General features: G+C 52.6%; 109 protein-coding genes, 2 tRNA genes, 4 other RNA genes and 1 pseudogene (2 of these 116 only partly in view). 51 read left to right on the top strand and 65 right to left on the bottom strand.

Features of this window, described 5'->3' with window-relative positions:
* The 12 genes from holB to yceD form a co-directional block, all read right to left on the bottom strand.
* Window positions 1-928, bottom strand: the 5' portion of a protein-coding gene (holB, locus tag AC07P6_RS19015; protein ID WP_478314199.1) for a DNA polymerase III subunit delta'. The gene continues 77 nt to the left of window position 1, outside the view; only the first 928 of its 1,005 coding nucleotides appear in the window; its start codon is at window positions 926-928; the stop codon falls past the left edge of the window.
* Window positions 925-1,566 carry a dTMP kinase gene (gene tmk, locus AC07P6_RS19020; protein ID WP_182237884.1) on the bottom strand — a complete coding sequence of 214 codons (642 nt, stop codon included), beginning with the start codon at window positions 1,564-1,566 and terminating at the stop codon, window positions 925-927. The genes holB and tmk overlap by 4 nt, the downstream gene beginning before the upstream one ends.
* Window positions 1,556-2,578, bottom strand: coding sequence for a cell division protein YceG (gene yceG, locus AC07P6_RS19025; protein WP_304258136.1), 1,023 nt, complete (start codon window positions 2,576-2,578; stop codon window positions 1,556-1,558). The genes tmk and yceG overlap by 11 nt, the downstream gene beginning before the upstream one ends.
* A gap of 2 nt (window positions 2,579-2,580) precedes the next feature.
* Window positions 2,581-3,390, bottom strand: coding sequence for an aminodeoxychorismate lyase (gene pabC, locus AC07P6_RS19030; RefSeq protein WP_434659222.1), 810 nt, complete (start codon window positions 3,388-3,390; stop codon window positions 2,581-2,583).
* Between the two features lie 143 nt (window positions 3,391-3,533).
* Window positions 3,534-4,775: a beta-ketoacyl-ACP synthase II gene (fabF, locus tag AC07P6_RS19035; RefSeq protein WP_110277122.1), complete on the bottom strand. Its 1,242-nt coding sequence runs from the start codon at window positions 4,773-4,775 to the stop codon at window positions 3,534-3,536.
* Window positions 4,776-4,864: 89 nt separating this feature from the next.
* Window positions 4,865-5,101: an acyl carrier protein gene (gene acpP / locus AC07P6_RS19040; RefSeq protein ID WP_000103754.1), complete on the bottom strand. Its 237-nt coding sequence runs from the start codon at window positions 5,099-5,101 to the stop codon at window positions 4,865-4,867.
* Between the two features lie 210 nt (window positions 5,102-5,311).
* The gene (fabG, locus tag AC07P6_RS19045) at window positions 5,312-6,046 is read right to left on the bottom strand and encodes a 3-oxoacyl-ACP reductase FabG (protein ID WP_004131399.1); all 735 of its coding nucleotides are present in this window, start codon (window positions 6,044-6,046) and stop codon (window positions 5,312-5,314) included.
* A gap of 12 nt (window positions 6,047-6,058) precedes the next feature.
* On the bottom strand, window positions 6,059-6,988 hold the full coding sequence (gene fabD / locus AC07P6_RS19050; protein ID WP_478314202.1) for an ACP S-malonyltransferase: 930 nt from the start codon (window positions 6,986-6,988) through the stop codon (window positions 6,059-6,061).
* Between the two features lie 15 nt (window positions 6,989-7,003).
* A complete protein-coding gene (locus AC07P6_RS19055; RefSeq protein ID WP_478314204.1) occupies window positions 7,004-7,957 on the bottom strand; it encodes a beta-ketoacyl-ACP synthase III in 954 nt (317 codons plus the stop codon).
* Window positions 7,958-8,010: 53 nt separating this feature from the next.
* The gene (gene plsX / locus AC07P6_RS19060; protein WP_182237876.1) at window positions 8,011-9,108 is read right to left on the bottom strand and encodes a phosphate acyltransferase PlsX; all 1,098 of its coding nucleotides are present in this window, start codon (window positions 9,106-9,108) and stop codon (window positions 8,011-8,013) included.
* A 202-nt stretch (window positions 9,109-9,310) separates the two neighbouring features.
* Window positions 9,311-9,484: a 50S ribosomal protein L32 gene (gene rpmF, locus AC07P6_RS19065; RefSeq protein WP_000290724.1), complete on the bottom strand. Its 174-nt coding sequence runs from the start codon at window positions 9,482-9,484 to the stop codon at window positions 9,311-9,313.
* Between the two features lie 16 nt (window positions 9,485-9,500).
* Window positions 9,501-10,022 (bottom strand): 23S rRNA accumulation protein YceD, encoded by a 522-nt coding sequence (gene yceD / locus AC07P6_RS19070; RefSeq protein ID WP_181482689.1) that lies wholly within the window; start codon window positions 10,020-10,022, stop codon window positions 9,501-9,503.
* Between the two features lie 141 nt (window positions 10,023-10,163).
* On the opposite strand from yceD, the gene AC07P6_RS19075 reads away from it, so the two are divergent.
* On the top strand, window positions 10,164-10,748 hold the full coding sequence (locus AC07P6_RS19075; protein ID WP_478314207.1) for a Maf family protein: 585 nt from the start codon (window positions 10,164-10,166) through the stop codon (window positions 10,746-10,748).
* Window positions 10,749-10,808: 60 nt separating this feature from the next.
* Here the strand turns inward: AC07P6_RS19075 and AC07P6_RS19080 are convergent, their stop codons facing one another.
* From AC07P6_RS19080 to AC07P6_RS19105, 6 genes are all read right to left on the bottom strand, one after another.
* Window positions 10,809-11,594, bottom strand: coding sequence for a sulfite exporter TauE/SafE family protein (locus AC07P6_RS19080; RefSeq protein ID WP_110277116.1), 786 nt, complete (start codon window positions 11,592-11,594; stop codon window positions 10,809-10,811).
* Window positions 11,595-11,766: 172 nt separating this feature from the next.
* Window positions 11,767-14,247: a (2S)-3-sulfopropanediol dehydratase gene (hpfG, locus tag AC07P6_RS19085; RefSeq protein ID WP_478314209.1), complete on the bottom strand. Its 2,481-nt coding sequence runs from the start codon at window positions 14,245-14,247 to the stop codon at window positions 11,767-11,769.
* 37 nt (window positions 14,248-14,284) lie between these two features.
* On the bottom strand, window positions 14,285-15,238 hold the full coding sequence (hpfH, locus tag AC07P6_RS19090; RefSeq protein ID WP_434659225.1) for a (2S)-3-sulfopropanediol dehydratase activating enzyme: 954 nt from the start codon (window positions 15,236-15,238) through the stop codon (window positions 14,285-14,287).
* Window positions 15,239-15,417: 179 nt separating this feature from the next.
* Window positions 15,418-16,521, bottom strand: a complete 1,104-nt coding sequence (locus tag AC07P6_RS19095; protein ID WP_434659226.1) for a response regulator transcription factor — start codon at window positions 16,519-16,521, stop codon at window positions 15,418-15,420.
* Window positions 16,522-16,717: 196 nt separating this feature from the next.
* On the bottom strand, window positions 16,718-17,869 hold the full coding sequence (locus tag AC07P6_RS19100) for an iron-containing alcohol dehydrogenase (RefSeq protein ID WP_478314211.1): 1,152 nt from the start codon (window positions 17,867-17,869) through the stop codon (window positions 16,718-16,720).
* An 84-nt stretch (window positions 17,870-17,953) separates the two neighbouring features.
* A complete protein-coding gene (locus AC07P6_RS19105; protein ID WP_478314213.1) occupies window positions 17,954-19,384 on the bottom strand; it encodes an SLC13 family permease in 1,431 nt (476 codons plus the stop codon).
* Between the two features lie 584 nt (window positions 19,385-19,968).
* Here AC07P6_RS19105 and AC07P6_RS19110 point away from each other — a divergent pair.
* Window positions 19,969-20,201, top strand: a pseudogene (locus tag AC07P6_RS19110) (hypothetical protein); the annotation flags it as partial.
* Between the two features lie 12 nt (window positions 20,202-20,213).
* On the opposite strand, the gene rluC reads toward AC07P6_RS19110, so the two are convergent.
* Window positions 20,214-21,167 (bottom strand): 23S rRNA pseudouridine(955/2504/2580) synthase RluC, encoded by a 954-nt coding sequence (gene rluC / locus AC07P6_RS19115; protein ID WP_478314215.1) that lies wholly within the window; start codon window positions 21,165-21,167, stop codon window positions 20,214-20,216.
* Between the two features lie 697 nt (window positions 21,168-21,864).
* Here rluC and rne point away from each other — a divergent pair.
* Window positions 21,865-25,104, top strand: a complete 3,240-nt coding sequence (rne, locus tag AC07P6_RS19120; protein ID WP_478314217.1) for a ribonuclease E — start codon at window positions 21,865-21,867, stop codon at window positions 25,102-25,104.
* A 41-nt stretch (window positions 25,105-25,145) separates the two neighbouring features.
* On the opposite strand, the gene AC07P6_RS19125 is transcribed toward rne, so the two are convergent.
* A complete protein-coding gene (locus AC07P6_RS19125; protein WP_478314219.1) occupies window positions 25,146-26,081 on the bottom strand; it encodes a LysR family transcriptional regulator in 936 nt (311 codons plus the stop codon).
* 109 nt (window positions 26,082-26,190) lie between these two features.
* On the opposite strand from AC07P6_RS19125, the gene AC07P6_RS19130 reads away from it, so the two are divergent.
* Window positions 26,191-27,405, top strand: a complete 1,215-nt coding sequence (locus tag AC07P6_RS19130; RefSeq protein ID WP_478314221.1) for an MFS transporter — start codon at window positions 26,191-26,193, stop codon at window positions 27,403-27,405.
* A gap of 53 nt (window positions 27,406-27,458) precedes the next feature.
* Here AC07P6_RS19130 and murJ read toward each other — a convergent pair whose 3' ends face one another.
* The 4 genes from murJ to rimJ all read right to left on the bottom strand — a co-directional run bounded on the left by murJ (window position 27,459) and on the right by rimJ (window position 31,274).
* A complete protein-coding gene (gene murJ / locus AC07P6_RS19135; protein ID WP_112217210.1) occupies window positions 27,459-28,994 on the bottom strand; it encodes a murein biosynthesis integral membrane protein MurJ in 1,536 nt (511 codons plus the stop codon).
* 112 nt (window positions 28,995-29,106) lie between these two features.
* The gene (locus AC07P6_RS19140; protein ID WP_304258092.1) at window positions 29,107-30,030 is read right to left on the bottom strand and encodes a Gfo/Idh/MocA family protein; all 924 of its coding nucleotides are present in this window, start codon (window positions 30,028-30,030) and stop codon (window positions 29,107-29,109) included.
* Between the two features lie 2 nt (window positions 30,031-30,032).
* Window positions 30,033-30,680, bottom strand: coding sequence for a YceH family protein (locus AC07P6_RS19145; RefSeq protein WP_182237857.1), 648 nt, complete (start codon window positions 30,678-30,680; stop codon window positions 30,033-30,035).
* A 9-nt stretch (window positions 30,681-30,689) separates the two neighbouring features.
* Window positions 30,690-31,274, bottom strand: a complete 585-nt coding sequence (rimJ, locus tag AC07P6_RS19150) for a ribosomal protein S5-alanine N-acetyltransferase (RefSeq protein WP_434659231.1) — start codon at window positions 31,272-31,274, stop codon at window positions 30,690-30,692.
* 229 nt (window positions 31,275-31,503) lie between these two features.
* Between rimJ and mdtH the strand changes: the two genes are divergently transcribed.
* The 8 genes from mdtH (at window position 31,504) to AC07P6_RS19190 (ending at window position 37,582) form a co-directional block, all read left to right on the top strand.
* Complete coding sequence (gene mdtH, locus AC07P6_RS19155) at window positions 31,504-32,712, top strand: multidrug efflux MFS transporter MdtH (RefSeq protein WP_478314224.1); 1,209 nt, start codon at window positions 31,504-31,506, stop codon at window positions 32,710-32,712.
* Between the two features lie 65 nt (window positions 32,713-32,777).
* The gene (grxB, locus tag AC07P6_RS19160) at window positions 32,778-33,425 is read left to right on the top strand and encodes a glutaredoxin 2 (RefSeq protein ID WP_182237851.1); all 648 of its coding nucleotides are present in this window, start codon (window positions 32,778-32,780) and stop codon (window positions 33,423-33,425) included.
* 136 nt (window positions 33,426-33,561) lie between these two features.
* A complete protein-coding gene (locus tag AC07P6_RS19165; RefSeq protein ID WP_112217206.1) occupies window positions 33,562-34,122 on the top strand; it encodes a lipoprotein in 561 nt (186 codons plus the stop codon).
* 122 nt (window positions 34,123-34,244) lie between these two features.
* Complete coding sequence (gene pyrC, locus AC07P6_RS19170) at window positions 34,245-35,291, top strand: dihydroorotase (protein ID WP_478314226.1); 1,047 nt, start codon at window positions 34,245-34,247, stop codon at window positions 35,289-35,291.
* Between the two features lie 72 nt (window positions 35,292-35,363).
* Window positions 35,364-35,609, top strand: coding sequence for a DNA damage-inducible protein I (dinI, locus tag AC07P6_RS19175; protein WP_110277098.1), 246 nt, complete (start codon window positions 35,364-35,366; stop codon window positions 35,607-35,609).
* Between the two features lie 285 nt (window positions 35,610-35,894).
* Window positions 35,895-36,149, top strand: coding sequence for a biofilm formation regulator BssS (gene bssS, locus AC07P6_RS19180; protein ID WP_004101039.1), 255 nt, complete (start codon window positions 35,895-35,897; stop codon window positions 36,147-36,149).
* Window positions 36,150-36,274: 125 nt separating this feature from the next.
* A complete protein-coding gene (gene solA, locus AC07P6_RS19185; RefSeq protein WP_478314228.1) occupies window positions 36,275-37,393 on the top strand; it encodes an N-methyl-L-tryptophan oxidase in 1,119 nt (372 codons plus the stop codon).
* 75 nt (window positions 37,394-37,468) lie between these two features.
* A complete protein-coding gene (locus AC07P6_RS19190) occupies window positions 37,469-37,582 on the top strand; it encodes a DUF2770 family protein (RefSeq protein WP_182237842.1) in 114 nt (37 codons plus the stop codon).
* On the opposite strand, the gene trhO is transcribed toward AC07P6_RS19190, so the two are convergent.
* Window positions 37,568-38,632, bottom strand: a complete 1,065-nt coding sequence (gene trhO, locus AC07P6_RS19195) for an oxygen-dependent tRNA uridine(34) hydroxylase TrhO (protein ID WP_181482709.1) — start codon at window positions 38,630-38,632, stop codon at window positions 37,568-37,570. The two genes, AC07P6_RS19190 and trhO, sit on opposite strands and share 15 nt — an antisense overlap.
* Before the next feature lie 208 nt (window positions 38,633-38,840).
* Here trhO and AC07P6_RS19200 point away from each other — a divergent pair, with 208 nt between their 5' ends.
* From AC07P6_RS19200 to AC07P6_RS19210, 3 genes are all read left to right on the top strand, one after another.
* Window positions 38,841-39,761 (top strand): Kdo(2)-lipid IV(A) acyltransferase, encoded by a 921-nt coding sequence (locus AC07P6_RS19200; protein ID WP_478314230.1) that lies wholly within the window; start codon window positions 38,841-38,843, stop codon window positions 39,759-39,761.
* A 175-nt stretch (window positions 39,762-39,936) separates the two neighbouring features.
* Window positions 39,937-41,187, top strand: coding sequence for a multidrug efflux MFS transporter MdtG (gene mdtG / locus AC07P6_RS19205; RefSeq protein ID WP_478314232.1), 1,251 nt, complete (start codon window positions 39,937-39,939; stop codon window positions 41,185-41,187).
* Between the two features lie 92 nt (window positions 41,188-41,279).
* Window positions 41,280-41,666 carry a MysB family protein gene (locus tag AC07P6_RS19210; protein ID WP_110277091.1) on the top strand — a complete coding sequence of 129 codons (387 nt, stop codon included), beginning with the start codon at window positions 41,280-41,282 and terminating at the stop codon, window positions 41,664-41,666.
* Here AC07P6_RS19210 and AC07P6_RS19215 read toward each other — a convergent pair whose 3' ends face one another.
* The 3 genes from AC07P6_RS19215 to mdoG all read right to left on the bottom strand — a co-directional run bounded on the left by AC07P6_RS19215 (window position 41,667) and on the right by mdoG (window position 46,035).
* The gene (locus tag AC07P6_RS19215) at window positions 41,667-41,894 is read right to left on the bottom strand and encodes a YceK/YidQ family lipoprotein (protein ID WP_110277090.1); all 228 of its coding nucleotides are present in this window, start codon (window positions 41,892-41,894) and stop codon (window positions 41,667-41,669) included.
* Between the two features lie 66 nt (window positions 41,895-41,960).
* Window positions 41,961-44,489: a glucans biosynthesis glucosyltransferase MdoH gene (gene mdoH, locus AC07P6_RS19220; protein WP_434659237.1), complete on the bottom strand. Its 2,529-nt coding sequence runs from the start codon at window positions 44,487-44,489 to the stop codon at window positions 41,961-41,963.
* The gene (gene mdoG / locus AC07P6_RS19225) at window positions 44,482-46,035 is read right to left on the bottom strand and encodes a glucans biosynthesis protein MdoG (RefSeq protein ID WP_478314234.1); all 1,554 of its coding nucleotides are present in this window, start codon (window positions 46,033-46,035) and stop codon (window positions 44,482-44,484) included. Before mdoG ends, mdoH begins: the two co-directional genes overlap by 8 nt.
* 252 nt (window positions 46,036-46,287) lie before the next feature.
* Between mdoG and mdoC the strand changes: the two genes are divergently transcribed.
* A complete protein-coding gene (gene mdoC / locus AC07P6_RS19230) occupies window positions 46,288-47,448 on the top strand; it encodes a glucans biosynthesis protein MdoC (protein WP_478314236.1) in 1,161 nt (386 codons plus the stop codon).
* A gap of 39 nt (window positions 47,449-47,487) precedes the next feature.
* On the opposite strand, the gene AC07P6_RS19235 is transcribed toward mdoC, so the two are convergent.
* The 7 genes from AC07P6_RS19235 to ghrA form a co-directional block, all read right to left on the bottom strand.
* Window positions 47,488-48,078 (bottom strand): TetR/AcrR family transcriptional regulator, encoded by a 591-nt coding sequence (locus AC07P6_RS19235; RefSeq protein ID WP_478314238.1) that lies wholly within the window; start codon window positions 48,076-48,078, stop codon window positions 47,488-47,490.
* Window positions 48,079-48,160: 82 nt separating this feature from the next.
* On the bottom strand, window positions 48,161-48,685 hold the full coding sequence (ymdB, locus tag AC07P6_RS19240; RefSeq protein WP_182237828.1) for an O-acetyl-ADP-ribose deacetylase: 525 nt from the start codon (window positions 48,683-48,685) through the stop codon (window positions 48,161-48,163).
* Window positions 48,686-48,774: 89 nt separating this feature from the next.
* Window positions 48,775-49,080 (bottom strand): type 1 fimbrial protein, encoded by a 306-nt coding sequence (locus AC07P6_RS19245; RefSeq protein WP_182237826.1) that lies wholly within the window; start codon window positions 49,078-49,080, stop codon window positions 48,775-48,777.
* Between the two features lie 280 nt (window positions 49,081-49,360).
* Window positions 49,361-49,843, bottom strand: a complete 483-nt coding sequence (locus AC07P6_RS19250; RefSeq protein WP_182237824.1) for a DUF1097 domain-containing protein — start codon at window positions 49,841-49,843, stop codon at window positions 49,361-49,363.
* 103 nt (window positions 49,844-49,946) lie between these two features.
* Complete coding sequence (locus AC07P6_RS19255; RefSeq protein WP_181482718.1) at window positions 49,947-50,501, bottom strand: TorD/DmsD family molecular chaperone; 555 nt, start codon at window positions 50,499-50,501, stop codon at window positions 49,947-49,949.
* A gap of 22 nt (window positions 50,502-50,523) precedes the next feature.
* A complete protein-coding gene (locus AC07P6_RS19260) occupies window positions 50,524-51,261 on the bottom strand; it encodes a phosphatase (protein WP_167492786.1) in 738 nt (245 codons plus the stop codon).
* A gap of 85 nt (window positions 51,262-51,346) precedes the next feature.
* Window positions 51,347-52,285 carry a glyoxylate/hydroxypyruvate reductase GhrA gene (gene ghrA / locus AC07P6_RS19265; RefSeq protein WP_182237820.1) on the bottom strand — a complete coding sequence of 313 codons (939 nt, stop codon included), beginning with the start codon at window positions 52,283-52,285 and terminating at the stop codon, window positions 51,347-51,349.
* 268 nt (window positions 52,286-52,553) lie between these two features.
* Between ghrA and AC07P6_RS19270 the strand changes: the two genes are divergently transcribed.
* The 5 genes from AC07P6_RS19270 to AC07P6_RS19290 all read left to right on the top strand — a co-directional run bounded on the left by AC07P6_RS19270 (window position 52,554) and on the right by AC07P6_RS19290 (window position 53,377).
* Window positions 52,554-52,641 (top strand) — tRNA-Ser (locus AC07P6_RS19270).
* 46 nt (window positions 52,642-52,687) lie between these two features.
* Window positions 52,688-52,825, top strand: a non-coding RNA gene (locus AC07P6_RS19275) — RtT sRNA.
* Between the two features lie 46 nt (window positions 52,826-52,871).
* Window positions 52,872-53,009: non-coding RNA, RtT sRNA (locus AC07P6_RS19280), on the top strand.
* 46 nt (window positions 53,010-53,055) lie between these two features.
* Window positions 53,056-53,193: non-coding RNA, RtT sRNA (locus AC07P6_RS19285), on the top strand.
* A 46-nt stretch (window positions 53,194-53,239) separates the two neighbouring features.
* Window positions 53,240-53,377, top strand: a non-coding RNA gene (locus AC07P6_RS19290) — RtT sRNA.
* A gap of 164 nt (window positions 53,378-53,541) precedes the next feature.
* On the opposite strand, the gene AC07P6_RS19295 is transcribed toward AC07P6_RS19290, so the two are convergent.
* Window positions 53,542-54,447 (bottom strand): LysR family transcriptional regulator, encoded by a 906-nt coding sequence (locus AC07P6_RS19295; protein ID WP_182237818.1) that lies wholly within the window; start codon window positions 54,445-54,447, stop codon window positions 53,542-53,544.
* A gap of 114 nt (window positions 54,448-54,561) precedes the next feature.
* Between AC07P6_RS19295 and AC07P6_RS19300 the strand changes: the two genes are divergently transcribed.
* The 4 genes from AC07P6_RS19300 to AC07P6_RS19315 all read left to right on the top strand — a co-directional run bounded on the left by AC07P6_RS19300 (window position 54,562) and on the right by AC07P6_RS19315 (window position 56,784).
* Window positions 54,562-55,422: a pirin family protein gene (locus tag AC07P6_RS19300; protein ID WP_478314241.1), complete on the top strand. Its 861-nt coding sequence runs from the start codon at window positions 54,562-54,564 to the stop codon at window positions 55,420-55,422.
* A gap of 19 nt (window positions 55,423-55,441) precedes the next feature.
* On the top strand, window positions 55,442-56,119 hold the full coding sequence (locus tag AC07P6_RS19305) for an isochorismatase family protein (protein ID WP_182237814.1): 678 nt from the start codon (window positions 55,442-55,444) through the stop codon (window positions 56,117-56,119).
* 145 nt (window positions 56,120-56,264) lie between these two features.
* Window positions 56,265-56,352 (top strand) — tRNA-Ser (locus AC07P6_RS19310).
* A gap of 138 nt (window positions 56,353-56,490) precedes the next feature.
* The gene (locus tag AC07P6_RS19315) at window positions 56,491-56,784 is read left to right on the top strand and encodes a YciI family protein (RefSeq protein WP_478314243.1); all 294 of its coding nucleotides are present in this window, start codon (window positions 56,491-56,493) and stop codon (window positions 56,782-56,784) included.
* Window positions 56,785-56,835: 51 nt separating this feature from the next.
* Here the strand turns inward: AC07P6_RS19315 and phoH are convergent, their stop codons facing one another.
* The 4 genes from phoH to efeU all read right to left on the bottom strand — a co-directional run bounded on the left by phoH (window position 56,836) and on the right by efeU (window position 61,432).
* Window positions 56,836-57,624 (bottom strand): phosphate starvation-inducible protein PhoH, encoded by a 789-nt coding sequence (gene phoH, locus AC07P6_RS19320; RefSeq protein WP_181421921.1) that lies wholly within the window; start codon window positions 57,622-57,624, stop codon window positions 56,836-56,838.
* Between the two features lie 509 nt (window positions 57,625-58,133).
* Window positions 58,134-59,414 carry an iron uptake transporter deferrochelatase/peroxidase subunit gene (efeB, locus tag AC07P6_RS19325; RefSeq protein ID WP_478314245.1) on the bottom strand — a complete coding sequence of 427 codons (1,281 nt, stop codon included), beginning with the start codon at window positions 59,412-59,414 and terminating at the stop codon, window positions 58,134-58,136.
* A 4-nt stretch (window positions 59,415-59,418) separates the two neighbouring features.
* A complete protein-coding gene (gene efeO, locus AC07P6_RS19330) occupies window positions 59,419-60,543 on the bottom strand; it encodes an iron uptake system protein EfeO (RefSeq protein ID WP_434659244.1) in 1,125 nt (374 codons plus the stop codon).
* Window positions 60,544-60,601: 58 nt separating this feature from the next.
* Entirely contained in the window at window positions 60,602-61,432 is an 831-nt protein-coding gene (gene efeU, locus AC07P6_RS19335) for an iron uptake transporter permease EfeU (protein ID WP_304258044.1), read from the bottom strand.
* Between the two features lie 273 nt (window positions 61,433-61,705).
* On the opposite strand from efeU, the gene AC07P6_RS19340 reads away from it, so the two are divergent.
* Window positions 61,706-62,890 (top strand): NupC/NupG family nucleoside CNT transporter, encoded by a 1,185-nt coding sequence (locus AC07P6_RS19340; RefSeq protein WP_478314247.1) that lies wholly within the window; start codon window positions 61,706-61,708, stop codon window positions 62,888-62,890.
* A gap of 257 nt (window positions 62,891-63,147) precedes the next feature.
* Here AC07P6_RS19340 and AC07P6_RS19345 read toward each other — a convergent pair whose 3' ends face one another.
* Window positions 63,148-63,582: a DUF3574 domain-containing protein gene (locus tag AC07P6_RS19345; protein WP_478314249.1), complete on the bottom strand. Its 435-nt coding sequence runs from the start codon at window positions 63,580-63,582 to the stop codon at window positions 63,148-63,150.
* Between the two features lie 112 nt (window positions 63,583-63,694).
* Window positions 63,695-65,203, bottom strand: a complete 1,509-nt coding sequence (gene putP / locus AC07P6_RS19350; protein ID WP_478314251.1) for a sodium/proline symporter PutP — start codon at window positions 65,201-65,203, stop codon at window positions 63,695-63,697.
* Between the two features lie 556 nt (window positions 65,204-65,759).
* Between putP and putA the strand changes: the two genes are divergently transcribed.
* A complete protein-coding gene (putA, locus tag AC07P6_RS19355) occupies window positions 65,760-69,722 on the top strand; it encodes a trifunctional transcriptional regulator/proline dehydrogenase/L-glutamate gamma-semialdehyde dehydrogenase (protein WP_478314253.1) in 3,963 nt (1,320 codons plus the stop codon).
* Window positions 69,723-69,918: 196 nt separating this feature from the next.
* Window positions 69,919-70,314, top strand: coding sequence for a lysozyme inhibitor LprI family protein (locus AC07P6_RS19360; protein WP_478314255.1), 396 nt, complete (start codon window positions 69,919-69,921; stop codon window positions 70,312-70,314).
* Here AC07P6_RS19360 and rutR read toward each other — a convergent pair.
* On the bottom strand, window positions 70,311-70,949 hold the full coding sequence (gene rutR / locus AC07P6_RS19365; protein WP_142512394.1) for an HTH-type transcriptional regulator RutR: 639 nt from the start codon (window positions 70,947-70,949) through the stop codon (window positions 70,311-70,313). The genes AC07P6_RS19360 and rutR overlap by 4 nt on opposite strands.
* A gap of 283 nt (window positions 70,950-71,232) precedes the next feature.
* Here rutR and rutA point away from each other — a divergent pair, with 283 nt between their 5' ends.
* The 7 genes from rutA to rutG are packed head-to-tail and all read left to right on the top strand — an operon-like array spanning window position 71,233 to window position 76,654.
* Entirely contained in the window at window positions 71,233-72,324 is a 1,092-nt protein-coding gene (gene rutA / locus AC07P6_RS19370; protein WP_478314257.1) for a pyrimidine utilization protein A, read from the top strand.
* Window positions 72,324-73,034, top strand: a complete 711-nt coding sequence (rutB, locus tag AC07P6_RS19375; RefSeq protein ID WP_478314259.1) for a pyrimidine utilization protein B — start codon at window positions 72,324-72,326, stop codon at window positions 73,032-73,034. Before rutA ends, rutB begins: the two co-directional genes overlap by 1 nt.
* On the top strand, window positions 73,027-73,419 hold the full coding sequence (rutC, locus tag AC07P6_RS19380) for a pyrimidine utilization protein C (RefSeq protein WP_478314261.1): 393 nt from the start codon (window positions 73,027-73,029) through the stop codon (window positions 73,417-73,419). The genes rutB and rutC overlap by 8 nt, the downstream gene beginning before the upstream one ends.
* The gene (gene rutD / locus AC07P6_RS19385) at window positions 73,416-74,219 is read left to right on the top strand and encodes a pyrimidine utilization protein D (RefSeq protein WP_478314263.1); all 804 of its coding nucleotides are present in this window, start codon (window positions 73,416-73,418) and stop codon (window positions 74,217-74,219) included. The genes rutC and rutD overlap by 4 nt, the downstream gene beginning before the upstream one ends.
* Complete coding sequence (locus AC07P6_RS19390; RefSeq protein WP_478314265.1) at window positions 74,216-74,806, top strand: malonic semialdehyde reductase; 591 nt, start codon at window positions 74,216-74,218, stop codon at window positions 74,804-74,806. The genes rutD and AC07P6_RS19390 overlap by 4 nt, the downstream gene beginning before the upstream one ends.
* Before the next feature lie 9 nt (window positions 74,807-74,815).
* Window positions 74,816-75,310: an NADH-dependent FMN reductase RutF gene (gene rutF / locus AC07P6_RS19395; protein ID WP_478314267.1), complete on the top strand. Its 495-nt coding sequence runs from the start codon at window positions 74,816-74,818 to the stop codon at window positions 75,308-75,310.
* Window positions 75,311-75,331: 21 nt separating this feature from the next.
* Window positions 75,332-76,654: a pyrimidine utilization transport protein G gene (rutG, locus tag AC07P6_RS19400; protein WP_182237787.1), complete on the top strand. Its 1,323-nt coding sequence runs from the start codon at window positions 75,332-75,334 to the stop codon at window positions 76,652-76,654.
* A 292-nt stretch (window positions 76,655-76,946) separates the two neighbouring features.
* On the opposite strand, the gene AC07P6_RS19405 is transcribed toward rutG, so the two are convergent.
* Complete coding sequence (locus tag AC07P6_RS19405; RefSeq protein WP_478314269.1) at window positions 76,947-77,891, bottom strand: DMT family transporter; 945 nt, start codon at window positions 77,889-77,891, stop codon at window positions 76,947-76,949.
* A gap of 160 nt (window positions 77,892-78,051) precedes the next feature.
* Entirely contained in the window at window positions 78,052-78,225 is a 174-nt protein-coding gene (locus AC07P6_RS19410) for a con-10 family general stress protein (RefSeq protein WP_110277165.1), read from the bottom strand.
* 361 nt (window positions 78,226-78,586) lie between these two features.
* On the opposite strand from AC07P6_RS19410, the gene wrbA reads away from it, so the two are divergent.
* Window positions 78,587-79,183 (top strand): NAD(P)H:quinone oxidoreductase, encoded by a 597-nt coding sequence (gene wrbA / locus AC07P6_RS19415; protein ID WP_181482736.1) that lies wholly within the window; start codon window positions 78,587-78,589, stop codon window positions 79,181-79,183.
* Between the two features lie 10 nt (window positions 79,184-79,193).
* Window positions 79,194-79,421 (top strand): YccJ family protein, encoded by a 228-nt coding sequence (locus tag AC07P6_RS19420; RefSeq protein ID WP_478314271.1) that lies wholly within the window; start codon window positions 79,194-79,196, stop codon window positions 79,419-79,421.
* 158 nt (window positions 79,422-79,579) lie between these two features.
* Here the strand turns inward: AC07P6_RS19420 and agp are convergent, their stop codons facing one another.
* Both agp and AC07P6_RS19430 read right to left on the bottom strand, forming a co-directional pair.
* Window positions 79,580-80,827 carry a bifunctional glucose-1-phosphatase/inositol phosphatase gene (agp, locus tag AC07P6_RS19425; protein WP_434659255.1) on the bottom strand — a complete coding sequence of 416 codons (1,248 nt, stop codon included), beginning with the start codon at window positions 80,825-80,827 and terminating at the stop codon, window positions 79,580-79,582.
* Window positions 80,828-80,927: 100 nt separating this feature from the next.
* Window positions 80,928-81,287 carry a winged helix-turn-helix transcriptional regulator gene (locus AC07P6_RS19430; RefSeq protein WP_110277168.1) on the bottom strand — a complete coding sequence of 120 codons (360 nt, stop codon included), beginning with the start codon at window positions 81,285-81,287 and terminating at the stop codon, window positions 80,928-80,930.
* Between the two features lie 101 nt (window positions 81,288-81,388).
* Between AC07P6_RS19430 and AC07P6_RS19435 the strand changes: the two genes are divergently transcribed.
* Window positions 81,389-82,138, top strand: a complete 750-nt coding sequence (locus AC07P6_RS19435) for an SDR family oxidoreductase (RefSeq protein ID WP_434659257.1) — start codon at window positions 81,389-81,391, stop codon at window positions 82,136-82,138.
* Between the two features lie 15 nt (window positions 82,139-82,153).
* On the opposite strand, the gene AC07P6_RS19440 is transcribed toward AC07P6_RS19435, so the two are convergent.
* A complete protein-coding gene (locus AC07P6_RS19440) occupies window positions 82,154-82,378 on the bottom strand; it encodes a hypothetical protein (protein ID WP_434659259.1) in 225 nt (74 codons plus the stop codon).
* 272 nt (window positions 82,379-82,650) lie between these two features.
* On the opposite strand from AC07P6_RS19440, the gene AC07P6_RS19445 reads away from it, so the two are divergent.
* Entirely contained in the window at window positions 82,651-82,773 is a 123-nt protein-coding gene (locus AC07P6_RS19445) for a small membrane protein (RefSeq protein ID WP_110277171.1), read from the top strand.
* Window positions 82,774-82,895: 122 nt separating this feature from the next.
* On the opposite strand, the gene AC07P6_RS19450 is transcribed toward AC07P6_RS19445, so the two are convergent.
* The 3 genes from AC07P6_RS19450 to AC07P6_RS19460 form a co-directional block, all read right to left on the bottom strand.
* The gene (locus tag AC07P6_RS19450) at window positions 82,896-84,287 is read right to left on the bottom strand and encodes an APC family permease (protein ID WP_182237778.1); all 1,392 of its coding nucleotides are present in this window, start codon (window positions 84,285-84,287) and stop codon (window positions 82,896-82,898) included.
* A complete protein-coding gene (locus AC07P6_RS19455) occupies window positions 84,277-84,468 on the bottom strand; it encodes a YmjE family protein (RefSeq protein WP_434659262.1) in 192 nt (63 codons plus the stop codon). The genes AC07P6_RS19450 and AC07P6_RS19455 overlap by 11 nt, the downstream gene beginning before the upstream one ends.
* Before the next feature lie 173 nt (window positions 84,469-84,641).
* Window positions 84,642-86,060, bottom strand: coding sequence for a glutamine synthetase family protein (locus tag AC07P6_RS19460; RefSeq protein WP_181482739.1), 1,419 nt, complete (start codon window positions 86,058-86,060; stop codon window positions 84,642-84,644).
* Window positions 86,061-86,285: 225 nt separating this feature from the next.
* Here AC07P6_RS19460 and puuD point away from each other — a divergent pair, with 225 nt between their 5' ends.
* The 4 genes from puuD (at window position 86,286) to AC07P6_RS19480 (ending at window position 90,837) form a co-directional block, all read left to right on the top strand.
* The gene (gene puuD, locus AC07P6_RS19465; RefSeq protein ID WP_167492790.1) at window positions 86,286-87,038 is read left to right on the top strand and encodes a gamma-glutamyl-gamma-aminobutyrate hydrolase; all 753 of its coding nucleotides are present in this window, start codon (window positions 86,286-86,288) and stop codon (window positions 87,036-87,038) included.
* A gap of 25 nt (window positions 87,039-87,063) precedes the next feature.
* On the top strand, window positions 87,064-87,621 hold the full coding sequence (puuR, locus tag AC07P6_RS19470) for an HTH-type transcriptional regulator PuuR (RefSeq protein WP_004849766.1): 558 nt from the start codon (window positions 87,064-87,066) through the stop codon (window positions 87,619-87,621).
* Window positions 87,622-88,066: 445 nt separating this feature from the next.
* Window positions 88,067-89,554, top strand: coding sequence for an aldehyde dehydrogenase PuuC (gene puuC, locus AC07P6_RS19475; protein ID WP_478317037.1), 1,488 nt, complete (start codon window positions 88,067-88,069; stop codon window positions 89,552-89,554).
* A 2-nt stretch (window positions 89,555-89,556) separates the two neighbouring features.
* A complete protein-coding gene (locus tag AC07P6_RS19480; protein ID WP_478314273.1) occupies window positions 89,557-90,837 on the top strand; it encodes an NAD(P)/FAD-dependent oxidoreductase in 1,281 nt (426 codons plus the stop codon).
* Here AC07P6_RS19480 and AC07P6_RS19485 read toward each other — a convergent pair.
* Complete coding sequence (locus tag AC07P6_RS19485; RefSeq protein ID WP_434659267.1) at window positions 90,834-91,811, bottom strand: LysR substrate-binding domain-containing protein; 978 nt, start codon at window positions 91,809-91,811, stop codon at window positions 90,834-90,836. The genes AC07P6_RS19480 and AC07P6_RS19485 overlap by 4 nt on opposite strands.
* A gap of 82 nt (window positions 91,812-91,893) precedes the next feature.
* Here AC07P6_RS19485 and AC07P6_RS19490 point away from each other — a divergent pair, with 82 nt between their 5' ends.
* Complete coding sequence (locus tag AC07P6_RS19490; RefSeq protein ID WP_478314275.1) at window positions 91,894-92,979, top strand: tartrate dehydrogenase; 1,086 nt, start codon at window positions 91,894-91,896, stop codon at window positions 92,977-92,979.
* Window positions 92,980-93,514: 535 nt separating this feature from the next.
* On the opposite strand, the gene ptsP is transcribed toward AC07P6_RS19490, so the two are convergent.
* Complete coding sequence (ptsP, locus tag AC07P6_RS19495; RefSeq protein WP_181482745.1) at window positions 93,515-96,016, bottom strand: phosphoenolpyruvate--protein phosphotransferase; 2,502 nt, start codon at window positions 96,014-96,016, stop codon at window positions 93,515-93,517.
* 306 nt (window positions 96,017-96,322) lie between these two features.
* Here ptsP and AC07P6_RS19500 point away from each other — a divergent pair, with 306 nt between their 5' ends.
* Genes AC07P6_RS19500 through AC07P6_RS19520 form a run of 5 tightly spaced genes read left to right on the top strand, consistent with a single transcriptional unit; the run spans window position 96,323 to window position 101,290 of the window.
* Window positions 96,323-97,423, top strand: a complete 1,101-nt coding sequence (locus AC07P6_RS19500; protein ID WP_478314277.1) for a PTS fructose transporter subunit EIIC — start codon at window positions 96,323-96,325, stop codon at window positions 97,421-97,423.
* A complete protein-coding gene (locus AC07P6_RS19505; protein WP_004100938.1) occupies window positions 97,420-97,740 on the top strand; it encodes a PTS fructose-like transporter subunit IIB in 321 nt (106 codons plus the stop codon). The genes AC07P6_RS19500 and AC07P6_RS19505 overlap by 4 nt, the downstream gene beginning before the upstream one ends.
* A 54-nt stretch (window positions 97,741-97,794) precedes the next feature.
* Entirely contained in the window at window positions 97,795-100,092 is a 2,298-nt protein-coding gene (locus AC07P6_RS19510; RefSeq protein ID WP_434659272.1) for a formate C-acetyltransferase, read from the top strand.
* The gene (locus tag AC07P6_RS19515) at window positions 100,058-100,933 is read left to right on the top strand and encodes a [formate-C-acetyltransferase]-activating enzyme (RefSeq protein WP_478314279.1); all 876 of its coding nucleotides are present in this window, start codon (window positions 100,058-100,060) and stop codon (window positions 100,931-100,933) included. The genes AC07P6_RS19510 and AC07P6_RS19515 overlap by 35 nt, the downstream gene beginning before the upstream one ends.
* Before the next feature lie 15 nt (window positions 100,934-100,948).
* On the top strand, window positions 100,949-101,290 hold the full coding sequence (locus tag AC07P6_RS19520; protein ID WP_110277185.1) for a PTS fructose-like transporter subunit IIB: 342 nt from the start codon (window positions 100,949-100,951) through the stop codon (window positions 101,288-101,290).
* 123 nt (window positions 101,291-101,413) lie between these two features.
* On the opposite strand, the gene AC07P6_RS19525 is transcribed toward AC07P6_RS19520, so the two are convergent.
* On the bottom strand, window positions 101,414-102,181 hold the full coding sequence (locus tag AC07P6_RS19525; protein WP_434659274.1) for a phytanoyl-CoA dioxygenase family protein: 768 nt from the start codon (window positions 102,179-102,181) through the stop codon (window positions 101,414-101,416).
* 253 nt (window positions 102,182-102,434) lie between these two features.
* On the opposite strand from AC07P6_RS19525, the gene AC07P6_RS19530 reads away from it, so the two are divergent.
* Window positions 102,435-103,268 carry a helix-turn-helix transcriptional regulator gene (locus AC07P6_RS19530; RefSeq protein WP_181482750.1) on the top strand — a complete coding sequence of 278 codons (834 nt, stop codon included), beginning with the start codon at window positions 102,435-102,437 and terminating at the stop codon, window positions 103,266-103,268.
* Window positions 103,269-103,279: 11 nt separating this feature from the next.
* Here AC07P6_RS19530 and AC07P6_RS19535 read toward each other — a convergent pair whose 3' ends face one another.
* The 3 genes from AC07P6_RS19535 to AC07P6_RS19545 all read right to left on the bottom strand — a co-directional run bounded on the left by AC07P6_RS19535 (window position 103,280) and on the right by AC07P6_RS19545 (window position 105,454).
* Window positions 103,280-104,182 carry a GGDEF domain-containing protein gene (locus tag AC07P6_RS19535; RefSeq protein ID WP_478314281.1) on the bottom strand — a complete coding sequence of 301 codons (903 nt, stop codon included), beginning with the start codon at window positions 104,180-104,182 and terminating at the stop codon, window positions 103,280-103,282.
* 448 nt (window positions 104,183-104,630) lie between these two features.
* Window positions 104,631-105,017, bottom strand: coding sequence for a hypothetical protein (locus AC07P6_RS19540; RefSeq protein WP_478314283.1), 387 nt, complete (start codon window positions 105,015-105,017; stop codon window positions 104,631-104,633).
* A gap of 77 nt (window positions 105,018-105,094) precedes the next feature.
* Window positions 105,095-105,454, bottom strand: a complete 360-nt coding sequence (locus tag AC07P6_RS19545; protein ID WP_478314285.1) for a hypothetical protein — start codon at window positions 105,452-105,454, stop codon at window positions 105,095-105,097.
* 175 nt (window positions 105,455-105,629) lie between these two features.
* Between AC07P6_RS19545 and AC07P6_RS19550 the strand changes: the two genes are divergently transcribed.
* A protein-coding gene (locus tag AC07P6_RS19550; protein WP_134801794.1) for an IS1-like element IS1N family transposase occupies window positions 105,630-106,324 on the top strand; the annotation gives its coding sequence in 2 pieces (ribosomal slippage) (window positions 105,630-105,876 and window positions 105,876-106,324; 696 coding nt in all).
* Window positions 106,325-106,466: 142 nt separating this feature from the next.
* On the opposite strand, the gene AC07P6_RS19555 is transcribed toward AC07P6_RS19550, so the two are convergent.
* The 8 genes from AC07P6_RS19555 to AC07P6_RS19590 form a co-directional block, all read right to left on the bottom strand.
* Window positions 106,467-106,718: a hypothetical protein gene (locus AC07P6_RS19555; RefSeq protein ID WP_478314287.1), complete on the bottom strand. Its 252-nt coding sequence runs from the start codon at window positions 106,716-106,718 to the stop codon at window positions 106,467-106,469.
* A 268-nt stretch (window positions 106,719-106,986) separates the two neighbouring features.
* Window positions 106,987-107,208 (bottom strand): barstar family protein, encoded by a 222-nt coding sequence (locus AC07P6_RS19560; RefSeq protein WP_478314289.1) that lies wholly within the window; start codon window positions 107,206-107,208, stop codon window positions 106,987-106,989.
* 85 nt (window positions 107,209-107,293) lie between these two features.
* Complete coding sequence (locus AC07P6_RS19565) at window positions 107,294-107,587, bottom strand: hypothetical protein (protein ID WP_478314291.1); 294 nt, start codon at window positions 107,585-107,587, stop codon at window positions 107,294-107,296.
* A gap of 151 nt (window positions 107,588-107,738) precedes the next feature.
* Window positions 107,739-108,017 (bottom strand): hypothetical protein, encoded by a 279-nt coding sequence (locus AC07P6_RS19570; RefSeq protein WP_478314293.1) that lies wholly within the window; start codon window positions 108,015-108,017, stop codon window positions 107,739-107,741.
* A gap of 1,042 nt (window positions 108,018-109,059) precedes the next feature.
* Entirely contained in the window at window positions 109,060-109,407 is a 348-nt protein-coding gene (gene cdiI, locus AC07P6_RS19575; protein WP_478314295.1) for a ribonuclease toxin immunity protein CdiI, read from the bottom strand.
* A 247-nt stretch (window positions 109,408-109,654) separates the two neighbouring features.
* The gene (locus AC07P6_RS19580; protein ID WP_478314297.1) at window positions 109,655-109,969 is read right to left on the bottom strand and encodes a hypothetical protein; all 315 of its coding nucleotides are present in this window, start codon (window positions 109,967-109,969) and stop codon (window positions 109,655-109,657) included.
* A gap of 280 nt (window positions 109,970-110,249) precedes the next feature.
* Complete coding sequence (locus tag AC07P6_RS19585) at window positions 110,250-110,585, bottom strand: hypothetical protein (protein WP_478314299.1); 336 nt, start codon at window positions 110,583-110,585, stop codon at window positions 110,250-110,252.
* A gap of 84 nt (window positions 110,586-110,669) precedes the next feature.
* A protein-coding gene (locus tag AC07P6_RS19590; protein ID WP_478314301.1) for a two-partner secretion domain-containing protein crosses the window boundary here: on the bottom strand, window positions 110,670-113,540 show its 3' portion. It continues 2,262 nt past the right edge of the window; the window shows 2,871 of its 5,133 coding nt (coding positions 2,263-5,133); the start codon falls outside the window, past its right edge — the gene reads right to left on this strand; its stop codon occupies window positions 110,670-110,672.

The following is a 113,540-nucleotide window of genomic DNA, read 5'->3' on the forward strand; positions in this document are numbered from 1 at the left end:
GTTCGCGGTTAACACCAACAACGTTTAATAGCTGCTCGCGGCAGAAGCTCACGTCGCGCGCTATCGCTTGTAAACGTGCGGCAGGGAGCGTCTGGGCCAGTTGATTCACCAGCGTCCAGACGTCCGGGTTACTGACAAGCGTAATCCCCTGCTGTCTTTTTTGCGCATCAACCAGCAGCGATGCCAGCCAATGCAGGCGAACTGCGGCCTGTTCGTGATTTAAAATGGGTAGCAGCGTCAGCCAGTCACCCTGAGTTAAAACGTTTGCCAGCGCCTGACAAAGCTGTTGGCGCGCAGTCCAGTGCGCATCCTGGAGCAGCTCCAGAGCTGCCGCTGGCGCATTCGCACTAAGACGCAGAGCAGCAAGCAATGCATCTTGTGACATTGTCACTTCACGCTCTAACCACGCCAGCGCGTACGATTCCGGAGGCGGTGTGAGGTGATGTAAACGGCATCGACTGCGCAACGTCGCCAGCAAACGCGCGGGTTCCTGGCAAGCGAGGAAGAACCATGTATTCTCCGGCGGTTCCTCCAGCGTTTTCAGCAACGCGTTGGCCGCCGCGTCAGTTAGCATGGCGGCATCACCGATCCATATCACCTTCGCGCCGCCCAGCCGGGCGTGTTCGTAGAGCTTTTCGTTGACGTCGCGCACGGCATCAATACCGAGCGAACTCTTCCCCTTTTCTGGAGACAACGCATAATAATCAGGATGAGTGCCCGCCTGCATCAACTGACAGCTGCGGCAATGGCCACAGCTTTTATGCCCTTCAGGTTGTCGGCACATCAGGAAGCGGCACAGCGCATAAATCAACGCATCGCTCCCCATGCCCGGCAATGCCTGGACCAGTAGCGCATGGTGACCCCGTCCTGCCTGGTAGCTGGAAACTAGCTGTTCGAAAGACGGGCGTAACCACGGATACCATTTCATGCGCGCAGCTCCGCCACCCATTGGCTCACTACCGCACGAATATCACGTTCCACAGCTTCCAGCGGCTGCGTGGCGTCCACGGTGCGAATGCTGGGGTCAAGTGCGGCCAGCTCAAGGTAGCGTGCGCGGGTACGGTTGAAGAAATCCAGGGATTCCTGTTCGATACGATCAAGATCGCCACGAGCGCGAGCGCGCTTAAGTCCCACCGCAGGCGTCACATCAAGATAAAGGGTCAAGTTGGGACGAAAATCGCCCAGCACCGCATCACGCAGGGTTGCCAGCATGGTTTGATCGATACCACGACCACCGCCCTGATAGGCCTGAGTAGAGAGATCATGACGATCGCCGATCACCCACTGACCGCGAGCCAGCGCCGGTTTAATCACTGTTTCAACCAACTGCACGCGAGCCGCATAAAACATCAGCACTTCAGCTTTGTCATTGATAACTTCATCACCGGTTGACTGAATATCCAGAACCAGGCTGCGCAGCTTCTCGGCCAGAATGGTGCCGCCCGGCTCGCGGGTGAACACCATATCGCTAACGCCCAGCTGTTTTAGCGTCTCTACCACCAGATTACGTGCGGTGGTCTTCCCTGCGCCTTCCAGGCCCTCGATGACGATATAGTTACTGCGCATTTTTTTCCTTAAGTACTTTCAGATAATCCTGCACCGAACGGTTGTGGCTGGTCAGATTGGTATTGAACGTATGACCCCCTTTTCCGTCGGCGACAAAATAGAGATACGGCGTTTTTGCCGGATGGGCAGCGGCATTCAGAGAAGCCTCTCCCGGTGCGGCGATAGGCCCTGGCGGCATGCCGTTAATGACATAAGTATTGTAAGCCGTTGGGGTTTCCAGGTCTTTACGCGTTAACTTGCCATTATAACTCTCACCCATCCCATAAATCACGGTCGGATCGGTTTGCAGACGCATGCCAATACGCAAGCGATTAATAAAGACCGATGCCACGCGATCGCGCTCTTCAGACACCGCCGTCTCTTTTTCAATAATGGAGGCCATTGTCAGCAATTGGTTCTGATCTTTATACGGCAGATTATCCATCCGCCCTTCCCAGGCTTTCTCAACAGCAGCAACCATTTTCTGATGCGCTCGCTTAAGGATCGCCACATCGCTGGTATTGGCGGTATACATCCAGGTATCCGGCCAGAACCAACCCTCCACCCAGTCCGCATGCTCCAGATCAAGGGCCTTCGCGACGGTTTCATAGCTGTCATCCGCCAGCGTATGTTTCACATAAGGCGCATCGCGAAGCTGTCGCAGATAGTCGCTTACCCGCATACCTTCGACAAAGCGCAGCGGAAACTGGGCTTCTTTCCCACTGGCCAACAGTTGCAGCATCTCACGTACCGTCATGTCAGGCGTGAAACGATATGTCCCAGCTTTAAAGTGGGAGAGCTCAGGTTCAATACGTAGCAACCACTGGAACACCCGTGGCCGGTTAATGACTTTATCGCCGTAAAGCTGTTGGCCCAACGCGATGCGCCCGGTGCCCGTTTCAAGAGTAAAGATGGTCTCTTCTTTAATGAGTAACTTGCTATCCGCCAATTGGCGAACTTTCCACATGCCGACGCCCGCAGCAATGCCCAGCACCACTACCAGCAACAGGATGAAACGTAACATTTTCTTCATGACTAATCAGACAGCTCACACAATGGGGCTAAAAAATGGTAAAGCTCGCGCGCGGACCAACATGTGTCGTCCCAACGGCGAACCGGCACCAGCGGCATTAATGCGTTACAGATAAGCACTTCGTCGGCTTCGCGTAGCGCATCGGGGCGCGTAGTTACTTCGACAACGCGAAACGGCGATGGTGCCAGCGTTGCGAGAATGTGCTGGCGCATAATACCGTTTACTCCCGCCTGATCGAGGCGCGGGGTAAAAACATCAAATCCTTTACGCCAGAATACGTTCGCGGCACAGCATTCCGTAAGCCACCCTTCACTGTCAAGAACCAGTGCTTCATCAGCGTCCGTCTGCTCAAGATGAGAGCGGATCAGTACCTGCTCCAGGCGGTTAAGGTGTTTTAGTCCGGCAAGAGAAGGATTACGTCCCAGCGGCATGGGACTTAGCGACACAGAAACCCCTTCTTCTCGCCAGCGGGCATAATGGGCAGGATATGGCGACACGCTAAGAATTCGGGTAGGGTTTGTGCAGCCCACAGTGCTGTATCCACGGCCGCCGGCGCCACGAGTGATCATCACCTTCAGAACCCCCTCCTGGCACGGCTGCGCCAGACGCTGCATCTCCTCGGCTAATACTTTCCAGTCGCTAAAGGTAATAAAGAGTCTTTCACAGGTGGTTTGCAGGCGCGCCAGATGAGCAGGCAGAAATTGTACACGGCCCCCAATTATTCGAGCTGTCGTAAAACAACCATCACCGAACTGCACGCCGCGATCGTTGACCGCAAGCGTTTCACTTTCAGTGCCATTTATCAAAAACATAAAGGACTCCTTATCGCTGGTCGGTCAGTGTCGCAGGAGGAAAGATAGGGTACAAGCGGAGAAAGCCGAATAAAAAAGGCCCGACAAGCGGGCCAATTTTTGATGGGCATTAACGGCATAACTAATGTTGCGCCAGGCGCGCATCAGACCTTTTTAAAGATCAGCGAACCATTTGTACCACCGAAGCCGAAGGAGTTACACAAGGTATACTCCATACCGCTAACCTGGCGTGCTTCGTGCGGGACGAAGTCGAGGTCGCAACCATCATCCGGGTTATCCAGATTGATAGTTGGCGGAACAGCTTGATCGCGCAGCGCCAGGATAGAGTAGATAGACTCTACTGCACCCGCGGCACCGAGCAAGTGGCCGGTCATTGATTTAGTCGAGCTGACCATTACGCGGCCCGCTGCATCACCGAAGACAGACTTAACGGCCTGCGCTTCCGCTTTATCGCCAGCAGGCGTTGAGGTACCGTGCGCGTTGACGTAGCCAATCTGGCCTGCATCGATACCCGCATCACGGATAGCGTTAACCATCGCCAGTGCCGCTCCAGCGCCATCTTCCGGCGGCGAAGTCATATGGTAGGCATCGCTGCTCATACCAAAGCCGACGATTTCAGCGTAGATTTTCGCACCGCGTTTTTTGGCATGTTCGTACTCTTCCAGCACGACCATTCCCGCGCCATCACCTAGCACAAAACCATCACGCTCTTTGTCCCACGGACGGCTTGCCGCCTGAGGACTGTCATTACGAGTGGAGAGCGCACGTGCTGCACCAAACCCACCAACGCCCAGTGGGGTACTGGCTTTTTCTGCACCACCGGCAACCATTGCGTCAGCATCGCCGTAGGCGATAATGCGCGCGGCTTGACCAATGTTGTGTACGCCCGAAGTGCAAGCGGTCGCGATGGAAATACTCGGTCCACGCAGACCAAACATGATGGTCAAATGTCCGGCCACCATATTAACAATTGTGGAAGGAACAAAGAATGGGCTGATCTTACGCGGTCCGCCTTTTACCAGCGAACTGTGGTTTTCTTCGATCAAACCGAGGCCGCCAATACCGGAACCAATAGCGGCACCGATGCGGGTAGCATTCTCTTCCGTCACTTCAAGGCCAGAATCCTGCATGGCCTGAATGCCAGCGACAATTCCATATTGAATGAATGCGTCCATCTTGCGCTGTTCTTTGCGCGAGATGAAATCATCACAGTTAAAATCCTTTACTAAGCCAGCAAATTTCGTTGCATAGGCGCTAGTATCGAAATGGTCGATCAGGCTGATGCCACTCTGACCGGCAAGGAGAGCTTTCCAGGTAGACTCTACGGTATTGCCGACAGGAGACAACATGCCCAGTCCGGTCACAACTACACGACGCTTAGACACGGTTGTCCTCCAGGGAGGGAAAATAGATTCTTGTGGGACAAAATGTAGATAAAACTCAGGCGGTCGAATGACCGCCTGGAGATGTTCACTTACGCCTGGTGACCGTTGATGTAATCAATGGCAGCCTGAACAGTAGTGATTTTCTCAGCTTCTTCGTCCGGAATCTCAGTATCAAACTCTTCTTCCAGAGCCATTACCAGCTCAACGGTGTCAAGAGAATCAGCGCCCAGGTCTTCAACGAAGGAAGCATTGTTGGTAACTTCTTCCTGCTTAACGCCCAGCTGTTCGCCGATAATTTTCTTAACGCGTTCTTCGATAGTGCTCATACTCTTAAATTTCCTATCAAAACTCGCTTTCGCGATGGTTTTCGTAGTGTATAAAATGTTGAAAAATTTGCAACTAAATCCCGGCAGGTCTTACCACGATTTTACGCTATTTTGCGGCTTTTTGCCCTCATAACGCAAATCATTTTGCACAAAACATTACTGTGAATCGCACGGACTGCGCGGTTCCTGAGCGTTTTGCACAAATCTCGGTCAGACCATATACATCCCGCCGTTGACGTGCAAAGTTTCACCGGTGATGTAACTCGCTTCGTCAGAAGCTAAAAATGCAACCGCACTGGCGATTTCATTTGGAGAGCCGAGGCGCCCCGCAGGAACTGCTGCCAGAGTACCCGCACGCTGCTCATCGGTCAGCGCACGTGTCATGTCCGTTTCAATAAAGCCCGGAGCAACAACGTTTACAGTAATACCGCGTGACGCAACTTCGCGAGCCAGTGATTTACTGAAGCCAATCAGACCCGCTTTCGCCGCAGCGTAGTTGGCCTGACCTGCATTTCCCATGGTACCAACCACAGAACCGATAGTGATAATACGTCCATGACGCTTTTTCATCATAGCGCGCATTACCGCTTTTGACAGACGGAAAACAGATGACAGGTTGGTTTCGATAATATCGTTCCACTCATCATCTTTCATGCGCATTAACAGGTTATCACGAGTAATCCCGGCATTGTTCACCAGGATATCAACTTCACCAAATTCTGCGCGAATATTTCCCAGAACAGATTCGATAGATGCCGGATCGGTCACATTCAACAGCAGACCTTTGCCATTGGCACCTAAATAATCGCTGATCGCCTGCGCACCGCTTTCGCTGGTTGCAGTACCGATAACTTTCGCGCCACGGGCAACGAGCGTTTCAGCAATTGCGCGGCCAATCCCGCGACTTGCACCGGTAACCAGCGCGATTTTTCCTTCAAAACTCATGGTTTTCCTCTTTTATTGCTCAAGCGCCGCAGACATGGCCGCCGGCTCGTTAAGCGCGGAGGCGGTCAGGGTGTCAACAATACGTTTAGTCAGGCCGGTGAGGACTTTACCCGGCCCCACTTCATACAGATGCTCAACGCCCTGTGACGCCATAAACTCAACGGTTTTGGTCCACTGAACCGGGCTATACAGCTGGCGGATCAATGCATCACGGATAGCATCAGGTGTAGTTTCACACTTCACGTCAACATTGTTCACAACCCGAACAGTCGGCGCGTTAAAGGTGATTTTTTGTAATTCAACGGCCAATTTTTCAGCAGCAGGCTTCATCAATGCACAGTGGGACGGCACGCTGACCGGCAGCGGCAACGCACGTTTGGCGCCCGCAGCTTTACACGCTGCGCCAGCGCGCTCTACGGCTTCTTTGTTACCGGCAATAACAACCTGTCCCGGTGAATTAAAGTTTACCGGAGAAACCACCTGGCCTTCAGCAGACTCTTCACAGGCTTTCGCAATTGATGCATCGTCAAGACCAATGATAGCTGACATTGCGCCGGTACCTTCTGGTACGGCTTCCTGCATGAATTTGCCACGCATCTCAACCAGACGCACCGCATCGGCAAAATCGATAACGCCCGCACAGACCAGTGCAGAATACTCACCCAGGCTATGACCCGCCAACAGCGCCGGCGCTTGACCGTCCTGCTGCTGCCAGACGCGATACAACGCGACAGATGCTGTCAGCAGCGCCGGTTGTGTCTGCCAGGTTTTGTTCAGTTCTTCCGCAGGGCCTTGCTGTACAAGCGCCCACAGATCGTAACCCAACGCCGCAGAGGCTTCACGGAATGTCTCTTCGACTACCGGGTAAGCGGCTGCCATATCGGACAGCATCCCGACGGTCTGAGAGCCCTGTCCCGGGAACACAAAAGCAAATTGCGTCATGTTTAAATCCTTATACTAAAAACGAACCAGCGCGGAACCCCAGGTGAAACCACCACCAAAGGCTTCCAGCAGAATGAGCTGACCACGCTGTATGCGGCCATCGCGAACGGCCTCATCCAGCGCGCAAGGAACAGAGGCTGCTGAAGTATTACCATGTCTGTCGAGAGTAACCACCACGTTATCCATCGACATCCCCAGCTTTTTCGCCGTGGCGCTGATAATACGCAAGTTGGCCTGATGCGGCACCAGCCAATCCAGCGCAGAACGCTCGAGGTTATTCGCCGCCAGGGTCTCATCAACAATATGCGCCAGTTCGGTCACGGCAACTTTAAAGACTTCGTTGCCCGCCATCGTCAGATAAATTGAGTTGTCAGGATCAACGCGATCGGCGTTCGGCAGCGTCAGCAGTTCACCGTAGCTACCATCCGCATGCAGATGCGTAGAGATAATACCCGGTTCTTCAGAAGCGCCCAGCACAACCGCACCAGCGCCATCGCCAAAGATGATGATGGTTCCACGATCGGTCGGATCGCAGGTTCGCGCCAGCACATCCGCACCAATGACCAGCGCGTAATCAACCGCACCGTTTTTAACGTATTGATCGGCGACGCTCAGCGCGTAGGTGAAACCCGCACATGCAGCAGCAACGTCAAACGCCGGACAACCTTTAATGCCCAGCATCGATTGAACCTGGCAAGCAGAACTTGGAAATGCATGGGTACCGGAGGTGGTCGCAACAATAATCAGACCAATTTGTTCCGGCTTAACGCCCGCCATGTCCAGTGCATTCTTAGCGGCTGCATAGCCCATCGTAGCAACTGTTTCATTCGGTGCGGCAATACGACGCTCACGGATACCTGTACGAGTGACAATCCACTCGTCAGACGTATCTACCATGTTTTCTAATTCAGCGTTCGTACGCACGTGCTCAGGCAGATAACTGCCGGTACCAACAATCTTCGTATACATGTACGCTCAGTCACTCTTGGGTAATATACCTGGCTTACTCAAACTACCGGGCGTCAGTCGTTACCAGTTATCCCAGTCTGAGAACCGGAACTCCCGCTTCTGCCGCCCTCAGGCAGTTCGAAACCTGTAGGGTATAAAGATTCCAGGCGAGCGGCAATCCGCTGAGGGATTTGCCGCTGCACCGCCTGCACTGCCTGCTCTATCGCTACGCTAAAGGCGCGCTGATTGGCAGCACCGTGACTTTTAATCACGGAACCGCGCAATCCTAACAGACAGGCGCCATTATACTGGTCGGGGTTGAGGTGACTGAATCGCCTCGACAGGCTTTTTTGTAACCAACGCTTTAATAAAAGCAGCCACCACGACCTTTTTTTCCCCTCTCCCTGTGATTTCAACAGTGAAAGGAACATTCTGACAACACCTTCCATCGTTTTTAATGTGACGTTGCCCGTGAATCCATCACAAACCAAAACATCCGTCTTACCCGTCAACAATTCGTTGGCTTCCAGATAGCCAATATAGTTGAGGGTTGGCAAGGTTTTCAAAACCGCCGCCGCATCGCGAATACTGCTGAGACCTTTCATCTCTTCTTCGCCAATGTTCAGTAATGCAACTCGGGGATTTTGAATACCGATAACCTCTTCGGCTAAAACTGCCCCCATCACCGCAAACTGCACCAGCATCGTACTATCGCAATCTACGTTAGCGCCTAAATCCAGCACCACCGTTTTGCCCTTCTGCTGATGCGGCAACATCGTTACCAGCGCAGGACGCTCAATCCCTTCGATGGGTTTGAGCAACAGTTTCGCCAGCCCCATCAGCGCCCCGGTATTGCCCGCGCTAACGCAGGCCTGCGCCCGCCCTTCTTTCACTAACTCCAGCGCCACGCGCATTGAGCTACCGCGACTGGCGCGGATCGCTTGTGCGGGTCGCGCATCACTGGCAATAACTGACTGCGCAGGAATCACCTGCAGACGTGAACGTTGTTCAAAATCAGCTTTGGCTAGTAATGGCGTGATAGTGTCGGGATCGCCGACTAAAAGAAGTGTGAGTTGTGAATTAGAGTTCAGTGCCTGCAATGCTGCAGGCACCGTCACGGAGGGTCCGAAATCTCCCCCCATGACATCTAACGCCAGGGTTAGATGTGTCAAGATATCGTCGCTGCTCGGTTTGGTTATTCCCCAGTTACCCGGGGAAATCCTCACTAAGCTTCATCACGCTTTTACTCTTCGTCTTTCACGCTGCAAGTGCGTTGACTGCGCTCGTTCACACCAGTCACATAGTGAGCTATGCTCCGGGTGCTTCTCTCGCTTGCGTCTTCTTGCAACGCGAAATCCATGGAGTAATGCGTGATTACTTAGCGATTACCTTGCGACCGCGGTAGAAACCGTCGGCAGTGATGTGGTGACGCAGGTGTTTCTCACCAGAAGTTTTGTCTACAGACAGGCTGGTGACTGCGGTCAGAGCGTCATGGGAACGACGCATGCCACGTTTGGAACGGGTTGGTTTATTCTGTTGTACGGCCATGGACCTTACTCCTCAATTACTTATGCTTTAAGCTGGCTAATACGGCAAATGGGTTTGGTTTTTGTGCCTCTTCAGGCAGTTCGCCAAAGACCATGTCCGCGTCGGACACTTCACAGTGTTCAGAATCATGCACCGGAACTACAGGCAAGAAGAGGATAATTTCATCTTCAACGAGCGCCTGCAGATCGATTTCACCGAATTCGTTAACCTCAATCGGCTCATACGCTTCCGGCAGTGCTTCCGCCTGTTCGTCATTTCTGACGGGGCTGAAACAATACGTTGTGTGGACATGATAAGGGAACGGTTTCCCGCAACGCTGGCATTCGAGGGTTACCGACACCGTTGCATCGCCGTTTATCACGGCAAGGCGCTGATTATCAATAGCGAACGATATGCTGCATTCCACATCGCTGTCCACGCTGACAACAGAATCGGCGACACGCACAACTTGATCACGGGTATAGATACCTTGGTAATCTAAGCGTTTTTGAGCCGTGCGAACCGGATCGAGAGTCAGGGGTAATTTTACCTTTTGCATAGGGCGCGCATATTAACTTTGTAATGTCATAGAGTCAAAGAAAAAGGCAGCCTCAGGTTGCCTTTTGCCAATTATTCGCACACATTGCGGCGCATAGTTTAAAATGATGCTCTGCGAAGCGCTACATGTGGATGAAAAAATATGTCTGAACTGATCCTGGCGTCAACCTCTCCATGGCGGCGAATGCTGCTGGAGAAGCTTTCAGTGCCTTTTGAATGCGCAGCTCCAGACGTTGATGAAACGCCGCTGCCGGGTGAATCGGCACGCCAGCTGGTGATGCGTCTGGCACAAGCAAAGGCGCAAGCCCTCGCCGAACGCTTTCCACACCACCTTATTATAGGTTCTGATCAGGTTTGCGTCCTGGACGGCGAAATCACTGGCAAACCACATAACGAAGAAAACGCCCATCGCCAGTTAAAGAAAGCCAGCGGCACCATCGTGACCTTCTACACCGGTCTGGCGCTGTACAATTCAACTAATGGTCATTTACAGACCGAATGCGAACCCTTTGACGTTCATTTCCGCCGTTTAAGCGACCAGGAAATTGACAGCTATGTGCGCAAAGAAAACCCACTACAATGCGCTGGAAGTTTCAAAAGCGAAGGATTAGGCATCACGCTTTTTGAACGTCTTGAAGGCCGCGACCCAAATGCACTGGTCGGCCTACCGTTAATCGCCTTATGCCAAATGCTCCGCCGGGAAGGATTTAACCCCTTACTCACATAAGCAGGTGTTAAAATGGGATCGGAGGTTTTAATACCCTCCCGATCCCATAACGAGCTCATTTTACGCAAGAGCCATCAGGCTGGTAAACAGCATGTTGCCGCCGACAAATAACAGCACGCAATACACGATACGCAGAAACGTCTCCTTATTAATGCGCTGCAGGAAGGCCATTCCCAGAAAGAAGCCGATCGCCGCCATAGGGAAACCGATAGTCAGAGCGCCACCAAGATGTTCCGTCCATGCGCCATTACGATACTGGTTAAATGCGTTCCAGGTGTTAAATACCACCCATACCATATTCATGGTATTACGGAATTTTTCTTTTTCCTTAACGGCTTCGATGGTGTAAACGGTAATCAGCGGCCCACCGATAGTGAACGCACCGTGCACAACACCACCTAAAATAAGACAACCATAACGAAAGCATTTTTTCGCTGTCGTATCTGGCACATTAATAGCTTCTGCTTTTTTAAAGATCAATGGATTGACGATATGCTTGTAAATGTTCATTACTGCAATAATCGTGACCATTGCGCCAATACAGATTTTCGCTACATTGGGACTAATTGTATAAAATAAATAGTTACCGACTAATATTCCCGGAACGCACAGGGCGACTATTTTTCCTAAATCTTTCCAGGAAACATCGCGCCAGGTTCTGACCGCCAGAAAATATAAAAAAGGTAAGGTAATCAACGTACCATAAGGTACCCCTACCGACGTTCCTAGTAAACCGTTAGTCACTGATGCCGCGATAACGGTACAGCCAAATCCGGTACATCCCTGAACAAAAAAACCGACAATTTGCATCAGGCCGACAAGTATAAAATCAGTATTGAAACTCATAATATCCGCCCTGGATATAAAGACACTCGCATTATCTCTGGCTTTTTTCCCACCAAACCAGAGAAGTCAGGATGTGGGTCGGCCTCTCTTTTGTTGTCCCGGAGATGTAAAAGCCATATCTCCGGGATGACACAAAATTAATAGACTGCCCACAACATGCTGCACGTCATTATCAGAAATGAAGTTCAGTGCGCTGAATCAAATCTTTCTGTAACGGTTTGCCGAGTTCGACAAAATAAGCGCTATAACCCGCAACGCGAACCAGCATGTCTTTATAATCCTCCGGCTTTTTCTGCGCGGCGCGCATGGTTGCCGAGCTCATGATATTGAACTGAACGTGCATCGCCTGCTTGGCAATATACTCATCAATAAAACTCAGCAGATTATCGCGCCCTTCGACTCCAGCCACCGCTTCTTGTGGGAATCGAAGATTCATCAGAGTACCGTTGGTCGCCAGGCTATGGTCAACTTTGGTTAATGAGTTGACTAACGCTGTTGGCCCGCAGATGTCATGAGAGCCGCCGTCAGTGTGAACTGGCCCCATATTATCGGAGATAGGCTCAAATTTTTTACGTCCATCAATAGAAGCATTTGTGTTCAGACCCATGCCGACGTTGGCATTCACGGAATAAACGCCTGGACTGAATTCTCCCCCGCGCGGCGTCTTTCTACCGCTAATATGACGGCAGTAGCATTCAAACATGAATTTGAACAGATCATCCGCATAATCATCATCGTTGCCGTAGTGGCGCACCTTCGAACTATTGACCAATGCATACAGTTTTTCGTGGCCGACCCAGTTATCCTTAACTGCCTGCAGCATCTCAGCACCGCTATACCGCTTCTCGTCGAACACCAGCTGTTTAATGGTAGCCAGACTGTCCGCACAGGTCGCCATACCCGCCGCCTGCGGAGCGATACCGTTGTACTTCGCGCCGCCTTCAGTCAGATCCTTACCTGAAATCATACAGTCCTCATAGAAAGCGGAGACGTAGGGAACAGGCTTCAGCTCGCGATGTGCATTGTCGATAATATTCAAACTGCTGCACATTTGATCGGTCCAGTATTCAAACTGTTGATCGACGCTTGCCAGAACTTCATCAAAGCTCTTGTAGGTATCCAGGCTACCGGTATCAGGCCCCAGTTGCTCTCCGGTACTAAGGCTGCGGCCACCGTTGACCACCATTTCCATCATTTTAGGCGTATTCACATAAGCCGCATCATGCCAGCCATACTCTTTACCCGCTAAATCCAGCTCGACGCAGCCAACAACGCAGTAATCTCTGGCCTCTTCAAGAGTCATTCCCTTGCGCAGCATCCCCTTAATAGAAGGTGCATCATTGAATAGCTTCGGATGTCCGTAACCTGCGCGGATGCACTCAACGGTCTTAATTTTTAATTCATAAGGCGTATTTTCATGCATGCGAACACAAACCCACGGGTTCATCATTCGCGTATGGGCTGAACCTTCCAGCATCAGCATCGTCAGATCGTTAGTCGCATCATTCCCCTCACGATCGACGCCGCCAAGAGTCAGGCTTTCACCGCCAAAACCACGACCGTTACGCACTGCAACGGTGCCTTTGTCTTTTAGCTTGGTGGGGTTGTTCATCTTCACGTACTGAACTTCGATTAACTCAAGTGCGAACTCTTTAGTCATCGTGTTGTTCTTCATGTCCGCCGCGAACCACGGATAAAGCCACTGATCCATGCGGCCATAGGAAATGGAGTGCCCATTACTTTCAATTTGGATTAGCGTTGTGGCGAAATTGAACAACTGCAGCGCTTGCCAGAATGTCTGCGGTACACCACCGGCGATCTGCTGACAGTTTAACGCCATGGTTTCGAGCTCTTGCTTTCTCTGCGGGTTTTCTTCTTTTTCAGCAGACTCTTTAGCCAATTTTGCATATCGCGCAATATATTTTTTAGCCGCTTCAAGTTCGATAATCATCGCTGTATAGAAGTCACGCTTGTCGCCATATTCAGGATCACGCTTGCTTAACTTTTCCAATCCGGCTTGCGCATTGTCGATCAGACCGTTATAACCCACAGCCATTAAACGGGCGTAATCAATCGCCAGATGCCCTGCTCCGGCATAATGATAAAGATTGGTCTGGAATATCTTCTCGCCAACTTCAGACCCTTTAGTCTGATCTTTTTCAAGCCGACTGTTGATCAAATCATCAACGGTTTTACCTTCCCAATATCGGCAAAGTTCAACGATCTCCTTGCGTTCCTCATCATTGCGAATATAGAACTGATCGTTGGCACGCTCTTCAAAAGGAGAATGCAGGATCTCATTAATGATCCAGTTGACAGAGAACTCAGGATATATCGGTGATGCTTTGGCCGGGGCCGCTATTTCACCAAGAATAAGATCTTCATCATAGATATATAACCTGGTATTCAGCAGGATGTTTTCAAACGCCCTGGCACACTTCAGCTTACGCGGTGCATCTTCATGCTTCTGATATGCTTCAGTTACCAGTCTTAAGCGTTCAACATCAATATCATAAGGCCTGTCGAGAAACGCCTGCCGCAGGCGATTGACGCGGGGGTATGGAGACCAGTCTTCATGATGAACTTGATAGCCCAGGCTATAGGTTTTATCAAAAGGCTGGGTCCCACATGCAGTAGTATGATTTACTTTCATAGAAGTTATCCCATTTAAGATTGAAATAAAATGTTGACTATTTTTCTTTTGTCCCCACCACGCAATGAATGCCGCGCTGGTTAAAATATTCGGCTAGCATCTGGATATGCTTTTGAAATGACCTGCGATTAACCTTCACGTTTTTCATTTTATAAGGAAGACCCAGCGCAGTATATTTCTCTTCACCAAGACGCATAAAGCTTAAGAGCTGTAATGTCCGGATTTTCCCGCCGAGTTCATTAAGAATAAAATCGGCGGTGGCTTCTATATTCGCCATATCATCATTCACATTTGGAATAACCGGAATACGTAAAATGATGTCATGTCTTTCTGCTGTTAACTTTATTAAATTCTTCAGAATCTTATCATTAGATACTTTAGTATATTTTTTATGAATTTCAGGATCCATATGTTTAATATCTGAAATAATAAGGTCGGTGTACGGCAGAACATTCTGCACTTTTTTCCATGGCACATATAACGATGACTCAAGGCACGTCTGAATTCCTTCACTCATGCAGGCTTGAAATAGTTTGGCGACAAAATCACTTTGCAGTAAGGGTTCACCACCAGAAACCGTCACCCCGCCACCAGAGCGTTCATAATAGCCTTTATCTTTACGAATCTCTTCCATGCACTCTTCTACCGACATAGATTTCCCCCATAGCTTAATCGCATCGGAAGGACAGGCATTATGACAAGCCAGGCAGTTTGTACAGTCGTGGCGTTCTATTGAAGTCAGTTTTCCGCGAGTAAACTGTAGTACATTTTCCTGCGGGCAAGTATCGTCACAAGCAGCGCATTTTTTATAGGAAATGCATTTTGTTTTATAGACCCCCACCTGCGCATAGGGCATAAAACTTTCAGGATTGCTGCACCATTCGCAACGTAACGGGCAACCTTTTAGAAATAACTCGGTGCGCAGACCTGGGCCATCATGGATAGTGAAGCGCTGAATATTGAAAATAATCCCTGGTGGTGATTGATTCATTCTGCATTTCCTCAGCGTTCATTTAAATATTAATGCATATAACACATAGTTTACATGCATTAATATTTTTATTTTCAATACCCTATAAACTCAGGATATCTAAAATGAACGCTTTAGAAAATCGACCGGACTTACTATTTTACATAGGGAATACTCCCTATTTTAAACCTCTACTCCGGCTATTTATCTTCAAACCACTTATACAATTGAAAACGACTGTTAACGCCGCATTTAATGTATATATTTTGTATGTGTTTTTTTACAGTATGGTAACTAATTACCAGTTCATCAGCAATTGCCTGATACGTTAACCCGTTATACATCAGCCCGGCAACCTTCTGCTCCGCCTGGGTCAAAGGTAATTTGATGCCAGAGTAGTCATTAACTTTTCGATCTTCTTTCTGAGAAATGGTGATCCAGTGGTAGGTGTCAATAATTCCATTTGAATAGTTTTGATCATAGGTATAGATTTTGAAAATATAGTCTTTTATAACCCGAGTCTGGACACGATGAGTGGTAGTGCCCTCACCTTCATTACCCAATAAAAATGGGAGCCAGTTACAAGGCCTGGTACTGCTAATCTCTTCGGTAATCGAGGGGCCAAGAATATCTTTCAAAAACTCCTGCGCCATTTCATTTGAACTCATGATGTGCATGAAATCATCAGTGATTAAGTATGCTTTCTCACCTGAAGAGATGATCTCATTTTGAATGTTTGAGACAATTTTAGCCTGTTCGTGCTTCTTGAAGTTTTTGTATGAGTTGGCTACATAAACATATATTTTATTTAACGTAGCTATTTCATTATCAGTGAAGTCGCCCTCTTGCTGATTTTTAAAAAAAGCCACCTGAATATAAGCATTGATACCAAATGCCATTGTCACGCCATAATGCTGCTGGAAATTTTCCTCGAGAAATCGCACGTAACCAGAATGTTCATAATCGATCGTGTTAATAATATCGGTTGATTTATATAGTCTTGGTGTGACATTAAAGTAAGTGAGTTGATCGGCCACCGCTTCCTGATGTATCACATGCCTGACAACATCATTCGCGATAAACTTACGGTATGGATGCTCTTTACCATCAAGATGAATACCATCCCAGTTGACCCATGAAAGAAACTTCCCCTGGGTATCGAAATATGAAATTAAGATTTTTTTGAAACCAAAGTTTCGCTCGAGAGAATCCAATAAGACGCTACTAAAAAATTCCCGCGCAGATATTTGTCGCTCTGACATTTCCGAAAAAAAATTTAACTGACCAACACTTTCGTAGTTCATGGTCACTCTCCATTACTTTTATAAATCCGGGGGCCGATACTCTGACCTATTACATCCGTTTTTAACAAAATATGGTTTTTCTCGCAATTCATTTCCATAAGAAAAAGCTGAACATTGAATTTAGATCACAATGGCTCAGCTTTTCTCACAACCTGGCGAATTTAATTTAAAGAATCATTAAAGTTTTAGAAACCTGTCATAACGCCTTTTCGTAAAGTGCAATAATATCCTTTAATGTCGACTGCCGTGGGTTCACCAGAATATTACCGCTTTTCATAGCATCTTTTGCCATATCAGGGATCATTTCAGCCTTAACACCAACAGCAGACAGTGAGTCAGGAATTCCACAGTCGGCATTAAGTTTTTTAATTTCCTCAACAAGCATCTGCGGCTTAAATTTATTTAATACGCCATTGCCTTCACGAATATAATTATAAATCACCTCATAGCGACCGCAGTCAGCAAGCGCATTATATTCAATCACCGTTGGTAGAAGAATTGCGTTCGCGACCCCATGTGGTATATGGAAAAAAGCGCTTACCGGATGGCTCATCGCATGCACATTGCCCAATCTGGCCCACGCAAAGGCGATACCGGCAAAATTGCTTCCCAGCATCATGTCACATGCTGCTGCCTCATCTTTTCTATTCGCAATAAACCGACGCAGGCTACCGCCAATTAATTCCATCGCTTTTTCTGCCATGGCATCAGAAAACGGAGAGGCGCTGGTGGATAGATAGGCTTCTAAGGCATGAATCAGCGCATCAATACCGCATGCAGCAGCAATATGTGATGGTGCAGTCATGATCAATTCAGGGTCCAAAAGTGCATATTTGGGCAGAATCTCATAACTGATAACGGAGAGTTTATAGTTCCTGGCTTCATCCGTAATGACTGACGAAGCCGTGACCTCACTCCCCGTTCCCGCTGTAGTCGGGATCGCGATCATCGGAACAATCGGTCCTGGGACTTTATTGCTCCCTTCGTAGTCAGTGATGCTTCCACCATAGTTAACTAATACTCCCACTGCTTTCGCAACATCTATCGAACTGCCTCCGCCGAGCGCCACAATACTCGTTGCACCACATTTCTTGTAGACCGCAGTTGCTTCATTTACGACGTCTACGGTTGGATTCGGAATCACTCCCAACCAGGTGGTATGATGAATTCCCGCTGAAGCAATAATATCTTCTATCTTTTTTACTACCCCAAGACCTTCGAGACCGGGGTCGGAAATCAAGAGCACATTTTCAGAATGATTTTCCTTTAAGATTTGCGGCAGTTTATTTAGGCAGCCGATACCAAACTCAATGCTTTGCGGTATTTTAAAGTTAAAGCTTTTCATCATCTTCCCTTCTATTTTCAGTAATTAAAAGACATGAATATCTCTTCTTCCCCTGCCCTAAAAATCATAAATTTGGCCTGGGCGTACTTATTTCATAAAATCCGAGAGTTGGCTGAACGCAGGCCAAAATTTCAAGCATGTATAACCGACAATCACCACGAATATGATATGGATGAGAGCCATCAGGCTTCCTCCTTTGAACATAGCCCTGGCATCCAGACCATAGGCTACAGGGATTGCCCGAACGCTGATGGGCAGCATAAATTCTGCGTTGAAGGCCATCACGGTAATAAACCAGTAGGGAATAGGATTCAAACCAAGCTTGGTGGTAAATCCAAGGACAATAGGCAGCACGACAGCGGCTGAAGCAGTTGAGTTTGTTGATTCAGAAATGATGCGGGCCAGAACCACAAATACAATAATGGTAAGCAGCCCACCATCAAGCGATAGTTGTGAGATAAGACTGGCGATTCCAACGCTTGCACCAGAGTCATTCACCAATTTTCCTAACGCTAAACCACCGCCAAAGAGAATAAGCATTCCCCACATGGTCTCTTGTTGCGCCATCTCCCAGGTCAGCATCGGTCCTTTTTTGACCGTAGTTATCACAAAGCAGAGGCAACCAAGAATCAGATATAAATGAGCAGGAGACAGTGCCGGAAAAATAGGTGCATACAGAGGACGCGCAAAAGCGCCAATCAGGCCTAAAATGAACAGCGAAGCGCAGACTTTCTCATCACGCGTCATCGGTCCGAGTTCGCGGTAATTCTTTTCAAAGTACTCGCGCGTTCCATTTAGCATTTTAACTTTCATCGGCATCAGCAGCATACAGGCAAGGCTGACAATCGAAATAATGATGTAAAACGGTGCCATACGAATGAGCCAGTCAACGTACATAAACTCGTGACCAATACGCTCTTCAAGAATTGAAATAGCCGCAAGGTTCATCGCTCCCCCCAGAGGACTCCCTACACCACCAATACCAACCCCCCAGCCAATCGCCAACAGGATTGGAACCGCTGGTTTACATGAAGGTATATCGTCGTAACCTGACGCTGCCAGCATGGCGATAGCAATAGGCGTAAACAATGCGCAAACCATCACATTCGGGAGAATGGTTGAAGCTACGATGCTGGCAAGCAACCAGACCGTAATCTGCGACTTCATTGATGGGCCGATAAGAGAAAGAACTTTTAAAGCAACCCGGCGATCTAAACCAATCGAAGCCCAGGGGATGCACAGCAGTCCCGAACCAAAAATAAGGATGATGCTATCGGACCAATACTGGGCCGTAATGCTCCCCATCGGCACAATATTAAAGAGCGCGTTGATAACAATTGGCAGGAGGCTGGTTACAGCAACATGCACCGGGCGGGTAACCCACCAGAAGATCATCCACAGCAAGGTACCGACAGCCTGTGCGCCTGGGGTTGTCAGGCTATGTGAAAAAATCAGGATAGCCACAATAAAAATGATAGGGCCGCTTAAGAGATATACCAAGCGTCGTGAGTTATTCATAGCATATCCCCAGCGTCAATTCTTTCAGTTGTAGGCCAATAGATGCACATGTGTTTAAAAAACGTAATTATATAGATACGAAAAATCTCAACTTCATATCAATAAAAGTAAATTTATTCTTTTCTACGAAGTGCATCACATTTAGCAAAAACGATTCAGTTATTTTTCAAAAAAAATCCCACCTAATGTCACCACTGTATTTAAAATGTATCTACATTGTTGAGAAATATATGTCATACAGCTAGACCTACTAACATGAAAAAAACAAATTAATTCTTATATATCAAAACCATATCAAACATTAAAAATCAAAAAAAGCAGCTATCCTTACTATTTTCTATAGGGAGAACTCCCTATTTTATAAAGATCATGCGCTATATCTCTTATTGAAAAGTGAAATCCAAAACAAAGTGACGCCGTCTCTATCAGTAATATAAATAGAATGTGAGATACTTTGTTGTGTATTTTTTATATATAGAATAAATAATTGTTGCATGCATTGATTAAATGTCATGAGACAAGCTGCGAAAGGTCAGTTAATTCTCAGCAGTTAGCCCGACAAGCGCTTTGCTGGTCAGTAACTATTTAATCCTGGACGCTCGCTGGCAGGTAAAGTGGCTTATGAAGATTTGCGTACCGTCGATTTTCTCAGCAGCTTAAAAGGGGTCAACGACGTCTTCGCCAAAGTCCATAAAGTATGGGCATCGCAAAATACGTAGGGCTGGAAACGAAAACGTGGCCAGAACTTGACCACGTTTTTTATAAAGCGCAACAGGACGAGGTTTTCCCATGGCTTGATAAGTGGCTCAAATCCTGAGCCTGATACACATTACTTTGCGTTACGCAAAACCTGTAGGCAGCGCTTAAGCTGATTATCTAAAGGCGCTTCGACACGCATAACTTCCCCGGTTCCCGGATGCGTAAATTTCAGCGCTGCGGCATGCAGGAACAGACGGTTAAGGCCGGTTCCTGCCAGTTGCTTGTCGAATTCACGGTCGCCGTAACGATCGTCAAAGGCTATCGGGTGACCGGCATATTGTGTATGCACACGAATCTGATGGGTACGACCGGTTACCGGACTACAGCGCACTAGCGTCGCATGGGTATAACGTTCTTCCACCTTAAAACGGGTCTCTGAAGGTTTGCCCTCCTGATTGACCCGAACAATACGCTCGCCACTTTGCAGAATATTTTTCAGCAGAGGAGCCTGCACCACTTTGGTATGCGACTGCCACTGTCCACGCACCAGGGCCAGATAATCTTTCTGCATTCCTTTATCGCGCAGTTGCTCATGCAGCGAACGCAGCGCTGAACGCTTTTTCGCAACCAGCAAAACGCCAGACGTATCCCGATCGAGACGATGAACCAGTTCCAGGAAGCGAGCCTCCGGGCGCAACGCACGCAGACCTTCGATCACGCCAAAGCTCAGACCGCTACCGCCATGCACCGCTGTACCTGAAGGCTTATTGAGCACCAGAATGTGATCGTCTTCATAGAGAATGACGTCCGCCAGGGCGGCCACTTTTTGCAGATGCGGAGATACCGCTTCTTCTGCCCTTTCCGCTACCCGCACCGGCGGGATACGAACTTCGTCACCGGCTTCCAGTTTGTATTCCGGCTTAACACGTTTTTTGTTCACCCGCACCTCGCCTTTACGCAAGATGCGATAAATCATGCTCTTCGGTACGCCTTTGAGTTGCGTACGCAAAAAGTTGTCGATACGTTGCCCTGCGTCATCATCCGCAATGGCAACCATTTTTACGCTTGGGGTCTCAGTTTTCATGGTGCGCGATTCTAAATAGCCCGACGCATTAGCGCCACTCATTTTTATATGCTTATATTTATCATTATCTGGATTGCATCGCATGCTTCATCGTCGTTTTGTTTGTTATTAGAACAATCTGTATACGCTGGTGAAGAAACTGTGAGTAACCGGATGATAAAAGGTAAAAGTCAACTTGCTATAACAAGCTTAGCAATGGAATAATGATGCAGTTTTCCGTGCTGAACCTTGTTAGAACAAGAAATTAGCGGAATGACCAATTTTGTCTGACCGATCATCCACGCAGCAATGGCGTAAGACGTATTGATCTTTCAGACAGTTAGCGGGCTGCGGGTTGCAGTCCTTACCGGTACAGGCTCTATGGATTTTACGTCGCAGGAAGGCGTCAACTCCGGGATTCCCGGGAGCTCATCTGAGTCAAATGATTGAGATGAGCAGGTTAAGCCAACACGCCTGCAACGTGAAAAACAATGGGTATAAATGGAATCTTCTCTGGTGATACATCCCAGGCAGTTCCCCTGATAATTGCACTGTGTTTCCGTTTGAAATACAGGCGACCGACACTCTGCGCCTCTTAAGCGCGCGACAACCGTGAGGTTGGCGACGTGAACCAGACTCGAGGCCATCGGTTTCCCCCGGTAAGGCGTTACTCTGCCCGTAGCTTAGTCGTCAATGTAAGAATAATGAGTAAGTTACGATGAAAAGAATGTTAATCAACGCAACTCAGCAGGAAGAGTTGCGCGTCGCCCTTGTTGATGGGCAGCGCCTGTACGACCTGGATATTGAAAGCCCCGGGCACGAACAGAAAAAAGCGAACATCTACAAAGGCAAAATCACTCGCATTGAACCTAGCCTCGAAGCCGCGTTTGTTGATTACGGTGCCGAGCGTCATGGTTTCCTCCCCCTCAAAGAAATCGCCCGCGAATACTTCCCTGCCAACTACAACTCTCATGGCCGCCCTAACATTAAGGACGTGCTGCGTGAAGGCCAGGAAGTGATCGTTCAGATTGATAAAGAAGAGCGTGGCAACAAAGGTGCCGCCCTCACCACCTTTATCAGCCTGGCGGGTAGCTATCTGGTGCTGATGCCGAACAACCCACGCGCTGGCGGTATTTCACGCCGTATCGAGGGTGACGATCGTACCGAGTTAAAAGAAGCGCTGGCTAGTCTTGAGCTGCCAGAAGGCATGGGGCTTATCGTACGCACCGCGGGCGTCGGCAAATCCGCTGAAGCTCTGCAGTGGGACCTAAGTTTCCGCCTGAAGCACTGGGAAGCTATCAAGAAAGCAGCCGAAAGCCGCCCTGCGCCATTTCTAATCCACCAGGAAAGCAACGTTATCGTGCGCGCTTTCCGTGATTACCTCCGTCAGGATATTGGCGAAATCCTTATCGACAACCCGAAAGTGCTTGAGCTGGCTCGCCAGCATATCGCAGCGCTGGGCCGTCCGGATTTCAGCAGCAAAATCAAGCTGTATACCGGTGAAATCCCGTTGTTCAGTCACTATCAGATTGAGTCACAGATTGAGTCTGCTTTCCAGCGTGAAGTTCGCCTGCCCTCCGGCGGTTCTATCGTTATCGATAGCACCGAAGCACTGACCGCAATTGATATCAACTCCGCACGCGCTACCCGCGGCGGCGATATCGAAGAAACCGCGTTCAACACTAACCTGGAAGCAGCGGATGAAATCGCTCGCCAACTGCGTCTGCGTGACCTCGGCGGCCTGATCGTTATCGACTTCATCGACATGACTCCAGTACGCCACCAGCGCGCGGTTGAAAACCGCCTGCGCGAAGCGGTGCGCCAGGATCGTGCGCGTATTCAGATCAGCCACATTTCTCGCTTTGGTCTACTGGAGATGTCCCGTCAGCGCCTGAGTCCATCGCTTGGCGAGTCCAGCCATCACGTCTGCCCGCGCTGTTCAGGCACCGGAACAGTACGTGACAACGAGTCGCTGTCGCTCTCCATTCTTCGTCTGATTGAAGAAGAAGCGCTGAAAGAGAACACCAAAGAAGTCCACGCTATCGTGCCGGTACCGATTGCTTCTTACCTGCTGAACGAAAAACGTGCTGCGGTAAGCGCCATTGAAACTCGTCAGACCGATATACGCGTCATCATCGTCCCGAACGATGAGATGCAAACCCCGCACTACTCTGTACTGCGCGTGCGTAAAGGTGAAGAAACCTCGACTCTGAGCTATCTGCTGCCGAAACTGCACGAAGAAGAGATGGCGATGCCTTCTGATGAAGAGCCGCCAGAGCGCAAGCTTCCAGAACAACCTGCACTGGCTGCTTTTGTGATGCCAGATGCACCGCCTGCTCCTGCACAGGATGAACCAACCAGCTCACCAGCGGCTAGCACTCCAGCGGCATCTGCTACGCCTAAAGCGGCTGCACCGGCTCAGCCTGGCCTGGTATCGCGCTTCTTCAGCGCGTTGAAAAACATGTTCTCCGGCGCAGAAGAAGCCAAACCAGCGGAAGTTCAGGTAGAAGCTAAAGCGGAAGAGAAAACAGAACGTCAGCAAGAGCGCCGTAAACCGCGTTCGAATAACCGACGCGATCGCAACGATCGTCGCGATAATCGTGACAATCGTGATAACCGGGACAATCGTGCTGATAACGGCGAAGGTCGGGAGTCTCGCGAGTCTCGCGAAGAAAACCGCCGCAATCGCCGCGAGAAGCAGCAGAACGTCGAGGCGCGTGAACCTCGCCAGACTACCGGTGAAGATGCGGAGAAAGGCAAAGTCCGTGACGAGCAACAACCTCGTCGCGAGCGTAACCGTCGTCGTAATGATGATAAACGTCAGGCTCCACAAGAAGCGAAAGCACTGGCTCCTGAAGAACCTGTCGTGCAGGAAAGCGAGCAGGAAGAACGCGTTCAGACAATGCCACGTCGCAAACCGCGCCAGTTGGCACAGAAGGTTCGTGTTGAATCTGCTGCTGCCGAGCAGGTTGTTGAAACGGTTGAAGCTGCGCAGCCGGAAATCGTCGCGCCGCGTACGGAACTAGCAAAAGTCGATCTGCCAGCGGTTGTTGTTGAAACTGTCGCTGAGAACGACGAAAGCATTGATACACGCGAAGCCGATGCTCGTGAATCTAACGGTATGCCGCGCCGCTCACGTCGCTCTCCTCGCCATCTGCGCGTAAGTGGTCAGCGTCGTCGTCGCTATCGTGACGAGCGTTACCCGACTCAATCCCCGATGCCGCTCACTGTAGCCTGTGCATCGCCGGAAATGGCGTCAGGTAAGGTGTGGATCCGTTACCCAGTCGTTCGCCCGCAGGAACCGCAGCAAGAAGAAGCTCAGGTTCAGGAGTTCACGACTGTAGCGGTAGAACCTGTTGTTTTGCCAGCTGTTGTTGCAGAACCTGTTGTCGCTGAAGTTGTGACACCGGCAGTGGTCGAAGAGAGCGTTGCGGAGCAGGTCATTACCGCTGAGCCGCAAGTCGTCATCAGCGAACCTGAAGTTCCGGTTGTAGAAACAACTCATCCGGAAGTTATCGCCGCGCCGGTTGATGAACAGCCGCAGCTGATCGCGTCAACAGATGAGGTCGTGGCTGAAACTGTCGTTGCTGAATCCGTAGAAGCAGCTACAGAACAAACTGTCGAACCAGAAGAGCTGGCGGTTGCAGAAGAACCTGCCGCAGTAGAGGACGTTGCTGTGGTAGAAGAAATTCCTGTAACTGCGCAGCCAGCACCTGTAGCAGAACCGGTTGTTGAAGCTGAGTCTGAAGCGGTTGTTGCCCCGGTTGTCGTTGTAGCTAATCGCAACGCTACCGCGCCGATGACGCGCGCACCTGCACCAGCTTATGAGTCGGAAGCACCGCGCCACAGTGACTGGGTCCGTCCGGACTTCGCCTTTGATGGTAAAGGTGCGGCAGGCGGACACAGTGCAACCCACCAGGCGTCAGCTGGGCCTACTCGTCCGCAACCTGTAGAGTAAGTTCCACACCTAAAAAGACCGGCCTTTGTGCCGGTCTTTTTTTATTCCCCTTCCGGCTGCTGCATCCCTGCTACCTGCGGCATCACCTCTCGCATCAAATCAAGAAACTTACGCAGCCGTGTCGGATAATAACGCGCCCACGGATAAACCAGATGCACCGGTAGCGAAGAAGCTCTCCACTGCGGAAACAGTTCAACCAGCCGCCCGGCGGCAATATCTTCCGCAACTGCCCAGCTTGAAACTATCGCTACTCCCAGCCCAGCCAGCGCGGTATTGCGCGCCACATGTACGCTATCGGTACTCAGACAGGGGGCAATAGCAAAAGTAATTTGCCGACCGTCGGTCTCAGATTGCAGCATCACTTCATGCTGATAAAATGTACTGATTGCTACCCACGGCAGTGCCGACATCTCCTGTGGAGTCTTTAAGGTCGGAGAGTTCGCCAGTAATGACGGTGAGGCAACAACGCTACGTGGAACCACAGCCAGTTGTACCGACACCGTCGCTGGATCGACTTCAGCGCCTACACGAATCGCGCAGTCGATACCGTCACTGAGAAAGTCTACTGTCTTATCATTCAGCATCCACTCCACTGACAGCTGCGGGTAGCGCTGTAGAAATCCTACTAATGGTCCTAATAGTTGCTGCTGACCAAACGCGTGTGGCGCCCTTACCCGCAATACGCCGACCGGCCGATCGTCTGTAATGCGTAGATCGTCTTCCAGTGCCAGCCAGGCATCTACAACATGCCGCGCATGCTGATAACAGCGCTCACCGTCATCGGTTAACTTCATCGCATGGGTGGTACGTAGAATCAGCTTCGCGCCTAGCAGGCCTTCCAGAGACTGTAATCGTCGACTTACCGTTGCCTGAGTCGTATTCATCTGTACAGCTGCCGCTGAGAGAGAACCAGCCTCAACGATACGAATAAACGTTCGCATCAGTTCTATACGATCTATACGCTCCTGCTTCTTCATTTTTCTTTTGCCTATACGCTATACGTATAACCGTTTTACCACCGGTCTATCTACCACGCCAACCCTATTCCGGGAAAAATAGCGCCATCGCTTCTACGAGGAATTCATCATGACACCAACTCCACTCACTTCCCGCGCCGCCGGATGGGTTATTTTTATACTCGCCCTAGGCGCAGGCTTCAGCGTCGCCTCAATCTATTATGCTCAACCGCTACTGCCGCTGATGGGGGCGAACCTGCATCTGAGCATAGAGGGAATGGGGCTGGTTCCGACCCTAACGCAAGCGGGCTACGCGCTGGGCATTCTTTTTCTTCTCCCGCTTGGCGACCGCCACGATCGCAGGACGCTGATTCTGATGAAAAGCGTCGCACTGGCAATACTTTTGCTGTTGTGTAGCCTGACTGGCCAACTGACTTCACTACTGGTTGTCAGCCTGCTTATCGGCATGGCGGCAACAATGGCCCAGGATATCGTACCGGCTGCGGCCATCCTGGCTCCGACGGGCAAACAAGGGAAAATGGTGGGCACGGTTATGACCGGCCTGCTGCTGGGGATCCTGCTCTCGCGAACCGTCAGCGGATTAGTCGGTGCCCTGTTCGGCTGGAGAGTGATGTATCAGGCCGCAGCTGTCAGTATCGCGCTGATTGGCCTGGTCATGTGGCGCGTGCTGCCACGCTTTGAAATTCACTCAACCCTAAGCTACCCGCAGTTGATGAAATCTATGGCGCATCTGTGGCAACGCTATCCGGCACTGCGTCGCGCCGCATTTGCTCAGGGTTTCCTTTCTATTGCCTTCAGCGCATTCTGGTCAACGCTGGCGGTCATGTTGCTGGCGCATTATCAGATGGGGAGCGCGGTAGCCGGCGGGTTTGGTATTGCAGGTGCCGCCGGGGCGCTCGCCGCACCGCTGGCCGGCGGCCTCGCCGATAAATTTGGGGCAGAAAAGGTCACACAATTGGGTGCCGCGCTGGTTACCATCTCTTTTGCTCTGATGTTCCTGCTACCGATACTGCCGCCGCACGGCCAGCTGATCCTGATAGCCATCTCGGCTATCGGCTTTGACCTCGGGCTGCAATCCAGCCTCGTGGCCCACCAGAATCTGGTTTATGGTCTGGAACCTCAGGCACGTGGTCGCCTGAACGCGTTGCTGTTCACCGGGGTATTTATTGGTATGTCACTGGGCTCCGTCCTGGGCAGCAAACTGTATGTAGCGGCGGGCTGGAGTGGCGTGGTGACGCTGGCGGTCATTACCGGTGCGATTGCTCTTGGGATCCGCTTGCTGGAAAGCGCCCGGGTCGTCTCGGCACAGCGTACCGTTAGGTAAAAAAAGCCGCTCTGCATAGATTGCAGAGCGGCTTTTTATTCTGGTCAACCGGCTCAGACCGTGCGCCGAGCGAACTCTTTCACGCGAAAGCCCAGCAGCAATAGCGTCGCGAAGTAGGCAATGACACCAACCGCAACAACCGCCATCAAACGCAGCAGACGCAATGGCATCGTCCCTAGCGACCACTCAGGCATCACGTACATCATGCCGAGCAGCGCCGCAGCCATCACCACTACCGCAACCACCAAGCGCAACAGGAACAGGAACCAGCCCGGCTGAGGAGTGAAAATTTTCTGCTTGCGCAATTGCCAGTACAACAATGCGGCGTTAAGGCAGGCAGCCAGGCCAATCGATAATGACAGACCCGCGTGCTTCAGCGGGCCAATAAATGCCAGGTTCATTACCTGCGTCATAATAAGCGTGACTATCGCTATTTTTACCGGCGTTTTGATGTCCTGACGCGAATAGAAGCCGGGAGCCAGCACTTTCACAACAATCAGTCCCATCAGGCCAACGGAATATGCCACCAACGCACGTTGCGTCATCGCCGCATCAAAGGCGGTAAATTTGCCATACTGGAACAACGCAACGGTTAGCGGCTTGGCGAGTATCCCTAGCGCCACGGCGCTGGGCAGCGCGAGCAGGAAGCACAGGCGCAATCCCCAATCCATCAACCTGCAGTACTCATCATGGTTGCCGCTGGCAAAACTCTTGGACAGCGAAGGTAGGAGGATGGTCCCTAGCGCCACACCCAGCACGCCGGATGGGAACTCCATCAGGCGATCGGCGTAATACATCCACGAAACGGAGCCGGAGACCAAAAACGAGGCAAAAATAGTGTTAATGATCAGAGATATCTGGCTGACGGATACGCCAAGAATTGCCGGCCCCATCTGCTTGACTACCCGTACGGCTCCCGCATCTTTGAGATTAATTCGCGGTAGCACCAGCATGCCGATTTTTTTCAAGTGCGGCAGCTGATAGGCGAGCTGCAAAACACCGCCAACCGTCACCGCCCACGCCATGGCCAGCATCGGCGGATTAAAGTACGGCGCAGCAAACAACGCAAAACCAATCATGCTCACGTTGAGGAAAGTTGGGGCAAAAGCAGGTACCGAAAAACGGTTCCAGGTGTTGAGAATCGCACCAACCAAAGAAGCCAGCGAAATCAACAGAATATAGGGGAAAGTGATGCGCAGCAGCTGAGTCGTCAGCAAGAATTTATCAGGCGAATCAGCAAACCCTGGCGCCGTCACGGTAATCACCCACGGTGCCGCAAGCATACCGGCAACGGTCACCAAAGCCAGTATCAGCGTCAATAACCCAGAGACATAGGATACAAAAACGCGAGTCGCGTCTTCGCCCTGCTTGCTTTTATATTCGGCAAGAATTGGCACAAAAGCCTGAGAGAACGCGCCCTCAGCGAAAATACGCCGTAAAAGGTTTGGTAACTTGAACGCGACGAAGAAGGCGTCGGTTGCCATTCCTGCACCAAAAATACGAGCGACAATCGCATCACGCGCAAAACCCAACACGCGCGAAAACATGGTCATCGAACTGACTGCCGCCAGTGATTTTAAAAGATTCATTAACGTGTAATTCCACAACCCTGGAGTAAAACGCCCGCAAATGCGGGCGCTGGAAAGTGGCGATAGTCTACCGAGTTCATGATGAAATACTACTGCCAGATGTTACAACGGGTTATTCACTCATCGCCTCGCGCCAGAGTTTTTCCACAATGCGCTGGGCCAACAGCGCCTGCTCGCCTGCAGTTTCGGGAACCGTCTGATTTTGCACACATTCAATAAAATGGCGCGCACAGCCGGCAAATCCACGTTGTTCCAGAGTCGTTTGCCAACCGGGAACCGGACGTTGTATTACGCCGAGCCCACGCTCTTCTTGCCACTCTCGCATATCCTGCACTTCATAGAGTCCACCGTCGGTCACCGCCTGCACCCACTCCCGCTGGCTACCGCCGCGACGGTGCATGCTGGTTGTGACCTGAATTTGTGCGGAGCTGAAATGATGTTCCGCGTAAAGCATTTCACCTTGCGCCGTCGTTTGCAGCGTTCCGCTGCTCAAACGCACCTTATCACCTGCCAGCCACAATGCTGTATCGACAACATGTAAATAGTCATCCAACAGAGTAAAGCGCAGATCGTGGCCCACGCTGTCGCTGCGGTGCTTATCCATTCGCAGCGAGGCCGCATTGCTCAATTGCGCTTTTAGTTCACGATACAGCGGCGCAAAACGACGGTTAAAACCCACCATCAGCGTTAGGTTACGCCGGGCTGCCAGTTCTACCAGCGACTCCGCATCGCTGAGCTTATCCGCCAGCGGTTTATCAACGCAGACATGAACTCCAGCATTGAGCAGTTGGCTCACAATTTCATAATGTGAAGCCGTTGAAGTGTGCACGAATACAGCGTCACACTGTGCTGCCAGTTGCTCTAGTGAATCGGCATAGGGAATACGCCAGGTTTCGCAGACAGGCAACGCTTTCTCTTTTCCACGGGACCACGCCGCCTGTAGCGTCCAGCCGTCCGCGGCCCCCAGCACCGGCAGCCAGGCCTTTTGTGCTATCCCCCCTAAACCAACAACACCTACGCGTAGTTTTGCCGACATGCTTAATCTCCCAGATGAGCCAGCAGTGAATCCAGCCGCGCTTTTAGCTCTGCCACTTCCTCTTCCAGAACCTCAACACGGGCCTGAAGATCATCACCCGGCGGTGAAACGGCTTCCACTGCGGTGATAAGTGAATCCATATCATCGCAGAAGAGATGCATATAGCGACTTTCACGTTTTCCCGGCTCACGCGGCAAGCGAGCGACATACGGACCGTCTTCGCGTTTAGCCAGATTTTCGAGAACGTTCTCAACTTCCGCCATATCGCTGAACTCATGCATCCGTTGTGCTCGTCCCCGGAGTTCACCAGGCGTCTGCGCGCCGCGCAAAAGTAGCGTGGTGACGATAGCCACCTCGGCAGAGGTTAATTTCAGATCGCCAAACTCAGAGTTGCAGAAACGTTGTTCATATTTGGTCACCCGGTTACCGAACCCACTCACCGTGCGCAAGTAGTGTCGTTTCACTAGCGTATCAAGGAGGTCCTGAACATCGCTCTCACTTAACGACATCACCGGCTCACGGTTCGTTTTCTGATTACACGCGGTCACGACCGCATTAACCGATAGAGGATATTGCTCCGGCGTGGTGACCTGTTTTTCCAACAGGCAGCCAATGACGCGCGCTTCATGCGCAGTTAACTGATATTTCATGGTGTCTCCTTAGCGACCCGGGATCCAGTCCGGTGTCGTCAACGCCGTCAATACATGATCGCGCCACTGCCCATCGATCAGCAGATAATCTTTGGCGTAACCTTCTTTTTCAAAGCCCAAACGTGCCAGTAAATCGCCGCTGCGCTGATTATGCGGCATATAGTTTGCCATTATGCGGTGGATGTGTTGCGTGCGTTGCATATAGCGAATGGCCGAAGTTAATGCTTCGAACATCAGTCCCTGTCCCTGCCATTTCTCAGCGATGGAATAACCGAGATAACAGGCGTGAAACGACCCGCGCACGACATTGGAAAAATTCGCCACGCCGACAATTTCTTTTTCTTCCGCATCAAGCAGAGCAAAATAAAATGCCGAACCTTGCTTATGAAACTCCGAGATCATCGACAAACGCGCCTGCCAACCGGAAGGGTAACAGTGGCTGTCATCGCGCACTGGCTCCCAGGGTTTTAAGAACCCTTTATTCTCCGCGTAATAATCGGCCAGACGCCAGGCGTCACGATCGTGAACCAGGCGTACCACCAGCCGGTCCGTCGTCAAACGCACCTTCGGTACGTTACTGCGATAGCCAAACATTCCCCTCTCCTGTTCCCCTGACGCAATACTTACTCACTTTACTATACCTGTCCTGCGCGGCGGTGTGAAAACAGCAACATACCATTTTCTGCACCATCTCCGCTTTTCGATGAATAGCCTCTATCGTTCTTGCATTTTGATAAAAAAATATTGTCGCAAGTTAGCTGGGAAAATAACCTTCTACCCCGCAGAATGTCAGAGCTTATCCTTATTTTTCCCTGGAGGGGAAATGTCCCGCGTATCGCAGGCACGGAGCCTGGGTGAATATTTCCTGTTAGTCGATAACATGCTGGTGGTGCTCGGCTTTTTTGTCGTATTTCCGCTTATCTCTATTCGCTTTGTCGATCAAATGGGCTGGGCAGCACTCATGGTCGGGATCGCGCTCGGCCTGCGCCAGCTGGTGCAGCAAGGATTAGGTATCTTTGGCGGCGCGGTTGCCGACCGTTTCGGCGCCAAACCCATGATTGTCACCGGCATGCTGATGCGAGCCGGCGGTTTTGCTGCCATGGCCGTCGCCCATGAACCGTGGGTATTATGGCTATCCTGCATTCTCTCCGGCCTTGGCGGCACCCTATTCGACCCGCCGCGAGCAGCCCTGGTGGTCAAACTTGTGCGCCCGCATCAGCGTGGCCGCTTTTTCTCTATTCTGATGATGCAGGACAGCGCAGGAGCGGTAATCGGCGCGCTGTTAGGCAGCTGGCTGTTGCAATATGATTTTCGTCTGGTTTGTAGCGCCGGTGCTGCGTTGTTCATCGTCTGTGCGGCATTTAACGCCTGGTATCTTCCCGCCTGGAAACTCTCTACGGTGAAAACACCCGTGCGTGAAGGGCTGGGTCGGGTACTCCGTGACAAACGCTTTGTCACCTATGTTCTGACGCTGACGGGCTACTATATGCTGTCGGTTCAGGTCATGTTAATGCTGCCAATCATGGTCAACGACATTGCCGGTTCTCCATCAGCGGTAAAATGGATGTATGCGATTGAAGCGGCTATTTCACTAACCCTGCTTTATCCGATTGCCCGCTGGAGTGAAAAACGCTTTCGCCTTGAACATCGTTTGATGGCCGGCCTGTTGGTCATGACGCTGGCCATGATGCCGATTGGCTTAAGCAGCAATCTACAGCAACTGTTTACGCTGATTTGCATCTTTTATATAGGTTCTATTATTGCTGAACCTGCACGTGAAACGCTGGGGGCTTCGCTGGCGGATGCCAGAGCTAGAGGTAGCTACATGGGCTTTAGCCGCTTAGGATTAGCCTTTGGCGGTGCCTTCGGTTATGCCGGCGGAGGCTGGCTTTTTGACGCTGGTAAAGCCGCCGGACAACCTGAGCTACCGTGGTTGATGTTAGGCATCATCGGCTTTGCAACGTTTATCGCGCTGTGGTGGCAGTTCAGCCCGAAACGTTCGACCTCAGGAATGCTGGAACCGCGCACCTGAGTTGCCGGACCCTCGTTTCTCTTCCATAATGAATTAAGGACACTCAGTCACTATGGAGGAGAAACGTGAAGTTATATATCTACGATCACTGCCCATTCTGCCTTAAAGCCCGCATGATTTTCGGCCTGAAGAATATCCCCGTCGAACTGATCACGATTCTGGAGGATGATGAATCAACCCCGACCCGAATGATCGGTCAGAAGATGGTGCCTATTCTGCAAAAAGACGACAGTCGCTACATGCCGGAAAGCATGGATATCGTGCATTACGTCGATAAACTGGATCGCCAACCGCTGCTCACCGGCCCGCGTAATCCGGCGATTGAAACCTGGTTGCGTAAAGTCAACACCTATGCCAACCGCCTGCTGATGCCGCGTTTCGCAAAGTCTGCCTTTGATGAATTCTCTACGCCTGAAGCGCGCGCTTATTTTGTGAATAAGAAAGAAGCGTCAATTGGCAGTTTTGCCGATCATCTCGCACATTCCCCCGGGCTGGTTAAGAACATCAGTGACGATCTGCGGGCACTGGATAAACTGATAGTTCAGCCGAACGCCGTTAATGGGGAACTGTCTGAAGATGATATTCATCTCTTTCCGCTACTGCGCAGCCTGACGCTGGTCGCAGGTGTGAGCTGGCCAAGCCGCGTCGCCGCCTACCGCGATAATATGGCCAAACAGACGCAGATTAATTTACTGTCATCTATGGCCATTTAGACCTAAGGCAGCGAAAGGTTTGGTCGTTCGCTGCCACCTCGCTTCTTTTTCAGTCTTTTCCGCTAGCACCTCCCGTGCTGGTAGGCCATGCTGCTTTGTGTCAGGATGAACCTATGGCATGACATTAAGGAACCCAATGAAAAAGATGTTTATCGCGGCCGCGCTTATTGTTAGCGGCCTTCTGAGCGGCTGTAACCAGCTTACGCAATATTCAGTTAGCGAGCAGGAAATCAACCAGGCGCTGCAGAAACGTAATCACTTCGCCAAGGATATTGGCCTGCCTGGCGTAGCGGATGCCCACATTGAGCTGAAAAACCTTACCAGCGCCATTGGTCGTGAAGAACCGAACAAAGTGACGCTAAGCGGAGTGGCGAATTTAGATCTGAATTCATTATTCGGTAACCAGAAAGCAACCATTGATCTGAAGCTCAAGGCGCTACCGGTATTTAATAAAGAGAAGGGGGCCATTTTCTTGCAGGAGATGGAAGTTGTTGATGCGAAAGTCCACCCTGAGAAGCTGCAGTCTGTCGTCCAAACGCTAATCCCCTATCTCAATCAATCACTACGTAGCTACTTCAATCAACAGCCCGCTTACGTGCTGCGCGAAGATGCCAGCACTGGTGAAGCATTGGCGAAAAAGTATGCTAAAGGTATCGAGGTGAAACCTGGGGAGATCATCATCCCCTTCACCAATTAATTTTTCGGGCGCTTCAGCGCCCGTTTTTTTACGGAAATTGATGCAAAGGAAAACGTTTACGCTTATCCTTAGTGCCCGGCAAAAACAGCCCTGATGACTGAACTTATTAGCCGGAGCCTTCCATGACAGCACAATCCCAGGTATTGAAAATCCGCCGCCCTGACGACTGGCATATTCATCTGCGCGATGACGATATGTTAAAAACCGTCGTGCCTTATACCAGTGAATTTTATGGCCGGGCGATCGTGATGCCGAATCTGGTCCCTCCTGTCACCACAGTAGAAGCCGCCATCGCCTACCGCCAGCGTATTCTTGATGCCGTCCCTGCGGATCATGATTTTACACCGCTAATGACCTGCTATCTGACCGATACACTCGACCCGGCAGAACTGGAACGCGGATTTAACGAGGGCGTGTTTACTGCCGCCAAACTCTATCCGGCCAATGCCACGACCAACTCCAGCCATGGCGTTACCAGCACCGATGCCATCATGCCAGTGCTTGAGCGTATGGAAAAACTGGGCATGCCGCTGCTGGTTCACGGTGAAGTCACCCACTCTGATATCGATATTTTCGACAGAGAAGCACGCTTTATTGACACGGTCATGGAGCCTTTGCGCCAGCGTCTGCCCGGCCTGAAGGTTGTCTTCGAACACATCACCACGAAAGACGCCGCTGAGTATGTACGCGATGGTAACGACCTGCTGGCGGCCACCATTACCCCTCAGCATCTGATGTTTAACCGCAACCATATGCTGGTTGGCGGCGTGCGCCCTCACCTTTACTGTCTACCGATTTTGAAACGTAATATCCATCAGCAGGCACTGCGTGAACTGGTCGCCAGTGGTTTCGAGCGAGCCTTCCTTGGCACTGACTCCGCCCCGCATGCCCGTCACCGCAAGGAGGCCAGTTGCGGCTGCGCAGGTTGTTTCAACGCGCCAACCGCGTTGGGAAGTTACGCGACGGTGTTTGAAGAGATGAACGCTCTACAGCACTTTGAAGCTTTTTGTTCACTTAATGGCCCACGTTTCTATGGTCTGCCGGTCAATGAAATCTATGTTGAACTGGTGCGTGAGGAAAGCACAGTGGTAGAGAGTATCTCGCTGCCAGGCGATTCACTGGTGCCGTTCCTCGCCGGAGAAACCGTGCGCTGGACGATGAAAAAATAAATCCCGCGCTCCCTGTTGTAAACGTGCAAATTATACTGTATAAATAAACAGTATATTACACAGGGGGCAATTATGCGCATTGAAGTGTCTATCGCCAAATCTACAGCCTTACCCAGCGGCGCCTTAGAAGCGCTGAACAATGAACTCTCGCGGCGTATCGATCAACAGTTCCCTTCGATGTCAAGTCAGGTGACGGTCCGATATGCAGCCAATAACAATTTGTCAGTCATCGGCGGTTTGAAAGAAGATAAAGACCGGATTAGCGAAATCCTGCAAGAAACCTGGGAAAGCGCTGACGATTGGTTTGTCCGCGACTAGTCAATTAAATTTGCTCCCTCATTGTGCAACTTTTTGCCGGGTCGCCCCGGCTTTTTTATTCTTTTCATACTCAGACATTCCCTATTGCCCCCGCTTACACCCTTATAAAATAACGAAGAATGAAACCTTGTGCGCACAAAAAATCAGCAATCAGTGGTGTATGTATCTCTATTTCGTTTAATTTCTCGAGTTTATTCTTGACTACTGATATAATTAATTTGCTTCAGAAAATATGCATTAAACCTCGAGAACTGTTGTCTTTTAACATATGAAGAAGGGGTTATGATGGAAAAGAATAATGAAGTCATCCAGACCCATCCCCTCGTTGGATGGGACATCAGCACCGTGGATAGCTACGATGCGCTGATGTTGCGCCTGCACTACCAAAACCCCGCTCAAGAAAGCAGTAGAGACGCAGAAATTGGCCAGACGCTATGGCTAACAACGGACGTCGCACGTCAGTTTATTTCTATTCTGGAAGCAGGTATTGCGAAGATTGAATCCGGCGAATACCAGGAAAATGAGTATCGCAGACATTAGCAATAACGCACTAATGTCTAAATATTCACTGAACAGGCACCTATGGGTGCCTGAACTATTTTCGGACTTGTATAACAGCGGGTTGTTAATTACCCTGCTAATAAAGCAATAACCCGGAACTCACCATGCAATATGACCTCATCATTATCGGTAGCGGCTCCGTTGGCTCCGCCGCAGGCTATTATGCGCGACAGGCAGGGCTTAACGTTCTGATGATCGATTCACATCAGCCTCCACATCAGGAAGGCAGCCATCACGGTAACACGCGCCTCATTCGTCACGCCTATGGCGAAGGCGAAAGGTATGTCCCTCTGGTGCTACGAGCACAAAAAATGTGGGATGAATTTGCCGCCGCCAGCGGTGAAGCCGTTTTTGAACGCACGGGGGTCATTAATCTTGGGCCCGCAAACTCCGAATTTCTGCGCAACGTTGCCAACAGCGCGCGCCAATTCCAGCTCAATATCGAAGAAATGGATGGCCAGGCCGTTATGGCTCGCTGGCCGGAAATCCGTGTACCACATGATTATCAGGCGATATTTGAACCGGCATCCGGTATATTGCGCAGCGAGCTGGCTATTGAGACCTGGATCCGCCTCGCCCGCGAAGCAGGCGCGGCCCAGCTATTCAATTGCCCGGTCTCCGCCATTCATCATCAGCCTAACGGTATAACCGTAGAAACAGTAGATGGTGAATACAGCGGTAAAAAACTGCTAGTCAGTGCCGGAACCTGGGCCACTCGCCTGCTGCCAAATCTGCCTGTTCAACCGGTCCGTAAGATTTTTGCCTGGTTTCAGGCCGATGGCCGCTACAGTACCAAGAATAACTTCCCGGCGTTTACGGGCGAATTACCCAATGGCGATCAATATTACGGTTTCCCGGCCGATGACAATGAGTTGAAAATAGGCAAACATAACGGGGGGCAGCTCATTTCAGCCCCCGAAGAGCGCGCACCCTTCGGCGCAGTTGCTACTGATGGCTCCGAATCTTTCAACTTCCTGCGCAACGTATTGCCCGGTATCGGCGGCTGTCTCCATGGCGCATCCTGTACCTACGATAATACGGCTGATGAAGACTTCATTATTGATACTCTTCCCGAACAGCCCAATACGCTCTTGATTACCGGGTTAAGCGGACACGGCTTTAAATTCGCTCCGGTACTGGGAGAGCTTGCCGTACAGTTCGCACTTGGTGAACCTTCTGAGTTTGATCTGACACCCTTTTCGCTGGCTCGCTTTCAGCAATAATAGCCAACTCTGCGGTTCTGCGACCGTGCAAAAAACAACGGCCTCGATTGAGGCCGTTAATCACTGAGAGAGTTTATGCGTCGCCTGTTTGAATTACTGGTCAACAACGTCCGCGAGCATTTTATGATTTATCTGGCACTGTGGCTTCTACTGGCGATTATCGATCTCATCTGGTTATGGTTTTTCTGAAGACTCAGGATCCGGGATCCCTAACCTGGTGTTCAGACGACCGCGAGATTTATTGAAGATTTTATTGCCATTTTCGCGCCCGGCGCGCAGTTTCCGCTGCTCCTCTTCCGGCAGCTTATGCTCTTCCATACAGGCTTCGCTACAGCACCCGGCAAATTTTTCCGCGCAGTCCGGGCACTGAATAAACAGCAGGTGACAGCCATCGTTCAGACAGTTGGTATGGCTATCGCAGGATGTACCGCACTGATGACAATGAGCGATCACATCGTCTGAGATCCGCTCGCCCATACGCTCATCAAAAACAAAATTCTTACCGACAAAGCGTACCGGCAGCCCCTGCTCGCGGGCGCGGCGGGCGTACTCGATAATACCGCCTTCGATATGCCAGACTTTACTGAAGCCGTTATGCTTCATCCAGGCGCTGGCTTTTTCACAGCGAATCCCGCCGGTACAGTACATAACGATCTTTTTATCTTTATGTTCCTGCATCATTTCGACGGCTTTCGGCAACTGATCGCGGAAAGTATCCGCTGGAATTTCCAGCGCATTATCAAAATGACCAACTTCGAATTCGTAATGGTTACGCATATCGATAAAGACCGCGTCTGGATCATCAAGCATCGCATTCACTTCCGCGGCCTTCAGATAATCTCCCACGTCTGAAGCATCAAACGTTGGATCATCAATACCGTCAGCGACAATGCGGTCACGAACTTTGAGGCGCAGAACCCAGAAGGATTTACCATCGTCGTCCAGGGCGATATTGAGGCGCAGACCTTTCAGTGCCGGGTCAAAGCCATACAAAAATTCACGTAACGCATCGACTCGGCTCTGCGGAACGCTGATCTGTGCGTTAATACCCTCATGGGCCAGGTAAATGCGTCCAAAAACGTTCAATTTGGTCAGCGCTAGCCACAGCGCATCACGGGTCGCTTTCGGATCGATAATGGTGAAATACTTATAAAATGAGATCGTCGTGCGCGGCTCGGTTTCAGCCAACATTTGCGCTTTTAACGTCTCATTTGAAATGCGGTTATGTAACACTGGCATGGTGTACCTGCTCGGCATAATCAATGGGTCAATAAACGGCGGGCATCATATAGCAAACACCATCAATTTACATCCCCACATTTTGCGCTACATTTCCCTCATCCCCATTGATGACTATTAACAATAAATGCCTTCAGAGACTGTCATTTTGGCTGATGTATAAAAAAATGCGATAATAGAACGCGTTGCTTAATAAAACAGGTATGAGATGACCCATTTACCTAAATTTTCTGCAGCGTTGCTGCATCCACGTTATTGGTTACTTTGGTTTGGCGTTGGCCTGCTTTGGTTGGTCGTACAACTTCCTTATCCAGTGATTTACCGCCTTGGTACCGGGCTGGGCCACCTGGCCAGACGCCTGATGCGTCGCCGGGCTAAAATAGCCTCTCGCAATCTGGAACTCTGTTTTCCCGAAATGAGCGAGCAAGAACGCCGCCGGATGGTAGTTGCCAACTTTGAATCTGTCGGTATGGGTTTAATGGAGACCGGCATGGCCTGGTTCTGGCCAGCCAGGCGTATCGCGCGCTGGACCGATTCCATTGGCGTTGAACATATTCGGGCCGTACAGGCACAGAATCGCGGTATTCTGCTTATTGGCATCCACTTCCTGACGCTGGAGATGGGTGCGCGCATGTTCGGTATGAATGAGCCTGGTATCGGCGTCTACCGCCCAAACGACAATCCGCTTATCGACTGGCTGCAGACGTGGGGGCGATTACGTTCCAACAAAGATATGATTGACCGCAAGGATCTAAAAGGCATGATCCGCGCGCTGAAGAGAGGTGATGTGATCTGGTACGCACCGGATCACGATTACGGCCCGGCAGCCAGCGTGTTTGTTCCCTTTTTCGCGGTCGATCAGGCTGCCACAACCTCAGGAACCTGGATGCTGGCAAAAATGTCGAAAGCCTGCATTGTCCCGTTCGTACCTCGTCGCAAACCTGACGGTAAAGGTTATGAGCTGATTATGCTGCCGCCGGAATGCGCTCCGCCCCTGGATGATGCCGAGACAACGGCTATCTGGATGAACAAAATCGTCGAGAAATGCATTCTGATGGCCCCAGAGCAATACATGTGGATGCACCGTCGCTTCAAGACTCGCCCACCTGGCGTCCCCTCTCGTTATTGATCCGGCAAATGCCCCGATCCCGCATCTGAACACAGATGTAGGGATTGGCGAGCAGACTCTGGACCTGTTTTAGCTTTAAAAGCTGTCGTCCATTGCGACGATCATTTCTCAGGCGCATAATTAGCAAGCTCATATTTTCAATTATTTGACCTGCTTCGCAGGTCAGTGGAATCCTATGCCCTCTGCTGATACCCCGATTAACTGGAAACGCAATCTCACCGTGACCTGGCTCGGCTGCTTTTTAACCGGCGCCGCGTTTAGCCTGGTGATGCCTTTTCTTCCTCTCTACGTTGAACAGCTCGGCGTAACCGGTCATAGCGCCCTCAACATGTGGTCGGGGATAGTCTTCAGTATCACCTTTTTATTCTCTGCAATTGCCTCACCGTTCTGGGGCGGCCTTGCTGATCGTAAAGGGCGCAAAATTATGCTTCTGCGTTCTGCGCTCGGTATGGCTATTGTCATGTTGCTGATGGGGCTGGCGCAGAATATCTGGCAATTTCTGATCTTGCGCGCGCTGTTGGGCCTGTTGGGTGGGTTCATTCCCAATGCCAATGCCCTGATAGCGACCCAAATCCCCCGGCATAAAAGCGGTTGGGCGCTGGGTACGCTGTCGACGGGCGCAGTTAGCGGCGCGCTGCTTGGGCCTCTGGCTGGCGGTTTCCTGGCCGATCACTGGGGATTGCGTACCGTTTTTTTTATGACTGCGGCTGTTCTGTTTATCTGCTTCTTGTTTACCCTATCCCTCATTCGCGAGAATTTCGTCGCGGTCAGCAAAAAAGAGATGCTCAGTGCGAAAGATGTTTTCTCTTCGCTGAAAAATCCCAAACTGGTCCTAAGCCTGTTTGTGACCTCATTAATCATCCAGGTTGCCACTGGCTCAATTGCGCCAATTCTGACGCTATATGTGCGCGATCTGGCCGGTAATGTCAGCAATATTGCGTTCATCAGCGGCATGATTGCCTCGGTACCCGGTATTGCCGCACTGCTCAGCGCCCCCAGACTAGGAAAGCTGGGCGACCGAATTGGTCCGGAAAAAATCCTTATTGTCGCCCTGGTGATTTCGGTTCTACTGCTGATACCGATGTCATTCGTCCAGACGCCATTGCAGCTTGGGATTCTGCGTTTCCTGTTGGGTGCCGCCGACGGTGCGCTACTGCCCGCCGTACAAACGCTGCTGGTATATAACTCCACCAGCCAAATTGCCGGACGAATCTTCAGCTATAACCAATCGTTCCGCGATATTGGCAACGTGACGGGTCCATTGATTGGCGCATCGGTTTCCGCCAATTACGGTTTTCGCGCGGTCTTTTTAGTCACCGCCTGCGTGGTTCTGTTCAACGCGGTTTACTCTACCCTCACTCTGCGTCGTCCGCGCCGCATTCCACCCACGGACGACGCGAGTTCCGGCAATCATTCAGTAAATTAATAACGCGAGGGGGGTTACCTCCCTTGACGCTTTGCCAACTGCCTTCTATAGATTGAATCGTGTTCATTTCTATTCTTCTTAGGGGGTTAGCCATGCCAAAGGATTCGATGTTCTATGCCACGCTCGAAGAAGCTATCGATGCGGCCCGCGAAGAGTTTCTTGTTAATAATCCGGATAGCGACGAAGAGAGCGCCAACGTCGAGCAATTAAATATTCAAAAATACGTGCTGCAGGATGGGGACATCGCCTGGCAAGCAGAATTTTTTGCCGATGAAGATGAGCAAGGCGAATGTCTGCCAATACTTAGCGGCCAGGCAGCACAAAGCGTTTTTGATGGTGACTATGATGAGATTGAGCTTCGTCAGGAGTGGCTGGAAGAAAATACGCTGCATGAGTGGGACGAAGGTGAATTTCAGCTCGAACCCTCTCTTGACACCGAAGAGGGCCAGGCCGCTGCCGATGAATGGGATGAACGCTAATTAATTGTAGGGGCCATGGCTGGCGTCCAGCGGCAGCAATAGCGTATCAAACACCAGCGAAAAGGGCAGATCGAGAATCGTGATATAGCGCCATGAGGAATCACGCACATCCCACTGTACGCCGGGATAATACTGGTTTCCATGTCCCTGCCCCGGCACCGTACGACTGATAATGCTACCGCAGCCGCTGAGAACCAGCGTCATGGCGATAACCAGTAAAACTCTCATCTATAACCTCTATTTTCAGGTAAAAAAATACCGGCATTTTTGCCGGTATTTTCCTTTACGTACGGCTTACTTCACTTTCAACGCCAGCGGATTCAACGTCAATTGCTGGTAGGTATCCACCCACGAAGAGTATTTCTCCGGCGCAGCCCACACGCGATAGTGCAAACGCGACATTGTAACCGGGTCGCTCAGCAAAACCAGACGACGATCGCGGTTGAGTTTATCCGGCGTCTCGTTCAATGCCTGCTCAACATGACGTTCACGGGCGATATCCAGAATATGGCCATGGCGGTGACGCGCAGTTGCCATTGCCGTTGCCAATGCGTTGAATGATGGATTAAACACGGCATGCATAAAACCATCGTCCAGAGAACGCTGACGATTCAGCGTCAGGTACGTATCGGTATCTTTCAGCACCTGCGGTGGCGAATACTCTTCCGGGATCAGGAATAGCTTACAGCGCTTACTGCGCAGACCTAGCGTGGCACGGCTGGAGAGGGCCGACACGAACGGCGACAGAATCAGCGAAACCACAATCGGCGCCAGCCAGAACAGGAAACGCAGATCCAACCACGCCATACCAACCGCCCAGACCAGGCCCAGCAGCATCTGTGAACCATGGCGCATAAACGCCTCGCCCCACGGAGTCGAGTCATCATCGCGCTGCGGTGAGTTCCAGACTACTTCCCAACCGAGAAACGCACTGACCACAAACACGGTGTGGAACAACATACGCACCGGCGCCAGCAGTACTGAGAAGAGCACTTCCAACAACAGCGAAAGAGTGACGCGAAGGAATCCACCGTACTCTTTCGAGCCTTTGCACCATACCAGAATGATACTCAGCAGCTTCGGCAGGAACAACAGCACCATCGTTGACGCAAAAAGCGCGATAGCCAGCTCCGGACGCCACTGCGGCCAGACCGGGAAAAGCTGTCGCGGCTGCAGGAAGTATTGCGGTTCGGTCAATGCATGCACCACCTGTAAGGCGGTTGAGAGCGCAAGGAACATAAACCACAGCGGTGCCGACAGATAGGACATGACGCCAGTCAGGAATACCGCGCGGTGAACCGGGTGCATCCCCTTAACCAGGAACAGGCGGAAGTTCATCAGGTTTCCCTGACACCAGCGACGATCGCGCTTCAGTTCGTCCAGCAGGTTTGGCGGCAGCTCTTCATAAGAGCCAGGGAGATCGTAGGCAATCCATACCCCCCACCCGGCACGACGCATCAATGCAGCTTCAACGAAGTCGTGCGACAGAATCGAACCTGCGAAGTTACCCTCACCAGGCAACGGTGCCAGGGCACAGTGCTCGATAAACGGTTTTACGCGAATGATAGCGTTATGGCCCCAGTAGTGCGACTCACCTAACTGCCAGAAGTGCAGGCCTGCAGTGAACAACGGGCCGTAAACGCGGGTGGCAAACTGCTGGCAGCGAGCGTAGAGCGTATCCATACCGGATGCGCGCGGCGATGACTGAATAATACCGGCATTCGGGTTCGCTTCCATCAAGCGCACCAGACCGCTCAAGCATTCACCGCTCATCACTGAGTCGGCATCCAGTACGACCATATAGCTATACTGGCTACCCCAGCGGCGGCAGAAGTCATCAATGTTGCCGCTTTTACGTTTCACGCGGCGGCGGCGGCGGCGATAGAATATTTGCCCTCCACCCTGCACTTCAGCGATCAGCTCCATCCACGCCTTTTGCTCAGCCACGCAAATATCCGGGTTGTAGCTATCGCTGAGGATATAGACGTCAAAGTGCTCAGCATTCCCGGAAGCTTTTACCGATTCCCAGGTTGCACGCAGACCAGCGAAAACACGATCAACGTCTTCGTTGCAGATAGGCATAATGAGCGCCGTGCGATGCTCCGGATTCAGCGCCTCATCCCCCACCGTCGAAGCAGAGATACTGTATTTATCACGCCCAATTAGCAGTTGCAGGAAGCCCATCAGCGCCGTCCAGAACCCAGCGGAAACCCAGCAGAAAAGCACGGCAAACAGAATCAGAATCCCCGACTGCAGCACATACGGCAGCAGTTGCATAAAGGAAATCCACAGGTTCTGCCCCACCATATCTGCCGGGTTGATCAGCGCCCAGCCCTGATAAGGCAGAATAGTTTTCATGTACCAGGTTGCCACAACGGTCTGCGCCAGCGTCAACAGCAGCAGGATGTAGCGACGAATCGAACCGACGGTACGCCATTTCTGCTCACTCTCCTGCTCTTCTTTCGTCAGACGAGAAAGATAGCGCGGGGTGACATCGCGTCCACGCAGTCGGTCCCAAAAGCGCCCGACCGGGTTAGTACGCCATGGGTCCGGGAACATAGAGGAACGTTTTGCCTTCGGCATCGCGTTCAACTGTGTACGCCCTTCGTCATCCTTCATCAACTGGTCACCGGCCAGTGAATCCGGCCAGCTGTGTTCCAGTCGTGATTTTACTGACCCCAGCGGCGAGTCATCTTCACGCTTATAGACATGATGTTCAGCGTCCAGTGCTTCATGTACGGCCTGCAGGCTGGCGTCAGGCAACGCGGCTTTTTCTGCGTCCGACAGCGGCAATGCGTCGATGTACTTCGTTATCTTATTCATTAGCAGGCAGCTGATAGCTCCAGGTTTCACTCAGCGTCTGATCGGCATTGACCAGCGCAGCGCGCATTTCCGTCGTTTTCTTCGGATCTTTTACTTTCACGCGCAGGATCATACGCCAGCCTTTAGTTACCGGGTTATAGCGCACCGTATTTTCAAAGATTTCGGCGTTATCGCCGATGCTTGCCTGGGCGGTTACCGCGGTGTCGGCTGGCAGTTTTTTCATCTCAGTGCCGGTAAAATCGACGATAAAGGCGATGGTACCATCCGGCTGGCGAATCAGATTCGATTGCTTCACGTCACCAGTGGAACGACGAGTCTGCATCACATACGCGTTATCTGGCGCATGCAGTTTGTCTTCATCGCGACTGAAGGTGATGGTGTATTTGAAGTTCATCTCTTTGCCTGGCTCCGGCAATTGGTCCGGCGTCCAGTAGGTGACGATATTATCGTTGGTCTCGTCATTGGTCGGAATTTCAACCAGTTCGATTTTACCTTTACCCCATTCGCCTTTTGGCGTGATCCACGCGCTTGGACGCAGGTCGTAGCGATCGTCAAGATCCTCGAAACGAGAGAACTGGCGGCCACGCTGCAGCAGGCCAAAGCCTTGCGGGTTTTCCATCGCATAGCTGCTGACGGCCAAATGTTTTGGATTATTCAGCGGACGCCAGATCCATTCACCATTTCCGGCGAGGATAGAGAGACCGTTGGAATCATGCAGCGCCGGGCGATAGTTGGTCGTCGGAGACGGTTGGTGCGGCCCAAACAGGAACATGCTGGTCAGCGGAGCAACGCCCAGCTTGCCCACTTTGTCGCGCAGGTAGACCTTCGATTGCACATCAACAACGGTGTCGCGGCCCGGCATCACTACAAAGCGATAGGCTCCGGTTGCGCGCGGGGAATCCAGCAGCGCATAAATCGTCAGGCGTTTATCCGTGGCTTTCGGACGTTCAATCCAGAACTCACGAAAACGCGGGAATTCTTCGCCAGAAGGCAGTGCAGTATCGATAGCAAGTCCACGGGCAGAAAGCCCATAAACCTGGCCCTGTCCCAGTACGCGGAAGTAGCTTGCTCCGAGCATGCTGACAATTTCGTCGTTCTTATCTTTGCTATTGATCGGATACAGGACTTTAAAGCCAGCAAAGCCCAGGTCTTTAACCGTGTCTTTGTCGTGCTGAACATTACCAAAATTGAAATAATCCGGGTTATATTTAATTTTACGCACGCTGGTCGCAGTCACTTCATTAATGGTGACCGGCGTGTCGAAATACATCCCCTGGTGGTAAAACTCAAGCTTGAACGGGCTTTTAAGATTATTCCAATAGGCTTTATCGTGATTAAACTGAATTTGCTGATAATCCGCATACTTCATATCGCGGAAAGCAGAGGGCAGGTTACTTTTCGGCGCTTCATAGCCTTTGCCAGCTAACGTTTGAGCCTCTTTTGCGACGTCATCAATGCTGAATGCCCATGCAGATGAAGTACACAGGGACAACATTACGGCTGCGCTTAACCAACGCATTTTCATCATCTGTGGTTTATGTTTCATATAAGTAAGCACTTCCCCCTTTGTGTGCTTAAATCGATCCGATCTATTTTAATGGAAACTCGGGCAATCCGACAACATAATCCCTGCATTGTTCAGCCTGGCGGCACAGGGAATAAACAGTTCACTGTCCCACTTGCACTTTGCGTGCTTATCCTGGAGACAGATACCCAGAGTTCATGTAGGGTTGCAAAGAATTTAAAGGTTATCACGTTGAGTGATAAGACGAATTGTCTGAGAATGTAGCGAAATTGTATGAATAATACTCCAGTACAGCGTGAATATTTTTTCGATAGCATCCGCGCCTGGCTGATGCTGCTGGGAATTCCTTTTCACATCTCGCTCATCTACTCCAGCCACAGCTGGCATGTTAATAGCGTAGAACCTTCATGGTGGTTGACGTTGTTCAACGACTTCATCCATGCCTTTCGGATGCAGGTCTTCTTTGTGATTTCCGGTTATTTTTCCTACATGCTTTTTCTGCGCTATCCGCTTAAGAAATGGTGGAAAGTGCGCGTTGAGCGCGTAGGCATTCCCATGCTAACCGCCATTCCGCTACTGACCTTGCCGCAGTTTATTATGCTGCAGTACGTCAACGGCAAGGCTGGAAACTGGCATACCCTCTCAGGATATGACAAGTTTAACACCCTGGCCTGGGAATTAATTTCACATCTGTGGTTTTTACTGGTGCTGGTTGTGCTGACGACGCTAGGCATTGTGCTGTTTAAATGGCTGACCAGTCGACGTTCTGACACCGCCCCCACCTTCAGTGACACCGTCACAATGGGCCAGCTATCGATGATTTTTCTGGCGCTCGGCGTACTGTATGCGGTGATTCGTCGCACCCTGTTTATGGTTTACCCGCCTGTTCTCAGTAATGGCCTGTTCAACTTTATTGTCATGCAGACGCTTTTCTATCTGCCTTTCTTTATTCTTGGCGCCCAGACGTTTATTAACTCACGCCTGAAAGCGATGTTCACCACCTCATCACCCTGGTGCTTTGTTGGGGCGCTGCTGGGCTTTATCGCCTACCGCCTGAATCAGCAGTATGGGTCTGGCGATGGCTGGATGTATGAAACGGAATACGTCATCACCATGGTCCTTGGCCTGTGGATGGTCAACGTCGTCTTTTCCCTTGGCCACCGGTTGCTGAACTTCCAGTCCGCGCGAGTCACCTATTTCGTCAACGCGTCACTCTTTATCTATTTGGTTCACCATCCGCTGACCTTACTCTATGGCGCATGGATAACCCCGGTGATTAAATCGAATACCTTAGGGTTTATTACCGGGCTGGTCTTTGTTGTTGGGATTGCGCTGATTCTGTATGAAATCCATCTGCGGATACCGATCCTGCGCTTCCTTTTCTCCGGGAAGTTCCAACAAAAAACAGCTAAACCACAGATTTCAGCGGGTTGATAAAGTCAAAAGCTGCCGTGTATTTTGCGTCCGGCAGCTCTACTTTTTCATGAACAACAGATGAAATACGTTGCGGTAAAGCGCCTCCATCGCCGTCTTATCAACTGTCGAGGTCGTTGCCAGTTCACACCGATAGGCTGCACCTTCAGTTAAGATCGCGATAAATTCACAGGCGACATTAATTTGTTCTGCGCTCATTTCAGGATGATAGTGTCGGGTCAGTCGCCCACCCTCTTCTTTCAGACGACGATCGGCTTGATGCATAATTTCGCGCAGGCGGGGATTTCTGGATGCTTCCGCGTTAATTTCCATCAACAGATAATTATCAGTCTTTGTGTCATCGGTCGCTGGGATCACGCCGGCTAAAACTGAGGCCATCCGGACCAAATCATGGTTTCCGTCCACCATCTCGCCAACCCTGGCATTGACTATTTCACTGACGATCGCTTCAACGATCTCTTCTTTACTGGCAAAGATACGATACAACTGCCCTACGCTCAGACCAGCCTGACGCGCAATGTCCGCAACGGAGGCGCCATGCAGTCCCTTTTCCGCCAAACATTTCTGTGCTGCAGCCACAATTTCCGCACGGCGAATCTGTTGTTTATGCAGTACTTTCCCTTCAACCACGCGTAAATCTCCAGTGATGATAATTTCCTGCGAATGCGGGAAACTATCATATCTTATTCCTGCAAGGGATCTGTATAACGAACTACTGCGTCTGAAGCAATCGGGTATAAATGCCAGCCGTTTCAGCATCGAAACAGACAAAAATGACGCGTTCCAGAGGGTTGTAGCGAGTGAGAAACGCATTTACCGTGCGTACGGCAATTTCTGCCGCAGCCTCTTTAGGATACCCATAAACGCCAGTGCTGATAGCGGGAAATGCAATTGAGCGATAGTTATTTGCTGAAGCCAATAGCAGGCTATTTTTATAAGCATCTGCCAGCAACTCTGCCTCCTGCCGGTCGCCGCCGTGCCAAATTGGCCCTACGGTGTGAATGACCGCGCTGGCAGGTAGATTTCCCGCGACGGTAATGACTGCATGACCTGGTGGGCATTCTCCCTGCTGTTGAAGAACGATTTTACAGGCAGCCAGCAGTTCAGGGCCGGCAGCGCGATGAATCGCGCCGTCTACCCCACCGCCGCCAAGCAATGAAGGGTTTGCGGCGTTGACGATAACATCGACCGCGAGCGTTGTAATGTCGCCGAGAATAACCTCAGGTTGAACAGCCATTTCTCCTCCTGTCGGCATACGTCTAAGGATAAATACTTGAGGATAATATGGCATGATAGCCCCCGGGACGAAAGCCTGGGGGCTAGTTGTTACCGATAATCGACGTCCAGAATAGCGAGGGTACGTTGCGGGTTAATGTATCTTAACTGCGCCGAGCGGATGTTTTCGTTGTGAATATTTCCTTTTTCAAGCTGCTGAGCTGATATCCGTACCGTCTTCGCCCGTGGGCAATCCATAACAACCTGATTGTCTGTTGCATTGAGTTGGCAAGGTGCTTCTACAACCTGCCCGTAGAAATGGATGACGCCAGCCTGCACCTGCTCCGCCATGGCCGGGCTAAATAACGTGGGCAAAACACATAAAGCAGCAACTAACGCGCATTGATATTTTTTCATGATAAAACTCCTCGGCATATCTGCATAGCTATCAAAAAGCACAAGCCATCCATGAGTGCATCGAGTCACATCCACTTACAACCAACGCATTTATATTAACAAAACAAAAACAAATTAATTTCATTTATAGCAATATTGTTAACAAAATCGATTCACTGACTGACGGTACAGTGACTCAAGAACGTGTAGACGGGAGGGAGGTTTAATGAAAGGAATTCCGGACACAAAAAAACAGGACCTGAAGCCCTGTTTTAAGGTAAAGCGTGTGGTTTATACGTGATTAGCTGTTTTCGTTAGCCAGTGCTTTATTTTTCGCGGCTCGCGCCGCCAGCCACAGTCCGCTATTTTTCATAGCGTAGCCAAAGACCAGGCCCAATGCCAACGAAGGTACCGCCAAACGCCAGTCGCCGTTGGTCGCAAACGTCGCGCATGCACCAATAAACGTACCGGGTACAAAGGAGAGCAGCAGCTGACGCGCCTGTATGCACATCAGAAACGCCACGATACCTGTCATCACATAGCTCAGGATTTCCAACTGCGGCGCCAGCGCGCTGCCATAAATAATCACCAGCGCCCATATCACGCCGCTCATGACCGTACAGGTGGAAATGAGCAGCCCTTTTAACCCACCTTGCGGACAGGCAAAGTAAGCGGTGCAGCCGAGGAAACCCGCCCAGCTCAGCAGGCCAAGTGCGACAGCCACCCATCCCCAAATTCCGGAGAGAATGCCAGTCGTTAATGCGATTGCGAAGAGTATGTTCATAGTGCGCATCATAGCAGATACGCACCTGGCAAATGCGACATAGAACACATTATGTGAGATGTGTAATTTTGCGTTGCATTAAATTTGTGATTTAAATCACAAATTATTGCTCATTTTCTTCCTGCAGTTCATCCCACATTGCAGAGAGAGCTTCGCGGGTCAGCGGCGCCATAGTACGCCAGAATGGCGTAGTCGCATGCGCTTCAACTTTACCAAGGAAGGCCCCACACCATGGCAGAATGTAATCGGCAAACAGCGTTTCCAGAGTCTCGCTTTCATCCTCAGTGGCATGATCTTCCAGCCATGAGGCAGCCAACAGCAGCGATCCGATATGATCCGTTGCGCTTTCTCCGGTTGGGATCCCGTGTGCACTCAGAAAACCACGAACTTCAGCTTCTGTCGCCCCTTCCACCCATGCGCTACGGTAAGGCGCAACGCTGCACTCTTCACCAACAAACAGGGCATTATATTCGGCGGCCAGCGACTGCATATCACAACTCTTTTGCAGACGCTCCAGCAGCTCATCCTGCTCCAGCGGCCAGCTCGCCGCCAGCTTCCCTTCACGAATAAGGGTAAATAGCGGGACCAGCAGCGGGTCCTGCGGCTGACGGTTGTACAGTGAACCCAGCACGCGGCAGAGGATAGAAAACTCGTTCATTCATTTCTTCCAGTTATTCAAATTAAAGTTCAGCAAATTCAGGGATCGCCGCCATTCCTCGTGATTCAAGGAAATCAAGCATACGCCGGGGTGTCACGTTAAGGATGCGATCCTCCGGGAAATCAACGGCATCAAGGATCTTACGGCATTCGGTAAATTCGCCCAGCGTGAATGCGGTATGGGAATCCGACCCCAGCGCAACCCAACCGCCGGCATCACGCACGGCCTGCGCGACGGCACGGCAATTATCTTCACTTCCAATGCGCGATGAGACAAAAGATGAGTTATTGATCTCCAGCGCAACATGGTATTTCGCCGCCGCAGCAGCAATGGCCGGGATATCAACGGGGAATTTGGGATTACCGGGATGACTAATAATATGCACTGCGCCGCTGGCCATGGTGGCGATCATCGCCTCCGTATGGGTCGCCTTATCCTGAGGCGGGAACACCGGCTCGTGGAAACCTGCAATAATCAGGTCCAGAGAGGTGAGCATTGGCCCGGTACAGTCTATTTCGCCCTGTGTATTTTTGATGTTGGCTTCGATGCCGCGCAGAATGCCAATGCCGTCCACCAGCCGCGGCCAGATGCGCATGTTAATGAAATGCCAGTAATGTGGCGCATCAGCCATGTCAGGGCCATGGTCGGTAATGGCAAAGAGTTTGATCCCCTTGCGCTTTGCTTCGGCAATATAATCGTGCAGGGTACTGTAAGCGTGGGTGCTGGCAATGGTATGCATGTGCAGGTCAACAGGATACATCACATTCTCCTTCTCTGTTTGTGGCAAGAATAGCAGGAATATGCGCTCATGATCAGCAAAAACCCCGCCGCAGCGGGGTTATCTCTTAGTATCCTCGCTGGCGATCGACCTGCCCGCTTACCGTTTCGCCTCGTTCCAGTTGGCCGATAGTTCCTGCAATATAAGCAATGGCTTCCTGAGGCCGGGTGACAGCTGCAACATGAGGCGTCATCGCAACCCGTGGATGCGCCCAAAGTGGGCTCTCTTTCGGTAATGGTTCGCGGCTGAACACGTCGAGCATAGCCCCTTTAAGCTTACCGCTATCCAGCGCCGCCAGCAGATCGTCTTCAACCACATGAACTCCACGCGCCAGATTCAGCACATAGCTATTATCCGGAAGCTGCGCCAACAGCGTTTTATCAATAATGCCAACGGTTTCCGCAGTGTTAGGCAACAGGTTAATCAGCACGCGAGTGCTGCTCAGAAATTCGCCCAGTTCTTCTGCCCCAGCAAAACTCGTCACCTGCGGCCAGGACTTACGGCTACGGCTCCAGCTGCGCAGCGGAAATCCCCACGCTTGCAGCCCTTCTGCCACTTTAGCGCCGAGCACGCCCGCGCCCATAATCCCGATAGTAAACTCCTCGCGATGATACTCATCCAGAGGCTGCCAGCGGGCTTCCTGCTTTAATGCCTGGTAATCATCAAAACGACGGAACCAATGCAGAACCTGGCTCACGGCGTACTCTTGCATCTGCAAGCCCATGCCGGTGTCTTCCAGACGGAATAACGGAATCGACAGCGGCAGCATTTCCGGATGTTCCCGCAGCTTGCTAAGGATTGAATCGACGCCAGCGCCAAGGGCAAAGACCGCCTTTAAGTCACGCCCTTGCAACATTTCTACCGGAGGATGCCAGACCAACGCATAGTCGGCGGGTTGGTTATCGCCCGGTTTCCACTCGCGCACTCGCGAACCGGGCAGTTGCTTCTCCAGCTCCGTAATCCAGTACGAAGTGTCAAACGTCGGGTGGTAAAAGATAATCTCCATGATGGCTCCTGATAGCCGACGCCCCAAGCAGGTTAGGTTAGCGTCGTGTTTTATTCGTTGTTTTCTATTGGTTTGTCAGCATAGCAAATTTCGTCTGGCTATCGTGTTAAAAAAGAAATGGTGACAAAAAAATCGATTCTCGCGCATTTAGAAAGCAAGTTGCTTGAAGTTTGGCTAAACGCACGGTTTTTTAAAAAAGTTGATTGACGAGACTTACGTATTTCCCTAAATTAGCGCCCGTTCCCGGCAGCAACGGGAATGACAATATGGTGAGGTGTCCGAGTGGCTGAAGGAGCACGCCTGGAAAGTGTGTATACGGCAACGTATCGAGGGTTCGAATCCCTCCCTCACCGCCATATTTTAAGAAGAGCTCGTACGCAAGTACGGGCTTTTTTTTCGCATGTTGCACCCCTTCAGGGAGGGGATGAGAACCCTCGACCGGGGTTCGACAACTGGCGACAGCCAGTTGGACAGATGACGAGCCTGCGAGGAAGCTGCCCGCAGGGCGAGCGAAGCGAGTCAATCCCTCCCTCACCGCCATATTTTAAGAAGAGCTCGTACGCAAGTACGGGCTTTTTTTTCGCATGTTGCACCCCTTCAGGGAGGGGATGAGAACCCTCGACCGGGGTTCGACAACTGGCGACAGCCAGTTGGACAGATGACGAGCCTGCGAGGAAGCTGCCCGCAGGGCGAGCGAAGCGAGTCAATCCCTCCCTCACCGCCATATTTTAAGAAGAGCTCGTACGCAAGTACGGGCTTTTTTTTCGCATGTTGCACCCCTTCAGGGAGGGGATGAGAACCCTCGACCGGGGTTCGACAACTGGCGACAGCCAGTTGGACAGATGACGAGCCTGCGAGGAAGCTGCCCGCAGGGCGAGCGAAGCGAGTCAATCCCTCCCTCACCGCCATATTTTAAGAAGAGCTCGTACGCAAGTACGGGCTTTTTTTTCGCATGTTGCACCCCTTCAGGGAGGGGATGAGAACCCTCGACCGGGGTTCGACAACTGGCGACAGCCAGTTGGACAGATGACGAGCCTGCGAGGAAGCTGCCCGCAGGGCGAGCGAAGCGAGTCAATCCCTCCCTCACCGCCATATTTTAAGAAGAGCTCGTACGCAAGTACGGGCTTTTTTTCGCATGTTGCACCCCACCACCCGGTAGCCCGGACAGGCGCATCGCGCCGCCTCCGGGAACAGCCAGTCTTCTGCGGCTTCAGACTATCTTCGACAGCACTGCTCCTTACGGATTTTATCAAATCCTAATCCTCCTCCATCCGCTGATACTCTTCGCTCAGGAAATCAACCAGCGCCCTGACCGACGGCAGTAGACCACGACGTGAAGCAAAAACCGCATGGATCACCTCTCTGCGCGGTTGCCACTCATCAAGCACAACCACCAGTTCCCCTGCCGCCAGCTGATCGCGCACCATTAATAAAGGAAGCTGCACCACGCCAACTCCGGCAACCGCCGCTTCTCGCAGCGCCAACATATCCGTTGTCACCATCCGGGGAGCGAAATAGACCTCCGCCCGCGCGCCCTCGGGGCCGGTTAATTGCCAGTGATGTTGATGTTTTCCTGCACCGATACTTAATCCCGGCCACTCGCTGAGTTCAGACGGTGCCTGGGGCACGCCCAGCCGCTCAACTAACGCTGGACTCGCCACCAGCCGATGCCCGCGGTCGGCCAATACGCGCATCACCAGATCGCTATCTTCTATAGGCCTTGGCCGCACGCGAATAGCCACATCAACGCCTTCCCCCACTACATCAACCCGCCGGTTCGTCGCTTCCAATAATAGCGTTACCCCCGGATGACGCTGCATAAACCGCGCCAGCATTGGGCCGATATGTACATGCAAAAGCGTCACCGGGCAGGTCAGCTTCACGCTGCCGCACGGCTCTGAACGCAGCGTTTCCACCGCCTGTTCCGCTGCCTCCGCCTCTATCAACATCGCTTTGCAGTGTTGATAAAAGGTGTGTCCGACCTCGGTCACCGCAAACTGCCGGGTAGTACGCTGAATCAGACGCACCCCGAGACGTTCTTCAAGCTGAGCAATCCGGCGGCTTAATTTTGATTTAGGCTGATCGAGCGCTCTCCCTGCCGCAGCAAAACCGCCGTGATCGACCACCTGGACAAACCAGGCTAAATCATTGAGATCCTGCATCCTTCCTCCATTGTTCCATTTTTAGAACAGTATAGGCCATTTTCACTATCTACCGGGCAATTAGAACTGAATATATGCTTATTCACATCAGAAACAGACATGCAGGAGACCTCCATGAAACAGATTACTGGCATCTATACCGCCCCCTCGCAGCACTGGGTAGGCGACGGTTTCCCGGTTCGCTCGATGTTCTCTTATCAGACTCATGGCGAACAGCTAAGCCCCTTCCTGCTGCTTGACTATGCTGGCCCGCACCACTTCCCGGCTGGGACAGAGAAACGCGGCGTTGGTGAGCATCCGCATCGTGGATTTGAAACCGTCACCGTCGTGTATTCAGGGGAAGTTGAGCACCGAGATTCTACCGGCCGAGGCGGCGTTATTGGCCCCGGTGATGTGCAGTGGATGACGGCAGGTGCCGGAATACTGCACGAAGAGTTCCACTCGGCGAATTTCACCCGAACCGGCGGCGAGCTGAAAATGATTCAGCTCTGGGTCAACCTTCCGGCAAAAGACAAGATGACGCATCCGGGATACCAGAGCATCACCGCTGATGCGATCCCTGTCGTTGCTCTGCCCGATAACGCGGGCCGTATGCGGGTCATTGCGGGCCGCTACAGCGATGTTGTCGGACCGGCGCATACCTTTTCACCGCTCAATGTCTGGGACCTGCAGCTTAATCAGGGTCAGGACATAACGCTGCATCAGCCCGATGGCTGGAGCACCGCGCTGGTCGTGCTGGAAGGTGAAGTTAAGGTGAACGGAGAGGGAAGCGCCCGTGAAGGCCAACTGGTGGTGCTAAGCCAGAAAGGGGAATCACTCCATCTTGAGGCGAGTTCCAACGCGAAAGTCCTGCTGATGGCCGGCGAGCCACTACAGGAACCCATTGTCGGTTACGGCCCATTTGTGATGAATACCAAAGCGCAAATCGCGGAAGCCGTTCGTGATTTTAACAGCGGCCGCTTCGGCCAAATCTAATATTACAGAGGTGAATAGTATGTCGACTCCAGCTAACTTTAACGGTTCTCGTCCGGTGATTGACGTGAATGATACCGCCATGTTGTTGATTGATCATCAGAGCGGCCTGTTTCAGACCGTCGGCGACATGCCGATGCCGGAACTGCGAGCCCGCGCCGCTGCGTTGGCAAAAATGGCGTCATTAGCAGGGATCCCGGTGATCACCACGGCATCAGTCCCGCAGGGGCCAAACGGCCCACTGATCCCGGAGATTCACCAGAACGCGCCGCATGCGAAATATATTGCGCGTAAGGGCGAGATCAACGCCTGGGATAACCCGGAATTCGTTGACGCAGTAAAAGCAACCGGGCGTAAAACGTTGATTATTGCCGGTACCATTACCAGCGTCTGCATGGCGTTCCCGTCAATTGCCGCCGTTGCCGATGGTTATAAGGTCTTCGCCGTGATTGACGCTTCCGGTACCTACAGCAAAATGGCGCAGGAAATCACCCTCGCCCGCGTGGTTCAGGCAGGCGTGGTGCCAATGGATACCGCCGCGGTCGCTTCCGAGCTACAGCGTACCTGGAATCGCCCGGATGCCGCAGAGTGGGCTGAGGTTTATACCAAAATCTTCCCGGCATACCAGTTACTGATCGAGAGCTACGCCAAAGCGCAGGACGTGGTGAAAAACAACGAACAGCTTGATTCACAGCGTTAAAATGCCTGCCCTGCCGCCCGACGGCGGGGTAGTGTTCATTGCTTGACCGAACGGTAAAGAAAGAGTAAATACTGCTTGACCGTTTTAGCGCAACTCCCTATAGTAGCGCCCCGTTGCCCACCTAAGGTGAGCAGCGAAACAATATGGTGAGGTGTCCGAGTGGCTGAAGGAGCACGCCTGGAAAGTGTGTATACGGCAACGTATCGAGGGTTCGAACCCCTCTCTCACCGCCATATTTTAAGAAGAGCTCGTACGCAAGTGCGGGCTTTTTTTTCGCCTGTTGCACCATCCAGAAACTGCATTCGGCCCACTATCACCCGCAACTCTCCGCATGCTACTTTTATATACCCATATAAAAGATGGACATCCAAATGAGCACCATTGCAGTTATTGTTCTGACTTACGTTAAACCGTTAGATGAAGTTGACGCGCAGCTTTCCGCACACGTGGAATGGCTTAAAAAAGGCTACGCTGACGGATTGTTTCTTGCTTCAGGGCGTAAGATCCCCAGATCTGGCGGAGTCATTCTGGCAAAAGGCGATAACATGGATTTGCTACGGGCCTGGCTGAGTCAGGATCCGTTCCAGCAATCGGGTGTAGCGAAAGTCGATATTATTCCTTTCGAAGCCACCATGGCCGCTCCCCCGCTGCAGAACTTGCTTTAAACCAGCAAAAACAAAGCCCGGTCTTCCCGGGCTTTGCAAGCTCAAAAACAATCAGTAGTAGGCTTTAAGCGCGCGCTGACAAAGCGTCGAGCGCACGCAGTCATCGGTCGTGAAGCGCACCACGCCAACCATCTCATCTTCTTCAAAACGCGCCAGCGCATCGACCAGGCCAGACCTCACGCCAGAGGGTAAATCACACTGGGTAATGTCGCCATTGACGATAACCGTCACGTTCTCCCCGAGGCGGGTCAAAAACATTTTCATTTGCGCAGCGGTCACGTTCTGGGCCTCGTCCAAAATCACGACCGCATTTTCAAATGTACGTCCGCGCATATAAGCGAACGGAGCGATTTCCACCTTGCCGATTTCCGGACGCAGGCAGTATTGCATAAAGGAAGCGCCCAACCTCTTCACCAGCACGTCATAAACCGGTCGAAAATAGGGAGCGAATTTCTCGGCGATATCTCCCGGTAAGAAGCCGAGATCTTCGTCGGCTTGCAGAACGGGACGGGTAACAATAATTCTGTCCACATCCTTATGGATCAGGGCTTCAGCTGCTTTTGCCGCACTAATCCAGGTCTTCCCGCACCCGGCCTCGCCTGTCGCAAAGATCAGCTGTTTATTGTCGATGGCATTCAAATAATGCGCCTGAGCGTCATTGCGCGCTTCAATTGGCGATGCATCACGACTATCCCGCGCCATACCAATTGCTTCTACGCCACTCATTTGCACAAGCGATGTGACCGATTCTTCTTCGCGCTGTTTATGGCTGCGCGAATCCTGTCTCAGCACACGTTTGGCCTCACGACGAGCTTTGGTCACTGCTTTTTGTCTTCCCATGGATAGCACCTTGCGTTGTTGGTTTACATCACACGCGTCAACATCGACGCGATTATGCGCACGAACGATTGAGGTTTGGCTTCCTTGTAAGCCATTGCTTGCCTGTCGAATTGACAACGGGTCACGGCTACGCGCACCGCGCACCCTGTCTGGGTTCGAGTTTTCTGTTGTAGTGGGGGATAAATTTGGGGTGTGGGAATCGCGGCCGGAAATGTGGCCCCCGTGCTGATAAGTACGGTATGAGGTTTGACGTTTTCCGTTACAGCAATCGGGCATTCGCGATCTCCATAGTGAGACGACATCACTGCCGGGAACTACCGCGTCTTTAATAAGTACATCAAAAATAATTCTTAATGCAACTTATTTTTCACAAAAAGACAACAAATAATTCTCACTGCAGCTGTTTGGAGTTTCCGACATTAAGATTACAGAAAAATTAAACAAGGCAGGAAATACAAAAAAAGAATGGAAAAACAGCAGAAAACGCCCTGCCCTTACGGGCAGGAGCGTCAGGCTTCAAGCAGCGATTGCCCAAGATAGTGCTGACTGTCGATAACTCCCGGCAGAACAAAGAAATAGCCCCCGCCGATCGGCTTAACGTACTCTTCCAGCGCTTCTCCGTTCAGGCGCTTTTGCACCGTCAGAAAGCCTTTTTCCAGATCGTGCTGATAGCAGACAAACAGCAGCCCCATATCCAGCTGGCCTGAGTTAGTCACCCCCAGCGAATAGCTGTAGCCCCGGCGCATCATCAGGCTGGACTCGGTCTCCAGAGTGCGCGGATTGGCCAGACGAATATGACTATCGAGCGCAATGGTGTCACCGTCCGGGTCCTTGCTGTAATCCGGCACATCGTGCTCATGCTGCATACCCAACGGTGCCCCGCTGTGCTTATCGCGACCAAAAATCGTCTGCTGCTCTTTAAGCGGCGTGCGATCCCAGAACTCGACATGAAACTGAATAATACGCGCTGCCTGATAACTGCCGCCCGTTGCCCACACAGGCTCTTCCTGGTCGGCAGTAACCCACACCACTTTATCCATCAGCGCGTTATCGGTACTGACAGGATTAGCGGTACCGTCTTTAAAGCCCAGCAGATTAACCGGCGTCTCTTTACCTTTACTGCGCGCGGCGCTATCGGAAATGAAGCCTTCCCGCTTCCAGCGTACGCTGAGCAGGTCCGGGGTGTGCTTAATCACATCCCGCAAAGCATGTATCACCGTATCCTGAGTATTCGCGCAAATTTGCAGCAGCAGGTCGCCGTGGCAAAGTGCAGCATCCAGAGAGTCATTCGGAAAACGCGTCATCTTTTGCAGCTTTTTCGGCGCGCGGTTGGCCAGGCCAAAACGCTCGTCAAACAGCGAATGACCAACCGACACGGTCACCGTCAGGTTATCCGGGGCGATCCACGGCCCCAGAATCCCTGAATCCATCGGTGGCAAACGCGGGTTTGGCGTCTCCGGCGCTGGCCCACCTTTGGTCAAAAAGGCAATACGCTGAGTCAGCAGGCGAAACAGACGTTCAAGGTCTGCTTTATCGCTAGCCAACACGTCGAAAGCGACAACCATCATCGACGTCTGCTGTGGCGTCAGCACACCCGCCTGATGCGGGCCATAAAACGGCTGCGCTTCCATGCGCGCATTTGGCGACAACGTCCCCGGAGAGCTGTTGTCTTTTGCCGCATGTGCCACCGGGCAGCCACCGGTAATCGCCAGCGCGCCGCCAAGCGCACCGATCCCTTTTAATAACCGCCGACGCGACGGTTCACTGACATCATACTTTTGCTCTGCCATCGACTTAGTCCAGACCGAGGATCCCGCGCAGTTGTGCCAGATCTTCCGCCAGAGTGGTGATCGGGCCTTTCAGCGCATTGCGATCCGCATCCGTCAGCTTGTCGTAGGTCTCAAAGCCGTCTTTAGTGCGGTATTTGCTCAGGATGCTATCCACTTTCTTGAAGTTGGCATCTACTTTCGCCAGCAGCGTACTGTTCTCTTTTTGCAGTTGCGGACGCAGCAGGTCGACAATTTTCTGCGCGCCGTCAATGTTGGCCTGGAAATCCCACAGGTCGGTATGGCTGTAGCGATCTTCTTCACCGCTGATTTTGCTGGCCGCCACTTCTTCAATCAAACCAGCTGCGCCGCCGACCACTTTTGATGGAGGGAAAGCCAGTTCGCTGATGCGTTTTTGCAGGTCGAGAACATCGGTGTTCAGCTGATCGGCATATTTATCCATTCCTTTGACGCTGTTATCGCCAAACAGCGCTTTTTCCAGACGGTGGAAGCCGGTGAACTTCGGATCTTCTGCTTTTTTCTCGTAGTCATCTTCACGGGCATCAATACTGCCGTCGAGGTCAGAGAACAGCTCGGCAATGGGTTCAATGCGCTCATAGTGCTGACGCGTCGGTGCGTAGAGGGCTTTTGCCTTCTCGATATCCCCCGCTTTCACCGCATCGGTAAAGGCTTTGGTGCCGCTAACCAGTTCAGCGGTCTCAGCGGTAACGTAGGCTTTATAGGCGGTAATAGCTTCACCCAGGCTGAGCAGCGCATCAGCTTTGGCAGCGTCTTTGGTGGCTTCACCGGTCACCGTCAGCTTACCTTTCGGGTTAGTCAACAGGCCGCAGGTCATGTCATATTCGCCAGGCTGCAGGTTCGCCGTCAGCTTTTGCGTAAAACCAGGAGCGATATTCTCGCGCTCTTCCACCACCATCACGCCTTTCAGAATCTCCCACTCCAGCGCTTTCTGGCTGTGGTTCTGAATGATGAACTGGGTTTTGCCCGCTTTCACGGTGACGTTCATCGGCTCACACTGTTTGTCGGTGACGGTCACTTTGACCTGCGGGATATCGGCAGCCTGGGCATAAAAGGCAGAGCTGAACAGCGCAGCGAAGGCGAGCTGCAACGCATTACGGCGAAATTGATTCATGGTGATGACCATCCCTTTCGATAAGTATGTTGTAACTATTTCAATCCGCGATGCCCAACTAAGCAGCTCGGGATGCAGTGGTTTTATTGCTCGGCGGCAGAATGAACAGCACCAGCGCCGGGATCAAATAGATAAAGTAGACCGCCACTTCACTGATGGTCGGCGTTTCCTGATAGCCAAAAATCCCCTCCAGCAGCGTGCCAAATAGCGTATGCGTAGAAAGAACGTTGCTCAGATCGAAGGCGACATCCTGGAAGTGATTCCACAAACCGGCCTCATGGAAAGCGCGGATAGCCCCTGCCGCCAGTCCCGCGGCCACCAGCAGAATAAACAAGCTGGTCCATTTGAAAAACACGCCGAGATTCATGCGAATACCGCCCCAGTAGATCAGGAACCCTAAAACGATGGCGGTTGCCAGACCCAACATAGCGCCGATCGGCGGCCAGATTCCCACATCCTGCTGGAAAGCGGCCAGCAGGAAGAACACCGATTCCAGACCTTCACGAGCCACGGCGAAAAAGACCATCATCACCAGCGCCCAGCCGTGGTTGTTCCCGCGCTGAAGGGCATTGTCGACCGCCTGCTCAAGCTGCTGCTTCACGTTGCGCGACACTTTACGCATCCAGAACACCATCCAGGTCAGAATGCACACCGCGATCACCGCCACAATGCCTTCGAATAGCTCCTGTTCGCGCTGCGGAAACTCACCGGTTGTTTCGTTGATGAAAATCCCCAGACCAAGGCAAAGCGCCGCCGCGAGGAACACGCCAATCCACATTACGCCTATCCAGTTGCCGCGCTGAGTGCGTTTCAGATAGCTGGCGATCAGGCTGACAATCAGCGCTGCTTCCAGGCCTTCACGTAACATGATGAGAAATGGGACAAACATGCCGACACCCTTAAATGTGAACCGCAGTCAATTGATGCAAAGATAGGTAAATATTTCTGATAGTGATTATCATTACAATAATCAGAAACACAAGTGAAATGTGTAGAGAATGATGACGAGTTGTAAATTAATCGCTAACAAATAATGACTTGCGGGATTATCTGCCAGGCATCCTGAAAAACCACAGGATAAGAGAATTTTTCACGGCGGATATTTACCCGGTCCGACGGCTGTGGCTAAATGGCGGCCTAATTGACCTGCGAAATGAACAACATGACTCAATTTTTGCACTTCCTGCTGGCGCTGGTGGTTATTCTGGGCCTCGCCTGGCTCGCCAGCTATGACCGACAAAAAATCCGCATCCGCTATATTATCCAGTTAATTATTATTGAAATTGCCTTGGCTTTCTTTTTTCTCCACGCCGAAAGCGGCCTGTGGTTGGTTAAAAATATTGCTGGCTTCTTTGAATCACTGCTCGGTTTCGCCGCCGAAGGGACCAATTTTGTATTTGGCGGCATGGGCGAAAAAGGCCTGGCGTTTATTTTCCTCGGCGTACTTTGCCCCATTATCTTTATCTCAGCGCTGATCGGTATTCTTCAGCACTGGCGTATTCTCCCCATTTTCATTCGCTTGATTGGTACCCTGCTGTCAAAGATTAACGGTATGGGCAAGCTGGAATCCTTTAACGCGGTCAGCTCGCTGATCCTCGGGCAATCGGAAAACTTTATTGCCTATAAAGGCGTGCTCGGCGACCTCTCCTCTCGCCGTCTGTTCACTATGTCAGCCACCGCTATGTCGACGGTTTCGTTGTCGATCGTCGGCGCTTACATGAGTATGCTCGATGCGAAATATGTTGTGGCGGCGCTGATTCTGAATATGTTCAGCACCTTTATCGTGCTGTCGATAATTACCCCAACGCGTCCCGGCAGCGAGGAGGAAATTAAGCTCGAAAAAATGCACGAATCTCAGAGCTTCTTTGAAATGCTCGGGGAATATATTCTTGCCGGTTTCAAAGTCGCGATGATTATTTTGGCTATGCTGATTGGTTTTATAGCCTTAATTAGCGCGATTAATGCGCTGTTCGCCATGATATTTGGCCTGAGCTTCCAGCAGATCCTTGGTTACGTTTTTTATCCGCTGGCGTGGCTGATTGGTATCCCGCTAAGCGATGCACTTAATGCGGGCAGCATAATGGCGACCAAGCTGGTGGCGAATGAATTCGTCGCCATGATTGAGCTGCAAAAAATTGCCGCCAGCATGACGCCGCGCGGCCTGGGCATTTTGTCGGTCTTCCTGGTCTCTTTCGCCAACTTCGCCTCTATCGGCATTATTGCCGGGGCGATTAAAGGGCTGAATGAGCAGCAGGGAAATATTGTTTCCCGCTTCGGCCTGCGCCTGGTGTATGGCGCAACGCTGGTGAGTTTGCTCTCTGCCAGCTTCGCGGGGCTGGTACTATAATCGTTGAATGTTGGCTTCAATGCTGGCCTGTTTTCCCGGGGGCGGCGCAAAGCGCCTTACCCGGGCTACAGGTTCACAGCCGTTTGCAGGCCGGTAGCCCGGGTAAAGCGTCAGCCGCGACCCGGGATTTGTAAGATTTATGGGGTTGTAGCCCGGACAGATGCGCAGCATCGCCTCCGGGAAACAGCGCGCAACGTAGATCTCATTGGCCCGGGTAAGACGTTAGCCGCAACCGGGCCATTTTACCAGGGCACCGTTTAAAAATGTACGCAGACCAGCTGGTCAACGCGCATCACCGACTCCTGCGCAAAACGTGATTTGTAAGTATTGCGCAGCGCCTCAATCCCCTCTTCGCTCTTCGCCTCTTTGCCATGGATCAGCATCAGCGCCTTGCTCTGCTCGCGCGCGACGGTGCCGTCATTGCCCAACCACTGACCGCGCGCATCAAATACCGTCAGGCCATCGCGAAAGCGCGGCGTCACGTCGCGGTCCACGAACTGCTGCCACTCCTGAGCGGTAATATCTTTCCCCGCAGGACGGCTTAAGCCGAAATAAAGCGTCGTCTGCACCATGGCGTTATCCGCCGGGCAGGCGTTAGCGTCTGCCGCCGGGGCCGTCTTCGCGGCAGGCGCCACGCAGCCGCTTAATATCCCTGCCAGTACCAGCGCCAGCGCACCCTGTCTGAAATTCATTTTGCTATCCTCATTGTTATTTGTGCTGAGATATCAGCGTATTTTCAAGCAATTAGCAAGAGGCACAAATAACAAAGCCCGCAGAACGCGGGCTTAAGGTCAATTCAGAGGATTACTCCGCAGTAGCACGTACCGGCGGCGCAGTATGATAATGCGCGTCCGCTTCGGCAAAGCGTCTTTGCATTTCTGCCGACGGCGCTTTCCCCAGCAGGCTGAATACCACAATCCCCAGGCTACCGAAGATAAAACCAGGAATGATTTCATACAGGCCCAGCCAACCAAACTGCTTCCAGACAATCACCGTCACTGCGCCGATGATCATCCCGGCCAGCGCGCCGTTACGCGTCATTCGCGACCACATCACCGAGAACAGCACCACCGGGCCAAACGCCGCACCGAAGCCTGCCCAGGCATAGCTCACCAGACCCAGCACGCGGTTCTCCGGGTTTGCCGCCAGGGCGATGGACACCAATGCCACCACCAGCACCATAAAACGCCCTACCCACACCAGCTCTTTTTGACCGGCATTTTTGCGCAGGAACGCTTTATACAGATCTTCGGTAATCGCGCTGGAGCACACCAGCAGCTGGCAGCTCAGGGTCGACATCACCGCCGCCAGAATCGCCGACAGCAGGATCCCGGCAATCCACGGGTTAAACAGAATCTGCGCCAGTTCGATAAACACCCGCTCGGCGTTTTGATTCACCGCGCCCGCAGCGCCCGGATTGTTATTAAAGTAAGCGATACCGAAGAAACCAACGGCAACCGCGCCCGCCAGGCAGAGGATCATCCAGGTCATGCTGATGCGACGGGCATGAACGATGCTGTGGTGCGAATCCGCCGCCATAAAGCGCGCCAGAATATGCGGCTGACCGAAATAGCCCAGACCCCAGCCCATCAGCGAAATAATCGCCACAAAGTTCAACCCTTTGAGCATATCGACGTTCTCAATGCTCTTTTGTTTAATGACTTCCAGGGAATCGCCAAAACCACCGACGGAAATAATCACCATGACCGGAGTCAGAATCAGGGCAAATATCATCAGGCTGGCCTGAACGGTATCGGTCCAGCTCACCGCGAGGAAACCACCAACGAAGGTATAAATAATGGTTGCCGCCGCACCGGCCCACAGTGCGGTTTCGTAGCTCATCCCGAAGGTGCTTTCAAATAGACGAGCGCCAGCGACAATGCCGGATGCGCAATAAATCGTGAAGAACAGCAGAATAACCAGCGCTGAAATAATCCTCAGCACCCGGCTGGTGTCCTCAAAACGGCCGGTAAAATAATCCGGCAGCGTCAGCGCGTTATTATTGACCTCGGTGTGAACACGTAAGCGCCCCGCCACCAGCTTCCAGTTAACCCATGCGCCCAGCGTCAGGCCAATGGCAATCCAGCTTTCGGAAATACCGGAAATAAATATCGCCCCCGGCAATCCCATTAACAGCCAGCCGCTCATATCCGAGGCCCCGGCGGAGAGCGCCGTAACAAATGGGCCAAGACTACGGCCGCCAAGGATATAATCATCAAAGTTCTTGGTCGATCGCCAGGCAATAAAACCAATGAGTACCATGCCAAAAATATAAACAGTAAAAGTCACCAACATGGGTGTGCTAATAGCCATGCAAAAATCTCCAGAATTTTTTGTCGACAGCGTCCAACTTTGTCGTTTTTTCCACTACCGGAACGGGGTAATGGCATATTGGTTGTATTGGGCGACCGTATCCTGACGGAAGCTTTGTTTTTTCACAAACGATTTAACACAGCATTTACACGAAATACTTCCGGGACCAAACTTCATTTTGTTATAGGTTGCACTCTCTCACGTTTTTAGCGGTTGCACCACGCAAAAGTGTTAACTCACGCATACAACGCCCCTCATATACAGGGAATAAATACCTACCACTTTCACCATAAAATTTAACAATCAAAGCAATTTTCAGCCTGCCACACAATTCTCAATTAACAAGGTTGCACAAAGTTGCAACATGATGGATATTTCTACGCAACCGCATAACTGCACAGAAGCGAAGTTCGCAAAATCATTCAATCTGCGTCGAGGCGGCAAATTTGTAAGTCTCTGGGAGCATAGATAACTATGTGACCAGGGCGCGCAAATGCAGCCAACAAAGAGGCAGGTTGAAGGATGAAGCGAATGACCAATAACAGGAGTTCCTGACATGGGCACCACCACCATGGGTGTAAAACTTGACGACGCGACGCGCGAACGCATTAAATCCGCGGCGAGCCGTATTGACCGCACGCCGCACTGGCTGATTAAACAGGCCATCTTCAACTATCTGGAAAAGCTGGAAAACGACGAGACGCTTCCGGAACTGCCAGCGCTGCTCGCTGGCGCGGCTAACGAAAGCGATGAGACAGGCACTCCGGGCGACGAGCCTTATCAGCCGTTCCTTGAATTCGCCGAGCAGATCCTGCCGCAGTCCGTCTCCCGCGCCTCCATTACCGCCGCCTGGCGCTGGGCCGAAACCGATGCCGTGCCGATGCTGCTGGAGCAGGCCCGTCTGCCGCAAAACCTGGGCGAACAGGCGCACAAGCTGGCTTATCAACTGGCAGAAAAGCTGCGTAATCAGAAAACCGCCAGCGGTCGCGCCGGCATGGTGCAAAGCCTGTTACAGGAATTCTCGCTCTCCTCACAGGAAGGCGTGGCGCTGATGTGCCTTGCGGAAGCGCTGCTGCGCATCCCCGACAAAGCCACCCGTGATGCGCTAATTCGCGACAAAATCAGCAACGGCAACTGGCAGTCGCATATCGGCCGCAGCCCGTCGCTGTTCGTCAACGCCGCCACCTGGGGGCTGCTGTTTACCGGCAAACTGGTCTCTACGCATAACGAAACCAGCCTGTCGCGCTCGCTGAACCGCATTATCGGTAAGAGCGGCGAACCGCTGATCCGCAAAGGCGTCGATATGGCGATGCGTCTGATGGGTGAGCAGTTTGTTACCGGCGAAACCATTGCTGAGGCGCTGGCTAACGCCCGCAAGCTGGAAGATAAAGGTTTCCGCTACTCCTACGATATGCTCGGCGAGGCGGCGTTAACCGCCGACGATGCTCAGGCCTATATGGTCTCCTATCAGCAGGCGATTCACGCCATCGGCAAAGCCTCGAACGGGCGCGGAATTTATGAAGGTCCGGGGATCTCTATTAAACTCTCCGCGCTGCACCCGCGCTACAGCCGCGCTCAGTACGATCGCGCGATGGAAGAGCTTTACCCGCGCCTGAAGTCCCTGACCCTGCTGGCGCGCCAGTACGATATTGGCATCAACATCGACGCCGAAGAGGCAGACCGTCTGGAGATCTCTCTCGATCTGCTGGAAAAACTCTGTTTTGAGCCGGAACTGGCGGGCTGGAACGGCATTGGCTTTGTTATCCAGGCCTACCAGAAACGCTGCCCGTTTGTCATTGACTACCTGATCGACCTCGCCACGCGAAGCCGCCGTCGTCTGATGATCCGCCTGGTGAAAGGCGCTTACTGGGACAGCGAGATCAAACGCGCGCAGATGGATGGCCTCGAAGGCTATCCGGTCTATACCCGCAAGGTCTACACCGACGTGTCTTATCTGGCCTGCGCGAAGAAACTGCTGGCAGTACCGAACCTGATTTATCCGCAGTTCGCAACCCACAACGCCCATACACTGGCAGCGATTTATCAACTCGCCGGGCAGAACTACTATCCGGGACAGTACGAATTCCAGTGCCTGCACGGCATGGGTGAGCCGCTGTATGAGCAGGTCACAGGCCCCGTCGCCGACGGCAAGCTCAACCGTCCGTGCCGTATTTATGCCCCGGTCGGCACCCACGAAACGCTGCTGGCGTATCTGGTGCGTCGTCTGCTGGAAAACGGCGCTAACACCTCATTCGTTAACCGTATTGCCGATAATACCCTGCCGCTGGATGAACTGGTTGCCGACCCGGTAACCGCCGTGGAAAAACTGGCACAGCAGGAAGGTCAGACCGGCCTGCCGCATCCGAAAATTCCGCTACCGCGCGATCTGTACGGCAAAGGCCGCAGCAACTCCGCCGGTCTGGATCTGGCCAACGAACATCGCCTTGCCTCCCTCTCCTCTTCTTTATTAAATAGCGCCCTGCATAAATGGCAGGCGCTGCCGATGCTGGAACAACCGGTTGCCGAAGGCGAAACGCAGGCGGTGATTAACCCGGCGGAGCCAAAAGATATTGTCGGTCACGTGCGTGAAGCCAGCGAGGCTGAAGTTCAGCAGGCGCTGAGCAACGCGGTCAACAATGCGCCAATCTGGTTCGCCACCCCTCCGCAGGAGCGCGCGGCAATCCTTGAACGCGCCGCCATACTGATGGAAAGCCAGATGCCGACTCTGATGGGCATCCTGGTGCGCGAAGCGGGTAAAACCTTCAGCAACGCCATCGCCGAAGTGCGCGAAGCGGTGGATTTCCTGCACTATTACGCGGGACAGGTGCGCGACGATTTTGATAACGAAACCCATCGCCCGTTGGGCCCGGTGGTGTGTATCAGCCCGTGGAACTTCCCGCTGGCGATCTTTACCGGCCAGATAGCCGCCGCGCTGGCGGCGGGCAACACCGTTCTGGCGAAACCCGCCGAGCAGACGCCGCTTATCGCCGCTCAGGGCGTGGCGATCCTGCTGGAAGCAGGCGTGCCGCCGGGCGTTATTCAACTGCTGCCGGGGCGTGGGGAAACCGTCGGCGCTGCATTAACTTCTGATGAGCGCGTGCGCGGCGTGATGTTTACCGGCTCGACCGAAGTCGCCACCTTATTACAACGCAATATCGCTAGCCGTCTTGACGCGCAGGGTCGCCCGACGCCGCTTATCGCCGAAACCGGCGGCATGAACGCGATGATCGTCGACTCCTCTGCCCTGACTGAGCAGGTAGTGATCGACGTACTCGCCTCGGCGTTCGACAGCGCAGGTCAACGCTGCTCCGCCCTGCGCGTGCTGTGCCTGCAGGACGACATCGCCGAGCATACGCTGACCATGCTGCGCGGCGCGATGGCCGAATGCCGGATGGGCAATCCGGGCCGTCTGACTACCGATATCGGGCCGGTGATCGATGTCGAAGCCAAAGAGAACATCGAGCGCCATATCCAGACGCTGCGGACCAAAGGGCGCAAAGTCTTCCAGGCGGTGCGCGAAAATGGAGAAGATTCCCGCGAATGGACCAGCGGTACCTTTGTTCCGCCAACGCTTATCGAACTCGACAGCTTTGACGAGCTGAAAAAAGAGGTCTTCGGCCCGGTGCTGCATGTGGTGCGCTATAACCGCAACGAACTGGATCAACTGGTCGAGCAGATTAACGCTTCCGGCTACGGCCTGACCCTCGGCGTGCATACCCGTATCGACGAGACGATCGCTCAGGTAACCGGCAGCGCTAACGTCGGCAACCTGTACGTCAACCGCAATATGGTCGGCGCGGTAGTCGGCGTGCAGCCGTTCGGCGGCGAAGGGCTGTCGGGTACCGGTCCGAAAGCAGGCGGCCCGCTGTACCTGTACCGCCTGCTCTCCAGCCGTCCGCAAAACGCCGTCGGGATCACCCTCGCCCGCCAGGACGCCGAGCGCCCGCTGGATGCGCAGTTGAAAACGCTGCTGGAAAAACCGCTGGTTGCGCTACAGCAGTGGGCGGCAGATCGACCGGAGCTGAAGGCCCTGTGCCAGGCGTTCAGCGAACAGGCACAGGCCGGAACACAGCGTCTGCTGCCGGGGCCAACCGGCGAGCGCAACACCCTGACCTTTATGCCGCGCGACCGGGTGCTGTGCGTGGCCGATAACGAGCAGGATGCGCTGACCCAGTTGGCGGGCGTTACCGCCGTCGGTTGTGAAGTGCTGTGGCCAGATGCGCCTCTCCAGCGCGAACTGGCGAAAAAGCTGCCGCGCGAAGTCAGCGAACGCATCCACTTTGCCAAAACGGAAACCCTGATGACCGAACCTTTCGATGCGGTTATCTATCACGGCGACTCCGATCAGCTGCGGGAACTGTGCGAACAGGTAGCGGCACGCGATGGCGCGATTGTTTCGGTGCAGGGCTTCGCCCGCGGCGAGAACAATCTGTTGCTGGAACGCCTCTATATTGAACGTTCGCTCAGCGTCAATACCGCCGCGGCAGGCGGTAACGCCAGCCTGATGACGATTGGTTAGGTAATTTCCCGGAGGCGGTGCTGCGCACCTGTCCGGGCTACCGGATCGCAGACGACTGTAGGCACGTAGCCCGGGTCAGGCGCTCTGCGCCGCCCCCGGGAAAACAGACCGGCATCAACGTCAGCTAATGACACCAGGCGCAGGCTGTGGTTAATTAAGGCTCCCGGACGGGAGCTTTTTTTATGGGAGTTGAACAATGAAACGCACTTTACTCGCTCTTGCCGCGCTGCTGGCAAGCACTCATGCGCTGGCGGACGAATGCAATAACGCCAGCAATCAAACGGAGATGAATCAGTGCACCGCCGCCCAATACCAGGCGGCGGATAAAAAACTGAATGAAACCTATCAGGAAGCACTGAAGCGCGCCTCCGGCAAGCAGCAGGAATTACTCAAAAAAGCGCAGCTGGCGTGGATTACCCTGCGCGATGACGACTGCAAATTCCTCGCCTCCGGCGCAGACGGCGGCAGCGTACAGCCGATGCTGATCAACCAGTGCATGTCCGATAAAACCGTTGAGCGCGAGTCGTTCCTTGCCTCGCTGCTACAGTGCGAAGATGGCGATCAAAGCTGCCCTCTGCCGCCTGCTGATTAACGCAGACGAATGCCTTCGATAATCATCCGCTGCACGTTATCGACGGTTTGCTGAAAGAATGCCTCATCGCGCAGCGTTGCGCCGGTCACCGCCTCAACCTGAGTAGCGAAATCGGCGTAATGCTGGGTGGTCGCCCAAATCATAAAAATCAGATGCTGCGGGTCGACCGGCGCCAGCTTGCCGCTCTCGACCCAGCCGGAAACAATCGCCGATTTCTCATCCACCAGCGCTTTTAAATCACCGGTCAGCTCGCCCATCAGCAACGGTGCGCCCTGAAGCATCTCCAGACAAAACAGCTTCGACGCCTGCGGGTGATCGCGCGACACCTCCAGCTTCAGGCGAATATATTCACCAATCGCCACCAGCGGGCTGATATCTTCACGAAAGGCCTTCAGCGGCGCCAGCCAGATAGCCAGAATCTGCTGCAGCACAGCAATATACAGCGCCTCTTTCGACGGGTAGTAATAGAGCAAATTGGTTTTTGACACCCCGGCCAGCTCGGCGACCTGCTCAAGGCGCGTACCGTGGATACCAAACTGCGAGAACGCGTCCAGCGCAGCGGCCAGAATAGCCTCTTTTTTCGCGCTCACCGCCAGTGAACGTTTTCCGGTCTTTTTCACGGCGCCCTGTGCCATTGATTATCTCCTTCTTTTTACGCCATCAGCATAGCAAAAGCCTACCGCCGACACGACTCTCTGCACCTCGATTGCGCATGACTGCGGTTTTTTCGTGCACTGATTTTGACCATTTAGTCTACTTTTTCGCTGTTATTTTCAGCAACCACTCAGCAACACATTAATAACATTAGCCTTTGCAAAACTGGCATCGCCTTTGCTTTACCTTTGACACGGGGCGACCAAAGGAGATGCAGGATGCAGCGCCGCGCGACTTCTTGTTCAACGACATGCAGAGGTAGGTATGAAAATTGGTGTCTTCGTTCCGATTGGTAATAACGGCTGGCTGATTTCCACCCATGCTCCCCAGTACATGCCGACGTTCGAGCTGAATAAGGCTATCGTGCAGAAAGCCGAGCACTATAATTTCGATTTCGCCCTTTCGATGATCAAACTGCGCGGTTTCGGCGGCAAAACCGAATTTTGGGATCACAACCTTGAATCCTTCACCTTGATGGCCGGGCTGGCGGCAGTCACCTCGCGCATTCAGATCTACGCCACCGCCGCCACGCTGACGCTGCCCCCGGCAATCGTCGCCCGTATGGCCTCGACTATCGACTCTATCTCCGGCGGTCGCTTCGGCGTCAATCTGGTGACCGGTTGGCAAAAACCGGAATATGAGCAGATGGGCATGTGGCCGGGGGATGATTACTTCGCCAGCCGCTACGACTATCTCACTGAATATGTCCAGGTTCTGCGCGACCTGTGGGGCACCGGGCGCAGCGACTTTAAAGGCGACTACTTCACCATGAACGATTGTCGCGTTAGCCCGCAGCCGTCGCAGCCGATGAAAGTGATCTGCGCCGGGCAGAGCGATGCCGGAATGGCGTTCTCCGCCCAGCACGCCGACTACAACTTCTGCTTCGGGAAAGGGGTTAACACCCCCGCCGCCTTCGCACCCACCGCAGCGCGGATGATGCAGGCAGCGGAAAAAACCGGCCGCGATGTCGGCTCCTACGTGCTGTTTATGGTGATTGCCGATGAAACCGATGAGGCGGCCCGCGCCAAATGGGAGTACTACAAAGATGGCGCAGATGAAGAAGCGCTGGCATGGCTGACCGAACAGAGCCAGAAAGATACCCGCTCCGGCAGCGACACTAACGTCCGCCAGATGGCTGACCCCACCTCGGCGGTCAACATCAATATGGGTACTCTCGTCGGCTCTTACGCCAACGTCGCCCGCATGCTCGACGAAGTGGCGGCTGTCCCCGGCACCGACGGCGTGCTGCTGACGTTTGATGATTTCCTTATCGGCATCGAAGCCTTTGGTCAGCGCATTCAGCCGCTGATGCGCTGCCGCGACCATATCGCCACACTCACTCAAGAGGTTGCCTGATGATTACCCTTCCCTCTCGCCCGGAATCCCTGACCTTTGCGCCGCAGCAGAGCGCGCTGATCGTGGTGGATATGCAAAACGCCTACGCCAGCGTTGGGGGTTATCTTGACCTCGCCGGGTTTGACGTTTCCGCCACCCGACCGGTAATCGACAATATCAACACCGCCGTTGCCGCCGCGCGCGCCGCCGGAATGCTGATTATCTGGTTCCAGAACGGCTGGGACGACCAGTACGTGGAAGCCGGAGGCCCCGGCTCACCGAATTTTCATAAATCCAACGCGCTGAAAACCATGCGTAAAAACCCTGAGCTGCAGGGCAAACTGCTGGCAAAAGGTGGCTGGGACTATCAGCTGGTCGATCAGCTCAAACCGCTGCCGGGCGATATCGTGCTGCCAAAACCGCGCTACAGCGGTTTCTTCAACACCGCGCTCGACAGCATCCTGCGCAGCCGCGGCATTCGCCACCTGGTCTTTACCGGGATCGCCACCAACGTTTGCGTGGAGTCGACCCTGCGCGATGGCTTCTTCCTCGAATATTTCGGCATCGTGCTTGAAGATGCCACCCACCAGGCCGGGCCGTCGTTCGCCCAGCAGGCGGCGCTGTTCAATATTGAAACCTTTTTTGGCTGGGTCAGCGACGTCACCAGCTTCTGCGCGGCCCTTGAGCCCGCAGCACCGCTCTCATTCCCGGAGGAGAAACGTTATGCCTAAACAGGTGATTAGTCCGCCAGGCACCACCACGCCTATCGCGCCTTTTGTCCCCGGCACGCTGGCCGACGGCGTGGTTTACGTCTCCGGCACGCTGCCGTTTGATAAGCAAAACAATGTGGTTTATATCGGCGACCCAAAGGCGCAAACCCGTCACGTGCTCGACACCATCAAGAGCGTTATCGAGACGGCGGGGGGCAGTATGGAGGATGTGACCTTCAACAGCATCTTTATCACCGACTGGAAAAACTACGCCGCGATTAACGAGGTCTACGCTGAATTCTTCCCCGGCGATAAACCGGCGCGTTTCTGCATTCAGTGCGGGCTGGTGAAGCCTGAAGCGCTGGTAGAGATAGCGACCGTCGCGCATATCGGGAAACCGGCATGATTAAGCTCAATATCTCCCCGGCGCCTTATCCGGGCGCGCCGGTGGTGGTGCTGAGCGCCGGGCTCGGCGGCGCGGGCGGCTACTGGCTGGCGCAGCGGGCGGTGCTGGAAACACGGTATCAACTGGTGAACTATGACCATAACGGCACCGGTGAAAACGGCGGCCCGCTGCCCGCAGGCTACAGCATGGCGACCATGGCGCAGGAGCTGTACGCGGCGCTGCAAGAGGCGGGAGTTTCGCATTTTGCCCTGGTCGGTCACGCGCTGGGCGCGCTGATTGGCCTGCAGTTGGCGCTGGATTTTCCCGAGGCGGTCAGCGCCCTCGTGCTGATTAACGGCTGGCTGACGCTCTCCCCGCATACCCGTCGCTGCTTTCTGGTGCGCGAGCGCCTGCTGCACGCGGGCGGCGCTCAGGCATGGGTCGAAGCGCAGCCGCTGTTTCTCTATCCGGCGGAGTGGATGGCCGCGCGCCTGCCGCGCCTCGAGGCCGAAGACGCGCTCGCCATCAGCCATTTTCAGGGCAAAGATAATCTGCTCAAACGGCTTAATGCCCTCAAACAGGCCGACTTTTCACGGCGGGCGGCGGCAATAACCTGCCCGACGCTTATCATCAACGCGGCTGACGATCTGCTGGTTCCGGCCTCCTGCTCCCGCGTGCTGCAAGCGGCAATCCCCGCCAGCCAACGGGTGGAAATGGCCTGGGGCGGCCACGCTTGTAACGTGACCGATACCGCCACCTTTAACTCTATTTTATGCGACGGACTGGCCAGCCTGCTGCCCGTTACCAAGGAGAATCCATGAGCGAAGCCATTAGCCCGGCCGCCTGCGCCACGCTGTTTACCGATGCCCGAACCCACAACGGCTGGCTGGACAAACCGGTCACCGGCGACCAGCTGCGTGAAATCTACGCCTTGATGAAAATGGGGCCCACCTCCGCCAACTGCTCACCGGCGCGTATCGTTTTTATCCGCACCCCGGAGGGCAAAGAGACGCTGCGCCCGACCCTGTCCAGCGGCAATCTGGAGAAGACCATGCAGGCCCCGGTCACCGCGATTGTGGCCTGGGACAGCGCTTTCTATGACCGCCTGCCGGAGCTGTTTCCCCACGGTGACGCCCGTAGCTGGTTCACCTCCAGCCCACAGCTGGCGGAAGAGACGGCCTTTCGCAACAGCTCATTACAGGCGGCATACCTGATTTTGGCCTGCCGGGCGCTGGGCCTGGATACCGGTCCAATGTCGGGTTTCGATCGCGAAAAGGTCGATGCGGCGTTTTTTGCCGACGGCGGCTGGAAAAGCAACCTGCTGATTAATATCGGCTACGGCGATACCAGCAAACTGTACGCTCGCCTGCCGCGTCTGCCCTTTGATGATGCCTGTCAGCTGGCATAAGGAGCCCGCATGTCTATTACCGATAAACAAAGCTTTCGCGACGCCATGGCCCACGTCGGTGCGGCGGTTAACATTATTACCACCGATGGCCCGGCAGGCCGCGCGGGGTTTACCGCCAGCGCCGTCTGCAGCGTGACCGACGCGCCGCCCACGCTGCTGGTGTGTCTGAATCGCTCAGCCTCGGTCTGGCCGATATTCAGCCAGCACCAGGCGCTGTGCGTCAACACGCTGGCGGCCGGTCAGGAGGGATTATCGAACATGTTTGGCGGCAAAACGCCGATGGCGGAGCGCTTCGCCGCCGCCGACTGGCAAACCGGAGCGACCGGCTGCCCGCGTCTGGAACAGGCGCTGGCGAGCTTTGACTGCCGCATCAGCCAGATTGTTAGCGTCGGGACTCACGACATTCTGTTTTGCGAAGTGGCGGCGATTGTTCGCCATCCGCAACCGCGCGGACTGATGTGGTTCGATCGCGGCTACCACACGCTAATGCGCCCGGCCTGTTAACCTTAAACCCAGGATCTCATCATGGCTCTCTTCGATTTTCCTCGCTGGCAGTTAACCTCCCCCTCCGCCGCGTCCGGCGTCGTCGCTCCCGATGAACGGCTGTCTGCCGGGCAAACCGTGGTGATGGGCGTTCAGCACGCGGTGGCGATGTTTGGCGCAACCGTGCTGATGCCAATCCTGATGGGACTGGATCCCAATCTGTCGATCCTGATGTCAGGCGTTGGTACGTTGCTGTTCTTTTTGGTTACCGGCGGGCGCGTGCCGAGCTATCTCGGCTCCAGTGCCGCCTTCGTCGGCGTGGTCATCGCCGTCACCGGTTTCAACGGCCAGGGGCTGAACCCGCACCTAAGCGTCGCGCTGGGCGGCATTATTATCTGCGGTCTGGTTTATACCCTGATTGGCCTGGTAGTGATGAAGATCGGCACCCGCTGGATTGAGCGGATGATGCCGCCGGTCGTTACCGGCGCGGTGGTGATGGCGATTGGCCTGAACCTCGCGCCCATCGCGGTGCGCAGCGTGTCGGCAACGCCGTTCGACGGCTGGATGGCGGTGCTGACCGTTCTGTGCATCGGCCTGGTAGCGGTGTTTACCCGCGGGATGCTGCAGCGGCTGCTGATCCTCGTTGGGCTGATTGTCGCCTGCGCGCTCTACGCGCTGCTGGCGAACGTGCTTGGGCTGGGCAAGCCGCTCGATTTTGGCCTGCTTGAGCAGGCGGCGTGGTTTGGCATGCCGCAGGTTACCACCCCGACGTTTAACAGCCAGGCGATGATGCTGATCGCACCGGTCGCAGTGATTCTGGTAGCGGAAAATCTCGGCCACCTGAAGGCGGTTGCCGGAATGACCGGGCGCAATATGGACCCGTATATGGGGCGCGCGTTCGTCGGCGACGGGCTGGCAACCATGCTTTCAGGCTCGGTTGGCGGCAGCGGCGTCACGACCTACGCAGAGAATATCGGCGTGATGGCGGTAACCAAAGTGTACTCCACGCTGGTGTTCGTCGCGGCGGCAGTGATTGCGATGCTGCTCGGATTTTCGCCGAAATTCGGTGCGCTGATCCACACCATTCCCGGGCCGGTTATCGGCGGCGCATCCATTGTGGTGTTTGGTTTGATTGCCGTCGCGGGCGCGCGGATTTGGGTACAAAACCGGGTGGATTTGAGCCAGAACGGTAATCTGATTATGGTCGCGGTGACGCTGGTACTGGGCGCGGGTGATTTTGCGCTATCGCTGGGCGGCTTTACCCTCGGCGGGATTGGTACGGCGACATTCGGCGCGATTCTGCTCCACGCCCTGCTTAACCGCCGTCAGCATGAAGTCAAACAACCTGACGTCACCCCTGTTTAACCCGTTGGCACGTACCTGTAGCCCGGACAGATGCGCAGCATCGCTTCCGGGAAATTATGCCATCCTGCGCTGTGCTCCCGGGGGCGACGCAGGGCGCCTTGACCGGGGTACAGGTCCACCGCCGTCTGCGATCTGGTAGCCCGGACAGGTGCGCAGCACCGCCTCCGGGAAATTATACCATCCTGCGCTGTGCTCCCGGGGACGGCGCAGGGCGCCTTGCCCGGGCTACAGGTCCATCGCCGTCTGCGATCTGGTAGCCCGGACAGGTGCGCAGCACCGCCTCCGGGAATACTTAAGGCTCGGTACGATCCCTAATCCCGGATAAGGCGTTCACGCCGCCATCCGGGAGCTTCTCTGGCGGCAGGATCTTTTTCCGCTTCCACTTCAGCTCGCTAACCAGCACGCCCGCCAGAATAAACACGCAGCCCACCAGCGCCAGCAGCGGCAAACGCTCTCCGGCAATACGGCCAAACAACCCCGCCCACACCGGTTCTCCGGTGTAAATCAGCGTTGCCCGCGTCGGCGACACGCTGCGCTGTGCCCAGTTCATGGTCACCTGAATAATGGCGCTGAAGATGCCTAATCCCAGCGCAACGCCAATCAGCCCCGACGTCATCGGCGGAATGCTTTCTCCAACCGGGGCCATACCGGCAAACGCCACCAGCGACGCCGTCGCCAGCTGAACTACCGTCACCCGGCGGATATCCACCTTCCCCGCCAAGGCGCTGATCAGAATAATTTCTGCCGCAATCGCCACCGCGCTGGCAAGAGTGATCATCTCGCCGACACCCAGCGCCAGCAGGTTACTCTCCGGGCCGGCCAGCAGGATCAGACCGATAAACGCCAGCACGATACCGACGCAGGACATCATCCCCGGCATCCGTCTGAGGAACAGCCATTGCAATAGCGGCACTAGCGGCACGTACATGGCGGTAATAAACGCCGATTTACTGCTGGAGATCGACTGCAACCCCCAGGTTTGCAGGCCGTAGCCCAGCGCAATCGAGATACCTATCGCCACGCCCGCTTTTAGCTCCAGCCATGTCAGGCCGCGTAATGTACGCAGCGACAGTAAAGCCACCGCCAGCGCGGCGGTACCAAAACGCAGTCCGACGAAGAACAGCGGCCCGCTTAGCGTCACCGCATACTGAACGGCGAGAAACGTACCACCCCAGAACATGGTGATAACAAGCAGGATGGCTTCCTGGCGGGTAAGGGAGAATTTAAACGAAGACATCACACGGCCAATCATAATAAATAGCCCGCTAGTGTGCAGTCTGCCCCCCGCAGAGGCAACCATTCACCCATAAAAAAACCGCCGACAACATGTCGGCGGCGAGGGTGATGGGGTCGGGCCCGGGAGATTAACCCCCATCAGGAAACAATCAGATTAACCGCTAACTCTCACGGTTGCCGTGACTGTTTTTCCCTCCTTTCTTGCCAGCTTCGGAAGCGCGCTGGGGATCGTTTTTAAAGTTCCCCCCGCTATGCTGGCCACCTTTACGACCGGCTTCTGATGCTCTTTCACGGTCTTCGGCAAAGTTGCCGGCACCGCCACGATGGTTTGCCATTATGGACCTCCATACATGCTGCATTAGTGAATCACAAGACCGTAGCCTCCACGATACAGGTGTCGTATCGCGTGCCTTTAAGGTTAGCGAATGAAAACCATGCTCAATGAATATAGTCACATCCTGAAATAGATTTTCCATAAGAACGACCATTGTCATGCCACGCGTTCGCTAAGCGCCTCTTATGGTTGCCGAAAAACGTCGGGTTAAATATGTATCTTTTTGCAACAACCTTTAATCTTTGCAATTTTGTTATAAATCAAACAAATGATTGTTGCATTTGCACTCTTCGCCAGAGGTCTTATCTTTAAAGGTAGCCAGTCAAGTAACTGGTCTATAACGCAACCGAGGAGTGATGCAAATGGCTAAGATTCTGGTGCTTTATTATTCAATGTATGGACACATCGAGACCATGGCGCATGCCGTCGCTGAAGGGGCAAACCGAGTTGACGGTGTCGAAGTGGTCGTGAAGCGCGTGCCGGAAACCATGCAGGCAGAGATTTTTGCCAAAGCAGGCGGGAAAACACAAAACGCCCCCGTTGCCACGCCACAGGAGCTGGCAGAGTATGACGCCATCATCTTTGGTACCCCAACCCGTTTCGGCAACATGTCCGGACAGATGCGCACCTTCCTTGATCAGACTGGCGGCCTGTGGGCATCCGGCGCGCTGTACGGCAAGCTGGCCAGCGTATTCAGTTCGACCGGTACCGGCGGCGGTCAGGAGCAAACCATTACCTCCACCTGGACCACCCTTGCCCATCACGGGATGATTATTGTGCCGATTGGCTACGGTGCCCAGGAGTTGTTTGATGTGTCGCAGGTTCGCGGCGGTACGCCATACGGCGCAACAACCATTGCCGGTGGCGATGGTTCTCGTCAGCCAAGCGAAGAAGAATTGGCGATTGCCCGTTATCAGGGTGAACATGTCGCCGGTCTGGCGGTTAAATTAAACGGTTAGGAGGAAAAGCATGCCGATTCAAGAAGCTAAAGCCCACCGCGTGGGTGAATGGGCAAGTTTACGCAATACTTCTCCCGAAATTGCCGAAGCAATTTTTGAATTAGCCAATTACGATGAGAAGCTTGCGGAGAAAATCTGGGAAGAAGGCAGCGATGAAGTGTTGCCCCGCGCTTTCGCCAAAACGGATAAAGATTCCCTGTTCTGGGGCGAGCAAACCATTGAGCGCAAAAACGTCTGACTATCTGTCGTTGTAGCCCGGACAGGTACGCAGTACCGCCTCCGGGAGTTATTGCATGAGCTTCCCGGAGGCGGCGCGTTGCGCCTGTCCGGGCTACAAAGTCTTGCTCAACCGTCAGCTGCAAAACCCGGATTTCTCCGGGTTTTTTATTACCTTCGTTACTTCGTCGCCTCGGCCATCGCCTTTTTGAAGGTATCCATCGGACAGAAGCCGTTATCATCAACCGGACACCCGTTCAGCGCTAGCGTCACCCGCTGCGGCGGTGATTGCAGGGTCAGCGCGTCGGCATTGCGCAACTGCTCGGTACTTTGATAGACATACTCAATTTTCATCAAATCGCGGTTGCCGCTGTTATCGTGCCAGCGCTGGAACACCAGCTTGCCGCCAATTGGCGTGCGCTCGTACTGGTTATGCAGCTGATAAGGTTTAAAATCCAGCGCCGTCAGCAGCGAGGCGATATTGGAGTCATGGCCTACCAGTAGCGTCACTTTCGCCGCCTTTGTTGCATCACCCACCAGCGCGTTATCAATGTATTTCACCAGCGGTTTAGCCACGTTGCGCGCCACTTCTGGGGAAGTAAACAGGCTATCCTGGTAACCGTTTTTCAGCTTCGACAGCACCTGCCACTGCTTATCGCTTTTGATTTCGCCCCACGCCACCTGATCTTTAGGGAAACCTTCGTAGTATTGCAGCGTAAAGGCGTCAACCAGCGAGTTGCCGACCTTCAGCGGCCCGGATACGCCCGGCTCCTGCTGATATTTGGCGCTAAAGGTATCTTTACCATCGCTCAGCGAGCACTGCTGTTTCTCTTTGCAGGAAGGTGAATTGCGATAATCCGTCATCTCCTCCAGCAGCTTATAGCTCTCGCTCAACTGCATTCCCTGGCGCTCTTTCTCCATCGCTTGCACCGCTTTTTCACTGAAGGCGGCGGAATCATCAGTGATCACCGGGTTGAAGGTTGGGTCCATCGTGCCCATTTTTTCCTGATGATGCACCGTTACGCCGCAGCCGGGAAACGCGCCGGTAATAAAGAACTGCGCGGTGGCGACGGTACGTTGCAGACTATTTGCATACGCATAAACCGCGTTCTCCGGCGGGCACTCGCCGCTGGTTACCAGCCCCTGCTGCGCCAGCCATTCGCGCATATAGTGCCCCATATAAACTTCCAGCACCCCACCCTTGGTGGTCAACTGGCCGCCGGGCACATCCCACTCCGGCCAGGACTTCGGCGTTGACTGCTCCAGTACGCTGCCGTTGTTCGCCAACGGCGCGCGCAGGTTATGACGACTCATGATCAGCACCTGTTGCAGCTGGTACCCTTCCGGTGCGGTCTGTTCCTGCGCCTGGACGCCTGCGGACAGTAGTACAACGCCTGCCACGGCGGCGGCGAGTAGACTTTTTCTCATCCCTTAACCCTCAGTCAGTGATTATCATCGCCTTAATTGTGACAAATTTATGACATTTTTCCGGGCAATGGCTCGCAAACTCGCTAACAAGACGATTTTTCTAGCGTTTTAACTGATGCCCGTTCTGCCGCATCCACTCCGCCAGCGGTTGCAGCGCGCTGCGCATCGACAGCCCCAGGTCGGTTATCTGATATTCAACCCGTGGTGGAATCTCCGCATAGACGTGGCGCGACACCAGCCCGCGCTGCTCAAACAGGCGCAGTTGGCGGGTGAGTTCTTTTTGCGTAATCGGCGATACCGCGCGCAGCAGTTCGCTGAAGCGCACCGGCACGTTAAGCACAATCAACCGATAGAGGATCGGTATCGCCCATTTCCCGGCAATCAGATTGACGAAGTCGGTCATGGGACAAGATTCTTGCGGCAAATTTTTTTGCGTTGCCCGCGCCGCGATTTCCGCCATAGCACACCCCTTTGTTCATTAGTACCCAATTGGTACCTGGTACCCTTTGGATACTAATGTACTTATAGTGATTTTTCCAGTCACGCAAGAGGAGTGAAAAGATGGGACGTTTAGCAGGAAAATTTACCTTGATTACCGGCGGTACCAGCGGCATCGGTCTTGCCACCGCGCAGGAATTTCTCTCTGAAGGAGCCCATGTTGCGGTCACCGGGCGCAACCCCGTCGTACTTGAACAGGCGCGGACGATACTGGGTGAGAAGGCGTGGGTTATTGCCGCCGATGCAGGGGATATCGGCGGGCAACGTCAGCTGGCGGAAACGCTGAACAGCCGATGGTCACAGCTTGATGCGGTGTTTATCAACGCCGGAGACGTAACCCATGGCGAGCTCGGCGAATGGAATGAAGAGCGCTGGGATCGGCTGATGAACATCAATCTGAAAGGCCCCTTTTTCTTGCTACAGGCGCTGCTGCCGCTGCTGGCAAACCCGGCGTCGGTCATTCTGTGCGGTTCGGTAAGCGCCCATATCGGCTTGCCGACCAGCAGCGCTTATGCCGCCAGTAAAGCCGGGCTGCTATCGCTGGCGCGTACGCTGTCCGGCGAGCTGCTGTCGCGGGGGATCCGCGTTAACGGCCTGAGCCCTGGCCCGGTACGAACTCCGGCGCTGAATAAACTGGGGCTCAGCGCCGAGGCGCTCGAAAGCCTACAGGCGGAGATCGAGAATCTGGTTCCGCTGGGCCGGATGGGCACAGCGCAGGAGCTGGCGAAAGCCGCGTTGTTCCTGGCCTCGGATGAATCCAGCTATGTTGTCGGGACAGAACTGTTGGTCGATGGCGGCACGGGGAATCTATAACTTTCGCAGCGGCCGTTACTCCGGTAGCGGCACCGCCGCCAGCGTACAGATGGCTTCATGCTCACCACCGCGATGGTCGATTATCAGTACTTTATCTCCCGCCTTTTTACCTTCGCAGGGTTTTAAAACCTGATCGACAATACGTTCACGAATTGACTGGCGATCGGAATCAGCCAGGCTACTAAAGGAAGCCACCACCAGCGCCAGTCCAATAAGACCAACGATATGCTTATTACCCATTTATTACTCTCACCCATATTTAAGCGGGCCAAGATTAGCAGCCTGCCGGGCTCGCGTCTGTAAATTCGCTTAAAGGTGTGTAACTTAGTTCACTTTTTAACCACCCCAATGCTTTACACTTCACATTTATTCATGTAAATAATAAGTTAATAGCTTCACTGGCAGTCCATTGTTGTCTAACTCACCGGGTCATCTTTAAGAAATATCCCGATGCTATTATCTCGATATTACGGTATTTTTTCTTCATGTTAAACATAACATTAGGTTAATCTATGTCAGGTATCCTGCTCTTTATCGTCGCGGTAGTTTTGCTGGGAGTAGCCCTCTACAGCCTGGTGTCCTATATCAAGGATCGACGCGCTGGACAACTACCAATTCATAAGAAAAAGAAATAATACATCCTCACTATTCTTACCTTCTGCCCCTACTATTTTTACCGGCCCGCCTGATTTCAAACGATAATGACAAAAAAGAAGGCAGGCTTGCTCGCCTGCCTTTGTGTCGGCGTAAAAAATCGTTACGATTCCCAGGCCTGTTCCGCTTTGGCTCCATCAAACTGCGGCGGCGGCTTGCGGAATCGGCGGGTGAGATAAGTCAGATAGAGTAAACCCAGCCCCGCCCACACCAGACCGAGCGTCAGCGATGTCGCCTCCAGATTCACCCACAATACCCCTACCGTCAGCGCACCAACCATCGGCAACAGCAGATAGTGAAAACGATCTTTCCACGTTTTGTTGTAGCCTTTACGCCGCCAGAAGTGGTTGTACACCGACAGATTAACGAAGGTGAATGCCACCAGCGCGCCGAAATTAATCAGCGCCGTGGCGGTGACCAGATCGAAGAACAGCGCCGACAGCGCAACAATCCCGACCATAATGACGTTCAGCGCCGGGGTGCGCCATTTCGGGTGGACGTAGCCAAAAATGCGCTCCGGGAAAACGTTATCGCGGCCCATCACATACAGCAGCCGTGAGACACTGGCGTGCGAAGCCAGTCCTGATGCCAGGGTATTCACAAACGTCGTGCACAGGAAAATCGACTGGAACAGCTTGCCGCCGACGTAGAGAGCGATCTCCGGCAGCGCCGCATCCGGATCTTTAAAACGGCTGATATCGGGGAAAAAAAGCTGCATAAAGAACGATGCAGCGATAAATATCACCCCGCCGTAGACGGCGGTAAGGAAAATCGCCTTCGGGATCACCCGCGCGGCATCCGGCGTTTCTTCGGAAAGGGTGGTCACCGCATCAAAGCCGAGGAACGAAAAGCAGACTATCGTCGCCCCGGTAATAATCGGGATCAGATGCGCGTTCTGGCTAATAAACGGCTGGAGAGACCAGACGGTACCGACCCCTTCCCCTTTATGCAGCCCCTGCACCACCAGCACGATAAAGACCACCATAATCGAGATCTGCACCAGCACGAACAGGGTGTTGAAGTTCGCCACCAGGTTGACGCTTTTCAGGTTCGCCGCGGTGAGGATCGCCACAAACGTCACCACCCACACCCAGGGCGGTACTTCCGGAAACAGCGCGGAGAGATAAATCTTCGCCAGCAAAACGTTGATCATCGGCAGGAACAGATAATCCAGCAGCGACGACCAGCCAACCATAAAACCAACATGCGGGCTGATCGACTTCTGTGCATAGGTGTAAGCCGAGCCCGCCTGCGGAAACTGGCGCACCAGCTTGCCGTAGCTAATGGCGGTAAACAGCACACCCGCCAGCGCCAGCAGATAGGAAGCCGGTACGTGGCCGTTGCTGATGCCGGAAACAATTCCGAAGGTATCAAACACCGTCATCGGGGTCAGGTAGGCCAGACCCATCATCACTACCTGCCACAGCTTGAGCGATTTGCGCAGCCCGGGTTTGCCCTTTTCAGGAGCGTTGTCAAGAGAGGTGTTAATAGCCATTGTCATTTCCCCCGCTGCAAACCTGGGTTTGCGGTCGTAATGACCGGAAAACAAACCAACTTCGCAACGGGGTTAATGGCAAATCAGAAGGTAAAAAGAACCGACCAGCGGCGGTGGCTGCGCACTCCATGCGGCCAGGACGGCCCCCTTCTCCCTGCGGATATTTGAACATCTGCATCATCTCACTTTCCTCGTCACACACTGTGTCGTTAACTGAAGCCCGTTGCCGCCTGCGCTCCTTAACGCGGCATCCGGGAAATGGCTGGGCTCCCAGCACAAACGTCCGACCAGGCTCCGCTCAGGCCGTATGATGCTACTTGTGGTAAACCTAAGGTGCCCCTCGCGGGGCGGCAATCAGGCGTTTTTCAACATCCACTCAATTTCAGTTTCGGTAATCAGACGCTCAAACTGCAGTAGTTCGTCATGTTTACAGGCGTGATAAACATGACAGAAACGTTCGCCAAGCCGCTCGCGCAGATGATCGTTTTGCATAAACTCCCACAGCGCATCGCTCTGGCGAATCGGGAACGGCAGGCCATCTTGCTCCAGACCGTTGCCTTCCACCTCTTCCTGTAGCGGCAGCGTGTTATCCAGACCGTGCAAAATACCGGCAAAAATCGCCGCCATCACCAGATACGGGTTGGCATCCGCTCCGGCCACGCGATACTCCACGCGATGGTTATGGCGATCGCCGCACGGAATACGCAGCGCCACTGTCCGGTTGTTATGCCCCCACGACGCCTGGGTCGGCACGTACATTCCCGGCTGGAAGCGGCGATACGAGTTCACGTTCGGCGCCAGCAGCGCCATCGAGGCCGGCATCAGGTCAATCATCCCGGCGAGCGCACGTTTTAACATCGCGGAATCTTCGCCATCAGCTTCCGCCAGCACGTTCTCGCCTTTGTTGTTCTGCATGCTGATATGGATATGCATCCCGCTACCGGCGTGCTCTTCATAGGGTTTCGCCATAAAAGTGGCGTGCATCTTATGCTTCTCGGCCATCAAACGCACGAGGCGTTTTAGCGCCAGCGCGTCATCGCAGGCGTCCAGCACGTTATCGGTATGATGCAGGTTGATTTCAAACTGACCAGGAGAGGCTTCCGCCACCGCGCCGTCGGCCGGGATCAGCTGAAGCTGGGCGATTTCATCAATATCGTTAAGGACATCGGCAAAGTGGTTGAGGTTATCAACGGAGTAAACCTGGCTCTGGGTATTGCGATCGCCTGTCCCCGGCGCGCACGGCGGCTGCAGGTAGCCTTCGGCATCGCGCTTGCGGTCAAGTAAATAGAACTCCAGCTCTACCGCTACCACGGGGAACAGTCCGCGCTGGCGCAGTTGCTGCCAGAGTCGGTTCAGAACGTTCCGCGGCTCAACGTCAAAGGGAGCGCCATCTTCATCAACCATGGTCAACAGCACCTGACCGATATATTCCGGGTCCGCCGCCGAGGGCGTTAAGGTACCCAGCACCGGCACGCAGGTGCAATCCGGCTCACCCATCTCCTGGCCGAGACCCGCTTCTTCCACTACGTTGCCAAGAATGTCCATCGCGAACACCGAAGCCGGGAAATAGCACCCTTTCTCCAGCTTACTCAGGCTGGAGACTGGAATACGCTTGCCGCGGAAACAGCCGTTCAGGTCGGTCAACAGGACATCGACGTATTGCGTATTCGGGTAACGCTCGAGGTAGCGCCTCACTTCATGAGTGAATGCGCTTACCCGTCTCTCTTCCGACTGCTGAACAAAATTCTCAACTTCTACGATATTGGTTTCCATGATTCACCGCCGTTGTTTTAGTTTCGGACCCTGAAAAAGCACTGTTAAATATAATGTCCACCATTCGAATGTGTATGCAAACAAATTGTTTGTCAAATGTTAAATTAAGTTTGCAAATGGCTATTCCCACTGCTAGATTGAGAAAATATTGAACGAAATGGCCGTTTTACCCGCTAATCCGGTCATAATTTAGTCCACTTTGTGAGGGCGATCATGGAAAATATAATGTACAAGCCAGTTATTGGCGTGGTGATGTGTCGGAACAGGCTTAAGGGTCACCAGACCCAAACTCTGCAAGAGAAGTACCTGAATGCGATTGTTCACGCCGGAGGGTTACCCATTGCCCTGCCGCACGCGTTAGCGGAACCGGACCTGCTTTCTACGTTACTGCCTAAACTGGATGGCATTTATCTGCCTGGCAGCCCGAGCAACGTGCAGCCGCACCTTTATGGTGAAAACGGCGATGAGCCTGACGCCGATCCCGGGCGTGATCTTCTGAGCATGGCGCTGATCAACGCCGCGCTCGAAAGGCGCATCCCCATTTTCGCCATCTGCCGTGGGTTACAGGAACTGGTTGTCGCCACCGGCGGGACTCTGTATCGTCGTCTGTTCGAGCAGCCTGAACTGCTTGAGCACCGCGAAGATCCTGAACTTCCTGTAGAACAGCAATATGCGCCCTCGCATGAAGTCCAGGTTCAGGAAGGAGGTTTACTTTCTCAGTTAATACCGGGCTGCAACACGTTTTGGGTCAACTCGTTACACGGACAGGGAGCAAAAACACTGGGTCCACGGCTGCGCGTGGAGGCCCGTTCTTCGGACGGGCTGGCGGAAGCGGTTAGCGTTTATGACCATCCTTTCGCTCTGGGTGTGCAGTGGCATCCTGAATGGAACAGTAGCGAATACGCCCTGTCGCGGATGTTGTTTGAAGGTTTTATCACCGCCTGTCAGAACCATATCGCTGAAAAACAGCGACTCTGACCACTACCGTTAAGGAAATGCAAATATGAGCGATGACGGACTGGCGCCAGGGAAACGTTTGTCAGAGATCCGCCAGCAATTGGGTCTCTCACAGCGTCGTGCCGCCGAACTGTCTGGGTTAACACATAGTGCCATCAGCACCATAGAACAGGACAAAGTCAGTCCTGCCATCAGCACGCTGCAAAAGCTGCTGAAAGTCTATGGGCTGTCGCTCTCGGAATTCTTTTCTGAACCAGAAAAACCGGCTGAACCTCAGGTGGTTATCAATCAGGACGATCTGATTGAAATCGGCAGTCAGGGGGTGTCGATGAAGCTGGTTCATAATGGAAACCCGAACCGCACGCTGGCGATGATTTTTGAAACGTACCAGCCTGGAACCACAACCGGGGAGAGGATCAAGCATCAGGGCGAGGAGATAGGCACCATACTGGAGGGTGAAGTCGTGTTGACCATTAATGGTCAGGCGTATCACCTGGTGGCTGGGCAAAGCTATGCCATTAACACCGGCATACCGCATAGCTTCAGCAACACCTCGGCAGGCATCTGTCGAATTATCAGTGCCCATACCCCCACCACATTCTGATTTTTTAGCCTGAGATTTTTCAGGCTTTCTTCAGGCCTGCGCCGTCGGAGCTTAATTCCGCCGGCGCGAAGAAAACGCAGATCACCTTGCGCAATGTGGAAAGACTTATTCCGCTGGCCCCTTTTGGGAGAGGTATTCTTTTGTTTTACTGAAATCGCTAACACGTTGTTATATAGTAAAAAATGACAGCAGGACAGTTCCCTCTCCCCTACGGGGAGAGGGTTAGGGTGAGGGGCGAGTGTGCGCAAAAATGCCCTCACCCCGGCCCTCCCCCAGAGGGAGAGGGAGAAAACCATCCCCAGCTTTTTATTTCTGGGGATCTATCAGCCCGCAGACCGAGTAATACGACGATTAAAACGGTATTAACCCCGGGGACGCCCTGCGCCCTGAGGGTCAGAAATAATCAAATTTTATATTTTCCCGATTACGTTATTAAGGAGTCATGATGGATTTTCACAACCTGGCTTACTGGCAAGAAAAAGCAAAAACGCTCGTTATTGAGACGCGCTTATTTATTAACGGTGAATACAGCGCCGCCGCCGATAATAGCGTTTTTGAAACCAATGATCCTGCCGCGCAGCAGACACTCGCCGAAGTGGCTCGCGGCAAAAAAGCCGACGTGGATCGTGCAGTGCAGGCCGCCCGCAGCGTATTCGATAACGGCGACTGGTCGCAGGCGTCCCCTTCTCAACGCAAAACAGTGCTAAATAAATTCGCCGATCTAATGGAAGCTCACCGTGAAGAGCTGGCGCTGCTGGAAACCCTGGATACCGGCAAACCGATTCGCCACAGCCTGCGCGATGATATTCCCGGCGCCGCCCGTGCGATTCGCTGGTACGCCGAAGCCATTGATAAAGTGTACGGTGAAGTCGCGCCTACCGGTATCAACGAACTGGCGATGATCGTTCGCGAACCCATTGGCGTGATTGCGGCGGTAGTACCGTGGAACTTCCCGCTGCTGCTGGCCTGCTGGAAGCTTGGCCCGGCGCTGGCCGCCGGAAACAGCGTGGTTCTCAAACCTTCCGAAAAATCCCCGCTTACCGCTCTGCGTCTGGCGGGCCTGGCGAAAGAGGCCGGGCTGCCGGACGGGGTGCTCAACGTGGTGAGCGGTTTCGGCCATGAAGCTGGTCAGGCGCTGGCGCTGCATCCGGATGTTGAAGTCATCACCTTCACCGGCTCTACCCGCACCGGCAAGCAGTTGCTGAAAGATGCAGGCGACAGCAATATGAAGCGCGTCTGGCTGGAGGCGGGCGGCAAAAGCGCCAATATCGTCTTTGCCGACTGTCCGGACCTGCAAAAAGCGGTCAATACCACCACCGGCGGCATCTTCTATAACCAGGGCCAGGTCTGTATTGCCGGAACCCGCCTGCTACTCGAAGAGAGCATCGCCGATAAGTTTCTCGAGCTGTTAAAAGAGCAGGCAAAAGGCTGGCAACCAGGCAACCCGCTCGACCCGAATACCACCATGGGCATGCTTATCGACAACAGCCACGCCGACAGCGTCCACAGCTTTATTCGCGCCGGGGAAGCACACAGCACGCTGCTGCTGGACGGGCGCAAAAATCCATGGCCCGCAGCAGTCGGCCCGACCATTTTTGTCGACGTCGACCCCGCATCTCCTCTCAGTCAGGAAGAGATCTTCGGCCCGGTGCTGGTGGTGACCCGTTTTAAAACTGAAGAGCAGGCCGTGAAGCTTGCTAACGACAGCCGCTACGGCCTCGGCGCAGCGGTCTGGACCCGCGATCTTTCCCGCGCCCATCGCGTCAGCCGCCGCCTGAAAGCCGGTTCCGTCTTCGTGAATAACTATAACGATGGCGATATGACCGTGCCTTTTGGCGGCTACAAACAGAGCGGCAACGGACGCGATAAGTCCCTGCACGCAATGGAAAAATTCACCGAACTGAAAACTATCTGGATTGCCCTGGAGGCTTAATCATGACCGAACATACCACCAGCTATTACGCCGCCAGCGCCAATCGCTATAAACCGTTTCCAACGCTGGACGAATCGATAAGCTGCGACGTTTGCGTCGTCGGCGGCGGCTATACCGGACTCTCCTCAGCGCTGCATTTAGCCGAAATGGGTTACGACGTGGTGCTGCTGGAAGGCGCGCGCATCGGCTTCGGCGCCAGCGGGCGCAACGGCGGTCAGTTGGTTAACTCCTACAGCCGCGATATCGACGTTATCGAGAAAACCTACGGCCCGGACGCGGCGAAAATGCTCGGCAGCATGATGTTTGAAGGCGGCGATATTATCCGCGAGCGCATCCAGCGCTATCAAATCCAGTGCGACTATCGCCCCGGCGGCCTGTTTGTCGCGCTGAATCATAAACAGCTGGAGACGCTCGAAGAGCAGAAAGAGAACTGGGAGCGCTACGGCAATACACAACTGGAGCTGCTGGATGCCAGCGCCATACGTCGCGAAGTAGACAGCGATCGCTACGCGGGCGCGCTGCTGGACCATAGCGGCGGCCATATCCATCCGCTGAATCTGGCGATCGGCGAAGCGGACGCGATTCGGCTGAACGGCGGGCGGGTTTACGAGCAATCGCCGGTCACCCGTATTCAGCACACCAGCCCGGCGGTGGTGACCACCGAACGCGGTCAGGTTACCGCCCGCTACGTGATTGTCGCCGGTAACGCCTATCTCGGCGATAAAGTCGAACCGGAGCTGGCGAAGCGCAGCATGCCCTGCGGTACCCAGGTCGTCACTACCGCACCGCTGTCTGAGGCTCTGGCACGTTCGTTGATCCCGAAAAACTACTGCGTGGAAGATTGTAACTATCTGCTGGATTACTATCGTCTGACCGCCGATAACCGCCTGCTGTACGGTGGCGGCGTGGTGTACGGGGCACGCGACCCGGACGATGTTGAACGTATGATCATGCCGAAGCTGCTGAAAACCTTCCCGCAGCTGCAAGGGGTGAAAATCGACTACCGCTGGACAGGCAACTTCCTGCTGACCCTCTCGCGGATGCCGCAATTTGGTCGTCTCGATAACAATATCTACTATATGCAGGGCTACAGCGGCCACGGCGTCACCTGTACCCACCTCGCCGGACGACTGATTTCAGAGCTGCTGCGCGGTGACGCCGAACGCTTTGACGCCTTCGCTAAGCTGCCGCACTACCCGTTCCCCGGCGGGCGCAGCCTGCGCATTCCGTTTACCGCTATGGGCGCGGCCTACTACAGCCTGCGCGACAGACTCGGCGTTTAATCCCCTCGGCCGACGGCACCCGCCGTCGGCAATTTCACCTCGACGTACTGCTGCGGGAAGCGCTGCTGGAAGTAGTGACGCAAAAACTCCACGGTGGTGCGAATCTTCGCTGAGGTCGCCAGCCGCGACACATAAACAGCCCAGATATTGGCGGGCTGATAGTACTCCGGCAGCAGGTGCAGCAGATTCCCGCTGGCGATATTTTCACGCACATCCCACCACGAGCGCAGCGCGATCCCCTGTCCGTCCAGGCACCATTGATGAACGATCTCGCCGTGGTTTGACGACAGCGGCCCGGTTACTTTAATCGCGTGTTCGCCCTCTTTGCTGTGCAGTTGCCAAACGCCAAAGGGCCGGTCGCGCTCTTTGATCACCAGGCAAGGTAGCGCGGCGAGATCGCTAAGCTGCTTTGGGCGCGAATGACGAGCCACAAATTCCGGCGAGGCGCAGAGAATACGGTGGTTAGTCGCAAGCTGACGGGCAATCAGATTGGGGGCAATATCGTCGCCGACGCGAATATCCAGATCGACTCCCTCATTGGCTAAATCCACCAGCCGGTCGGCGACGTCAAAACGGATCTCCAGCTGCGGATACCGGCGGGCCAGCTCGGACAGCGCCGGGGCGATAACCTGACGGCCAAAGCCAAAGCTGCTGATAATGCGCAGCGTCCCCTGCGGCACCTGCCGCACATCGGATAGCTCGTCCATCATCTGGTCGACATCCTGCAAAATGCGCTGCCCCCATTCGTAAATGCGTTCGCCCTCCTCGGTAATGGCGACCCGCCGGGTGGTCCGGTGCAGCAGTTGGACATTGAGCGTCTGCTCAAGCAACGACACCCGCTTGCTGACAAAAGCCGGAGAGACGCCCAGTTCTTCAGCAGCGGCGGCAAAACCGGCGCGGCGGGCGACCAGCATAAAGACGCGTAAATCGTTCAGCAGCGGCAGATTATTCATGATTCGTGTTTTATGTTTCACCAGTTGACGTGATTAATTATGAATCAGTCAATTATAGGATAGAGGTGAAGTCAATTTCCCTTACCGCAAACTGAGAACAACGATGAATAAAACCTTACGTATTGCCGCCATCCCCGGCGATGGCATCGGAAAAGAAGTGCTGCCTGAGGGCGTTCGCGTACTGCAGGCCGCCGCTGAACGCTGGGGGCTGGCGTTAAGCTTTGAGCATTTTGAGTGGGCCAGCTGCGATTACTATGTGCAACACGGCAAAATGATGCCCGATGACTGGCACGCACAGTTGCAAGAGTTTGATGCTATCTACTTTGGCGCGGTCGGCTGGCCGGATATCGTGCCGGATCACATTTCGCTTTGGGGTTCGCTGCTGAAGTTCCGCCGCGAATTTGACCAGTACGTCAACCTGCGCCCGGTGCGCCTGTTTCCCGGCGTTCCCTGCCCGCTGGCGGGTAAGCAGCCGGGCGATATCGATTTTTACGTGGTGCGCGAGAATACCGAAGGGGAGTATTCCGCCCTCGGCGGACATGTGAATCCGGGAACCGAGCATGAAGTGGTGATTCAGGAGTCGGTATTTACCCGCCGCGGCGTTGACCGGATCCTGCGCTACGCCTTTGAGCTGGCGCAAAGCCGCCCGCGCAAAACGTTAACTTCAGCGACTAAATCCAACGGCCTTGCCATCAGCATGCCTTTCTGGGATGAACGCGTGGAAGCGATGGCGCAGCACTACCCGGAGGTGAAGTGGGATAAGCAACATATTGATATTCTGTGCGCCCGCTTTGTGCTGCAGCCGGAGCGTTTTGACGTAGTGGTCGGATCCAATCTGTTCGGCGATATCCTCTCCGATCTCGGCCCGGCCTGTACCGGCACCATCGGGATTGCCCCGTCGGCGAATCTCAATCCGGATCGCACCTTCCCGTCGCTATTTGAAGCAGTTCACGGTTCAGCACCAGATATCTACGGCAAAAATATCGCCAACCCTATCGCTACCATCTGGGCCGGGGCGATGATGCTCGATTTCCTCGGCAACGGGGATGAACGCTATCAGGCCGCTCATGACGGCATTCTGGCGGCAATTGAGCAGACCATCGCCAGCGGGCCGAAAACGCCGGATATGAAAGGCACCGCTTCCACCCAGCAGGTGGGTGAAGCGATTTGTCAGGCCATTGCCGGATAAAAGTAGCCCGGACAGGCGCGCCAGCGCCGCCTCCGGGAAAGCGTGCAGGGGTTCCGTTCACCGCTATCCCGCAGAAAATGTCTCACCGTGGTACGTGAACGGGTAAAGGGGGAGAAAACCGTCTCCCCCTTTACAATCCCCACGGTCCCGCAAAGAAATCGGTGCTGCGCACTGCGCTCACCTCCCGGTCCTCAGCCTGCGGTCGGCTCAACTCGACGTCCTGTCTCGATTCGCCTCTGTCCGCCATCCATGGCGGCCAGCCCTTGTCTTCCGACCTCCGGTTCGCCGATTTCAGCGGGCGCCAGGGCATCGCTGTGAGTTTTTCTGTTTCAGAGGAAATTTAGTTGCTGCATGAAAATCTCCCGGAGGCGGCGCGTTGCGCCTGTCCGGGCTACCCAATCCGCCTCCCTCAGGCACCGAGCCCGGAAATCCCGGGTCGCGGCGCAAGCGCCTTACCCGGGCTACAAAACCGCAGACGATGTCGAACCGTAGCCCCGGTAAGCGCAGCGCCACCGGGGAGATTTTCCGGTCCGAACTACAGCTCCAGCTCGCGCTGCAACAGCGTCGCAATCGCCTCGCTGCTCTCAGCCGTCACCAGCGCCTTGCGGAACTCCTCATGCATAATGCGCCGCGCCAGACGCGAGAAAATACGCATATGCTGATCGCCAGCTGAGTGCTTGTTCAGCGTCAGCATAATGACAAACTGCGCCTCATCGTCGCCCCAGACTACCGGCTGCGCCAGACGAGCAACGCTGATGGTTGACTGCTCAATATGCTCCGATTTGCTGTGCGGAATGGCAAAACTAAACCCTAACCCGGTGGAGAACACTGCTTCGCGGGCCCACAGGTCGGCCTCCAGCTTGCGCGGGTAGCGGCAGCGCCCGGCCAGCAGCAGGTTATCGGTCATGCCCTTAATCACTTCTTCTTTGCTACGCCAGTCGCTGTTCAGCGTAATGCACTGGGCGCTAATCAGCGGCGCATCCTGCTGGGTCATGCGGAACTGGGCCAGCAGGTGTTCGACTTCAAGTGAAGTGCGGCACTGCATTGCCTGATTAAGCAGCTGACGGCAGGCGCGGCTATCAAGCTGCGCCAGACGCGCTTTGGTCGCCGGGATCGACGGCGCGCTCATGCTTAGCTCATCCAGCCCCAGCCCTACCAGTAGCGGCAGCACCGAACCTTTAGCTCCCAGCTCGCCACACAGGCCAATCCATTTCCCCTGGCGATGCACCGCCTGAACCGCATAATCCAGCGCGCGTAAGAATGCCGGATTGAGGCTATTGTAGTGACGCGTTACCTTGGCGTTATCGCGATCCACCGCCAGCAGATACTGGGTCAGGTCATTACTGCCGATACTAAAGAAATCAATCTCTTCGCAGCACTGGTCGATGATAAACATCACCGACGGCACTTCGAGCATAATGCCCAGCGGGATTTTCTCATCAAACGGAATATGTTCGCTGCGCAGCGATTGTTTAGCATCCGCCAGTTGCTCTTTGACCCATAGAATCTCTTCCATTGATGAAATCATCGGGATCATGATTTTCAGCGAACCGTGCGCCGAAGCGCGCAGAATTGCCCGCAGCTGGGTGCGGAACAGCGCCTGATACTCTTCGTAAATACGCACCGCGCGATAGCCGAGGAACGGGTTGTTCTCTGCCGGGATATTGAGATAGGCCACCGGCTTGTCGCCGCCAATATCCATGGTACGAATAATAATGCTGCGTCCGTTGGCCGGTTCCAGCGCCTGGCAGAAGATGTTGTAAAGTTCATTTTCCGACGGTGCGCTCGGGCGGTCCATATACAGCATTTCGGTGCGGAACAGCCCTACCGACTGCGCGCCGTTATTAAATGCCGCCATTGCCTCTACCGAGTGGGCAATGTTCGCCGCCACTTCCAGACGAATACCGTCTTCCGTGCGCCCTTCTTTATCCAACCAGGTCTGCTGCTGACGGCGAATTTGCTCCTGCACCCACGCTTCCTGCTGATAGTAGCGCGCTACGGCTTCATCGGGTTTCACCACCACCAAACCGGCGTTGCCGTCAATCTGCACCTGTTGATCAACCCACGGCAGCAGCGCATCCATATCGACGCCCACCAGGGTCGGAATATTAAATGAGCGCGCGAGGATCACCGTGTGTGAGGTCGTGCCGCCGCTACGCAGCAGCAGTCCTTTGAGCAGCGTTTTATCCAGTTCGAGGAACTGGCTGGGGGTTAATTCATCAGCCAGACAGATAGACTCTTCCGTCAGCTTGCCCGGTACCGGGAAGCGCGATTCGCCGTAGATATGCTGTAACAGCTGAAAGCAGACGTCGCGAACGTCCAGCACGCGCTCCTGCAAATAGCTATTGCCGGAGGCGCTGAACTGGGCGCAGAAATGTTCGCTGGTCGCCACCACGGCTTCAGCACAGCTCAGGCCGGTCAGCAGGCCGCCAAGCAGATGCTGGCGCAGCGAGGCATCGGTCGCTAAAGAACGATGTGCTTCAAGGATCGCGCTGGCGGTGCCGTCGTTATCCAGCAGACGGAACTCAATATTTTTAACCAGCAGCATCAACCCTTTATCCAGCGACGCCTGCTCTTGTTCAATATTTCCCGCCGCCGGCAGCGTGCCTAAATCGCGCAGATCCAGCGATTTAAGGTGCGTGAGCCGTCCGCCCGCGCTTCCGGCGCAGACGGGTAAGGCATGAAACAGTGTGGGATTAAGGCGTGAGAGCGATTCCGGAACCGGCTGAACGTCCATTTGATCGACGGTCGGCAACGGCGCATCGCAGTGCGGAAATTCGTCGGTGATAAAGGCCGACAGCGCGTCAAACGCTTGCTGCTCATCCTGACCGCTGATGATCAGCTGACAGCTATCACCCTTAATGGTGTTGGTACCAATAATCGCCAGCGCACTTTTCGCATTCCCGCGCCCTTCGCTGCGGGTATTCAACCATTCGACCGAAGACGAAAAAGTATTACACAGCGTTTCTACCAGGCTTGCCGGACGCGCATGTACGCCGTTGGGCAAATCACATATGAATTCAATTACCAGAGCCATCGTCTTCCTCCTGAAAATACGTTATTGCCTCAAAAGTAAAGAAAGAATCCGCCAGCCACTACGCGACAAAACTGGTAATTACTGGATAATTGTATGCACGGATCTTTTTTATGCTCGACATCACAAATACGCCAGCTAAATAGCTTAAAAACCCAGCAGGACTAAGATTTGAGGTGGATCGCAATTTTCTTCTCGCCTTACAAATATCCAGTAAATGCACTTTTTCTCTACTGTTTTATAAGCCGCCCTTTTTCTAAGGTTGATGCATCAACTCAGTCACGAGCCGCACAGGCTCAGGAGAAAACAATGAACGAACTGGTGCAAATACTAAAAAATACACGCCAGCACCTCATGACCGGGGTTTCACATATGATCCCTTTTGTCGTGTCCGGAGGAATATTGCTGGCCGTCTCCGTCATGTTGTACGGCAAGGGCGCGGTGCCCGATGTTGCCACCGATCCTAATCTGAAAAAACTGTTTGATATCGGCGTGGCCGGTCTGACGTTAATGGTGCCGTTCCTGGCGGCCTATATCGGCTACTCCATTGCCGACCGCGCGGCGCTGGCCCCCTGCGCGATTGGTGCCTGGGTTGGCAACAGCTTCGGTGCCGGTTTCTTCGGTGCGCTGATTGCCGGGATGATCGGCGGCCTGGTGGTCTACTACCTGAAGAAAATCCCGGTGCACAAAGTCCTGCGCTCGGTGATGCCTATCTTTGTTATCCCGATTATCGGCACCTTTATTACTGCCGGGATCATGATGTGGGGCCTCGGTGAACCTATCGGCGCGCTGACCGCCAGCTTAACCGGCTGGCTGCAAGGGATGCGCGAAGGCAGCATCGTCGTGCTGGCGATCATTATGGGCCTGATGCTGGCTTTCGATATGGGCGGGCCAGTAAACAAAGTTGCCTACGCCTTTATGTTGATTTGCGTTTCGCAAGGTGTTTACAGCGTCGTCGCGATTGCCGCCGTTGGCATCGCCGTACCGCCGCTGGGCATGGGGCTGGCAACGCTGATTGGCCGCAAATACTTCTCCGCTGAAGAGCGCGAAACCGGTAAAGCTGCGCTGGTTATGGGATGCGTTGGCGTCACCGAAGGCGCGATTCCTTTCGCCGCCGCCGACCCGCTGCGCGTGATCCCGGCCAACATGATTGGCGCCGCCGCCGGCTGTGTGACCGCCGCGCTGCTCGGCGCGCAGTGCTACGCCGGTTGGGGTGGACTGATCGTTCTGCCGGTCGTTGAAGGTAAATTCGGCTTTATCGCGGGTCTCGCGGTTGGCGCCATCGTTAGCGCAGCCTGCGTCATCCTGTTCAAAGCCCTTGCCAAGAAGAAGACGTCAGACGCCAATGCTGATGACGAGATGGATCTTGATTTCGAAATTAACCGAAAAACTGGAAGGAATATTTTATGACCAAAATTATCGCCGTTACCGCTTGCCCGTCTGGCGTCGCACATACCTATATGGCCGCCGAGTCGCTGGAAAGCGCCGCTAAAGCCAAAGGCTGGCAGGTCAAAGTCGAGACTCAGGGCTCCATCGGCATTGAGAATGAACTGACGGCAGAAGACGTCGCCAGCGCCGACATGGTTATCCTGACCAAAGATATCGGCATCAAGTTCGAAGAGCGTTTTGCCGGGAAAACCATCGTGCGCGTCAACATCAGCGACGCCGTTAAGCGCGCCGAAGCCATTATGAACAAAATCGACAGCCACCTTTCTCAGAATGCCTGAATAAAATGCCGGGGCGCGGTCTGCGCCCCGCAAAAAAATAACACGGAGTTTGTCATGACTAATCGCACTCAACGTTTAAAAGACCGTTTGTTCGCTAACCCGCGCGAGATCTCCCTCGAGCGCGCCCTGCTCTATACCGCCAGCCATAAGCAGACGGAGGGGGAGCCGGTGATGATCCGCCGGGCGAAAGCGACCGAATGGGTCCTCGACCACGTACAGATTTCGATTCGTGATGATGAACTGATCGCCGGTAACCGGACGATTAAACCGCGCGCCGGGATTGTCTCCCCGGAGATGGACCCCTACTGGCTGCTCAAAGAGCTGGATCAATTCCCGACCCGCCCGCAGGACCGCTTCAACATTAGCGAAGAAGACAAACGAATCTATCGTGAAGAGCTGTTCCCGTACTGGGAAAATCGCTCGATGAAGGACTTCATCAACAGCCAGATGACGGATGAAGTGAAAACCGCCGTCAGCACGCAGATTTTTAGCGTTAACCAGACCGATAAGGGCCAGGGGCACATCATTATTGACTACCCTCGCCTGCTGGAAAATGGCCTTTCCGCGCTGGTGGCGGAGCTTAAAGCGGTAAACAAACAACATCCGCAAAACAGCTTCTATCAGGCGGTGCTGATCCTGCTGGAAGCCTCTCAGCGCCATATTCTGCGCTATGCGGCGCTGGCCGATGAAATGGCCGCCAGCTGCGTTGATGAACAGCGGCGTAAAGAGCTGGAAACTATCGCCGAAATTTCCCGCCATAACGCGGTGCATCGCCCGGAGGATTTCTGGCAGGCCAGCCAGCTCTTCTGGTATATGAATATCATTTTGCAATATGAATCCAACGCCAGCTCCATTTCGCTGGGGCGCTTTGACCAGTACATGCTGCCGTATTATCAGGCGTCGCTGAATCGCGGCCAGGACCCGCAGTTCCTCAAAGAGCTGCTGGAATCTCTGTGGGTGAAGTGCAACGATATCGTTCTGCTGCGCTCCACCAGCAGCGCGCGCTACTTCGCGGGCTTCCCGACCGGCTACACGGCCCTGCTCGGCGGCCTGACCGAGACCGGGCGCAGCGCGGTGAATATCCTGTCGTTTTTGTCCCTCGACGCCTATCAGAACGTGCGCCTGCCGCAGCCGAACCTCGGCGTGCGGGTCAATGAATTGATTGACCGCCCTTTCCTGCGCAAAACCGCAGAGACCATTCGCCTCGGCACCGGCATTCCGCAAATCTTTAATGATGAAGTGGTGATCCCGGCGTTTCTCAACCGCGGCGTGTCGCTGGAAGACGCGCGGGATTACTCGGTAGTCGGCTGCGTTGAGCTGTCGATCCCGGGGCGCACCTACGGCCTGCACGATATCGCGATGTTCAACCTGCTGAAGGTGATGGAAATCGTGATGCTGGAGAACGAAAGCAATCCTGACATCACCTGGGACGGACTGATTGACCAGATCCGCGACAAGACACGCTACTACATTCGTCTGATGGTCGAAGGCAGCAATATTTGCGATATTGGCCACCGCGACTGGGCACCGGTTCCCCTGCTCTCTTCATTTATTGAGGATTGCGTGCAGCACGGCAAAGATATTACCGAAGGCGGCGCGCGCTATAACTTCTCCGGAGTCCAGGGCATCGGCATCGCCAACCTCAGCGACTCGCTGCACGCGCTAAAAGGAATGGTGTTTGAGCAAAAACGCCTGAGCTTTGCCGAGCTTATGGCGGTGCTAAAAGCCAACTTCCAGACGCCGGAAGGCGAGAAAATCCGCGCACGGCTGATCAACCGCTTTGAGAAATACGGCAACGATATCGACGAAGTGGATAACATCAGCGCCGACCTGCTGCGCTTCTACTGCAAAGAAGTTGAGCAGTACCAGAACCCGCGCGGCGGCCACTTCACGCCGGGTTCATATACCGTATCTGCCCACGTGCCGCTGGGTTCAGTGGTTGGCGCGACCCCGGACGGGCGTCTGGCCGGGGAACAGCTGGCGGACGGCGGGCTGTCGCCGATGGTCGGCCAGGATTCTCAGGGCCCGACCGCAGTGCTCAAATCGGTGAGCAAACTGGATAACTATCTGCTGTCCAACGGCACACTGCTGAACGTTAAATTCACCCCGGCGACGCTTGCCGGAGACGGTGGACTGAACAAGCTGGCCGATTTTTTACAGGCGTTCACCAAGCTGAAGCTGCAGCATATTCAGTTCAACGTAGTCAACGCCGACACGCTGCGTGAAGCCCAGCAGCGACCGCAGGATTTTGCCGGTCTGGTGGTACGCGTCGCGGGCTACAGCGCCTTCTTTGTCGAGCTGTCGCAGGAGATTCAGGATGACATTATCCGCCGCACCGCGCATCAGCTGTGAGGTGATGGAAACGCGCGCCGATAAGGCGCGCATTTTTAACATCCAGCGCTACTCTTTAAATGACGGTCAGGGGATCCGCACCGTCGTTTTTTTTAAAGGCTGCCCGCATACTTGTCCGTGGTGCGCCAACCCGGAGTCGATCTCGCCGAAAATCCAGACCGTGCGCCGGGAGAGCAAATGCCTGCACTGTTCCCGCTGCCAGCAGGATGTTGTCGAGTGCCCTTCCGGCGCGTGGGAGCAAATTGGTCGCGACGTCACGCTGGATAATCTGCTGAAGGAAGTGCTAAAAGACGAGGTCTTCTTCCGCGCCTCCGGCGGCGGCGTCACCCTGTCGGGAGGCGAAGTGCTGATGCAGGCCGAGTTTGCCACTCGTCTTCTGCGCAGCTTACGCGAGTGGGGGATCAGAACCGCGATTGAAACGGCTGGCGATACCGCGTTCAGCCATTTTTTCCCGCTGGCGAAAGAGTGTGACGAAGTCTTATTTGATCTTAAAATTATGGATGAAGCGCAGGCCCGAGGGCAGCTATTGATGAATATGCCACGGGTGCTGGATAACTTCACCCGCCTGGTGGAAGCCAATATTCACGTCATTCCTCGGGTGCCGTTAATTCCGGGTTTTACGCTTGATGAAGAGAATTTCCGCCAGATCCTGGCGTTTTTGGCCCCGTTTAAGCTGCCCGAAATTCATCTTCTACCGTTCCATCAATACGGCGAACCAAAATATCACTTACTGGGAAAAACATGGTCGATGTCGATGATTAAAGCACCTGAAGAATCTGAGATTCAACCATTCAAGACGCTGGCTGAACAGGCTGGTTTTAGCGTGACCATCGGCGGATAACGCCTGGAGGATGCTATGGATTTCAATATCGTTGCCGTAACGGCCTGCGTAAGCGGTGTCGCTCACACTTATATGGCAGCCGAGCGCCTGGAAAAGGTCGGCCACCATGAGAAATGGAATATCAAAATTGAAACGCAAGGAGCGTTGGGGGTTGAGAACAAAATCACGGCGGACGATATTGCCCATGTCGATGTCGTTCTGCTGGTGACGGATATTGAGATTGACGATGCCAAACGCTTTAGCGGCATCCGCACCATTAAGACCAGCATCAAAACCTTCTTGTTGCAGCCGCAGCAGATTGTCGAGGCGGTGAAATGCATTATGAAAAAGCCAGTGGTCTATATTGAGATCCCTTGAGTGAGGGAAATCCCGGAGGCGGCGCTTAACGCGCCAGTCCGGGCTACCGGTGCTCAGCGATTCTGTAGCCCGGACAGGTGCGCAGCGCCGCCTCCGGGAACAACGTGCTCAACAACTTCAGATTTACTCCACACCCAGCAGCCATTTCTGCGCAGGCGTCAGGCGGCTAGCGGTTTCCGGCGTCAGCCAGCGCTGCTGATCCTGCTGTGCGGTATCTTCGCGGTCAATATACAAACTGTGCAATACGCGCCTTCTGCTGCCGATACGGTTGCGCGTCCCGCCGTGCCAGGCATGGGCGTTGTAAATCATTACGCTACCCGCCGGCGCGGCAAACACCACCTCATCAGGATGCGTCAGCTCTGGATTATCCAACACCTCTTCCGGCAGCTCAGGTCGGTGGTGCGTTCCAGGAATAATGCGCGGTGCGCCGTTTTCCGCACTTAGATCATCAATAGCCCAGATAGCATTAACCAGATGCACTTTCGGGAAATCCGGACGCGGCTTTTTCCAGTCCGCATGCAGCGGCTGATGACCACCGTTAAACAGCGCTTCCCGCGCGTTCAGGCTGGAGACTTTAAAATCCCCCTGAAAAATATACTGACAGGCAGAAAGGACCAGTGGATGGGACCAGACTTTCTCCCAAACCACTCCTTTATTAATCAGATTGGCAATGCGCGTTGCCGTCGCCTCCTGATGGTGCTCAATCGCGAGGTTATCACCCTCTTTCTCGACGATAGCATCGATAAGCGTACGCATTGCCTCCAGCCACTCCGGGTCCGCCACGTTATGCACGACGGTGTAGCCCAGGGTATCCAGTTCCTGTTTCATTTTCGGGGTCAGCGCAACGTTCGCCCCCAGCGCTTCCAGATAAACCGCAGATTGTTGTTCCATATTTATATTCCTTAACTTATCGATAACACAAAACAAACTCTAATCTGTGCCGACCGGGAATACATGAGGCTAAAACTACGAAAAACTGGACAAGCGTACACGGCAGGAAAAAGTGTGATGGCTATCAAAATCCAGTCACGACCAGAGACTCGCCAGGGCGGTCAATACCGGGGTAGTCTGATACAGGACAAATCACTGCTGATAAAATAGATTATAATCAACAGGATAATAGCTCTATTCTAAGGTCCACGGGATGATTGACGATCTGGCAGACATTTTAAATCGCTTAGTAAATCAGAAGGATAATCTGCACGTCAGGTTTCCCGAGCCGGATATCTCCGAGCCTGCGCTGGCGTTTAAAGTGCCTTTTCCGCGGCTGGAAATCGTGCTGGAGGGTGAACTGAAGGAAAATGGCTTGCCGCTGTCGGAGACGATGCTATCCACCTCGCAGGTGCTCTATGTCCAGGCAGGGAAATGGACCCAGCCGGAATGGACCGGACCGGCATCAACGCTAAGTATCCTGTTTGGCCGCCAGAAGCTCGGGTTTTGCGTTCAATACTGGGATGGCAAACAGCTGCGAACGGAAAAGCAGAACGTCGCTCGCCTCGGGCCACGCGTGGGCTCCTACCTGCTGCTGTCGCTCAATGAAATCTGCTTACAGCCTGACCCGGTGACCGCCAGGCTGGTGGTCGCGGCCCTGTTGAGCCACTGCCTTGAGCAACTGGTTGGCCTGGAGATGCGGGTCAGCCGCAGCCGCGATCTGTTTATGGCAGTGCAGGATTATCTGGAAGAACATCTCAGCCAACCCCTGACTCGCGAGTCGGTAGCGAAACGCTTTCATATCACGCCTAACTATCTTTCGCATATTTTCCAGAAATCAGGTTCCGTCGGCTTCAACGAATTCCTCACCAGCGTGCGCCTGGAGAAAGCGAAAAAGCTGCTGCGCGGCTACGATCTGAAAGTAAAAGAGATCGCCCATAACTGCGGATTCGTCGACAGCAACTATTTCTGCCGGGTGTTTAAACGCTATACCGAGCGCTCGCCTTCCGAATATCGCCGTCACTGCCGCAGCGCGCAGCAGGGATAATTCAGGCCGCGCTATGCGGCCCACTCCACGCGCCCGCGACCGCTATTTTTCGCCTTGTAGAGCGCGTCATCGACCTTTTTAATAAACTCATTCTGCGGTTCATCCTGATTGCGCAGGCCGACGCCAATGCTGATCGACAGCGGATTATCGTGATTAATCAGGATTGCGCGGGCATTTTGCAAAATTGACTGCGCCAGTTCATCAACTTCCTGCGCCGACAGGCCATCAACAATAATGGCGAACTCTTCTCCGCCGATCCTCGATGGCAACACCTTATCGCTGGTGAGCTTCGCCAGCTGCTTACCGAGGGCAAACAATACTTCATCGCCCACCAGATGGCCGTAGGTGTCATTGATTTTCTTAAAGAAATCGATATCGACAATCATTAACGCCAGCGAATGCCCCTCTTTCTCACGGATGGTGTCGATAAAGAAGCGGCGGTTTGGCAACTGGGTCAGCTCATCCTTCAGCGATTGAGAACGCGCATCGACGTACAGGAGATTGATACGCTCGATGATTTTGTAGATCCCGATAGCGGTCAGCAGCATCCCGGACAGGCGCAAGAGGTCTTCACAGTAGTAGCCCATCCAGCGCGGCTGGCGGAAGATTTCGTCCATCAGGTCAAACGTTCCCCCGGCAATCCACAGCAGAAGCCCGTAGCGTACCCAGTTAACCGCCACATGGTTCATGCGTACTTTGGTTGAACTCCACAATATAAACAGCAGAAAAAGCAGCGCCAGGAGGTCAATATACATTCCAGGATTAGACAAAATCGCACTCCAGGGCCCCAGCGGCGGCGATACAAATGCACACAGGCCGGATACGGCAACGATCGTCAGCAGTGCGGGAAGAAAATGCGTTCGGGAAATAGCGGAGAGTGGTTGAATATTGATATTTTTTTCGCGTTCAGGCATGGGTAGGTCTCTCAACAACGTGGCTTACCATGTGTTAAGCATACCAGCCAACGGTGTTCGAGCGAACTTTAAAGGCGCATTACCCGTAAATGGGGGATATCAGCGAAAGAGAGAGTGGACTGACCCCGCGGAATTTTTCCAACGTACTACCAGTCCATGGCGACGAAGTCAGTGCCGCGGATGGTATAGGGTTCTCCTGATAGGGATTTAGCTATCGGTGCGGGTTGGGGAGGACTTTTTGGGACTGTGGGAGGTGCTTTCCAGTTTTGGTGGGTTGGGCTTATATGAAATTATTATCGAAGTGATGTTTGCAAAAGATCACCTGAGATTCACCCTATCAAACATTTAATTTGAGATTGTTATTGCATCAGGTCCCTTTCAAAACCAAAGAGGCCATGTAAAAATCGGCAATTCATCACAGTGCCAATGGTTGAGATATTCTTCCTGATTAAGAACCAGGAACATAATCAGGATCCTCGTCATCAGAATCCCAAAAATTAACTGGAGGTGCATACGCTCCATTATGTATTACAGGGCACCATCCAAAATCATTATAAAATAAAGACAGTTCAACAATCTCATATATATCATCACTTTCCTGGTTTAAAGTTATTAGTGCAGGCTTGTAATGAGTATACATCCCCCCAGCTCCTGCCATGGCTCGTTCCTCAAAGAGTTCTCGGTCCCAATCATAGACAATCCCGAGTGTATCTGGAATAACCGTAAAAAACATGACCTCAAACTTATCAGAAACCTGAACTCTACATGGTATATTTTTTTGCTTTGAGAGCATTCCGGTAATTAAGTTATCTGGAAATTTAATTTTCAGCATCATTTTAACCAACCTTAGAGAACAATAATGCCCTCCGTATTTAATATCCACCGACATATCAATGGCAAGGAGCAGAAATATCATAATATTAAATTATTTATATCTACGTCAACAACATTCCAGTCCCTATTTTCCATATGATGTAAAAAATCCTCAGGTAAAGACACACCGTAGTGCTGTATATAATAGGCAAGATCGCCTGGCCAAGCCCATGCACCATCAGTTTGGATGGTAAGCGTTCCTATATATTTTTGTTCTTCAGACAATAAATCTGTAAGAACGGCAGGAGCGACCATCAACAAATACCCATGTTCAAGATAACCTAAAACCTTTGATAGATTGATATATACAAAATTATTTATCGAATTTATTAAAGAATCATCATTCTCGCCACCATGAGGCAATTCTTTGTAAAATCCAACCTTCTTTAATTTTTTCATTTCCCACCTGAACGAAAAGTAAAAACATTCCAGTTTTGCTTATCAATTTCATCATAAGCGCCAAATTCACCTTAATCTAATCAGATAGCAATTATAAACGTGCAATACATGTTCTTTAGGTGATGCCTCTAATTAGTTGAATCTGATGTATAATGCGGGCTTTTGAGGTTCTTTCATGGCCAGCGTTAACATTCATTGTCCTCGTTGTCAGTCTGCACAGGTCTACCGCCATGGTCAGAACCCTAAAGGCCATGACAGATTTCGCTGCCGTGACTGCCACCGCGTTTTTCAGCTCACTTACACTTATGAGGCCCGTAAGCCGGGCATTAAAGAGCTGATCACTGAAATGGCCTTCAATGGCGCCGGGGTTCGCGATACCGCCAGAACACTGAAAATTGGCATTAACACCGTCATCCGGACTTTAAAAAACTCACGCCAAAGCGAATAACGTCTTCGCCCGTTGCTCATGCTGATGTGGCGCTTATCTGCGAACTTGATGAGCAATGGAGTTTCGTTGGCAGTAAAGCCCGGCAACACTGGCTCTGGTACGCGTATAACACCAAAACAGGGGGTGTACTGGCCTACACTTTTGGTCCCCGTACCGATGAAACCTGCCGGGAACTACTGGCACTGCTTACGCCATTCAACATCGGCATGATCACCAGCGACGACTGGGGCAGCTATGGCCGGGAGGTGCCGAAGGATAAGCATCTGACCGGAAAAATATTCACCCAACGGATTGAGCACAATAACCTGACGCTGCGCACCCGCATTAAGCGCTTGGCTCGTAAAACAATCTGCTTCTCGCGTTCAGTAGAGATCCACGAAAAAGTCATCGGGACGTTTATTGAAAAACACATGTTCTACTAATTGGAAGCATCACCGTTCTTTACAACAGAAAACTCTCTACTAAGTCCCTTATAATTTATTATCTGTTGGCCAATTCAAGAACCAATGCTAAATGCAACCTATCCGACCGCCCCTTTAATTCACGGAGATAAGAAAGAACTGACTATTCGAAAACATCACTAATTTCCTCATCTTCCATTGACAATTCAAACCCTACAACGAAAGCGCCATTGACTAATATTCTATATATGTTCCCCCCTTGTTCTGGAGTATCACTTAGCGCGTAGGCAGATCTAACCTCTCCATATTTTTCAGTAAGAAAATTGATTATTTTCTCTCTCCTTCTAATAAACAAAGCCGAGTTCACCAACTCCCTTCCATTTATATCTTCAGTGCGTGAACCTATTAACTTCATTTTATGCTCCCTGATAAGATTTCATTCATATCAGCAAGGACCATCATAATACTTGTAAAAGTATCTATTCCCATTATTCTTCCCATCTCAATTCCTCTGATATAATACTCGCTTTTAGCAGAAAATAGTGTCCCAAAACAAGAGGCTTTACCACGAGTCAACTGAGTAATACTATCTGAAGTTCAGGTTCTCGCTCGAAAACAGGGTTTGATATAAATTACCGGGGTAGAATCTAAGCAAAATATCTGATTCGATAACATAAACTCTTTTACTTTAACATATAGTCAAACCGTTCCTTCCAGTCAAACTGAATATCTCGTTGTTTAATCCTCTCGAAAATAATTATGATTTTATCAAAAGACTCTCTGAGAACGAACCTTGATAATTCAGAGTGTACCCAAATGATTTTTACTGGCCTTTCTACATCTGTACTTAGCCTGTCCCATAACGCATCGAGATTACTACCGTAACAATCACCAAAATTTAACAATGCAGAAATCTCGCGATGAAAATCAGCTTCGGAATCTATTTACCCACCATCTAAAACAAACTCATTCATATTTCATACCGTCGTTTTAATTGTTATTAATTCTTATATCATTTAGAATTTTCATCAGCCTTTCTATAGCTTCCGACGGTTCTTCCTCAGGGCTAATCAATATGTTAAATATTTGATCGTCAAGTTGAATATCATAAATATCAATACCAATATAACCTTTTGACCAAAATTCCACCGCGCCTATTTTCTGATGACCTTTAAACTCGACACGTTCCAGATCTCCAAAATCACCATCAGAAAAGAAACTGTACTCAAACAAATACTCAGAGAGAGTAGGTTCTATTTTATTTTTAAAGTCATTAACATTCATAGTTCTATTATCCTATTTTCATTTCACCTATAAATTAAACCACATAAATATTTACTATACCAGCTCATTCCAATTCCATCATAATTCACCATGGATATCCCAATCCTTTTTGATTTTATATTAAAATAGACATTCACTGAATGTCAATCAATTAACTTTTGAGGAAAAATATATTTTCTCCATTGATATAACCCCATATTAACTCACCCAGCATTGAATATATTTTCGGCTGTAAAGGCATTAATAACATTAGAAACTCGTCAAAGCCATTATTAACAGTAATACACTTTACCTCATTCCCACAAGAGGCTCTTGCCAGGAAAACCCCATTAATACTATCACCACTCAACTGATATTTTATTAATCCTGTATGTATGTCATAATCTATCGATAACAATTCCAGACTACAGCACTCAGATAATAATTCCATTTTACCCCTCCAGATAAGTATGTATATCTTCAAAAACAATACTTTCATATCCCTCCCTGCTCAATGCTGATATTTTTCACATTACATAATCACAACAGCATGCTAAATTTGACATAAAAACCTCTTACCGATTAATACCCTTCCTGTAACAGTGATGGATTTTTCTGTTACTCAACTTCTTTAACATATGAGTCGAATTTATTTGGATCTAATTTACTTTCTATCAAGAGTCGCCCACAGCAAGGGCATATATACGCATCTTTTGCCGACCTATCATATAGTTTAGTCAGTAAATCAGGGTATTTGTTTGTCCTGATATCCTCCCATAGTCCGACGATATCCATTATATTTTTTTGAGGGACGACATCATATAAAAAACCCTCCTCCATTGTGTGTACTGCCATAACATGTCCACATTTACATCTCAACTTTGACATTACTTTCCTCCAATAGAAGACAGGTCAAATCCATGAAGACTTCTGTCGAATTTATACCCTATAAACATTCATTATGAATAATATTCAGATCCATTTGTTAATTATTTAAGTTGATATAAAATAATACTACAATTAGTTAATTCTGATAAACCCTGACCTCTTCAAGAGTGACCCAATTAAAATTCAAAGTTGACAGTCATCTCGATTAGATAACTCTAGCAATTCTTTTAAATATGCCTAAAAATCCCTCCTCTTCGTTTCCTTCATATATTCCAAAACAGATTTAACATTATCAATGGTAATACCTCCATCAACTCTGGATATTTCTATCTTGATAATTTTTTCACCGTTAATAAGATAAGTATAAATATCCTCATACTGTTCTATCATATGATATATAAGGCATGCTGAAGAGGCATACCCAAACCTTTGACGTATAAATGGGAAAACAACCGTTCTCTCCCACCGATCAAATTCATCTGTTTTTTCATATTATTTCACCTGATTTGAAACAAATCCGCCAGCGAACTCTCTAATCAATGCATTATCAAAAGATCGGCGTTATAAATATAGACATCGACCTCACATATCTAACAATCAATACATCATGCTAACTTACTAATAATCCCTGGAACTATACATGCATCTTCAGGATGCCGTTGAATATATTTCTTAGCAGCTAATTTTAAATATTCAAAACATGTTTCCTCGCTAACAATTACTGTTTCGTCTTCAGAAGGAGGGTAGCCCCATGCAAATTCAACCCCCACACTCCTGTCGTCAATGTTATCTATAAAATCACAATAAGCACCGTCAGTATTTAATGCATTTCTTTCGACAAGCAACTTTATCGCTCGAACAAAATTCCCATCACTATACATCCTATCAAAATATCCTTTAACAACCCAGTTTTCTTCAGTAGTATCGTATGGCTGACCAAATAATTCGTTCATCTAAGATCTCCATTTTTATTTAGGAAGAAAATGTCTAACTAAGCCTGTTGCAGAATCCAAGTATACTCTAAAAGTTACTCCCTCTGCACTTTGTTCATACTATGTAATTTTTTAGACATTGCATTTCTGTACCACAAGCTAGCAATGAATCATTTTATTATCGAGTTCGGTGATCGCCTGAGCGATCATCTTTAATACATTTACAGTTACAGCGAACTATCCCGATACAAAGCCATGATCATTTGAATTAATAAAAATCAGATGCGACTCTCCCTTCTTTTTTTAATATATCAAGAAAGCGTTTATACGCTTGCTCATCCAGTTCCAGGAGTTCATCTAATAGATACTCATTAATTAAGGCCCAATGAAAAATACCGTATCCGTTATTTTTAAAATAAACACATTTATCTTTTATTTCAGCATCAATGACTTCAACTTTATTAGCAGAATAAGCTGCTAATCCGCCATAACCTCTAGGAATACCTAAAAAATTTACATCGCCATCGATAAAATAAATTGCATAAATATCGACCACTTCACCATCATTTTCTCTAATCTTCATTTAATTCTATCCTTAATACTATCTATCACCGCCTTAGGGGCCTGTTAGATTCGTTGGGGAGTCGTAATCTTCATATCATAAGCTTTATTCGTAGTTAAGTTGTACTGATAGTGAACGGTAATAGTTGTCCCATCAGAAAGCTTCTGTTCTATTTCCATTTTTTGGAAACCAGCTTCCACAGGAAAACGAGAGTCGTTAAATGCACGCACAACATAGCTTTATTGCTCACTATATAGCGATATCAGATCGCTGTTCACATTATTTCAGCGCAATACAATTATTAATCTATCCCAGGCCCCTTCCACTCAAGTTTTGCTTGCAAATGTTCTGGGACCAGTGAAAAAAGCTTTGAAAAACTTTCTAAGTGATCATTATAAAGCATACTGATTTTTTGGTTGCAATTTTCATAGTAATATCTGGCTTGATAATTAAGAAATTGAATATCATCATCTCCAAACTCATCCTCTGACAAAAAAACATGAAACTTATGAATCAAATCCGTTTCAAATAAAGCAGAGCGATCCTTAATTCTATAAAGTAGCCCTGAAGATGCGACCATCCGCAGATGAATCAACGTCACATGCAATAGATCAAGATAAATATCATTCTTCCTCATTACTGCCACCTTATTTTAAATTAACAACATACTTTTTATAAAACATGGCCACAATTATACTTTGTAGCCATATTTAAAACTATACTATTTTTTCCTCACGGGTATAGGATGTATGTCACCTTTGTAAACCTCAGTAGATGTCCACCGACCATTTTGTATAAGTTTTTCAATGTACACAGGATTTCCTGTTTCATGATAAATTTCCTTAGCAGCAACGAGTTTGTGATTCCCTTCCAGGAAAAAATACTTCCCATTCTTATCAACATAACCTCCTGCTCTATTTTTTAATAGGGTAAAATCAAATTCATTTTTTTTCATTTGTTCTTTAATCAAATCAACTGTTGCGGGTTTCTTTAAACCAATCTGCCCACTTTTTATGTTAGCCAGCGCCCCCTTTTGGGACAGAACGCCAACATCAGTAAGATATTTGCCAATGGCAGGTACAACATACTTGCCAGCTCCCCATCCAACAGCCCACATAGTCGCATCCGCTAAAGCTTCTTTACCCCACAGCTTTAATGCGCAGCCAGTACCAGCAGTCCATCCGCAGGTATCAAATCGATTATATGCATTTTCACCCATTTGATGATATTGACCAGCAATATCAAAACCAATCTGAAGCCCTAGTTCCCTGTAGCCACTTGCACGAGAGATTCCCATCAGCATTTCGTTAACACAATCCCCGTTTCCGGCAACTCTGCAACCCTCAAATCTCTTCTCATTTTGAACTGACATTTGAGTCATTTCCCTGCGAACTCCAACTTCGCAGTTGCTGTTTCCCTTACAGTTAACCAGTTTTTTCGCAAATTTTGCTGGCTCTTCATGCATTAGAAAATTATACCGAAGTACATTCTCGGCGGCATTTGCGCCACTATTTACTCCAGCAACTGAATTTGTTATCGCTGCTCCTGTAATAGCACCAATAACTCTTCCCGCAGACTGAATCTTATTATCTCGAGTGTCTGGCTCAACAAACATATTGCCTAGCGTTATGGCAGCCAGCTCCGCCGCCAGCGCCCCTGCCGCAGCCCCCTTACCATCGCCGCCGGCAATTTCGGCGCTGATGCCCGACAGCACCGCGTGGCTGAGCATTTTACCTTGCGGACCCAGCACCTGACCGTTATCGCCAATCAGTCCTGCCCCTTCGGCATTAATCTGACCAGCGACGTTAGCCAGCAGAGCCGTGGTCAGATTGTCTTTATAGCTACCGCCGTTGATGGCGGTGTTCATGCTGGAGCTGATAACCGACTGCCCGGCAACCCGCTGGGCGATTTTGGTCCAGCCCTCATCTTTGATAAGTACAGGCAAGCGGGCTTTATCTGCCGGAACGTCCAGCGCCATCATCTTGTCGAACCCGGCCAGCGCGCCGCCAATCGCCATCGACGTCGCCAGCGATTTCACCGAACTGCTGCTGCCCATCGTTTTCAGGGTTTTCGACAGGTTACCCTTGTGTTCAACCAGCGCCACCGCCGCCTGAGACATCAGCGATGACATCCCGGCATAGGCTGAGCCATAGACCATCGTCGCGGTCGCGCCTGCCGCACCAGTGGCCGATACCGCGCTTGTCGCCGCCGCTGCGGCCAGTCCGGCACCTGCCGTCACAGCAGCAACGGCAACAGCAATCACCGCCGCCACCACCGGATTCAGGCTCTGGCTCTGGTGGTTCCAGCCGTCGTAAGCGTTCTTAACCGCATTCCACTGCACATCGCTGCGGGTATTCAGCCCCTTCAGCCACGCGGTGCCGGGCAATTCACCCAATGCCGTGACGGCCCCCTGCAGCATCTGGGCGTTTTGGGTACGCACATCGGCGCTGATGCCGCTAGCCGCATCGATAGTCAGCTTACCGCCCGCATGGATTGACGGCAGGACCCATTTATCTTCGCTGTAGCCCCGGTTGCTCTGCTTGATGTAAAAACCTTTCGAGTTAGTTACCGTCTGCTCGAAAGTGGTATTTTTCACCGCCCGGAAGTTGACCTTTCCGCTGGTGCTGGTGAGGCGAGCGTTTTTCCCTGCCGCGATTTTACTCGCCTCATAGGTGCTGTCGTCGCGGCTCAGCAGGTTAATATCACCCCCGGCGGTAAACTCGGTAACCCTTTTTATCGTCTCGTGCTTCGTCTTTTTGATGGTGGTTTTCTTACCCCACCACTTGCGTTTGACGGTTTTCTTCTCGTAGTGGCTCGACTCCTCCATCGCCTGGGCATACAGCCAGCCGCCTTTCGCCGCCACGTCCATCGTGCCTTTTGCAATCAGCCGGGTCGCCTGGAACAGAATGCTGCCGCCGGAAATCACCGTCAGCGCCGCACCTGAGTTCAGCGTGACGCCGGTCTGGGTGACCGCTTCGCTCCAGCTGCTGCCCTTTTCCCGATATTGCGTCCCCTTCACCGCCTCAAAGCGCATATTGCCGCCGGAGGTCAGGAAGATATTGCCGTTGGAGGTCAGACTGCTTCCCGCCGCCTGAATCGTTCCACTGGCCGCCAACGTCAGTTGGTTTGCGCCGCGTATGCTGCTGAATACGTTCAGTTCATCATGGTTATTGTCATTCTTGCTGTCGGTGACGCTGTAGCCTTTGGCTGGCAGCAGGATATGCCTTCCGGCCTGTAGAGTGGTTTTATCTCCGGCGACCACGCTGGCGCCGGGCAGCGAGATATCCGCTGCCGCGCTGATCAGCAGGTTTTTGCCTACCTTCAGCACGCTACGTAGTTCTGGCGTACGACTGGTGGGGAAGTACGGGCTGAAACGTTCGCTGAGGGTACGCATACTGAAATCAGCCTGCGCCCTTGAAGTTATGCTGATGTTCCCGCCAGCCTCCGCACGAATACCTTTTAAGGTCAGGTTTTTACCGCTGCTGAGGGTAATATCGCCCGATGCACGCAGCGGGTCGCCCGGCAGCATGCGGTTAAACAGTTCCTGTTTCCGCTCTGCAGAAAGCTGAACGCCGGGGTGCTGATGGTCCAG

The organism is Klebsiella sp. GFKo11 (assembly GCF_056490265.1).

What these genes read in the sequence shown, in the direction of transcription:
- tmk (WP_182237884.1), bottom strand. Translation starts at nt 1,566, where the DNA reads ATGCGCAGTAACTATATCGTCATCGAGGGCCTGGAAGGCGCAGGGAAG.
- yceG (WP_304258136.1), bottom strand. Translation starts at nt 2,578, where the DNA reads ATGAAGAAAATGTTACGTTTCATCCTGTTGCTGGTAGTGGTGCTGGGC.
- pabC (WP_434659222.1), bottom strand. Translation starts at nt 3,390, where the DNA reads ATGTTTTTGATAAATGGCACTGAAAGTGAAACGCTTGCGGTCAACGAT.
- acpP (WP_000103754.1), bottom strand. Translation starts at nt 5,101, where the DNA reads ATGAGCACTATCGAAGAACGCGTTAAGAAAATTATCGGCGAACAGCTG.
- fabG (WP_004131399.1), bottom strand. Translation starts at nt 6,046, where the DNA reads ATGAGTTTTGAAGGAAAAATCGCGCTGGTTACCGGTGCAAGTCGCGGG.
- fabD (WP_478314202.1), bottom strand. Translation starts at nt 6,988, where the DNA reads ATGACGCAATTTGCTTTTGTGTTCCCGGGACAGGGCTCTCAGACCGTC.
- AC07P6_RS19055 (WP_478314204.1), bottom strand. Translation starts at nt 7,957, where the DNA reads ATGTATACGAAGATTGTTGGTACCGGCAGTTATCTGCCTGAGCACGTG.
- rpmF (WP_000290724.1), bottom strand. Translation starts at nt 9,484, where the DNA reads ATGGCCGTACAACAGAATAAACCAACCCGTTCCAAACGTGGCATGCGT.
- yceD (WP_181482689.1), bottom strand. Translation starts at nt 10,022, where the DNA reads ATGCAAAAGGTAAAATTACCCCTGACTCTCGATCCGGTTCGCACGGCT.
- AC07P6_RS19075 (WP_478314207.1), top strand. Translation starts at nt 10,164, where the DNA reads ATGTCTGAACTGATCCTGGCGTCAACCTCTCCATGGCGGCGAATGCTG.
- AC07P6_RS19080 (WP_110277116.1), bottom strand. Translation starts at nt 11,594, where the DNA reads ATGAGTTTCAATACTGATTTTATACTTGTCGGCCTGATGCAAATTGTC.
- hpfG (WP_478314209.1), bottom strand. Translation starts at nt 14,247, where the DNA reads ATGAAAGTAAATCATACTACTGCATGTGGGACCCAGCCTTTTGATAAA.
- hpfH (WP_434659225.1), bottom strand. Translation starts at nt 15,238, where the DNA reads ATGAATCAATCACCACCAGGGATTATTTTCAATATTCAGCGCTTCACT.
- AC07P6_RS19095 (WP_434659226.1), bottom strand. Translation starts at nt 16,521, where the DNA reads ATGAACTACGAAAGTGTTGGTCAGTTAAATTTTTTTTCGGAAATGTCA.
- AC07P6_RS19100 (WP_478314211.1), bottom strand. Translation starts at nt 17,869, where the DNA reads ATGATGAAAAGCTTTAACTTTAAAATACCGCAAAGCATTGAGTTTGGT.
- AC07P6_RS19105 (WP_478314213.1), bottom strand. Translation starts at nt 19,384, where the DNA reads ATGAATAACTCACGACGCTTGGTATATCTCTTAAGCGGCCCTATCATT.
- rluC (WP_478314215.1), bottom strand. Translation starts at nt 21,167, where the DNA reads ATGAAAACTGAGACCCCAAGCGTAAAAATGGTTGCCATTGCGGATGAT.
- rne (WP_478314217.1), top strand. Translation starts at nt 21,865, where the DNA reads ATGAAAAGAATGTTAATCAACGCAACTCAGCAGGAAGAGTTGCGCGTC.
- AC07P6_RS19125 (WP_478314219.1), bottom strand. Translation starts at nt 26,081, where the DNA reads ATGAAGAAGCAGGAGCGTATAGATCGTATAGAACTGATGCGAACGTTT.
- AC07P6_RS19130 (WP_478314221.1), top strand. Translation starts at nt 26,191, where the DNA reads ATGACACCAACTCCACTCACTTCCCGCGCCGCCGGATGGGTTATTTTT.
- murJ (WP_112217210.1), bottom strand. Translation starts at nt 28,994, where the DNA reads ATGAATCTTTTAAAATCACTGGCGGCAGTCAGTTCGATGACCATGTTT.
- AC07P6_RS19140 (WP_304258092.1), bottom strand. Translation starts at nt 30,030, where the DNA reads ATGTCGGCAAAACTACGCGTAGGTGTTGTTGGTTTAGGGGGGATAGCA.
- AC07P6_RS19145 (WP_182237857.1), bottom strand. Translation starts at nt 30,680, where the DNA reads ATGAAATATCAGTTAACTGCGCATGAAGCGCGCGTCATTGGCTGCCTG.
- rimJ (WP_434659231.1), bottom strand. Translation starts at nt 31,274, where the DNA reads ATGTTTGGCTATCGCAGTAACGTACCGAAGGTGCGTTTGACGACGGAC.
- mdtH (WP_478314224.1), top strand. Translation starts at nt 31,504, where the DNA reads ATGTCCCGCGTATCGCAGGCACGGAGCCTGGGTGAATATTTCCTGTTA.
- AC07P6_RS19165 (WP_112217206.1), top strand. Translation starts at nt 33,562, where the DNA reads ATGAAAAAGATGTTTATCGCGGCCGCGCTTATTGTTAGCGGCCTTCTG.
- pyrC (WP_478314226.1), top strand. Translation starts at nt 34,245, where the DNA reads ATGACAGCACAATCCCAGGTATTGAAAATCCGCCGCCCTGACGACTGG.
- dinI (WP_110277098.1), top strand. Translation starts at nt 35,364, where the DNA reads ATGCGCATTGAAGTGTCTATCGCCAAATCTACAGCCTTACCCAGCGGC.
- bssS (WP_004101039.1), top strand. Translation starts at nt 35,895, where the DNA reads ATGGAAAAGAATAATGAAGTCATCCAGACCCATCCCCTCGTTGGATGG.
- solA (WP_478314228.1), top strand. Translation starts at nt 36,275, where the DNA reads ATGCAATATGACCTCATCATTATCGGTAGCGGCTCCGTTGGCTCCGCC.
- AC07P6_RS19190 (WP_182237842.1), top strand. Translation starts at nt 37,469, where the DNA reads ATGCGTCGCCTGTTTGAATTACTGGTCAACAACGTCCGCGAGCATTTT.
- trhO (WP_181482709.1), bottom strand. Translation starts at nt 38,632, where the DNA reads ATGCCAGTGTTACATAACCGCATTTCAAATGAGACGTTAAAAGCGCAA.
- AC07P6_RS19200 (WP_478314230.1), top strand. Translation starts at nt 38,841, where the DNA reads ATGACCCATTTACCTAAATTTTCTGCAGCGTTGCTGCATCCACGTTAT.
- mdtG (WP_478314232.1), top strand. Translation starts at nt 39,937, where the DNA reads ATGCCCTCTGCTGATACCCCGATTAACTGGAAACGCAATCTCACCGTG.
- AC07P6_RS19210 (WP_110277091.1), top strand. Translation starts at nt 41,280, where the DNA reads ATGCCAAAGGATTCGATGTTCTATGCCACGCTCGAAGAAGCTATCGAT.
- AC07P6_RS19215 (WP_110277090.1), bottom strand. Translation starts at nt 41,894, where the DNA reads ATGAGAGTTTTACTGGTTATCGCCATGACGCTGGTTCTCAGCGGCTGC.
- mdoH (WP_434659237.1), bottom strand. Translation starts at nt 44,489, where the DNA reads ATGAATAAGATAACGAAGTACATCGACGCATTGCCGCTGTCGGACGCA.
- mdoG (WP_478314234.1), bottom strand. Translation starts at nt 46,035, where the DNA reads ATGAAACATAAACCACAGATGATGAAAATGCGTTGGTTAAGCGCAGCC.
- mdoC (WP_478314236.1), top strand. Translation starts at nt 46,288, where the DNA reads ATGAATAATACTCCAGTACAGCGTGAATATTTTTTCGATAGCATCCGC.
- ymdB (WP_182237828.1), bottom strand. Translation starts at nt 48,685, where the DNA reads ATGGCTGTTCAACCTGAGGTTATTCTCGGCGACATTACAACGCTCGCG.
- AC07P6_RS19245 (WP_182237826.1), bottom strand. Translation starts at nt 49,080, where the DNA reads ATGAAAAAATATCAATGCGCGTTAGTTGCTGCTTTATGTGTTTTGCCC.
- AC07P6_RS19250 (WP_182237824.1), bottom strand. Translation starts at nt 49,843, where the DNA reads ATGAACATACTCTTCGCAATCGCATTAACGACTGGCATTCTCTCCGGA.
- AC07P6_RS19255 (WP_181482718.1), bottom strand. Translation starts at nt 50,501, where the DNA reads ATGAACGAGTTTTCTATCCTCTGCCGCGTGCTGGGTTCACTGTACAAC.
- AC07P6_RS19260 (WP_167492786.1), bottom strand. Translation starts at nt 51,261, where the DNA reads ATGTATCCTGTTGACCTGCACATGCATACCATTGCCAGCACCCACGCT.
- ghrA (WP_182237820.1), bottom strand. Translation starts at nt 52,285, where the DNA reads ATGGAGATTATCTTTTACCACCCGACGTTTGACACTTCGTACTGGATT.
- AC07P6_RS19295 (WP_182237818.1), bottom strand. Translation starts at nt 54,447, where the DNA reads ATGCAGGATCTCAATGATTTAGCCTGGTTTGTCCAGGTGGTCGATCAC.
- AC07P6_RS19300 (WP_478314241.1), top strand. Translation starts at nt 54,562, where the DNA reads ATGAAACAGATTACTGGCATCTATACCGCCCCCTCGCAGCACTGGGTA.
- AC07P6_RS19305 (WP_182237814.1), top strand. Translation starts at nt 55,442, where the DNA reads ATGTCGACTCCAGCTAACTTTAACGGTTCTCGTCCGGTGATTGACGTG.
- AC07P6_RS19315 (WP_478314243.1), top strand. Translation starts at nt 56,491, where the DNA reads ATGAGCACCATTGCAGTTATTGTTCTGACTTACGTTAAACCGTTAGAT.
- phoH (WP_181421921.1), bottom strand. Translation starts at nt 57,624, where the DNA reads ATGGGAAGACAAAAAGCAGTGACCAAAGCTCGTCGTGAGGCCAAACGT.
- efeB (WP_478314245.1), bottom strand. Translation starts at nt 59,414, where the DNA reads ATGGCAGAGCAAAAGTATGATGTCAGTGAACCGTCGCGTCGGCGGTTA.
- efeO (WP_434659244.1), bottom strand. Translation starts at nt 60,543, where the DNA reads ATGAATCAATTTCGCCGTAATGCGTTGCAGCTCGCCTTCGCTGCGCTG.
- efeU (WP_304258044.1), bottom strand. Translation starts at nt 61,432, where the DNA reads ATGTTTGTCCCATTTCTCATCATGTTACGTGAAGGCCTGGAAGCAGCG.
- AC07P6_RS19340 (WP_478314247.1), top strand. Translation starts at nt 61,706, where the DNA reads ATGACTCAATTTTTGCACTTCCTGCTGGCGCTGGTGGTTATTCTGGGC.
- AC07P6_RS19345 (WP_478314249.1), bottom strand. Translation starts at nt 63,582, where the DNA reads ATGAATTTCAGACAGGGTGCGCTGGCGCTGGTACTGGCAGGGATATTA.
- putP (WP_478314251.1), bottom strand. Translation starts at nt 65,203, where the DNA reads ATGGCTATTAGCACACCCATGTTGGTGACTTTTACTGTTTATATTTTT.
- putA (WP_478314253.1), top strand. Translation starts at nt 65,760, where the DNA reads ATGGGCACCACCACCATGGGTGTAAAACTTGACGACGCGACGCGCGAA.
- AC07P6_RS19360 (WP_478314255.1), top strand. Translation starts at nt 69,919, where the DNA reads ATGAAACGCACTTTACTCGCTCTTGCCGCGCTGCTGGCAAGCACTCAT.
- rutR (WP_142512394.1), bottom strand. Translation starts at nt 70,949, where the DNA reads ATGGCACAGGGCGCCGTGAAAAAGACCGGAAAACGTTCACTGGCGGTG.
- rutA (WP_478314257.1), top strand. Translation starts at nt 71,233, where the DNA reads ATGAAAATTGGTGTCTTCGTTCCGATTGGTAATAACGGCTGGCTGATT.
- rutB (WP_478314259.1), top strand. Translation starts at nt 72,324, where the DNA reads ATGATTACCCTTCCCTCTCGCCCGGAATCCCTGACCTTTGCGCCGCAG.
- rutC (WP_478314261.1), top strand. Translation starts at nt 73,027, where the DNA reads ATGCCTAAACAGGTGATTAGTCCGCCAGGCACCACCACGCCTATCGCG.
- rutD (WP_478314263.1), top strand. Translation starts at nt 73,416, where the DNA reads ATGATTAAGCTCAATATCTCCCCGGCGCCTTATCCGGGCGCGCCGGTG.
- AC07P6_RS19390 (WP_478314265.1), top strand. Translation starts at nt 74,216, where the DNA reads ATGAGCGAAGCCATTAGCCCGGCCGCCTGCGCCACGCTGTTTACCGAT.
- rutF (WP_478314267.1), top strand. Translation starts at nt 74,816, where the DNA reads ATGTCTATTACCGATAAACAAAGCTTTCGCGACGCCATGGCCCACGTC.
- rutG (WP_182237787.1), top strand. Translation starts at nt 75,332, where the DNA reads ATGGCTCTCTTCGATTTTCCTCGCTGGCAGTTAACCTCCCCCTCCGCC.
- AC07P6_RS19405 (WP_478314269.1), bottom strand. Translation starts at nt 77,891, where the DNA reads ATGTCTTCGTTTAAATTCTCCCTTACCCGCCAGGAAGCCATCCTGCTT.
- AC07P6_RS19410 (WP_110277165.1), bottom strand. Translation starts at nt 78,225, where the DNA reads ATGGCAAACCATCGTGGCGGTGCCGGCAACTTTGCCGAAGACCGTGAA.
- wrbA (WP_181482736.1), top strand. Translation starts at nt 78,587, where the DNA reads ATGGCTAAGATTCTGGTGCTTTATTATTCAATGTATGGACACATCGAG.
- AC07P6_RS19420 (WP_478314271.1), top strand. Translation starts at nt 79,194, where the DNA reads ATGCCGATTCAAGAAGCTAAAGCCCACCGCGTGGGTGAATGGGCAAGT.
- agp (WP_434659255.1), bottom strand. Translation starts at nt 80,827, where the DNA reads ATGAGAAAAAGTCTACTCGCCGCCGCCGTGGCAGGCGTTGTACTACTG.
- AC07P6_RS19430 (WP_110277168.1), bottom strand. Translation starts at nt 81,287, where the DNA reads ATGGCGGAAATCGCGGCGCGGGCAACGCAAAAAAATTTGCCGCAAGAA.
- AC07P6_RS19435 (WP_434659257.1), top strand. Translation starts at nt 81,389, where the DNA reads ATGGGACGTTTAGCAGGAAAATTTACCTTGATTACCGGCGGTACCAGC.
- AC07P6_RS19440 (WP_434659259.1), bottom strand. Translation starts at nt 82,378, where the DNA reads ATGGGTAATAAGCATATCGTTGGTCTTATTGGACTGGCGCTGGTGGTG.
- AC07P6_RS19445 (WP_110277171.1), top strand. Translation starts at nt 82,651, where the DNA reads ATGTCAGGTATCCTGCTCTTTATCGTCGCGGTAGTTTTGCTGGGAGTA.
- AC07P6_RS19450 (WP_182237778.1), bottom strand. Translation starts at nt 84,287, where the DNA reads ATGGCTATTAACACCTCTCTTGACAACGCTCCTGAAAAGGGCAAACCC.
- AC07P6_RS19455 (WP_434659262.1), bottom strand. Translation starts at nt 84,468, where the DNA reads ATGATGCAGATGTTCAAATATCCGCAGGGAGAAGGGGGCCGTCCTGGC.
- AC07P6_RS19460 (WP_181482739.1), bottom strand. Translation starts at nt 86,060, where the DNA reads ATGGAAACCAATATCGTAGAAGTTGAGAATTTTGTTCAGCAGTCGGAA.
- puuD (WP_167492790.1), top strand. Translation starts at nt 86,286, where the DNA reads ATGTACAAGCCAGTTATTGGCGTGGTGATGTGTCGGAACAGGCTTAAG.
- puuR (WP_004849766.1), top strand. Translation starts at nt 87,064, where the DNA reads ATGAGCGATGACGGACTGGCGCCAGGGAAACGTTTGTCAGAGATCCGC.
- puuC (WP_478317037.1), top strand. Translation starts at nt 88,067, where the DNA reads ATGGATTTTCACAACCTGGCTTACTGGCAAGAAAAAGCAAAAACGCTC.
- AC07P6_RS19480 (WP_478314273.1), top strand. Translation starts at nt 89,557, where the DNA reads ATGACCGAACATACCACCAGCTATTACGCCGCCAGCGCCAATCGCTAT.
- AC07P6_RS19490 (WP_478314275.1), top strand. Translation starts at nt 91,894, where the DNA reads ATGAATAAAACCTTACGTATTGCCGCCATCCCCGGCGATGGCATCGGA.
- ptsP (WP_181482745.1), bottom strand. Translation starts at nt 96,016, where the DNA reads ATGGCTCTGGTAATTGAATTCATATGTGATTTGCCCAACGGCGTACAT.
- AC07P6_RS19500 (WP_478314277.1), top strand. Translation starts at nt 96,323, where the DNA reads ATGAACGAACTGGTGCAAATACTAAAAAATACACGCCAGCACCTCATG.
- AC07P6_RS19505 (WP_004100938.1), top strand. Translation starts at nt 97,420, where the DNA reads ATGACCAAAATTATCGCCGTTACCGCTTGCCCGTCTGGCGTCGCACAT.
- AC07P6_RS19510 (WP_434659272.1), top strand. Translation starts at nt 97,795, where the DNA reads ATGACTAATCGCACTCAACGTTTAAAAGACCGTTTGTTCGCTAACCCG.
- AC07P6_RS19515 (WP_478314279.1), top strand. Translation starts at nt 100,058, where the DNA reads ATGACATTATCCGCCGCACCGCGCATCAGCTGTGAGGTGATGGAAACG.
- AC07P6_RS19520 (WP_110277185.1), top strand. Translation starts at nt 100,949, where the DNA reads ATGGATTTCAATATCGTTGCCGTAACGGCCTGCGTAAGCGGTGTCGCT.
- AC07P6_RS19525 (WP_434659274.1), bottom strand. Translation starts at nt 102,181, where the DNA reads ATGGAACAACAATCTGCGGTTTATCTGGAAGCGCTGGGGGCGAACGTT.
- AC07P6_RS19530 (WP_181482750.1), top strand. Translation starts at nt 102,435, where the DNA reads ATGATTGACGATCTGGCAGACATTTTAAATCGCTTAGTAAATCAGAAG.
- AC07P6_RS19535 (WP_478314281.1), bottom strand. Translation starts at nt 104,182, where the DNA reads ATGCCTGAACGCGAAAAAAATATCAATATTCAACCACTCTCCGCTATT.
- AC07P6_RS19540 (WP_478314283.1), bottom strand. Translation starts at nt 105,017, where the DNA reads ATGATGCTGAAAATTAAATTTCCAGATAACTTAATTACCGGAATGCTC.
- AC07P6_RS19545 (WP_478314285.1), bottom strand. Translation starts at nt 105,454, where the DNA reads ATGAAAAAATTAAAGAAGGTTGGATTTTACAAAGAATTGCCTCATGGT.
- AC07P6_RS19555 (WP_478314287.1), bottom strand. Translation starts at nt 106,718, where the DNA reads ATGAAGTTAATAGGTTCACGCACTGAAGATATAAATGGAAGGGAGTTG.
- AC07P6_RS19565 (WP_478314291.1), bottom strand. Translation starts at nt 107,587, where the DNA reads ATGAATGTTAATGACTTTAAAAATAAAATAGAACCTACTCTCTCTGAG.
- AC07P6_RS19570 (WP_478314293.1), bottom strand. Translation starts at nt 108,017, where the DNA reads ATGGAATTATTATCTGAGTGCTGTAGTCTGGAATTGTTATCGATAGAT.
- cdiI (WP_478314295.1), bottom strand. Translation starts at nt 109,407, where the DNA reads ATGAACGAATTATTTGGTCAGCCATACGATACTACTGAAGAAAACTGG.
- AC07P6_RS19580 (WP_478314297.1), bottom strand. Translation starts at nt 109,969, where the DNA reads ATGAAGATTAGAGAAAATGATGGTGAAGTGGTCGATATTTATGCAATT.
- AC07P6_RS19585 (WP_478314299.1), bottom strand. Translation starts at nt 110,585, where the DNA reads ATGAGGAAGAATGATATTTATCTTGATCTATTGCATGTGACGTTGATT.